Annotated in this window: 75 protein-coding genes, 1 tRNA gene and 1 pseudogene; 23 read left to right on the top strand and 54 right to left on the bottom strand. The window is 73.8% G+C overall.

The genetic code is table 11. The annotated features are described in order from the left end of the window. The first annotated feature begins 393 nt into the window (after positions 1-393). On the top strand, positions 394-936 hold the full coding sequence (locus tag QWJ41_RS16970; RefSeq protein WP_302709595.1) for a GNAT family N-acetyltransferase: 543 nt from the start codon (positions 394-396) through the stop codon (positions 934-936). On the opposite strand, the gene QWJ41_RS16965 is transcribed toward QWJ41_RS16970, so the two are convergent. From QWJ41_RS16965 to QWJ41_RS16955, 3 genes are all read right to left on the bottom strand, one after another. After that, positions 933-2,132, bottom strand: coding sequence for a lipid-transfer protein (locus QWJ41_RS16965; protein WP_302709594.1), 1,200 nt, complete (start codon positions 2,130-2,132; stop codon positions 933-935). The two genes, QWJ41_RS16970 and QWJ41_RS16965, sit on opposite strands and share 4 nt — an antisense overlap. Continuing rightward, positions 2,129-2,584, bottom strand: a complete 456-nt coding sequence (locus QWJ41_RS16960) for a Zn-ribbon domain-containing OB-fold protein (RefSeq protein ID WP_302709593.1) — start codon at positions 2,582-2,584, stop codon at positions 2,129-2,131. The genes QWJ41_RS16965 and QWJ41_RS16960 overlap by 4 nt, the downstream gene beginning before the upstream one ends. A gap of 94 nt (positions 2,585-2,678) precedes the next feature. Next, positions 2,679-4,067 carry a cystathionine beta-synthase gene (locus QWJ41_RS16955; RefSeq protein ID WP_302709592.1) on the bottom strand — a complete coding sequence of 463 codons (1,389 nt, stop codon included), beginning with the start codon at positions 4,065-4,067 and terminating at the stop codon, positions 2,679-2,681. A 114-nt stretch (positions 4,068-4,181) separates the two neighbouring features. Here QWJ41_RS16955 and QWJ41_RS16950 point away from each other — a divergent pair, with 114 nt between their 5' ends. Continuing rightward, the gene (locus QWJ41_RS16950) at positions 4,182-5,237 is read left to right on the top strand and encodes an SGNH/GDSL hydrolase family protein (protein ID WP_302709591.1); all 1,056 of its coding nucleotides are present in this window, start codon (positions 4,182-4,184) and stop codon (positions 5,235-5,237) included. Positions 5,238-5,316: 79 nt separating this feature from the next. On the opposite strand, the gene QWJ41_RS16945 is transcribed toward QWJ41_RS16950, so the two are convergent. The 8 genes from QWJ41_RS16945 to QWJ41_RS16910 all read right to left on the bottom strand — a co-directional run bounded on the left by QWJ41_RS16945 (position 5,317) and on the right by QWJ41_RS16910 (position 11,190). After that, entirely contained in the window at positions 5,317-6,180 is an 864-nt protein-coding gene (locus QWJ41_RS16945; RefSeq protein ID WP_302709590.1) for a Bax inhibitor-1/YccA family protein, read from the bottom strand. A 151-nt stretch (positions 6,181-6,331) separates the two neighbouring features. Beyond that, positions 6,332-6,961 carry a class I SAM-dependent methyltransferase gene (locus QWJ41_RS16940; RefSeq protein WP_302709589.1) on the bottom strand — a complete coding sequence of 210 codons (630 nt, stop codon included), beginning with the start codon at positions 6,959-6,961 and terminating at the stop codon, positions 6,332-6,334. A 203-nt stretch (positions 6,962-7,164) separates the two neighbouring features. Then, positions 7,165-7,238: transfer RNA gene (locus tag QWJ41_RS16935), tRNA-Leu, on the bottom strand. A 15-nt stretch (positions 7,239-7,253) separates the two neighbouring features. After that, a complete protein-coding gene (def, locus tag QWJ41_RS16930; protein WP_302709588.1) occupies positions 7,254-7,808 on the bottom strand; it encodes a peptide deformylase in 555 nt (184 codons plus the stop codon). After that, complete coding sequence (locus tag QWJ41_RS16925) at positions 7,805-8,353, bottom strand: glycine cleavage system transcriptional repressor (RefSeq protein ID WP_302709587.1); 549 nt, start codon at positions 8,351-8,353, stop codon at positions 7,805-7,807. The genes def and QWJ41_RS16925 overlap by 4 nt, the downstream gene beginning before the upstream one ends. Beyond that, positions 8,350-9,084, bottom strand: a complete 735-nt coding sequence (locus QWJ41_RS16920) for a uracil-DNA glycosylase (protein ID WP_302709586.1) — start codon at positions 9,082-9,084, stop codon at positions 8,350-8,352. Before QWJ41_RS16920 ends, QWJ41_RS16925 begins: the two co-directional genes overlap by 4 nt. A gap of 1 nt (position 9,085) precedes the next feature. Next, positions 9,086-9,706 (bottom strand): endonuclease, encoded by a 621-nt coding sequence (locus QWJ41_RS16915; RefSeq protein ID WP_302709585.1) that lies wholly within the window; start codon positions 9,704-9,706, stop codon positions 9,086-9,088. Beyond that, positions 9,703-11,190, bottom strand: coding sequence for an FAD-dependent oxidoreductase (locus QWJ41_RS16910; RefSeq protein ID WP_302709584.1), 1,488 nt, complete (start codon positions 11,188-11,190; stop codon positions 9,703-9,705). The genes QWJ41_RS16915 and QWJ41_RS16910 overlap by 4 nt, the downstream gene beginning before the upstream one ends. A 168-nt stretch (positions 11,191-11,358) precedes the next feature. On the opposite strand from QWJ41_RS16910, the gene QWJ41_RS16905 reads away from it, so the two are divergent. Beyond that, positions 11,359-12,540, top strand: a complete 1,182-nt coding sequence (locus tag QWJ41_RS16905; RefSeq protein WP_302709583.1) for a zinc-dependent alcohol dehydrogenase — start codon at positions 11,359-11,361, stop codon at positions 12,538-12,540. Positions 12,541-12,640: 100 nt separating this feature from the next. On the opposite strand, the gene QWJ41_RS16900 is transcribed toward QWJ41_RS16905, so the two are convergent. The 5 genes from QWJ41_RS16900 to eno form a co-directional block, all read right to left on the bottom strand. Continuing rightward, positions 12,641-12,862, bottom strand: a complete 222-nt coding sequence (locus QWJ41_RS16900) for a hypothetical protein (RefSeq protein ID WP_302709582.1) — start codon at positions 12,860-12,862, stop codon at positions 12,641-12,643. A 64-nt stretch (positions 12,863-12,926) separates the two neighbouring features. After that, positions 12,927-13,895: a Ppx/GppA phosphatase family protein gene (locus tag QWJ41_RS16895; RefSeq protein ID WP_302709581.1), complete on the bottom strand. Its 969-nt coding sequence runs from the start codon at positions 13,893-13,895 to the stop codon at positions 12,927-12,929. After that, positions 13,886-14,410 carry a DUF501 domain-containing protein gene (locus QWJ41_RS16890; RefSeq protein WP_439117342.1) on the bottom strand — a complete coding sequence of 175 codons (525 nt, stop codon included), beginning with the start codon at positions 14,408-14,410 and terminating at the stop codon, positions 13,886-13,888. The genes QWJ41_RS16895 and QWJ41_RS16890 overlap by 10 nt, the downstream gene beginning before the upstream one ends. After that, complete coding sequence (locus QWJ41_RS16885; RefSeq protein ID WP_302709580.1) at positions 14,407-14,985, bottom strand: FtsB family cell division protein; 579 nt, start codon at positions 14,983-14,985, stop codon at positions 14,407-14,409. Before QWJ41_RS16885 ends, QWJ41_RS16890 begins: the two co-directional genes overlap by 4 nt. Before the next feature lie 15 nt (positions 14,986-15,000). Then, a complete protein-coding gene (gene eno / locus QWJ41_RS16880) occupies positions 15,001-16,278 on the bottom strand; it encodes a phosphopyruvate hydratase (protein WP_302709579.1) in 1,278 nt (425 codons plus the stop codon). Positions 16,279-16,419: 141 nt separating this feature from the next. Between eno and QWJ41_RS16875 the strand changes: the two genes are divergently transcribed. Then, positions 16,420-17,898: an amidase gene (locus QWJ41_RS16875; RefSeq protein WP_302709578.1), complete on the top strand. Its 1,479-nt coding sequence runs from the start codon at positions 16,420-16,422 to the stop codon at positions 17,896-17,898. A 69-nt stretch (positions 17,899-17,967) separates the two neighbouring features. Here QWJ41_RS16875 and QWJ41_RS16870 read toward each other — a convergent pair whose 3' ends face one another. The 12 genes from QWJ41_RS16870 to glmS form a co-directional block, all read right to left on the bottom strand. Then, entirely contained in the window at positions 17,968-19,065 is a 1,098-nt protein-coding gene (locus QWJ41_RS16870; protein WP_302709577.1) for a carboxylate-amine ligase, read from the bottom strand. Positions 19,066-19,210: 145 nt separating this feature from the next. Next, positions 19,211-19,858 carry a nucleoside triphosphate pyrophosphohydrolase gene (locus tag QWJ41_RS16865; RefSeq protein ID WP_302709576.1) on the bottom strand — a complete coding sequence of 216 codons (648 nt, stop codon included), beginning with the start codon at positions 19,856-19,858 and terminating at the stop codon, positions 19,211-19,213. Between the two features lie 18 nt (positions 19,859-19,876). Continuing rightward, positions 19,877-20,563 carry a hypothetical protein gene (locus QWJ41_RS16860; RefSeq protein ID WP_302709574.1) on the bottom strand — a complete coding sequence of 229 codons (687 nt, stop codon included), beginning with the start codon at positions 20,561-20,563 and terminating at the stop codon, positions 19,877-19,879. A 67-nt stretch (positions 20,564-20,630) separates the two neighbouring features. Then, entirely contained in the window at positions 20,631-24,278 is a 3,648-nt protein-coding gene (mfd, locus tag QWJ41_RS16855) for a transcription-repair coupling factor (protein WP_302709572.1), read from the bottom strand. Positions 24,279-24,402: 124 nt separating this feature from the next. After that, the gene (locus tag QWJ41_RS16850; protein ID WP_302709571.1) at positions 24,403-24,948 is read right to left on the bottom strand and encodes a hypothetical protein; all 546 of its coding nucleotides are present in this window, start codon (positions 24,946-24,948) and stop codon (positions 24,403-24,405) included. An 8-nt stretch (positions 24,949-24,956) separates the two neighbouring features. Further along, positions 24,957-25,937: a tRNA (adenosine(37)-N6)-threonylcarbamoyltransferase complex ATPase subunit type 1 TsaE gene (gene tsaE, locus QWJ41_RS16845; protein WP_302709570.1), complete on the bottom strand. Its 981-nt coding sequence runs from the start codon at positions 25,935-25,937 to the stop codon at positions 24,957-24,959. Continuing rightward, complete coding sequence (locus QWJ41_RS16840) at positions 25,934-27,019, bottom strand: alpha/beta fold hydrolase (protein ID WP_302709569.1); 1,086 nt, start codon at positions 27,017-27,019, stop codon at positions 25,934-25,936. The genes tsaE and QWJ41_RS16840 overlap by 4 nt, the downstream gene beginning before the upstream one ends. A gap of 2 nt (positions 27,020-27,021) precedes the next feature. Continuing rightward, a complete protein-coding gene (gene alr / locus QWJ41_RS16835; protein WP_302709568.1) occupies positions 27,022-28,218 on the bottom strand; it encodes an alanine racemase in 1,197 nt (398 codons plus the stop codon). Positions 28,219-28,243: 25 nt separating this feature from the next. Next, positions 28,244-29,656 (bottom strand): NAD(P)H-hydrate dehydratase, encoded by a 1,413-nt coding sequence (locus tag QWJ41_RS16830; RefSeq protein WP_302709567.1) that lies wholly within the window; start codon positions 29,654-29,656, stop codon positions 28,244-28,246. A gap of 153 nt (positions 29,657-29,809) precedes the next feature. After that, positions 29,810-33,511: an amidase family protein gene (locus QWJ41_RS16825; protein ID WP_302709565.1), complete on the bottom strand. Its 3,702-nt coding sequence runs from the start codon at positions 33,509-33,511 to the stop codon at positions 29,810-29,812. Positions 33,512-33,652: 141 nt separating this feature from the next. Continuing rightward, positions 33,653-34,006, bottom strand: coding sequence for a holo-ACP synthase (locus QWJ41_RS16820; RefSeq protein ID WP_302709563.1), 354 nt, complete (start codon positions 34,004-34,006; stop codon positions 33,653-33,655). Between the two features lie 7 nt (positions 34,007-34,013). Then, on the bottom strand, positions 34,014-35,858 hold the full coding sequence (gene glmS / locus QWJ41_RS16815; protein WP_302709562.1) for a glutamine--fructose-6-phosphate transaminase (isomerizing): 1,845 nt from the start codon (positions 35,856-35,858) through the stop codon (positions 34,014-34,016). A gap of 68 nt (positions 35,859-35,926) precedes the next feature. Here glmS and coaA point away from each other — a divergent pair, with 68 nt between their 5' ends. Beyond that, positions 35,927-36,919 (top strand): type I pantothenate kinase, encoded by a 993-nt coding sequence (coaA, locus tag QWJ41_RS16810; RefSeq protein ID WP_302709561.1) that lies wholly within the window; start codon positions 35,927-35,929, stop codon positions 36,917-36,919. Positions 36,920-36,922: 3 nt separating this feature from the next. Here coaA and QWJ41_RS16805 read toward each other — a convergent pair whose 3' ends face one another. The 6 genes from QWJ41_RS16805 to rplM all read right to left on the bottom strand — a co-directional run bounded on the left by QWJ41_RS16805 (position 36,923) and on the right by rplM (position 41,971). After that, positions 36,923-37,636, bottom strand: a complete 714-nt coding sequence (locus QWJ41_RS16805; protein ID WP_302709559.1) for a DUF8017 domain-containing protein — start codon at positions 37,634-37,636, stop codon at positions 36,923-36,925. Between the two features lie 71 nt (positions 37,637-37,707). Beyond that, positions 37,708-38,508, bottom strand: a complete 801-nt coding sequence (locus QWJ41_RS16800; protein WP_302709558.1) for an ABC transporter permease — start codon at positions 38,506-38,508, stop codon at positions 37,708-37,710. Then, positions 38,505-39,449, bottom strand: a complete 945-nt coding sequence (locus tag QWJ41_RS16795) for an ATP-binding cassette domain-containing protein (RefSeq protein ID WP_302709557.1) — start codon at positions 39,447-39,449, stop codon at positions 38,505-38,507. Before QWJ41_RS16795 ends, QWJ41_RS16800 begins: the two co-directional genes overlap by 4 nt. Positions 39,450-39,586: 137 nt before the next feature. Continuing rightward, positions 39,587-40,954, bottom strand: a complete 1,368-nt coding sequence (gene glmM / locus QWJ41_RS16790; RefSeq protein WP_302709596.1) for a phosphoglucosamine mutase — start codon at positions 40,952-40,954, stop codon at positions 39,587-39,589. 25 nt (positions 40,955-40,979) lie between these two features. After that, complete coding sequence (gene rpsI / locus QWJ41_RS16785; RefSeq protein ID WP_372440096.1) at positions 40,980-41,495, bottom strand: 30S ribosomal protein S9; 516 nt, start codon at positions 41,493-41,495, stop codon at positions 40,980-40,982. A gap of 32 nt (positions 41,496-41,527) precedes the next feature. Then, positions 41,528-41,971, bottom strand: coding sequence for a 50S ribosomal protein L13 (rplM, locus tag QWJ41_RS16780; RefSeq protein WP_302709556.1), 444 nt, complete (start codon positions 41,969-41,971; stop codon positions 41,528-41,530). Positions 41,972-42,262: 291 nt separating this feature from the next. On the opposite strand from rplM, the gene QWJ41_RS16775 reads away from it, so the two are divergent. Continuing rightward, complete coding sequence (locus tag QWJ41_RS16775) at positions 42,263-43,552, top strand: citrate synthase (protein WP_302709555.1); 1,290 nt, start codon at positions 42,263-42,265, stop codon at positions 43,550-43,552. Next, complete coding sequence (locus tag QWJ41_RS16770; RefSeq protein WP_302709554.1) at positions 43,543-44,199, top strand: HAD family hydrolase; 657 nt, start codon at positions 43,543-43,545, stop codon at positions 44,197-44,199. The genes QWJ41_RS16775 and QWJ41_RS16770 overlap by 10 nt, the downstream gene beginning before the upstream one ends. 124 nt (positions 44,200-44,323) lie before the next feature. Here QWJ41_RS16770 and QWJ41_RS16765 read toward each other — a convergent pair whose 3' ends face one another. Further along, the gene (locus QWJ41_RS16765; RefSeq protein ID WP_302709553.1) at positions 44,324-45,967 is read right to left on the bottom strand and encodes a long-chain-fatty-acid--CoA ligase; all 1,644 of its coding nucleotides are present in this window, start codon (positions 45,965-45,967) and stop codon (positions 44,324-44,326) included. 142 nt (positions 45,968-46,109) lie between these two features. On the opposite strand from QWJ41_RS16765, the gene QWJ41_RS16760 reads away from it, so the two are divergent. Next, positions 46,110-47,405 (top strand): S1C family serine protease, encoded by a 1,296-nt coding sequence (locus tag QWJ41_RS16760; protein WP_302709552.1) that lies wholly within the window; start codon positions 46,110-46,112, stop codon positions 47,403-47,405. A gap of 121 nt (positions 47,406-47,526) precedes the next feature. Here the strand turns inward: QWJ41_RS16760 and QWJ41_RS16755 are convergent, their stop codons facing one another. From QWJ41_RS16755 to rlmC, 4 genes are all read right to left on the bottom strand, one after another. Further along, positions 47,527-48,555 carry a GNAT family N-acetyltransferase gene (locus QWJ41_RS16755; protein WP_302709551.1) on the bottom strand — a complete coding sequence of 343 codons (1,029 nt, stop codon included), beginning with the start codon at positions 48,553-48,555 and terminating at the stop codon, positions 47,527-47,529. Further along, positions 48,552-50,255 carry an ABC-F family ATP-binding cassette domain-containing protein gene (locus tag QWJ41_RS16750; RefSeq protein ID WP_302709550.1) on the bottom strand — a complete coding sequence of 568 codons (1,704 nt, stop codon included), beginning with the start codon at positions 50,253-50,255 and terminating at the stop codon, positions 48,552-48,554. The genes QWJ41_RS16755 and QWJ41_RS16750 overlap by 4 nt, the downstream gene beginning before the upstream one ends. A 100-nt stretch (positions 50,256-50,355) precedes the next feature. Next, on the bottom strand, positions 50,356-50,850 hold the full coding sequence (locus QWJ41_RS16745) for a hypothetical protein (protein WP_302709549.1): 495 nt from the start codon (positions 50,848-50,850) through the stop codon (positions 50,356-50,358). Between the two features lie 190 nt (positions 50,851-51,040). Beyond that, entirely contained in the window at positions 51,041-52,189 is a 1,149-nt protein-coding gene (gene rlmC, locus QWJ41_RS16740) for a 23S rRNA (uracil(747)-C(5))-methyltransferase RlmC (RefSeq protein ID WP_302709548.1), read from the bottom strand. Between the two features lie 156 nt (positions 52,190-52,345). Here rlmC and QWJ41_RS16735 point away from each other — a divergent pair, with 156 nt between their 5' ends. Further along, positions 52,346-52,618 (top strand): GlsB/YeaQ/YmgE family stress response membrane protein, encoded by a 273-nt coding sequence (locus QWJ41_RS16735; protein WP_302709547.1) that lies wholly within the window; start codon positions 52,346-52,348, stop codon positions 52,616-52,618. 102 nt (positions 52,619-52,720) lie between these two features. On the opposite strand, the gene QWJ41_RS16730 is transcribed toward QWJ41_RS16735, so the two are convergent. Continuing rightward, entirely contained in the window at positions 52,721-54,133 is a 1,413-nt protein-coding gene (locus QWJ41_RS16730) for a hypothetical protein (RefSeq protein ID WP_302709546.1), read from the bottom strand. 163 nt (positions 54,134-54,296) lie between these two features. On the opposite strand from QWJ41_RS16730, the gene QWJ41_RS16725 reads away from it, so the two are divergent. Beyond that, complete coding sequence (locus tag QWJ41_RS16725; protein WP_336623296.1) at positions 54,297-54,710, top strand: VOC family protein; 414 nt, start codon at positions 54,297-54,299, stop codon at positions 54,708-54,710. A gap of 24 nt (positions 54,711-54,734) precedes the next feature. Here QWJ41_RS16725 and QWJ41_RS16720 read toward each other — a convergent pair whose 3' ends face one another. Continuing rightward, positions 54,735-55,829 (bottom strand): NAD(P)/FAD-dependent oxidoreductase, encoded by a 1,095-nt coding sequence (locus QWJ41_RS16720; RefSeq protein ID WP_302709544.1) that lies wholly within the window; start codon positions 55,827-55,829, stop codon positions 54,735-54,737. Between the two features lie 67 nt (positions 55,830-55,896). Between QWJ41_RS16720 and QWJ41_RS16715 the strand changes: the two genes are divergently transcribed. From QWJ41_RS16715 to QWJ41_RS16705, 3 genes are all read left to right on the top strand, one after another. Then, entirely contained in the window at positions 55,897-56,946 is a 1,050-nt protein-coding gene (locus QWJ41_RS16715) for an App1 family protein phosphatidate phosphatase (RefSeq protein WP_302709543.1), read from the top strand. Positions 56,947-57,139: 193 nt separating this feature from the next. Beyond that, positions 57,140-57,484: an STAS domain-containing protein gene (locus QWJ41_RS16710; protein WP_302709542.1), complete on the top strand. Its 345-nt coding sequence runs from the start codon at positions 57,140-57,142 to the stop codon at positions 57,482-57,484. 183 nt (positions 57,485-57,667) lie between these two features. After that, entirely contained in the window at positions 57,668-58,036 is a 369-nt protein-coding gene (locus QWJ41_RS16705) for an STAS domain-containing protein (protein ID WP_302709541.1), read from the top strand. Between the two features lie 28 nt (positions 58,037-58,064). Here the strand turns inward: QWJ41_RS16705 and QWJ41_RS16700 are convergent, their stop codons facing one another. Both QWJ41_RS16700 and QWJ41_RS16695 read right to left on the bottom strand, forming a co-directional pair. Then, on the bottom strand, positions 58,065-58,952 hold the full coding sequence (locus QWJ41_RS16700; protein ID WP_302709540.1) for a bile acid:sodium symporter family protein: 888 nt from the start codon (positions 58,950-58,952) through the stop codon (positions 58,065-58,067). Between the two features lie 123 nt (positions 58,953-59,075). Next, a complete protein-coding gene (locus QWJ41_RS16695; RefSeq protein WP_302709539.1) occupies positions 59,076-60,551 on the bottom strand; it encodes a hypothetical protein in 1,476 nt (491 codons plus the stop codon). Positions 60,552-60,636: 85 nt separating this feature from the next. Between QWJ41_RS16695 and QWJ41_RS16690 the strand changes: the two genes are divergently transcribed. Continuing rightward, positions 60,637-61,239 carry a cysteine hydrolase family protein gene (locus QWJ41_RS16690; RefSeq protein WP_302709538.1) on the top strand — a complete coding sequence of 201 codons (603 nt, stop codon included), beginning with the start codon at positions 60,637-60,639 and terminating at the stop codon, positions 61,237-61,239. 55 nt (positions 61,240-61,294) lie between these two features. Here QWJ41_RS16690 and QWJ41_RS16685 read toward each other — a convergent pair whose 3' ends face one another. Further along, positions 61,295-61,795 (bottom strand): mismatch-specific DNA-glycosylase, encoded by a 501-nt coding sequence (locus tag QWJ41_RS16685; protein WP_302709537.1) that lies wholly within the window; start codon positions 61,793-61,795, stop codon positions 61,295-61,297. 9 nt (positions 61,796-61,804) lie between these two features. Next, on the bottom strand, positions 61,805-62,368 hold the full coding sequence (locus QWJ41_RS16680; protein WP_302709536.1) for a hypothetical protein: 564 nt from the start codon (positions 62,366-62,368) through the stop codon (positions 61,805-61,807). Positions 62,369-62,689: 321 nt separating this feature from the next. Between QWJ41_RS16680 and QWJ41_RS16675 the strand changes: the two genes are divergently transcribed. Next, a complete protein-coding gene (locus QWJ41_RS16675; RefSeq protein ID WP_302709535.1) occupies positions 62,690-63,049 on the top strand; it encodes an STAS domain-containing protein in 360 nt (119 codons plus the stop codon). Positions 63,050-63,055: 6 nt separating this feature from the next. Here the strand turns inward: QWJ41_RS16675 and QWJ41_RS16670 are convergent, their stop codons facing one another. Further along, positions 63,056-63,835, bottom strand: coding sequence for a class I SAM-dependent methyltransferase (locus tag QWJ41_RS16670; protein ID WP_302709534.1), 780 nt, complete (start codon positions 63,833-63,835; stop codon positions 63,056-63,058). Positions 63,836-63,921: 86 nt separating this feature from the next. Between QWJ41_RS16670 and QWJ41_RS16665 the strand changes: the two genes are divergently transcribed. Together QWJ41_RS16665 and QWJ41_RS16660 are read left to right on the top strand one after the other, a co-directional pair. Beyond that, positions 63,922-64,473 carry a DUF488 domain-containing protein gene (locus tag QWJ41_RS16665; protein ID WP_302709533.1) on the top strand — a complete coding sequence of 184 codons (552 nt, stop codon included), beginning with the start codon at positions 63,922-63,924 and terminating at the stop codon, positions 64,471-64,473. 232 nt (positions 64,474-64,705) lie between these two features. Further along, positions 64,706-65,272: a hypothetical protein gene (locus tag QWJ41_RS16660; RefSeq protein ID WP_302709532.1), complete on the top strand. Its 567-nt coding sequence runs from the start codon at positions 64,706-64,708 to the stop codon at positions 65,270-65,272. A gap of 78 nt (positions 65,273-65,350) precedes the next feature. Here the strand turns inward: QWJ41_RS16660 and QWJ41_RS16655 are convergent, their stop codons facing one another. The 6 genes from QWJ41_RS16655 to QWJ41_RS16630 form a co-directional block, all read right to left on the bottom strand. After that, positions 65,351-66,586: a T3SS (YopN, CesT) and YbjN peptide-binding chaperone 1 gene (locus tag QWJ41_RS16655; RefSeq protein WP_302709531.1), complete on the bottom strand. Its 1,236-nt coding sequence runs from the start codon at positions 66,584-66,586 to the stop codon at positions 65,351-65,353. A gap of 108 nt (positions 66,587-66,694) precedes the next feature. Next, on the bottom strand, positions 66,695-67,483 hold the full coding sequence (locus QWJ41_RS16650; RefSeq protein ID WP_302709530.1) for a hypothetical protein: 789 nt from the start codon (positions 67,481-67,483) through the stop codon (positions 66,695-66,697). A 9-nt stretch (positions 67,484-67,492) separates the two neighbouring features. Further along, positions 67,493-68,647: a hypothetical protein gene (locus QWJ41_RS16645; RefSeq protein WP_302709529.1), complete on the bottom strand. Its 1,155-nt coding sequence runs from the start codon at positions 68,645-68,647 to the stop codon at positions 67,493-67,495. 1 nt (position 68,648) lies between these two features. Beyond that, positions 68,649-68,930 carry a hypothetical protein gene (locus tag QWJ41_RS16640; protein WP_302709528.1) on the bottom strand — a complete coding sequence of 94 codons (282 nt, stop codon included), beginning with the start codon at positions 68,928-68,930 and terminating at the stop codon, positions 68,649-68,651. Beyond that, on the bottom strand, positions 68,927-69,208 hold the full coding sequence (locus QWJ41_RS16635; protein WP_302709527.1) for an SAV_915 family protein: 282 nt from the start codon (positions 69,206-69,208) through the stop codon (positions 68,927-68,929). The genes QWJ41_RS16640 and QWJ41_RS16635 overlap by 4 nt, the downstream gene beginning before the upstream one ends. 71 nt (positions 69,209-69,279) lie before the next feature. Beyond that, on the bottom strand, positions 69,280-72,609 hold the full coding sequence (locus QWJ41_RS16630; protein ID WP_302709526.1) for a DEAD/DEAH box helicase: 3,330 nt from the start codon (positions 72,607-72,609) through the stop codon (positions 69,280-69,282). A gap of 213 nt (positions 72,610-72,822) precedes the next feature. On the opposite strand from QWJ41_RS16630, the gene QWJ41_RS16625 reads away from it, so the two are divergent. The 5 genes from QWJ41_RS16625 to QWJ41_RS16605 are packed head-to-tail and all read left to right on the top strand — an operon-like array spanning position 72,823 to position 76,629. Then, positions 72,823-73,410 (top strand): RNA polymerase sigma factor, encoded by a 588-nt coding sequence (locus tag QWJ41_RS16625; RefSeq protein WP_302709525.1) that lies wholly within the window; start codon positions 72,823-72,825, stop codon positions 73,408-73,410. After that, a complete protein-coding gene (locus tag QWJ41_RS16620; RefSeq protein ID WP_302709524.1) occupies positions 73,407-74,234 on the top strand; it encodes a zf-HC2 domain-containing protein in 828 nt (275 codons plus the stop codon). The genes QWJ41_RS16625 and QWJ41_RS16620 overlap by 4 nt, the downstream gene beginning before the upstream one ends. After that, positions 74,231-75,100 carry an ATP-binding cassette domain-containing protein gene (locus QWJ41_RS16615; protein ID WP_302709523.1) on the top strand — a complete coding sequence of 290 codons (870 nt, stop codon included), beginning with the start codon at positions 74,231-74,233 and terminating at the stop codon, positions 75,098-75,100. Before QWJ41_RS16620 ends, QWJ41_RS16615 begins: the two co-directional genes overlap by 4 nt. 39 nt (positions 75,101-75,139) lie before the next feature. Beyond that, positions 75,140-76,036: a hypothetical protein gene (locus QWJ41_RS16610; protein ID WP_302709522.1), complete on the top strand. Its 897-nt coding sequence runs from the start codon at positions 75,140-75,142 to the stop codon at positions 76,034-76,036. Then, the gene (locus QWJ41_RS16605) at positions 76,033-76,629 is read left to right on the top strand and encodes a hypothetical protein (RefSeq protein ID WP_302709521.1); all 597 of its coding nucleotides are present in this window, start codon (positions 76,033-76,035) and stop codon (positions 76,627-76,629) included. The genes QWJ41_RS16610 and QWJ41_RS16605 overlap by 4 nt, the downstream gene beginning before the upstream one ends. A gap of 27 nt (positions 76,630-76,656) precedes the next feature. Here the strand turns inward: QWJ41_RS16605 and QWJ41_RS16600 are convergent, their stop codons facing one another. Further along, positions 76,657-78,999 (bottom strand): alpha/beta hydrolase, encoded by a 2,343-nt coding sequence (locus QWJ41_RS16600; RefSeq protein ID WP_302709520.1) that lies wholly within the window; start codon positions 78,997-78,999, stop codon positions 76,657-76,659. 49 nt (positions 79,000-79,048) lie between these two features. Continuing rightward, complete coding sequence (locus QWJ41_RS16595; RefSeq protein ID WP_302709519.1) at positions 79,049-79,951, bottom strand: sulfite exporter TauE/SafE family protein; 903 nt, start codon at positions 79,949-79,951, stop codon at positions 79,049-79,051. Between the two features lie 366 nt (positions 79,952-80,317). Between QWJ41_RS16595 and QWJ41_RS16590 the strand changes: the two are divergent. Then, positions 80,318-82,261, top strand: a pseudogene (locus QWJ41_RS16590) (DEAD/DEAH box helicase); the annotation flags it as partial. Between the last annotated feature and the right edge of the window lie 118 nt (positions 82,262-82,379).

The following is an 82,379-nucleotide window of genomic DNA, read 5'->3' as shown; positions in this document are numbered from 1 at the left end:
TCGACGGGGCATAACAAACTAATTCGTCGACTATGACACACTGTTGAGTTCTCAAGAATCAGACGCACACCGTCCCAGCACCTCTCGGCACCAGCGGCGGGGCAACCTGCAGAAACTTACCCGTCCGGGTGTACCGCGTCAACTCGAGGAGCTGCGCGATACTCGGCTGGCGAGCATCCGCCCCCAGGCACACCGACAGACCTGCCAGCGAGTCCTGCTGCTGGAAGTCTGAGGCGGTTGCCTCGGGTCCTGCTGCTGCTCCGGCCGGGCCTCTCGGCCGGCTGCCGGGGCAACGAGAAGAACATTAGGTCGGCTGTCCCGGAAGCGTCAATTCGAGGCGTTCCCACCCCCGGGGAGGCCGCCCGGCGGGGCTCGCGAGGGCAGGATGGCGCGGTGCTCCCCTCCCCCGTCGTGCGTCCCCGCGAGCGCTGCGACCTGCCCACGCTGGTGCGCTCGCTCGGCGAGCAGCAGCCCACGTCGTCGTACCCGATGCGCTGGCCGCTGCCCTTCCCGGTCGAGCAGTTCATCGAGCGCGACGGGCAGGAGCGCGCCTGGGTGGCGGTCCTCGACGGACGCGTCGTCGGGCACGTGGGCGTGGGCCGCCCGCGCGGCGACGTCGAGCGGGCCTTCCTCGACGCGCTCACCGTCGACGACACCGCCGGCCTCGGCATCGTCGAGGTGCTCTTCACCGACCTGTCCGTGCGGGGCACCGGGATCGGCGGCCTGCTGCTCGACACCGCGGTGGCCTGGCTGCACGAGCAGGGGCGCACCCCCGTGCTCGACGTGGTCACCGACCACGGCACCGCCATCGACGTCTACCGGCACCGCGGCTGGCGCCAGGTCGGCAGCATCCGGCCGCCGTGGCTGCCCGAGAGCGAGGCCGACCTGCTGCTGATGGTGCTGCCCTCCCCCACCGGGCTCGCCGGGCTCCTCTAACGGACCAGGACCACCGCGGAGCCGTGGCCGAAGAGGCCCTGGTTGGCGGTGATGCCGACCCGTGCCCCCTCGACCTGACGACCCTCGGCCTGCCCACGCAGCTGCCAGGTCAGCTCGCAGACCTGGGCGAGGGCCTGGGCGGGCACGGCCTCGCCGAAGCAGGCCAGGCCTCCCGACGGGTTGACGGGCATCCGCCCACCGATCGTGGTCTCCCCCGCCCTGAGCAGGGACTCGGCCTCGCCGCGCTTGCACAGGCCGAGGTCCTCGATCCAGTCGAGCTCGAGGGCAGTCGAGAGGTCGTAGACCTCGGCGACGTCGACGTCCTCGGGACCGATGCCGGCCTCCTCGTAGGCCGCGACGGCCAACGACTCCTTGAAGGTGTGCGCGGGCTCGTGCCCGCCGCTGGCGTCGGTGGAGAGCAGCGGCATGTCGAGGACGGTGTTCGGGAAGGTCGGCGTGACCGTGGAGACGGCGCTCATCCGCACCGCCTCGTCGAGGCCGTGCCGGCGGGCGTAGTCGTCGGAGACGAGCACCACGGCGGCGGCACCGTCGGAGGTCGCGCAGATGTCGAGCAGGTGCAGCGGGTCGCTGACCACCGCGCTGGCCAGCACGTCGGCGACGCTGACCTGCTTGCGGTAGCGGGCGTTCGGGTTGGCCAGTCCGTGCCGCGAGTTCTTCACCTTCACCTGCGCGAAGTCCTCGGGCGTCGCGCCGTAGAGGTCCATCCGCCGGCGCGCGTACATCGCGAAGTAGGCCGGGTTGGTCATGCCCACCAGCCGGAAGCGCAGCCAGTCGGGGTCGTCCCAGCGCTCACCGGCGTTAGGGGCCAGGAAGCCCTTGGGCGTGGTGTCGGCGCCGACCACCAGCGCCACCTCGCACAGCCCGGCGAGGATCCGGGCCCGCGCGGTGTCGAGGGCCTGGGCACCGGTGGCGCAGGCGGCGTACGACGTCGCGATCCGCGCACCGTTCCAGCCCAGCGCCTGGGCGAACGTGGAGCCGGCGACGTAGCCGGCGTAGCCGTTGCGCACGGTCTCGCCGCCGACCACCAGGTCGACGTCGGTCCACGGGACGCCCGCGTCGCCGAGCGCCTGGCGGGCGGCGTGCACGCCGTACTGCACGAAGCTGCGGCCCCACTTGCCCCACGGGTGCATGCCCACCCCGGCGACGGCGACGCCGCGCGGGTGCGCGGTGCTCACTGGTCGGCCTCCTCGCCCAGCTCGGTGACGTGGCCCGACCCCAGGGGCAGCCACTTCCACATCAGGGCGCCGCCCACGGCCTCGGGCTCGACGACCAGCTCGGCCTCGGCGCCCACGCGCAGGTCGGCGACGCCGAAGCCCCGGGCGACCTGGCCCAGCACGACGATGCCCTCGGGCAGCTCGACAGCGGCGAGCGCGAACGGCTCGAAGGGCTCGGGCGCGGGGTAGGGCGGCGGCGGCTGGTACTGCGCGTCGGTGTAGGACCACACCCGGCCGCGGCGCGAGAGCGGCACCCGCTCGAACTCCTCGCCCCCGCACGCGGGGTTGCGGCAGAACCCGGCCGCGGCGATCGTCGGCGGGAAGTAGACCGTGGTGCAGGTGGTGCACCGCTCGCCGGTGAGCGTGGGGTCGGGGCCGGTGGTGAACCACCCCTCGATGGCAGGTGCGGACATGCGCCCTCCAGAACTAGAACGTGTTCTCACACTAGCCTGGACGGCGGCTCCGCGGCCACCTCGGTCCCACCCAGCGGTCGGAGGGCGAGCGGCCTCAGGCGCGGGCCAGGAACGCCAGCAAGTCCTGGCGGGTCAGCACGCCCACGGGCTTGCCGTCCTCGTGCACCAGCACCGCGTCGGCGCTCTCCATCAGGCGCACCGCGTCGGTGGCCTCCTCGGCGGCGCCGATGGTCGGCAGCGGCGCCGACATGTGGTCCTCGACGCGGTCGGTCAGGTGGGCGTGGCCGGCGTACAGCGCGTCGAGCAGGGCCCGGTCGGAGACGGAGCCCGCGACCTCGGCGGCCACGATCGGTGGCTCGGCGCGCACGACCGGCATCTGCGAGACGCCGTACTCCTGCAGGATCGCAACGGCCTCGGCGATGGTCTCGTTGGGGTGGGTGTGCACCAGGTCGGGCAGCCGCCCGGACTTGCCGCGCAGCACCTCGCCGACGGTGCGCGAGACGTCGCCGCCGTCGGAGGTGGCGAAGCCGTACTGCGCCAGCCACTCGTCGTTGAAGATCTTGGTCAGGTAGCCGCGCCCGGAGTCGGGCAGCAGCACGACGACCACGGCGTCGGTGCGGCCCTGCTCGGCCAGCTCGTGGGCCAGCTGGCGAGCAGCCACCACGGCCATGCCGCAGGAGCCGCCGACCAGCAGCGCCTCCTCGCGGGCCAGGCGGCGCGTCATCGCGAAGGAGTCGGCGTCGGAGACCTCGATGACCCGGTCGGCCACTGAGCGGTCGTAGGTCTCGGGCCAGAAGTCCTCGCCCACGCCCTCGACGAGGTAGGGCCGCCCGTCGCCGCCGGAGTAGACCGACCCCGCCGGGTCGGCGCCGACGACCTGGATCTCCGGGTTCTGCTCCTTCAGGTAGCGCCCGACGCCCGAGATCGTGCCGCCGGTGCCCATCCCGGTCACGAAGTGGGTGATCCGGCCCTCGGTCTGCTCCCAGACCTCGGGGCCGGTGGTCTCGTAGTGGCTGCGCGGGTTGTGCTCGTTGGCGTACTGGTTGGGCTTCCAGGCGCCGGGCTGCGAGGCGAGCCGGTCGGAGACGTTGTAGTAGGAGTCGGGGTGCTCGGGGGCGACCGCGGTGGGGCAGACCACGACCTCGGCGCCGTAGGCCCGCAGCACGTTGCGCTTGTCCTCGCTGACCTTGTCGGGGCACACGAAGACGCACTTGTAGCCCTTCTGCTGGGCCACCATCGCCAGCCCGACGCCGGTGTTGCCGGAGGTCGGCTCGACGATCGTGCCGCCCGGCTGCAGCTCGCCGGAGGCCTCGGCGGCCTCGATCATCCGGGTCGCGATGCGGTCCTTCACCGACCCGCCGGGGTTGAGGTACTCCACCTTCGCCAGCACGACGGGGCCGTCGGCCAGCCCGTCGAGGGTGCGGCTCAGGCGCACCAGCGGGGTGTTGCCGATCAGGTCCAGGACGGAGTCGACGTACTGCATGTCCACAATCTAGGACGGCCGGGGGCGCCGCGACCAAACGTGACGACCCCCACGCGGCGGCCGGCGTCTCCGGGGTGGTCCGGACGGAGCCCCCGCGGTCACTACACTCGCCGTGTGGGGAAGGCAGCAGCAGCACGCAAGCTCGCGTCCGCCGCGGCCTACGGCGGCGGCGGGCTCTCCGTGCTGGGCGCAGGTCTCTACGGCGTCCTGACGGCCGAGGCCAAGCTGGCCCGCAAGACCATCGGGCCGATCCTCGAGGAGCCGCCGCCCGACCCGACCGGCTGGTACGGCCGCGGCCGGCCCGGCCCCGCGATCAAGGTGGCCCTGCTCGGCGACTCCAGTGCGGCCGGCTACGGCGTCGAGCGCGTCGAGCAGACCCCCGGGGCGCTGCTGGCCAGCGGCGTGGCCGAGCACGCCGACCGCCGCGTCTACCTGCGCGACTTCGCCGTGGTCGGCGCCAAGACCTCCGACCTCGACGAGCAGATCGACCGGGCCCTGCCGATCGAGCCCGACGTCGCGCTGATCCTGGTCGGCGCCAACGACGTCACCCACATCGTCCCGCCCGCCACCTCGATCCGGCACCTGCAGGAGGGCGTGCGCCGCCTGCACGAGGCCGGCGTCGCCGTGGTGGTCGGCACCTGCCCCGACCTGGGCACCCTCAAGCCGATCGCGCCGCCGCTGAAGCAGGTGGCCCGCTCGTGGTCGCGCCGCCTGGCCGCGGGCCAGACCATCGCGGTCATCGAGGAGGGCGGGCGCACCGTCTCGCTCGGCTCGGTGCTCGGCCCGGAGTTCGCCGCCGCGCCCGCACTGCTCTTCGGCCCCGACCAGTTCCACCCCTCCGCCACCGGCTACCGCTCGCTGGTCACCGTGCTGCTGCCCAGCGTGCTGGCCGCGCTCGGCGTGATCGAGGCCGACGAGGAGTCGCTGCAGTCCCTGCGCGGCGAGGGCGTCCTGCCGATCACCGACGCGGCCATCCAGGCCGTCAAGACCCCCGGCACCGAGCTCGACGGCACCCAGGTCGGCGGCGACCGCCGCGGGGTCCGCGGGCTGTGGGTCGAGCTGCGGCACCGCCGGCGCCGCCCCGCGACCGCCGGCGAGACCCCCGACGAGAACGACGACACCGCCGGCGGCGACGCGACCAGCGACCTGGCCGCGCAGGCCGACGCCTGACACGTCACCCGGCCGCACCGACGTACGACGAAGGCCCCCGGAGCAGTGCTCCGGGGGCCTTCGTGTGCTGCGGTGTGGATCAGTCGTTCTGCAGGATCGCGAGGATGCGCAGCAAGTTGGTGTAGATCCAGACCAGGCTGACGGTCAGCGCGAACGCCGCGCGCCAGGACTCCTGCTCGGGGATCCGGTTGGCCACGCCCTGCTCGACGAAGTCGAAGTCGAGGATGAGCATGAAGATGCCGAGCACCAGGCCGCCGACCGCGAAGACCAGGCCCAGGGGGCCGAAGCCCAGGAAGCCCATCGCGCTGCCGAACATGCCGAGGACGACCTCGAGCAGGCCCAGGGCCACCATGCCGAACATGGCCGCGACCACGAAGGTGCGGAACTTGTTGCCGACCTGGATGTTGAAGAACTTGTAGGCGGCCAGGGTGCCGGCGAAGGCGGCGAAGGTGCCGATGACCGCCTGCATCACGATCGAGCCGGAGCCCTGGGGCACGAAGGTCTGCTCGATGAACTTCGAGAACGCACCCATCGCCACGCCCTCGAGGGCCGCGAACGCCAGCACTAGGCCGGGGCTGACGACCTTCTTGAAGGAGTTGACCATCGACAGGGCGAAGGCGCCGAAGCTGCCGATCATCAGGGCCAGGTACAGCCCGCCGGCGGCCTCGGTGTTGTCGCGCAGGTCAGGGGTGAGGACCCAGGTCGCGAAAGCGGTGACGAGGACGATGCCCAGCGTGATCGAGGTCTTCTGGACCACCGAGTCGATGGTCATGGGGGCCGCGGGCGCCTGCGGGCCGGCGTGGCCGGTGTCACCGGGGGTGCCGGTGCCCCACGTCGAGGGGTCGGAGCCGTAGCCCCCGGCGTACGTCTGGTTGCCGTAGGCGTTCGCGCCGGAGCGGTTGAACTCCTCCGAGCGCGAGAACACCGGGTTGTTGCTCTTCATTGGTCTCTCCTTGGAGGCCGAGTGGTGGCCGCGTCGACGGCCGCTGTGGTGGATCCACTGTAGTGGTTCCACCAGTCCAACGCCGGGGTGGGCGCGGACGTTCCCGGATCGTGACGAGGTGGCTGTGAAGTCGCTGAGAAACCGGGTCGGGTCAGCGGCGTACGGCGTGCACGACGGTGTCGGTGACGGTGACCGGCTGACCGTCGAGGTCCTGGGTGCGGGTGGGGGTGTCGACGACCCGCAGCTCCCACGCGGCCTCGTCGAGCAGGTCGGTGACCCGGCCGGGCCCGAAGAGCAGGTCCTCGCCCTGCGGGCGGCGTACGCCGGTGTGCTGGTCGTCGGGGTGGTGCGCGACCACCAGCAGCGACCCACCGGGCGCGACGGCCGCGGCCAGGGCGGCGTACAGGTCGTCGAAGACCGGGCGCGGCACGTGCAGGAAGAAGACCGAGACCAGGTCGTAGGGCCCACCCGGGACCGGCTCCTCGACGAGGTCGGCGCGGCGCCAGTCGACGTCGAGGCCCTCCTCGGCGGCCCGGGCCGCCGCGCGGTCGAGCGCCACCTGCGACAGGTCGACCCCGGTGACCTTCCAGCCGCGCGCGGCCAGCCACAGCGCGTCGCCGCCCTCGCCGCAGCCCACGTCGAGGGCCGTGCCGGGCCGCAGGTCACCGGCCTGCTCGACCAGGCGGGGGTTGACCCGCCCGCTCCAGATCGCGCCCTTCTCGGCGTACCGCTCGTCCCAGGCGCGGGCGCTCCACGGGCTCTGCTCGTCGTGCTCGCTCATCCGCCCATCATGGCGTCCCGTCCAAGCCCTGCGGGTGGTGAGGGCGCCGAGGGAGGTGACGGCAGGGCCGGGGACATTTCTCGCGGTCGCAGCGGCACCGCGGTCGGCCCTGCCGGGGGCTGGAGCTCCCGACCACAGATGGGGGGCATGAGTGGCCGGTGCTCGGTTCCCTCCCCACCTAGAAGAGTACTCCCGTTTCGCGGTGCCCCCACTGGGACTCGAACCCAGACTGAGCCGCTTTTAAGGCGGTTTCCTCTGCCGATTGGGATACAGGGGCCACGAGCCTCGCGGCTCAGAGGTAAGTCTTGCGCGCGTAGATCGCGTGCGCACCGGCGGCCCGGTCGACGAAGAGCAGCCCCTGGCAGTGGTCGATCTCGTGCTGCAGGGCACGGGCCTCGAAGGCGCTGGTCTCGACCTCGACCTCCAGGCCGCTGCCGGGCAGCTGCCCGCGCACGGTCAACCGGGAGGCCCGCTTCACGTCACCGGTGAGGTCGGGGACGCTCATGCACCCCTCGCGCGCCTTCTCGTTGCGGCTCGAGGCGACGACCTCGGCGTTGCACAGCACGAACGTGCCGTGGTGGCCGCGGGTCTTGGGGTGCTCGGAGACGTCGACGCAGAACATCTGGGCGCTGACCCCGACCTGCGGGGCGGCCAGGCCCACGCAACCGGGGCTGACCCGCATCGTGGCGACGAGGTCGGCGGCCAGCTGCACGCTCTCGGTGCTGCACGGGTCGACCCGCTCCCCCACCGTCGAGAGCACCTGCGCCGGGGCGCGTACGACGTCGAGCACGCGCCCCTCGACGCCCAGGTCGTCCTCGCTCCAGGCCGCGACCGGGTGCTCGCTCACAGCTCGTCGGCCTCGGCCGCGCGCAGCGTGGCCCGCACCCCGAGCCCGGCGGCGGCCTCGTCGATGGCCTGCTCGAGGCCCTCGGCGTCGGCGTCGGCGGGCAGGTCGATCTCGGCGACCAGGAGGTAGAGGTCGCCGGACAGCCGGGTGGTCAGGTCGGTGATGTTGCCGCCCACCATGGCGACCCGTCCGACGATCGCCGAGACGATCCCGGCGCGGTCGCCGCCGTGCACGGTCAGCAGCCAGCTGGTGCCCCGACCCGCGGGGGCCGGCTCGGCGTGCGCGTCGTCGACGTCGCGCACGGTGACGGTCAGGGCGCCGTCGGCGGCCAGCGGGGCCAGCGCCTGCTCGACCTCCGCGCCGCCCACCGGGCCGGAGCACACGAGCGTCATCGCGAAGTGCCCTCTCAGCAGCGTCATCGTGGAGTCCTCGATGTTGAGGCCCAGCTCGGCGAGACGACCGGTGGTCTCGGCGATGATGCCGGGCCGGTCGTGGCCCAGGACGGTGACGGCGTGCAGGCTGGTGGGTGCGGGGTCGGTGCTCACCCGGTCATTCTCGCAAGAGCCGCGGCGCGACCGAGCACCTCGTCCGTCATCTGCTCGGTCAGGCGTCCCGTGACGGTGTTGTGGGGGCTGGGGTGGTAGCAGCCCAGCAGCGGCAGCGCACGCCCGTCGACGGGCAGGCGGACCTCGGCGCCGTGCCCGAAGCGCGGGCGCGGGCGAGGCACCTCGGCGCCCACCCGGGCCAGGGCCGTCAGGGCCGCGGCCCAGCCGAAGGCGCCCAGCGCCACCACCACCTCGACGCCGGGCAGCAGCAGCGCCAGCTCCTCGTCGAGCCACGGCGCGCAGGTGTCGCGCTCGAGGGGCGTGGGCTTGTTGTCGGGAGGCGCGCAGCGCACCGCGGAGACCAGCCGGGTGCCGCGCAGCGCCTGCCCGTCGCCGGCATGGGTGCTGGTCGGGATCGCGGCCAGCCCCACCCGGTGCAGGGCGGCGAAGAGCCAGTCGCCGGAGCGGTCACCGGTGAAGATCCGCCCCGTGCGGTTGGCGCCGTGCGCGGCGGGGGCCAGCCCGACGACGAGGATGCGCGGGTCGCTCGCGCCCCAGCCCGGCACCGGGCGACCCCAGTAGTCCTGGTCGGCGTACGCCGCCCGCTTCTCGCGCGCGACCTGCTCGCGCCACGCGACCAGGCGCGGGCAGGCCCGGCAGTCGACCAGCCGTTCCTCGAGCCGCCGCAGCGGCCCGGACGGCCCGGGCGGCCCAGGCAGGTCGGAGGTCACCTCAGCCGTCGGCGAGCGCCGAGCGCACCAGCGCCGCCGAGAGCCGCGCCACCTCGCCCGGGTCGCCGCCGACGGTGTCGGCCAGGGCGCCGGGGTCGGTGGGCAGGCCCAGCTCGCCGGCCCGCTCCAGGCCGCGGTCGTCGAAGAACGGCACCAGCTCGGGCCACACGGCCTGGGCCTCGCGGCAGAAGATCCGGGCACCGGTGGGGCCCAGCCGCGGGAACTCCTGCAGCGCCTCGACCAGCGCGTCGCGGTCGCCGTCGGCCTCGCGGCGCAGCCGGCGCAGGTCGCCGCCGTGGTGCTCCATCAGCAGGGCGGCCGCCTCCTCGAGCACCGTGGCGGTGCGCTCGTCGTAGCGGCGGTAGCCGCCGCGGCCCAGGGCGTCGACGCGCTGCTGCCAGGTGGCCGACCGCATCTTCTCGGGCGTGCGCCACCCGGCCCGGAACAGCTCGTGGGCGGTCTCGGCCGCCACGTCGGCCGAGATCGGCGCCGAGGACAGAGTGGCCAGCACCAAGAGGCAGTAGAGCGGCGAGGGCTTGTCGCGCAGCGTGATGCCGGCCTGGTCGGCGTAGGTGCGCCCGTGCTCGGCCAGCAGCTCCTCGAGCACCTGGTCGCGGCTCACGACGTCTCCCCCGCGTGCCGACCTCCCCGGCGCGGCAGCCGGGCCAGCGACCGGGTCGCGGGCCCCTCGAGCACCTCGCCGTCGGCGGAGAAGCGCGAGCCGTGCAGCGGGCAGTCGTAGGTCTGCTCGTGGTCATTCCAGCGCAGGGTCCCGCCGAAGTGGGTGCACACCGGCAGCGCCGCGCAGCCGCCCGCCTCGGTGGCCGCCTTCGACGGCGGGCGGCGTACGCCGCGTGCCAGCGAGCCGACCTCACCGGCGGCGACCCCGGCCTGCACGCCGAGGAAGGCCGGCAGGTCACGCAGCCGCGGCGCGCGGGTGTAGAGGTCGTCCGCCCACGGCACCGGGGCGCCGGTCTGCTCCCCCGCCAGCGCGAGGCCGGCGGCGACCCCGCTGGTCAGGCCCCACTTGCGGTAGCCCGTGGCGACGCTGACCCGCGAGGTCGGCGAGCCCAGGCCGCCGACCAGCGGCAGCCCGTCGAGGGAGACGTAGTCCTGGGCCGACCAGGCGGCCAGCTCGACCGCGTCGGGGAAGTGCTCGGCCGTCCAGGACCGCAGCCGGTCGACGCGGCTGGACTCGGTGGGGCCGCGGCCGGTCTCGTGGCCCTCGCCGCCGACGAGCAGCAGCCCGCTCCCGTCGACCTCGCCGCCGCGCCACGACCGACCCGGCGAACCGGCCGACAGCGCCATCACCTCGGGCGGGCTGGGGTGGCGGTAGGCCACCAGGTAGCTGCGCTCGGGCGTGAGCCGGGCGAAGTGCAGACGCCGGTCGACCACGGGCGTGCCGGTCGCCAGCACCACGTGCCGACCCCGCACGCCGAGGCCGTCCTCGCCCAGCACGTGCACCACGTCGCCGCGCTGGCGCAGCCGCTGGACCCGGCGCCCGGTCAGCAGCCGGCCACCGCCGGCGCGCACCTGGTCGAGCAGCGCGAGCACCAGCGCGACGGGGTCGATCTGCAGCTGGTCGGGCAGCACGGTGGCCGCGTGGGCCGGCACCGGCAGGTCGGGCGTGCCGCGCCAGCGCACGTCGAGGCCCAGGGAGGCGGCCGCCTCGTGCTCGTCGCGCACGGTCGGCACCTCGTCGGGTGCGGCGGCGTACGTCACGGCGTCGCGGCGCTGCACCGGCACCCCGTGCTCCTCGCAGAAGCCGGCCACCCAGTCGCGCGCGGCCACGCTGCTCTCGACGTAGGCCTCCAGCCGCCGACGCCCGCCGGAGCCGTGCTTGCTCGTGAGCGAGGACAGGGTCGTGCCCTGCAGCGCCGAGACCTTGCCGGTGGTGCGGCCGGTGGTGACCGCGCCGGGGTGGCGCGCCTCGACGACCAGCACCGAGCGGCCGGCCCGCACCAGCGCCAGGGCCGTGGTCAGGCCGGTGACGCCAGCGCCGACCACGACGGTGTCGAAGGTCTCGTCGGGCCCGGGCTGCCCCGGGTCGACCGGCTGGGCCGGGGGCCGGCCCCGGTGCTGCCACCACACGCTCTCGGCGCTCATCCGTGCTCCTCGTCCTGGTCGGGTGCGGACAGACCCAGCCTGCGGCTGCCTGCCCGGAGCGGGATCACCCGCAGGGATGTCGTGTCCGGCCGCCGCGACCACGCACGGTGGAGGGACGCCCCTCGAGGGACCCCCGACGATGCAGACACCACGCGAGAAGGAGAGCCGATGAAGGCAGTCACCTGGCAGGGACCGCGCAAGATGAGCGTCGAGGACGTGCCGGACCCGACCATCCAGGATCCGACCGACGCGGTCATCGAGGTCACCAGCACCGGCCTGTGCGGCTCCGACCTGCACCTCTACGAGCCGCTCGCGCCGTTCATGACGCCCGGCGACGTGGTGGGCCACGAGCCGATGGGCATCGTGCGCGAGGTCGGCCCCGGGGTCAGCCAGCTCAAGGTCGGCGACCGGGTCGTGGTGCCCTTCAACATCAGCTGCGGCAGCTGCTGGACCTGCGAGCGCGGCCTGCACTCGCAGTGCGAGACCACCCAGAACCGCGAGTCCGGCACCGGCGCGAGCCTCTTCGGCTACAGCAGCCTCTACGGCGCGGTCCCCGGCGGCCAGGCCGAGCTGCTGCGCGTGCCCTTCGCCGACTTCCTGCCGGTCAAGGTGCCCGAGGGCCCCTCCGACGACCGGTTCCTCTTCCTGTCCGACGTGCTGCCCACGGCCTGGCAGGGCGTCGACTACGCCGACTGCCCCGCCGACGGCACCCTGCTGATCATGGGCGCCGGACCGATCGGCGACATGGCCGCGCGGATCGCCATGCACCGCGGCATCCGCACCATCGTCGTCGACCGCGTGCCCGAGCGGCTGGCCCGGGTGCGCGAGCGCGGCGCGGAGACGATCGACCTCGACGCCGTCGACGACGTCGCCGAGGAGGTCCGCAGCCGCACCGGTGGGCGCGGCGCCGACGCGGTCATCGACGCGGTGGGCATGGAGGCGCACGGCAACCCGGTGGCCGAGAAGGCCATCAAGGCCGTCGGGCTGCTGCCCGACGCCGTGGCCAAGCCGCTGATGATGTCGGCCGGCTTCGACCGGCTCGCGGCGCTGCACGCCTCGCTCGACGCCGTGCGCCGCGGCGGCACCGTGTCGCTGCTCGGCGTGTACGGCGGCGCCGCCGACCCGATGCCGCTGATGCAGATGTTCGACAAGCAGCTGCAGCTGCGGATGGGCCAGGCCAACGTGCGCCGCTGGACCGACGACATCATGCCGCTGCTGGTCGACGACGCCGACCCGCTGGGCACCGAGCAGTTCGTCACGCACCGGCTGCCGCTGGCCGAGGCGCCCGAGGCCTACGCGAAGTTCCGCGACAAGCAGGACGAGATGATCAAGGTCGTCTTCACGCCCTGAGCGGCCTGCCCGGCCCTGTGCCGCCACACGACGAGAGCCGCCCGCCCCGGGACGTCCCGGGACGGGCGGCTCTCGTCGTGCTCGGTGCTCCTGGGTGACCTCAGGGGGTCGGCGGCATCGAGTTCTGCTGCTTCGCGGCCTCGGTGGCCTCGGCGGCCTTCTCCTTGACCGTGTCGGTCGCGCGCTGGGTGGCGTCCTGGACCCGCGGGTCGCGGCGCACGCGCGCAGCGCCCGCCTTGATCTGCTCGTAGCGCTCCTGCCCGGCCCGGGCGCCCAGCACGTAGCCGGCGCCGGCGGCGATCAGCATCGAGATCTTGCTCATGGGTCTGGTCCTCTCGTCGGTGACCCGGTTCCCCTACCCCGGGGTGCGACGCCTCAATCCACCCTCAGGCAGGTGGCCGGGCCAGCCGCTGGGCCCGACGTCGAGCCAGGTCCCACGCGATCCCGTCGAGGATGTCGCTCTCGCTGACCACCAGCTCGGTGGCCCTCGTGCGGGCCAGCACCCTCGACACGATCAGCGCCCCGGCGGCGATCACGTCGGCGCGGCCCGGGTGCATCCAGGGCAGCTCGAGACGCTGCTCGACGCTGAGCCCGACCAGCCGGTCGCACTCGCGGTGCACCTCGGCGACGTCGAGCACCTGCTGGTCGATCAGCTCGCGGTCGTAGACGGCCAGGCCGAGCACGCCGGCGGCCAGGGTGGTGATCGTCCCGGCCACCCCGACCACGCTCAGGGCGTCGCCGACGGCCACGGGGCACTGGTCGAGGACGGCGTCGACGTCGGCCACGCAGGCCGCGACCTCCGCGGCGCCCGGCGGGTCGGAGTGCAGGTGCCGCTCGGTGAGCCGCACCGAGCCGATGTCCATCGAGTGCGCCTGGTCGGGCCGGTCCTGCTCGGCGCCCGTGTGGCCGAGCACCAGCTCGGTCGAACCGCCGCCGACGTCGACGACCAGCACCGGGGCGCTCGGGGTCTCGCGCAGCACCCGCACCGAGCCGGCCCAGGCCAGCCGGGCCTCCTCGCCGCCGCTGAGCACCTCGGGGCGCACGCCCATGCGCTGCTCGACGCCGTCACCGAACTCCTCGGCGTTGGCGGCGTCGCGGGTCGCGGAGGTGGCGCAGAACCGGGTGTGCGCCGGGTCCACCCGGTGCTCGCGCACCAGGGCGGCGTACTCCTCGACGGCCGCGAACGTGCGCTCCAGGGCCGCCTCGGCCAGGCGACCGGTGCGGTCGACGCCCTCGCCGAGGCGCACCATCCGCGACTCGCGCACCACGTCGGTGGTGGTGCCGGCCTCGACGTCGACGTCGGCGACGAGCAGCTTGATCGTGTTGGTGCCGCAGTCGACCGCGGCTACACGCACGGGCCCGGCTCCCACCAGGCGCCCAGCGCGTCGAGGACCTCGTCGCCCAGCGGGTTCACGCCGCGGCCCTGGGCCAGCGCCTGGCCGGCCAGCACGTGCAGGCACTTCACGCGGTCGGGCATCCCGCCCGCGGAGATGCCCTCGATCTCGGGCACGTCGAGACCGGCCGCCCGGCCGATCTCGGTGCGCGCGGCGAGGTAGCGCTCGTGGGCGGCGGCGTACGCCGCGGCCAGCTCCTCGTCGTCGGCGAGGCGCGCCTCCATCTCCTTCATCAGCCCCGACCCCTCGAGGGTGCCGATGCGCGAGGCCGCGCGCGGGCAGGTGAGGTAGAAGGTCGTCGGGAACGGCGTGCCGCTGGGCAGCCGGGGCACCGTGGTCACCACGTCGGGGTTGCCGCAGGGGCAGCGGTGCCCGACCTCGGCGATGCCGCTGGCCGAGCGGCCGAGCTGCTCGTCGACGACCGCCTGGTCGGCCGGGTCGATGCCCGGCAGCCGGTCGGCCGGCTGGTCGCTCACTGCTGCTCCTCGGAGCCGTCGATCTCGGTCAGGGGCGGGGTGCCGGGGTTGCGCGGCGGGTTGCCGGCCAGCAGCACCGAGGCCCAGGCGTCCTCCCAGAAGGCCGGCTCGACCTCGGGGCCGACCTGGTCGGGGTCGGCGAGCTCGGCGGCGGGCTCGAGCGGCTCACCGTCCTCGTCGAGCACGACGTACGACGTCTCGCCGGGCATCACGTAGCCGAGCTCGCGCGCCTCCTGGGTGACGTAGGCGGGGTCCTCCCAGCGGCGCATCTCGCGCTCGAGGTCGGAGATGCTGGCCTCGGTCTCGGCGATCTCGGCGCGCAGCGCGTCGAGCTCGCTGCGCTGCTGCAGGTAGGCCCGCGCCGAGCTGGCGTAGGAGACGGCGAGCACCGCGACCACGAGCACCAGCACCGCGGCACGACCGGTCGGGCGGGGGCGGCGACGGCGCGGGGCGCCGGCACGGGTGGTCGACCCGGCCGCGGGGCGCGCGGCCGGACGCGGGGCGCCGCCCCGGCCCGGGCCGGTGCGCCCGCGCGGGCCGCTGCCCCGCGACGAGGTGCGTCGGTTCTCGGGCATGTGTCCCAGGGTCGCTCAGGAGGAGTAGCGCGGGAACGCCGACACACCGGCGTAGCGCGCCGCATCTGCGAGCTCGTCCTCGATGCGCAGCAGCTGGTTGTACTTCGCCACCCGCTCCGAGCGCGCCGGGGCACCGGTCTTGATCTGGCCGCAGTTGGTGGCCACGGCCAGGTCGGCGATGGTGACGTCCTCGGTCTCGCCCGAGCGGTGGCTCATCATGCAGCGGTAGCCGTTGCGGTGGGCCAGGTCGACGGAGTCGAGGGTCTCGGTGAGCGAACCGATCTGGTTGACCTTGACCAGCAGGGCGTTGGCCTGGCCGCCGTCGATGCCGCGCTGCAGGCGCTCGACGTTGGTGACGAAGAGGTCGTCGCCGACGATCTGCACCTTGTCGCCGAGCTGGTCGGTCAGGATCTTCCAGCCCTCCCAGTCGTCCTCGTCGAGCGGGTCCTCGATGGAGACGATCGGGTAGGCCTCGCAGAGCTCGGCGTAGTAGGCGGTCATCTCGGCGGCGCTCTTCGACTGGCCCTCGAAGGAGTAGACCCCGTCGGTGCAGAACTCGGTGGCGGCCACGTCGAGGGCCAGCACGATGTCGGTGCCCAGGCGCTGGCCCGAGCGCTCGACGGCCTCGGCGATCAGGTCGAGGGCGGCGCGGTTGGAGTCGAGGTCGGGCGCGAAGCCGCCCTCGTCGCCCAGGCCGGTGGCCAGCCCGCGCTCCTTCAGCACGGCCTTGAGCGCGTGGTAGACCTCCGCGCCCGAGCGCAGCGCCTCGCGGAACGAGGGCGCGCCGACCGGCGCGATCATGAACTCCTGGATGTCGACGTTGGAGTCGGCGTGCGAGCCGCCGTTGAGGATGTTCATCATCGGCACCGGCAGCACGTGGGCGTTGGGCCCGCCCACGTAGCGGTAGAGCGGCAGGCCGGCGGAGTCGGCGGCCGCGCGGGCCACCGCCAGCGAGACGCCCAGGATCGCGTTGGCGCCCACCTCGGCCTTGTTGGGGGTGCCGTCGGCGGCCAGCATCGCCTGGTCGACCAGGCGCTGGTCGTCGGCGTCGAGGCCCTCCACGGCCGGACCCAGCACGCGGATCACGCCGTCGACGGCCTGCTGGACACCCTTGCCGGCGTACCGGTCGCCGCCGTCGCGCAGCTCCACGGCCTCGAAGGCGCCGGTGGAGGCGCCGCTGGGCACGGCCGCGCGGGCGAAGGTGCCGTCGTCGAGGACGACCTCGACCTCGACGGTGGGGTTGCCCCGGGAGTCGAGGATCTCGCGGGCGCCGACTGCTTCGATGGATGCCACGGTGGGTGCTCCTGAGTGGTTCGGGGGTGCTGCGTCATGAACGGGGGACGGTCTCGTCGGCGCCGAGCCTAGTGCGTCGGACGGTCCGCGACTCGCGCGGTCCGCCCACGGGGCCGCGGCCGGGTCACTACGGTGTGCCCCATGCACGACTACGCCGACCACGACGCCACCGCCCTCGCCGCCCTGGTGCGCGAGGGCACCACCACCGCCGAGGAGCTGCTCGCCGCGGCCCGGGCCCGCGCGGCGGAGGTGAACCCGCGCCTCAACGCCATCGTCCACGACGTGGAGCCGCCCAACCCGACCGGTCCCGAGCCCGACGGCGGGCGCCCGTTCGAGGGCGTGCCGTTCCTGCTCAAGGACCTCAACCAGCGCCTCGCGGGCGTGCCGACCAGCGGTGGCAGCAAGGCGCTCGCCGGGCACCCGGCCGCCGAGACCGCCGCCGTGGTCGAGCGCTGGATCGAGGCCGGGCTGGTGATCTTCGGCAAGACCAACAGCCCCGAGTTCGGCGCCAAGGGCGTCACCGAGCCGCACGTCTTCGGCCCGACCCGCAACCCCTGGGACCTCGGGCACACCCCGGGCGGCTCCTCGGGCGGCTCCGCGGCCGCCGTGGCCGCGGGCATCGTGCCCTGCGCCGCGGCCAGCGACGGCGGCGGCTCGATCCGGATCCCGGCCTCGGCCTGCGGTCTCTTCGGCCTCAAGACCAGCCGCGGCCTGCTGCCGCACGGCCCCGAGTTCGGCGAGTCCATCGGCGGCACCAGCACCGACGGCGTCGTCTCGCGCAGCGTGCGCGACAGCGCCGCGATGCTCGACGTGCTCGTCGGCCCGACCCCCGAGTCGCCGTACCTGACCGCGTCCGGGCCGGCCGAGGGGTACGCCGCCGAGGTCGGGCGCGACCCGGGACGCCTGCGGGTCGCGGTGAGCTGGCACAGCGGCGTCAACCCCGACCCGCACCCGGAGGCCAAGGCCGCGGTGCACCACGCCGCCGACCTGCTCGCCGCCGCCGGGCACGACGTCGTCGAGCTCGACGCGGCCCCGGTCGACGACGCGCAGCTGGCCGAGGACTTCCTGACCACCTGGTTCGTGCACTGCGCGATCTCCGTCGACCAGGCCCGCGAGCTGACCGGGGCCGGGGAGGACGCCTTCGAGCCCGACACCCGGGTGATGGCCGCCCTGGGGCGCGCGACCCGCGCCACCGACTACGTGCGCGCCACCGAGAACCGGCACGGCCACGTGCGCCGGCTCGCCGCGCTGCACGCCGAGCACGACCTGCTGCTCACCCCCACCACCGCGACCCCGCCGCCGCGCATCGGCGCCTTCGACCAGCCCGCCCTGGTCCAGCTGGCCCAGAAGGCCCTGCTGACCGCCCGGGCCGGCGGCCTGCTGCGGCACACGCCCCTGGTCGACCAGATGATCAGCGAGAACCTCGGCTGGGTGCCCTACACCCAGCTGGCCAACCTCACCGGCCGCCCGGCGATGAGCGTGCCGCTGCACTGGACCTCCGACAGCCTGCCGATGGGCGTGCAGCTCGTGGGTCGTCTGGGCAGCGAGGCGCTGCTGCTGCGGCTCGCCGGCCAGCTCGAGGACGCCGCCCCCTGGTTCGACCGCCGCCCGCCCCTCTGACCCGGCCCGAACTTCCCGCTGACCCGGCCTGAACTTCGCGCTGACCCGGCCCGAACCTCCGGCCGGGTGTCAGGAGGTGGTGGTCGCGCGGGCCAGGTCGGCGACCACGTCGACGTACGAGCCGGTGCGGGCGAGCACCCGGCGCTGCCGGTCGGCGCCGGTGCCCCGCTCCAGCACGGCGGCGACCTGCTCCTCGACGAGGTCGCGGTCGCCGTTGCGCTCCAGCGCCGGCCGGACGTGGTCGAGCAACGACCGCACGACCTCGGCCGCCGGGCGGGGCCGGAAGGTGTCGGGGTCGAGCAGCCGACCGCCGATCCCCTCGCGAGATGCCTGCCAGGTCGCCATCCGCACCATGGCCGTCGCGGCGGGCGACGGCGCGACCTCGGCCCGCCACTCCTCAGCGGCGGTGTCGACGAGCGCCCGGCACAGCGCGGCGACCATGACCGCGTCGCCCACGTCCCAGCAGACGTCGGCCACCCGGATCTCCAGCGTCGGGTAGGTGTGCGACGGCCGGGCGTCGGCATAGACCATGCCCTCGTCGATCAGCACCTCGGTGGCCAGCAGCGCCTCGACGTGGCGACGGTACGCCGCAGCCGTGCCGTGCAGGTCGGTCGGCCCCGATGTCGGCCAGCGCGACAGCGCCTGCCAGCGGAAGCTGGCGTACCTGGTGTCCTCCCCCTGCCAGAACGGCGAGTTGGAGCTCAGGGCGAGCAGCACGGGCAGCCAGACGCGGATCCGGTCCATCGCACCGACGGCCTCGTCGTCGGAGTCCACCGCGACGTGCACGTGGCAGGCGCACGTCAGCTGCTCGTGAACGGTCAGGCCGTAGCGTTCTTCGATCTCCACGAAGCGCTCGTCGCGCACCAGGTGCGGGTCGACGTGCACCGGTGAGGTGCCCGAGGCGAGCGCTCGGGCCCCGCCCGCGCGGGCCGCCCGGTCCACTCGGGCGCGCCACCCGCACAGCTCCTTGCGCAGGTCGTCCATCGAGGTGTGCGGCGCCGTGTCGGTCTCCAGCTGCTCCTGCTGCAGCTCGTGGCCGAGCGAGCCACCACCGGCCTCGCCGACGTCCTGCCCGCTGTGCCGCAGCACCTGGCCCGCCACCGCCCGAGGCCGACCCGACTGCGGGTCGACGAGCAGCAGCTCCTCCTCCACTCCGACTGTTCGCATGGGCGCCCCGTACCCATCTCATCGCGCGGGCCTCTCACCCGGCCGGGCATGTCTGTCGGGGTTGCCGGTCCGGGCCGGCTCGACGCGAAGTTCGGGCCGGGTCGGCGGGAAGTTGGGGCCGGGTCGGCGGGACGTTGGGGCCGGGTCAGGTGCGGCGGCGTACGGCGTCGCGCAGGGCCTGCTCGGGGTCGAGGCCGTCGACACGGGCCTCCTCGACGAGGGCGAGGAGGCGCTCACCGAGGTCGGTGGAGGCCGGGTCGAGGCCGACGTCGCGGCCGGCGCGGTGCAACCGGTCGAGCACCTTGTCGGCGTACAGCAGCGCGGGCAGGCCGGCGGGGACGCCCTCGTCGACGGTGGTGCGGTGGGACTTCTCGGCGGCCTTGATCTGCTGCCAGCGCTCGTTGACCGCCGCGGCATCGGGCACCTGACCGGCCCCACCGCCCTGGTCGGCCTCGTCGCCGAAGACGTGCGGGTTGCGGCGCACCATCTTGTCGGTGATGCCGCGGGCCACGTCGTCGATGTCGAAGCCGCCGGCCTCGGCGGCGACCGCGGCGTGGAAGTAGACCTGCAGCAGCAGATCGCCGAGCTCCTCGCGCAGGTGCTCGACCGCGCCGGGCTCCCCCGCCGCGAGCCGGTCGACGGCCTCGACCGTCTCGTGGGTCTCCTCGAGCAGGTAGCGCACCAACGAGCGGTGCGTCTGCTCGGCCTTCCACGGGCACTCGGCCCGCAGCCGGGCCATCACCGCGCGCAGCTCGAGGAGCGGTTCGACCGACTCGTCGCCCTGTCCGCTCACCGACCGCTCACCGCCGGCTCAGGTGCAGCGCTGGGAGGCCGGCAGCCGCTCCTCGAGCCGCACCGCCGCCGGGTCCAGCGTCAGCAGCTCGACGGCCTCGTCGCTGACCGCGACCGACAGCTCGTTGCGCCGCTGCTGGGGCGCGGAGAAGTCGACCTCGGTGAAGAGCGGGTTGGTGGTGACGGGGTTGGCCGCCTCCCACGCCGAGAGGTAGGTCTGGTACGCCGCCATGGCGGTGGCCTCGTCGGCATCGGCCGGCAGCGAGGGATCGACGACCTGGGCGACGACGGCGCGCAGGTAGCTGCTGGAGGCGAAGACCGGGAGCACCTCCTCGAGCTGCTCGGAGTCGGCCTGGGCCAGGCCCAGGCGGGCCTGCTGGGCGGCCCGGGCGTAGACCGGGTCGCCGTCGATGTCGTTCTCGGCGGCGATCGCGTCGGCGATCTCGCGCTGGGCCAGCTGGGCCAGCACGGTGTCGCGCACCGTCGAGCCGGTGTAGCCCTGACCCAGCAGCTCGGGGTTGCTGCGCAGCACCTCGCAGGTGGTCGCCGAGAGCTGGTCGACCTCCTCGACGCTGATCTCGGTCCCGCGCACCTCGGCGGCCACGCCGGGCGCCGCCTGGATGTCGGAGAGGCCGCACCCGGAGAGCGCACCGGTGCCCAGCAGGGCCGCGGCGGCGAGACCGGCGAGGGGACGGGACAGACGCACGGGAGCTCCTTGGGATGACGGCGGTGAGGGCCGGGTCACATTCGACTGGTCACATTGAACCAGCCGCTCACACCGGGTCGATCACCTGGTCGATCACGCCGCGGGCCCACTCGAGCAGCGCGATGCCGTCGAGGGGGCGCCCGCCGATGACCGCGGTCTGCGGCCGCGGCACCAGGATCGTGTCGAGCTGCGGCTTGACCAGCGACTTCGGGTACATCCGCTGCAGCCGCACCACCCGCGACTCCGGCAGGCTGACCGGCGCGAACCGGACGTTCTTGCCGGCGATGGTGACCTCGCCGATGCCGGCCTGGCGGGCACGGGCCCGGAACCGGGCGACCAGGAGCAGCGAGACCACCTCGACCGGCGGCTCGCCGTACCGGTCGAGCAGCTCCTCGTTGATGGCGTCGACGTCGTCGTCGGCGCGCACCTCGGCCAGGCGCTTGTACATCTCCAGGCGCAGGCGCTCGGTGGGGATGTAGTCGTGGGGCAGGTGCGCGTCGACGGGCAGCTCGATGCGGACCTCGTTGAGCTCGGGCTCGGAGCCGTCGCCCTTGAACTCCGCGACCGCCTCGCCGACCAGGCGCACGTAGAGGTCGAAGCCGACGTCGGCGATGTGGCCCGACTGCTCGCCGCCCAGCAGGTTGCCGGCGCCGCGGATCTCGAGGTCCTTCATCGCGATCGCCATGCCGCCGCCCAGGTCGGAGTGCTGGGCCAGCGTGGCCAGCCGCTCGTGGGCGGTCTCGGTGAGCGGCTTCTCGGCCGGGTAGAGGAAGTAGGCGTAGGCCCGCTCGCGCGAGCGGCCGACGCGTCCGCGCAGCTGGTGCAGCTGGGAGAGGCCGAGGGTGTCGGAGCGCTCGATGATCATCGTGTTGGCGTTGGAGACGTCGAGGCCGGACTCCACGATGGTGGTGCACACCAGCACGTCGAAGCGCTTCTCCCAGAAGTCGAGCATCACCTGCTCGAGCTGGTGCTCGCCCATCTGGCCGTGGGCGGTCGCGACCCGCGCCTCGGGCACCAGCTCCTTGATGCGGGCGGCGGCCTTCTCGATCGACTGCACCCGGTTGTGGATGTAGAAGACCTGGCCCTCGCGCAGCAGCTCGCGGCGTACGGCGGCCACCACCTGGCGGTCCTCGTAGGCGCCGACGTAGGTCAGCACCGGGTGCCGCTCCTCGGGCGGGGTGGTGATCGTGGACATCTCGCGGATGCCGGTGATCGCCATCTCCAGCGTGCGCGGGATCGGCGTCGCGCTCATCGAGAGCACGTCGACCGAGGTGCGCAGCCGCTTCATCTGCTCCTTGTGCTCGACACCGAAGCGCTGCTCCTCGTCGACGATGATCAGCCCGAGGTCCTTCATCCGGGTGTCGGGGTTGAGCAGCCGGTGGGTGCCCACCACGATGTCGACGGTGCCGTCGGCCAGCCCAGCGAGGACCTCCTTGGCCTCCTTGTCGGTCTGGAAGCGCGAGAGGCCCTTGAGCACCACCGGGAACCCGGCCATCCGCTCGCTGAAGGTCGAGAGGTGCTGGGTGACCAGCAGCGTGGTCGGCACCAGCACCGCCACCTGCTTGCCGTCCTGGACGGCCTTGAACGCCGCGCGCACCGCGATCTCGGTCTTGCCGTAGCCGACGTCGCCGCAGACCAGGCGGTCCATCGGGACCACCTGGCGCATGTCCTGCTTGACCTCGTCGACCGTGGTCAGCTGGTCCTGGGTCTCCTGGAACGGGAACGCGTCCTCGAGCTCGCGCTGCCAGGGCGTGTCGGGGCCGAAGGCGTGGCCCTGGGTGGCCTGCCGGGCGGCGTACAACTTGATCAGCTCGGCGGCGATCTCGCGTACCGCCTTGCGGGCCCGGCCCTTGCGCTTGGCCCAGTCGCCGCCGCCGAGCCGGTCGAGGCTGGGCTGCTCGCCGCCGACGTAGCGGGTGACCTGGTCGAGGGCGTCGGCCGGCACGTAGAGCCGGTCGGCGGGGCCGCCGCGCTTGGAGGCGCCGTACTCGAGGACGAGGTACTCACGGGTCGCGCCGCCCACCTGGCGCTGCTTCATCTCCACGAACCGGCCCACGCCGTGCTGCTCGTGCACCACGAAGTCGCCGGCCTTGAGCTCGAGCGGGTCGATCTGCTTCTTGCGGCGGGTGGGCATCTTGCGCATGTCGCGCGTGGAGGACTTCTGCCCCGAGAGGTCCTCGCCGGTCAGCAGCACCAACCGGTTGGTCTCGTCGACGAAGCCGTGCGCCAGCGCGCCGCAGCTGACGGTGACCACGTCGGTCACCAGCCGCGCCTGCTCGGCCGGTGCGCCCTCGCCCGCGTGCGGCTCGACCAGGCGGGCCGGCACGTCGTGCTCGGAGAGCACCTCGACCATGCGCTGGGCGGGGCCGTGGCCCTCGTGCAGCACCAGCACCCGGTAGCCCTCGGAGCGCCAGGTCTCGATGTCCTTGATCGCCCGCTCGACGTCGCCGCGGTAGGCGTCGACCGGCTTGGCGGGCAGCGCACGGCTGGGCACCGCACCGACGGTCACGTCGACGTCGATGCCGGTGACCGCGCCGGTCTCGTCGCGCAGCACCGGGCCGGCGGCGCCCGCCTCGGCGTCGTCGATGCCGAAGGGACTCACGGTCCACCACGGCTTGTGCTGGGCCAGGGCGTGCTCGCGCACGTCGGAGAGGGTGCGGTACGACGCCGCCCCGAGGTCGATCGGGGCGCTGCCGCCGCTGGCGGCCGCGGCCCAGCTGGCGCCGAGGAACTCCTCGCTGGTGGCGACCAGGTCGTGGGCGCGCCGGCGGGCCCGCTCGGGGTCGAGCACCAGCACGTGGGTGTCGGAGGGCATCAGGTCGACGAGCAGCTCCATGTCGTCGACGAGCACGGGGGCCAGGGACTCCATGCCCTCGACCGCGATGCCCTCGCTGATCTTGTCGGTCAGCTCGAGCAGCTGGGGGTGCGCCTGGCCGAGCTCGGCGGCGCGGCGGCGTACCTCGTCGGTGAGCAGCAGCTCACGGCACGGCGGCGCCCACAGCCGCTCGACGGGCTCGAGGGTGCGCTGGTCGGCCACGGAGAAGGAGCGGATCTCCTCGACCTCGTCGCCCCACAGCTCCACGCGCAGCGGGTGCTCCTCGGTGGGCGGGAAGACGTCGATGATGCCGCCGCGCACCGCGAACTCGCCGCGACGCTCGACCAGGTCGACGCGCGAGTACGCCGCGTCGGAGAGGCGGCGTACCAGGTCGTCGAGCGGCGCGGTGCCGCCGGGCACCAGCTCGACGGGCTCGAGGTCGGCCAGCCCCTTGACCTGCGGCTGCAGCACCGAGCGCACCGGCGCCACGACCACCTGCAGGGGCCCGTTGCTGGCGTCGGTGCCAGGGTGCTGGAGCCGGCGCAGCACCGCCAGGCGCCGCCCGACGGTGTCGGAGCGCGGGCTGAGCCGCTCGTGGGGCAGCGTCTCCCACGACGGGTAGTAGGCAACGGCCGACGGGTCGAGCAGGTCGCCGAGGGCGTTGACCAGGTCCTCGGCCTCGCGGGAGGTCGCGGTCACCGCGAGCACGCTGCGACCCGCGCGCACCAGCCCGGCCACCACGAAGGGGCGCAGGGCCTCGGGGCCGGTCAGGTCGAGCGCACGGACCCGTCCCTCCCCCGCGTCGGCGAGCACCTCGGTGAGGACCGGGTCGGCCAGCACGGCGTCGGCGATCCCGGCCGGGCCGGGGGCGAGGGGGGTCTCGAGGGTCGTGGTCGACACGTGCGCAGGCTCCTGGTGGTCGCTGGTGCGTCAAGCACAGGGAACGCCCCCGCTCGGGCTCGAGGCGGGGGTGCGGTGCAGCGCCCTCGAGTCTACGGCCGGGCACCGACGGTCGCCGAGTCCGTCACTCGCGGGACCCGAAGGCACGCTCCCGGAGCTCGGCGAGCCGCTCGGCGCGCTCGGGGTCGTCGGCGTAGAGGACGCGCCCGTCGGCTGCCACGTCGCCGGTGAACCCGAGCTGGGCGGCGAGGTGGGCGACGTACGCCGCCCGCTGCTCGCGCAGGTCGTCGTGCCACGACCACACCTCGACGGCGCGGCACTCCTCCAGTGCGCGCTGCAGGCCCGGGCGCACCCGGGCCGCCTCGCCCGCCACCAGGGCGTAGAAGCTGTCGCGCCCGCTGCTCTCGGGGATCGCCGCCAGCGCCGGACGCAGGTAGTCGACCATCGCCGAGAGCACCGTGTCGGAGCGCTGCGTGGCCGCCCGGGCCTCCTCGCCGCACGCCGCGACCCGTGCGGTCTCGCTGTCGCGGCGCCGGGCGTCGACGGCGGCCACCGCCAGGCCGACGAGGAGCAGCAGCGCGAGCGCGCCCACCAGCAGCCGCCGGCGGCGTACGCCGCGCGGGTCGCGGGGCTCGTCGCCGGGGCCCTCGAGCACCTCGACGCCGGACACGGCGCGTCTCAGCCCAGTGCGCGGAAGGACAGCGCGTGCCAGCGGGGCCCGACGGGGGTGACCTCGACCCGCCGCGGGTCGAACGGCGAGGCCGGGTCGGGCGGCTCGGCCGGGTCGCCGATCGCCCGCACGATGCGGATCTCGAGGCGCGACTCGGAGAGGCCCTCGGCGAGGTCCTCACCCCACTCGACGACGGTCACGGCCTCCTCGAGGGAGGTGTCGAGGTCGAGGTCGTCGAGCTCCTCGAGGCCGTCGAGCCGGTAGGCGTCGACGTGCACGAGCTCGGGCCCGCCGACCGTGGAGGGGTGCACCCGGGCGATGACGAAGGTGGGCGAGGTGACGTTGCCGCGCACGCCGAGCCCGGCCCCGAGGCCCTGGGTGAAGGTGGTCTTGCCGGCGCCGAGGTCGCCGGTGAGCACCACCAGGTCGCCGTGGGTGAGCTGGCCGGCCAGGGAGCGGCCGATGCCGCGCATCGCGTCGGCGGTGGGCGCCTGGAAGACGGCGGTGCGCAGCGGGCGACGCATCTCGACCAACGGCGAGTAGCGCCGGATCTCGCGGAAGCCCTGGCGGTCCCAGAAGCGCACCGTCTGGGGCAGCTCCTCGCGGGCCTGCACGATCAGGTCGTCGGTGCCGCGGCCCGAGTCGGCCACCGCGTCGACGGCGGCGTCGATCAGCCGGCCGGCGATGCCGAGGCCCTGCTGGCCCGGCACCACGCCGAAGCGGCGGATGTAGGTGGACGACCCGATCGGGTCGAGGATCAGGGTGCCGACCGGCTCGTCGTCGATGCAGGCCAGCAGCCCGCCGCCGTCGGCGAGCTTGCCGCGGATCGTGTGCACCGTCTCCTTCAGCGCCCCCGGCGGCGGGTCGAGCGGCGGTCGCGCCGAGAACGCCTCGTGCACCACGTGCATCACCTGCTCGGCCGCCTCCGGCCCCACGCGTCGTACGACGACCGCGGGACGCGCCCGGGTCTCCTCGCGCGCCGCGCTCACCGCTGCTCCGCCCGCTCGGTCGCGGCCGCGATGAGCTGGTCGAGCTCGGCGTTGACCTGGTCGTGGCTCTCCATGACCACCATGTGCCCGGCGCCCTCGACCTCGACCAGGCGCGAGCCCTCGATGTGGGCGTGCAGCTTGCGGCTGTGCCCGATCGAGGTGACCCGGTCGGCGGTGCCGCAGATGATCGAGACCGGCACCCGGCTCAGCCCCTCGACGACGTGGAACTTGTCGAGCGACTCGAAGCTGGGGAAGAACTCGGCCACGACCTCGAAGGGGGTGCGGGCCAGCATCTGGTCGACGTGGCGCACGTAGGACTCGGGCACCTCGCCGCCGAAGGCGAACAGGTCGGTGGCCACCAGCGCCACCGAGCCGCCCAGGCGCCGGGCCAGGTCGATGAGCCGGTGGCCGCGCGCCAGCGGGACCATGGCCCGGCCCACGGCACGACCCAGGAAGGGTCCGGCCAGCTTGGCCGGGACCACCGGCAGCAGCAGCCGCCCCACGTCGAGGCCGCCGGCGGTCGTGGAGACCAGGCCGACGCCGACCACGCGGTCGCCGAAGAGCTCGGGGTGCTGCTCGGCGAGCGCGATGATGGTCATCCCGCCCATCGAGTGGCCCACCAGCACGACCGGGCCGTCGGGGACCTCGGCCTCCAGCACCCTGGCCAGGTCGCGGCCGAGCTGGTCGATGGTGGCGTGCTCGAGGGAGGAGCGTCCCGACCGCCCGTGGGAGCGCTGGTCGTAGAAGACGGTGCGCACCAGCCCGCGGTAGCCCGCGCGCTGGAAGTGCCAGGTGTCGAGGTTGAGGGCGTAGCCGTGCACGAACAGGACCGTCAGCGGCTGGTGGGCCGGGCCGGTGGGGTCGGCCGGGTCATGCGCGTCGGCTTCGTCGACCTCGACGTGCAGCGGCAGGCCGTCGTCGGCGACGACGGTGCGCGCGACCGCGCGCAGCGAGCCCAGCGGGGCGCGGTCGCCGGCGCCGCGGCGGGCGATGACCCGGCGACGGCGCGCGACCTCGGCGGCGGTGCCGGCCACCGCGACGCCCGCCAGGGCGCCGGCCAGGCCGGCCACGCGACGACGCATGTTCACGGCTGCTCCTCGGTGTGGGTGTCGGTGTCGGTGTGGGTGTGCTCTGTGTCCGTGTCGGTCCAGCGGCGGGTGAATCGCCCACCGATCCTGCTGACGATCTCGTAGGAGATGGTGCCGCACGCCTCGGCCCAGTCCTGCGCGGTCGGGTCGGGGGCGCGTCCGAAGAGCACCACCCGCTCGCCCGCGGCGACGGCCGGCTCCTCGCCGGGGCCGGCCAGCTCGACGACCAGCTGGTCCATGCACACCCGCCCCCGCACCGGGCGGCGTGTGCCGGCGACGCCGACGTGGGCGGTGTTGCCGGCGTGGCGCGGCACGCCGTCGGCGTACCCCACCGGCAGCAGGCCGACGGTGACCGGCTCGTCGGCGACCCAGGTGTGGCCGTAGGAGACCCCGTCGCCGGGCGCCAGCCGCTTGGTCATCGCCACGGTCGCGCTCGCGGTCATCGCGGGGCGCAGGCCGATGTCGGGGGTGCGGCCGGGCGCGGGGTCGAGGCCGTAGGAGGCGATCCCGGCGCGCACCAGGTCGAAGCGCGCCGAGGGCCGCAGCAGCGCGCCGGCGGAGTTGGCCAGGTGGCGGACCTCGGGGTCGAGCCCGGCGGCCTCGGCGGTCTCGACGGCCTCGCGGAAGACCTTCTCCTGGGCGTCGTTGGCGGGGTGCTCGGGCTCGTCGGCGACGGCGAGGTGCGACCAGATCCCGGTGACGCGCCAGTGCCCGGCGCGCTCGCCCTCGCGGGCGGCGGCGACCAGGGCCGGCCAGTCGGCGGGGGTGCAGCCGCCGCGGTTGAGCCCGGTGTCGATCTTGAGCTGCAGGCGCGCGGGGCGCCCGGCGCGGGCCACGGCGTCGACGAGGTCGTCGAGCTCGCCGGTGGTGTACGCCGTCACGTCGACGTCGGCGGCGACCGCCGGCGCCCAGTCCTCGCCGGGCACGGTCAGCCAGGCCAGCAGGCGGCCGGTGTCGCCGCCCGCACGCAGCGCCAGCGCCTCGTCGAGGGTGGCCACCCCGAGCCAGGGCGCCCCCGCCTCGCGGGCGGCGCGGGCGACCGGCAGCAGGCCGTGGCCGTAGGCGTCGGCCTTGACGACCACCATCAGGGCCACGTCGGGCCCGACCTCGGCGGCGAGCCGGCGCACGTTGTGGCGGACCGCCGCCAGGTCGACGACGATCTCGGCGCGCCGTGCGTCGTGCTGGAGGCTCATCGCCACCATTCTCCCACCCGGGGGCTCACGGCGCGGGCAGGGTCCGCACGACGTCGGCGACGGCGCCGGCGACCTGCCCCGCCACGATGGGGGCCCCGCGCGAGACCGTGGTCGCGGCGGCCCCGTGCAGCCACGACCCGACGCTGGCGGCGTCGAAGGGGCTCAGCCCCGCCGCCAGCAGCGCCCCGACCATCCCGCCGAGCACGTCGCCGGCGCCCGCGGTGGCCAGCCAGGGCGTGCCGGTGGTGGTGGCCCGCACCCGTCCCTCGGGGGCGCTGACGAGGGTGTGGTGGCCCTTGAGCAGCACCACGCAGCCGTAGCGGCGCGCGGCCTCGCGGGCGAAGTGCAGCGGTCGGGCCTCGATGTCGGCGCGCTCCTCCCCCAGCATCCGAGCCAGCTCGCCGGCGTGCGGGGTGAGCACCGCCGCCACGTCGAGCGGGGCCTCGAGGTGCTGCAACGCGTCGGCGTCGACGACCAGCGGCAGGTCGTGCTCGCGGGCGTCGGCGAGCGCCTCGGCGAGGGTGGCGGCCGCCCCGTCGCCGGCCCCCGAGCCGACGACCCAGGCCTGGACCCGGCCGGCGCCGACCACCTCCGGGTGCGCGGCCCGCACCCGGTCGCCGACGGCGACGTCGCCGACGTACCGGACCATGCCGGCGAAGCCGGTCGCGGCACCGGCGACGCTGAGCAGCCCGGCGCCCGGGTAGGTCTCGGAGCCGGCGCGCACCCCGACGACGCCGCGGGTGTACTTCTGGGCCTCGTCGGCCGGGCGGGGCAGCAGCCGCGCGACGTCGGCGGCCTGCAGGCTCTCCAGACCGGGCTCGGGCAGGTCGAGCCCGATGTCAACGAGGTGCACCACCCCGCAGGCACCGGCCGCGGGGTCGACGAGGTGGGCGGGCTTGTGGGTGCCGAAGGTGACGGTGAGGTCGGCGTGCACGTGGGGCTCGGGGGTCTGGCCGGTGTCGACGTCGACGCCGCTCGGCACGTCGACCGCGACCACCGGCACCCCCTCGAGCCGGGCCAGCGCGTGCTGGGCCCCCGGTCGCAGGCCCGGCTTTCCACCGATGCCGACGATGCCGTCGACCACGACGTCGGGTCGGGCACCGGGGCGCGGCTCCTGCGCCCCGTCGGCGGGCACGACCCGCCCGCCCGCCGCTCGCAGCGCGGCCAGCCCGCCGGCGTGCACGGTCTCGGAGAGCAGCCACGCCTCCACCCCGGCCCCGCGCCGGGCCAGCAGCGCGCCGGCGTGCAGGGCGTCACCGCCGTTGTCGCCGGAGCCGACCAGCAGCAGCACCCGCCGGCCGTACGTCGAGCCCAGCCAGTCGGCGACCGCGTGCGCCAGCCCGTGCGCGGCGCGCATCATCAGCGCCCCCTCCGGCAGCTGCGCCATCAGCGCCGCCTCCGCCGTCCGGACCTGCTCCACCGTGTGCGCCTGCCTCATGCCTTCGCAGGCTAGTGCGCCGGTCTGCGCCCCGGCTCGCCCCCGTGGGTCGTGGTCCGGGTCGCGGGTCGGGTCGTGGTCCGGGTTGTGGGTCGGGTCGTGGGCCGTGGACGCGTCCTGGCGCGTCCCGAGGCACACGACTCGAGCCACGACTCAGACCGCGACCCAGGCCACGACCCAGGCCACGACCCATCTGGACGACCGGCCTCGAGCGCCAGTGGATGACGAGCACGCCGACCGCCCGAGCCGGGCAACCTGCTGGCCATGACCGACACCGAGGACTCGCTCGACGCCCTGCTCGCCCGCCAGACGGGGATGGTGGCGCGGCGCCAGCTGGGCGCGCTGGGCATCGACGCCGACACCGTGCGCAACAACATCTCGGCCCGGCGGTGGGTGGCCCGCACCCCGCGCGTCGTCAGCACCGTCACCGGCACGCTGGACGACGAGCAGCGCCGCTGGCTCGCCGTGCTCCACGCGGGCCCGCGCAGCATGATCGGCGGGCTCAGCGCCGCCGCCCTCCACGGGCTGTCCGGGTGGGACCGCGACCGGGTCACGGTGTGGGTCGACGCGCCGCTGGCCTTCGAGCCGGTCGACGGGGTCGACTTCTTCCGCACCCGGCGTCCCTTCGACCTGCTGCGCCACCCGAGGAAGGGCCTTCCCGTGGCCCGGCTGGAGCCCGCAGTGCTGCTCCACTCGGCGTACGACGCCCCGATGCGGCCGGCGTGCGCGCTGCTCGCCGCGACGGTCCAGCAGCGCCTGACCACGCCGGAGCGGCTGGTGGAGTGGATCGACCAGCTGCGGCCGCTGCGCCGGGCGAAGCCGTTCAAGCGGCTGCTCAGCGAGGTCGCGGGCGGGGCGCACTCGGGCGCCGAGCTCGACGTCGCCGTCATGTGCCGGCGTGCCGGGCTCGTCCCACCGGCCCGGCAACGCTCCCGCACCGACTCCAGGGGCCGGCGGCGCTGGACCGACTGCGAGTGGGACCTGCCCGGCGGGGGCGTGCTGGTGCTGGAGATCGACGGGTCGTTCCACATGGAGGTGCGCCAGTGGGCCGAGGACAAGAAGCGCGGTCGGCGCCTGGCCTCGCCCGAGCGGACCGTGGTCGGCTGCACGGCGTACGAGGTGCGCCACGAGGACGCCGAGCTGGCCGCGGACCTCCGCGCTCGGCGTCCCCACCCTCCCTGCCCGGGCCCAGCCGGGTCGTGGGTCGGGTCGTGGTCCAGGTCGTGCACCCGAGGACGCGGCATAGCGCGTCCCCGGACCACGACCCAGACCACGACCCAGGCCACGACCCAGGCCACGACCCAGGTCAGCGGACGGCGCGGAAGACCGCCTTGCCCTTGCTCTTCTTGAACGGGTCGTCGGAGAGGTAGCGCACCAGGACCTTGGTGCGTCCCAGCGACCGGGCCTTGAAACGGGTCCGGGCGACCCCGTCGACGACCTCGGCGCGGCGTACGACGTCGCCGTCGACGAGCACCTTACCTTGCCGCTCGGGGCGAGCTCGCCGTCGGAGTCGACGGTGGCGACCAGGGAGACCATGCGACCCTTCTCCACCTTGGCGGCCGACAGGTCGACCTCGGTGGTGGTGCGGGCCTTGCGCACCCCGACCTCGGTGGCGGCCACGTCGCTGACGGTGCTGGTGGCGCCGTCGGAGGCGACGGTCTCCAGCTCGTCGACCGAGATGCCGGTGGACCCGCTCGCGGTGGCGACGAAGGTCAGCGTGGCCAGCGTGGTCGCGCCCGACGTGGCCGGCGAGGTGCCGAGCTTGGTGTGCGTGACACCCACCTCGCCCGCGCCGGTCGACTCGTAGGTGCTGCCGGTGTCGTCGGTCGCGGCGCTGTCGACGACGTAGGTCACCGTGCTCGGGTCGAACCCGACGCTGAGGTCGTAGGCGTAGAGGTCGGCGGCCGACTGCTCGACGGTGACGGTGAACTCCTGGCCGGCGGTGACCTTCGCCGGCGCCGAGACCGTGACCCTGCCGTCGCCGGGCTCCGCAGCCTCGTCGCTGCCGGTGCCCTCGACCACGTCGCCGGCCAGCGGCCCGTAGAGCTCGGGGCTGGTGCGGTGCGCGGTGGCCTGCTCGTAGGCGTAGGTCAGGCCGAGCAGGTCACCCTCGGCGAACTCGCGGCCCAGGAACTCCAGGTTCACGCCCGCCCCGGTGACGGACAGGTCGGTCACGACGGCCTGGCCCATCGGCACGGTCACCGCCGGCAGCCCGGTGTTGGGGCTGAGCCGCATGTTGGTGCTGTGCGTGCCGTAGGGACGGCCCGAGGGGTAGACGAGCGCGTCGAGGTCGTGGTCGTCGAGCGCGCCGGTGACCAGCTCGCGTCCGCCGGCCAGCACCGCGGTGTGCGACTCCATCCAGGCGTCGTACTCCTCCTCGGTGACCTGCTCGCGCCGGTCGTACGTCGAGGCGCGCGAGGGCACGATGTGCCCGGTGTCGATGATCGCGCGCAGCGAGCGCGCGCCCACGCTGTCGCCGAGGTGCGCGGCGATGTACTCGTCGAGGTCGTGCTTGAACTCGTTGGTCGAGCCGCTGCCCTCGCCGAGCACCGGGTCGATGCCGTCGATGGTGATCTCCTCGACCGTGGCGCCCTGCGCCTCCAGGTCGGCCACCGCCTGTGCCCAGAGCCGCTGCACGGTCACGTCGGCAGGCAGCATCGAGGCGAGGTAGCCGATCCGGGTGCCGGCGAGCGCCTCGGGGTCGAGGTAGGAGGTGTAGGACTCCGGCGCACGGTCGTCGGCCTCGGCGGTGACCGGGTCGGCCGGGTCGCTGCCCACCACGGCGTCGAGCGCGATGGCGGCGTCGGAGACCGAGCGGGTCATGGGGCCGCCGGTGTCCTGGCTCAGCGCCAGCGGCACGATGCCGTCGCGGCTGGCCAGCCCGACCGTGGGGCGCACGCCCACGAGCTGGTTGTAGCTCGAGGGCACCCGGATCGAGCCGCCGGTGTCGGTGCCGAAGCCGATCGCTCCGAGGTTGGCCGCGATCGCGGCACCGGTGCCACCGCTGGAGCCGCCCGCGGTCTTGTCGGTGGCGTAGGGGCTGGCGACGTACACCGTGTCGCCGGGCTCGGAGCCGGCGCTGAACTGCGAGGTGAAGCCGAAGGCGAACTCGTCGAGGCTGGCCTTGCCGAGGATGATCGCGCCGTCGGCGCGCAGCCCCTCGACCATGGCCGCGTCGTCGTCGGTCTGGTTGCCCTCCCAGCAGCCGCAGCCCGCGGTGGTCGGCATGTCGACGGTGTCGTAGTTGTCCTTGAGCAGCACGGGGATGCCGTCGAGCATGCTCGAGGGCCCGCCGTTGGCGGCGCGGGCGGCGTCGCTGGCGGCCGCGGCCTCGAGCGCCACGTCGCTGGTGGCGATGATCGAGGCCAGCGCCCGGCCGGTCGGCGAGGTGTCGACCACGGTGCGGTCGTAGGCCGCGATCCGGTCGAGGTAGGCCTGGGTGAGCTGCACCGAGGTGACGACGCCGGCGTTCATCGCCTTCTGCATCTCCACGGCACTGGCCTCGACGAGCGCGAAGTCGCCGTCGTCGTGCAGCACCCGCTGCGACAGCGCCGCCAGGTCGGAGACGGTGATCACCAGGTCGCCGTCGTGATCGGCGGCGGCGACGTCGCCCCAGCCGGTGTCGGTGCTGGTGGCGCCCATCGCGTCGACGAGCAGGTCGAGGTCGGCGACGGTGACCTGGCGGTCGCCGGTCAGGTCGGCGGCGGTGAAGTACGGGGCGAGGTAGGGGGCGCCACCGTCGGGGGCGGGAGCCGCCGACGAGGTGAGGGTGGCGGTGGGACCGACCGCGAGTGCGGCGATCCCCATCGAGCCTGCGGCGAGCATCGACGCACGGCGGGTCTTGGGCTTGTTCACGCTGGTCCTCTCGAACGGGCCGGTTGGCAGGTGAACCTTCGCGCCCTCGTGTTACGCGATGAGACAGTTCTTCACCGCCCCGGTGTCCGCCGTGTTAAACCCTGCGGGGCCCGGCGAGACCTGGCTCACACCAGGCGCCGATCAGCTCTCGAGCACCACCACGGCCGAGGCGATCCCGGCGTCGTGGGAGAGGGAGAGGTGCAGGTGCGCGACCCCCAGCTCGTCGGCCCGGGCGCGCACGCTGCCGCGGATCTCCAGCAGCGGGCGGCCCGACGACTCGTTGACGACCTCGCAGTCGTGCCAGGCCATCCCCACGGGCGCGCCGAGTGCCTTGGCCAGGGCCTCCTTGGCGGCGAACCGCGCGGCCAGCGAGGCCAGCGGACGCGAGGCCTCGGCGGGGGTGAAGAGCCGCTCGCGCAGCGCGGGCGTGCGCTCCAGCGACTCGGCGAACCGCTCGATGTCGCAGACGTCGATGCCGACGCCGATCACGGGCACGGCGCGCTCACTCCACCGTCACGGACTTGGCGAGGTTGCGCGGCTGGTCGACGTCGTGGCCCATCAGGGTGGCCAGCTCGCAGGCGAAGAGCTGCAGCGGCACGACCGCCACCAGCGGCTGCAGCAGCACCGGCACCCGCGGCAGGCTGATCAGCACGTCGGCGTACGACGCGATCGAGGGGTCGCCCTCCTCGGCCAGGCAGATCGTGCGGGCGCCCCGGGCGCGGACCTCCTGGATGCCGCTGAGCATCTTGCCGTGCAGCTGGTCGCGGCCGCGGGGAGGCACCACGCACAGCACCGGCAGGTCCTGCTCGATGAGCGCGATCGGGCCGTGCTTGAGCTCGCCGGCGGCGAACCCCTCGGCGTGGATGTAGGCCAGCTCCTTCAGCTTCAGCGCCCCCTCGAGCGCGACCGGGAAGCCGGCGTGGCGGCCGAGGAAGAGAACCGAGCGGGTGCCGACGTGCTCGGCGGCCAGCGCGTAGACGTCGTCGGCGCGCGAGAGTACGGTCTCGATGTGGCCGGGCATCTCCTCGAGCTGGCTCATCACCTCGGCGATCTCGTCGCCGTAGCGGGTGCCCTTGACCTGCGCGAGGTAGAGCGCGAGCAGGTAGCAGGCCACCAGCTGGGTCAGGAAGCCCTTGGTGGAGGCGACCCCGATCTCGGGGCCCGCGTGGGTGTAGATGACGGCGTCGGACTCGCGCGGGATCGTCGAGCCGTTGGTGTTGCAGATCGCCAGCACCTTCGAGCGCTGGGTGCGCGCGTGCCGGATCGCCTGCAGGGTGTCGGCGGTCTCGCCCGACTGGCTGATCGCGACCACCAGCGTGGAGTAGTCGAGGATCGGGTCGCGGTAGCGGAACTCGCTGGAGAGCTCGACCTCGACGGGGATCCGGCACCAGTGCTCGATGGCGTACTTGGCGACCATGCCGGCGTAGAAGGAGGTGCCGGCCGCGATGATGATGATCTTGTCGACGTCGCGCAGCTCCTGGTCGGACAGGCGCATCTCGTCGAGGTGCAGCGCGCCGGAGCGCGTACGCCGCCCCAGCAGAGAGTCGGCGACGGCGCGCGGCTGCTCGTGGATCTCCTTGCGCATGAACCAGTCGTGGCCGTCCTTCTCGGCGGCGGAGAGGTCCCAGTCGACGTGGTAGGGCCGGCCCTCGGCGGGGGTGCCGTCGAAGCCGGCGACGCTGACGCCCTCGGGGGTCAGCGTGACGACCTGGTCCTGGTCGAGTTCGAGCGCCTCGCGGGTGTGCTCGATGAAGGCGGCCACGTCGGAGCCGAGGAAGTTCTCGCCCTCGCCGAGGCCGACGACCAGCGGGCTGTTGCGGCGCGCGGCCACCACCAGGCCGGGCGTCTCCCCGTCGACGGCCACCAGCGTGAAGGCGCCCTCGAGCCGGCTGCACACGCGCTGCATCGCGGTGGTCAGGTCGACCCCCGAGACCACCTGCAGCTCCAGCAGGTGCGCGACGACCTCGGTGTCGGTCTCGGAGACCAGCTGGTGGCCGTCGTCCTCGAGGCGGGCGCGCAGGTCGTCGAAGTTCTCGATGATGCCGTTGTGCACGATCGCCACCCGCCCGGTCGCGCCGGGGTGCGGGTGCGCGTTGACGTCGTTGGGGGCGCCGTGGGTGGCCCAGCGGGTGTGCCCGATGCCGGTCGTCGAGGGCGGCAGCGGGTCGGCGTCGACGACCTTCTCGAGGTTGGCCAGCTTGCCCGCCTTCTTGCGGGTCACCAGGGCGCCGCCGTCGACCAGCGCGATGCCGGCCGAGTCGTAGCCGCGGTACTCCAGGCGCCGCAGCCCCTCGATGACGACCAGCTCGGCGGGGCGCTGCCCGACGTACCCAACGATCCCGCACATGGGGCCGGAGTCTATCGAGGCGCGGACCGACCGACGTGCGCGGCGCGGCGGCTGCAACAATCGCCGTCATGTCCTCGCCTGGCCGGGGCCACCTCAACGGCGGCCACGACGACAACGGCCGCGAGACCTCCCCCTACATCGAGCTCGACCGCTCGGCCTGGGCGGCGCTGGCCGACACCGCGGCCGCCGACCCCCTCTCCGAGGAGGAGGTCCACGAGCTCAGCGGGCTGGGCGACGAGCTCGACCTCGACGAGGTGCGCGAGGTCTACCTGCCGCTCTCGCGCCTGCTGAGCCTGTACGTCGAGTCGGCCGGCCAGCTGCACCGCAGCCAGGAGGACTTCCTGCACCGCCGCACCCCGCCGCGCACCCCGTTCGTGATCGGGCTGGCGGGCTCGGTGGCGGTCGGCAAGTCGACCACGGCGCGTGTGCTGCAGCAGATGCTGGCGCACTGGCCCGAGCACCCCAACGTCGCGCTGGTGACCACCGACGGCTTCCTCTACCCCAACGCCGAGCTCGAGCGTCGCGGCATCCTGCAGCGCAAGGGCTTCCCCGAGTCCTACGACCGGCGCGCGCTGCTGCGCTTCGTGGTCGACATCAAGTCGGGCAAGGACGAGGTCGAGGCGCCGACGTACTCGCACCTGGTCTACGACGTGGTGCCCGACGAGAAGGTCGTCATCAAGCGCCCCGACATCGTGATCATCGAGGGCCTCAACGTGCTGCAACCGCCGCGCATCCGCGAGGACGGCACCGCCGGGCTGGTGCTCAGCGACTTCTTCGACTTCAGCGTCTACGTCGACGCCGGGCGCGACAAGATCCGCCAGTGGTACGTCGACCGGTTCCTGCGGCTGCGCGAGACGGCCTTCCGCGACCCGGGCTCCTACTTCGCCAAGTACGGCGCGCTGAGCCACGACGAGGCGGTCGCGGAGGCGGAGCGGATCTGGGACACCATCAACGGACCCAACCTGGTGCAGAACGTGCTGCCGACCCGCTCGCGCGCCACCCTGGTGCTGCGCAAGGACATCGACCACTCGGTGCGCTACGTGCGGCTGCGCAAGCTCTGAGCCTCATCGGGCGGTCGGTCGCAGGCTGGCCAGCAGCCGCTCGGCGGCCGCCCCGTCGAGCGCGTCGGGCACCCCGAGGTCGCGCACCAGCACCACGCTCGAGGTCCAGCGGCCGGTGTCGAGGCTGACCACGCTGGCCCGCACCCGGGCCGCCTCGCAGGCGCTGGGCTCGACGATCCCCAGGCCGACGTCGGTGCGCACGGCGGTCGACCCGTCGTCGAGCTCGACCTCGCGGGTGCGCAGCGCGCCGGCCTCGTGGGTGGTGCCGGTGCGGGCGTCGTGGGCCAGCGCGTCGCGCCACTGCTGGGCGAGCAGCCGGCTGGTGCGTCGCGCCGGCAGCCGCGAGGGGCGCCCGAAACCGGCGAACGCCCGGTTCGAGGCACCCTCCCCCGCCGTGCAGGCGCCGTCGCGGAAGACCGCCGCGCCGTCGAGGCCAGCGCTGATCCGCCCCTCCGCGTCGGTGTAGAAGAGCGAGGTGCCGCGCGGGCGCAGCACCCAGCCGTCGCCGACCTCGAAGACGGCGGCGTCGTGCTCACCACCGCTCACCACCTGCACGTCTCCCGGAACCCCGTCCGCCGGGCTCTCCTGCGCGGCGGGCCCGCCGAGACGGCTCGCCCAGCCGGCGACCACCAGGCCGCTGGTCACCAGCACCAGCGCCAGCGTCACCGCCGCGAGCGCCAGCAGCGGCGCCGGCGGCCGGTCGGTGCGGGTGGGCATGGTGGCTGACTACCCGGGGCGGCCGGGCCGCACACCCGGCTGTCCGGCCCTCTGTGGAGAGGCGCTCGCGCTCAGACGTCGTTGGAGCGAGCCCGCCACCAGCCCACGAGCGCCAGCGCGGCGACGTACGCCAGGAGCACCAGGGCGCCGCCCCAGCGCGGCAGCAGGTCACCGCCGCCGAAGCCACTGAAGAGGCTGGCCCCGACCAGGGCGTCGGCCGCGGCGCCCGGCAGGTACGCCGCCACCCCCGCGACCGGCTCGAAGGCGCCCAGCGCGACCCGGGCGACCGGCTCGACGAACTGGGTGAAGGCCAGCACCACGACGATTGCCGCGACCTGGTTGGTCAGCACCGCCCCGAACGCGGCACCGAGCACGGCCCACAGCGCGGTGACCACGACCCCGAGCAGCAGGGTCTGCCAGACCCGGCCGCTGTCGAGGTAGGCGCCGTCGCCCTGCCAGGCCAGGACCGGCGCGGCGGTGGCGACGAGGCCGAGGGTGCCGACCACGCCGAGAAGCAGCCCGACGGGCACGGTGCCGAGCAGCTTGGCCACCAGCACCACCCCGCGGCGCGGCTCGGCGAGGTAGGTCTGCTCGATGGTGCGGTGCCGGTGCTCGGTGGTCACCGCCAGGGTGCCCACCACGAGCGGGAAGACGTAGCCGATCGCGTTGATGACGCCGTACGTCGACAGTGCGGCGTCGATGCCGCCGAGCTGTGGCGCCCCCTCCCCGGGCGGGGTGACGGTGGCGCTGAGGGCCAGCACCCCGCCGATGAACGCGAGGTAGCCGGCCATCGCGAGCGCGAGGATCCACCAGATCCGGGTGCTGACGAGCTTGCGGTGCTCGGCGAGCAGGGCGGCACGCATCCGGCTCATGCCACGACCTCCTGCTGCTGGTCCTGCTGCTGTTCCTGCTGCTGGGCGGTCTCGACCAGGTGGAAGAAGACGTCCTCGAGGTCGGTGCCCTGCGAGGCGAGCTGGTGCAGCTCGAGGCCCGCGGCGTGCGCGGCGGCGCCGACCCGGGCGGCGTCGACGCCCTCCACCAGCACGCCCGTGGCGCCGCGCGGGGCGGGCGAGGTGGCCCAGCCCTGCTCGGCGACCAGGGCGGTGAGCCGCTCGGGCGCGGGCGACTCGACGTAGGTGCGGGGCTCGGCCAGCGCGGCGAGGCCCTCCAGCGAGGAGGCGTGCACCAGACGACCCTGGGCGATGACCACGACGTCGTCGACGGTGTGCTGCACCTCGCCGAGCACGTGACTGGAGACCAGGACGGTGCGCCCCTCGCCGGCCAGGTGGCGCAGCATCCCGCGCAGCCACTTGATGCCCTCGGGGTCCAGCCCGTTGGCGGGCTCGTCGAGCACCAGCACGGGCGGGTCGGCCAGCAGGGCGGTGGCCAGGCCGAGACGCTGACGCATGCCGAGCGAGAAGCCGCCGACGCGCCGTTCGGCGCTCTGGTCGACCCCGACCATCGCCAGCACCTCGCGGCAGCGGGCCCGGCTGGCGCCGACCTGCGGGGCCCACGCCTCGAGGTGCCCGCGCGCGGTGCGGCCGGGGTGGAAGCCCGGCTCGAGCGCGGCGCCCACCACCGCGCCCGGCACCGGCAGCTCGGCGTAGGGCCGGTCCCCCACCAGAGCGCGGCCGGTGGTGGGCCGGGTCAGGCCCAGCAGCATCCGCAGCGTGGTGGTCTTGCCCGAGCCGTTGGGGCCCAGGAACCCGGTCACCCGGCCCGGCGCGACGGTGAAGGAGAGGTCCTGCACCGCCTGCACCGCACCGAACCTCTTGCCCAGTCCCTGCAGGACCAGCGGTGGCGCGTCGATCATGTCGCCCACCTTTTCAGACGGGGTCCCTAGATGCCCGCGGGGGTGTCGGCGTCACGTCGAGTGACCCGGCAGGCACGCCGAAGGCCCCTCCGGGGGCGCCTGGAGGGTCACTCGACCCGACGGTCCTGGGGGCGCCCTCAGGCCAGGGCGAGACGGTCGCGCACCACGGCGGCGAGCCGGTCGGCGGCGTCCTGCGCGAGCTCGAGCGACGGCGCCTCGACCATCACCCGCACCAGCGACTCGGTGCCCGAGGCGCGCAGCAGCACCCGCCCGGAGCCGGCCATCGCGGCCTCCTCCTCGGCGACGGCGGCGGCCAGCACCTCGTCGTCGGTGCGGTGCTTGTCGACGTCGGGCACGTTGACCAGCACCTGCGGCAGGCGGGTCATCACGCCGGCCAGGTCGGCCAGCGAGCGGCCGGTGGCGGCCATCCGGGCCGCGACGTGCAGCGCCGAGAGCAGCCCGTCGCCGGTGGTGGCGTGCCGGCTCATGATCACGTGGCCCGACTGCTCGCCGCCGAGCACGAAGCCCGAGGCACGCATCTGCTCGAGCACGTAGCGGTCGCCGACCTTGGTGGTGGCCACGGTGATGCCGGCGGCCTCCATGGCCTGCACGAACCCGAGGTTGCTCATCACGGTCGCCACGACGGTGTCGTCGACCAGCGACCCGGCCTCGCGCCCGGCCAGCGCCAGGATCGCCAGCACCTGGTCGCCGTCGACCACGTCACCGCCGGCGTCGACGGCCAGCATCCGGTCGGCGTCGCCGTCGAGGGCGAAGCCGGCGTCGGCGCCGTGCTCGAGCACCGCCTTGCGCAGCGGCTCGAGGTGCGTGGAGCCGCAGCCGTCGTTGATGTTGAGCCCGTCGGGGCTGGCGTGGATCGCGACCACGGTGGCGCCGGCGGCCTCGAGCGCACGCGGCCCGGCGTCGTACGCCGCACCCTCGGCGCAGTCGAGCACCAGGCGCAGCCCGGCCAGCGGGCGGGCGCCGTCGCTGCCGTCGATCTGCAACGTGGAGACCAGGTGGTCGGCGTAGCGCTGCGCGGCCTCGGGGTGCTGGCGCACCCGTCCGACCGCGGCGCCGGTGGGCAGCGGCTCGTCGGCGTGCAGGCGCGCCTCGATCTGCTCCTCGAGAGCGTCGTCGAGTTTGTGCCCGCCGCGGGCGAAGAACTTGATGCCGTTGTCAGGCATCGGGTTGTGCGAGGCGGAGATCATCACGCCCAGGTCGGCACCCAGCGCATCGGTCAGGTGCGCGACCCCGGGGGTCGGCAGCACGCCGACGAGCTCGACGTCGACACCGGCGGAGGCCAGACCGGCCACGACCGCGGCCTCGAGGAACTCCCCGGAGATGCGGGTGTCGCGACCCACGACGGCCCGGGGCCGGTGGCCCTCGAACTCGCCGGCGTCGCCCAGCACGCGCGCCGCGGCAACGGAAAGGTCCAGGGCCAGGCCAGCGGTGAGGACACCGTTGGCCCGACCCCGGACCCCGTCCGTGCCGAAGAGGCGTGTCACAGAAGTGCTCACGCGACCTCGTTGATCAGCGCTTGCTGAACTGCGGCGCCTTGCGCGCCTTCTTCAGACCGGCCTTCTTGCGCTCGATGACGCGGGCGTCACGAGTCAGCAGACCGTCCTTCTTCAGCGTCGCGCGGTTGGCGTCGACGTCGATGGCGTTCAGCGCACGGGCCACGCCCAGGCGCAGCGCGCCGGCCTGGCCGGTGATGCCGCCGCCGTGGATGCGGGCGATGACGTCGAAGCGGCCCTCGAGCTGCAGCGCAGCGAAGGGCTCGTTGACGACCTGCTGGTGCAGCTTGTTGGGGAAGTAGGAGTCCAGGGTGCGACCGTTGACGGTCCACACGCCGGTGCCCGGGACGATGCGCACGCGGGCCACGGCCTCCTTGCGACGGCCGGTGGCCGCGCCGGGGGCGATGGTCGCGGGACGCTCGGCGACAGCCTCGGCGCTCGGGGCGCTCTCGGAGCTGTAGGCGACGCCCTGCTCGTCGGGGGTGAAGGTCTCCTCGACCTCGGTCACGTTCTCGGTGGTCTCAGCCACGATGTTCCTCACTCAGTCTTTCTCGACGACGACGATTACTGGGAGATCTGGCTGATCTCGAACGGAGCGGCCTGCTGGGCCTGGTGCGGGTGCGTGGGACCCGAGTACACCTTGAGCTTCTTCAGGATCTGGCGGCCCAGCTTGTTCTTGGGGAGCATGCCCCACACGGCCATCTCGATCGCACGACGAGCGTCCTTCTCGAGGACCTCACCGATCGGCGTCGCGGACAGACCACCGGGGAAGCCGGAGTGGCGGTAGGCCATCTTCTTGGTCGCCTTGTCGCCCGAGAGCGACACCTTCTCGGCGTTGATGATGATGACGAAGTCACCACCGTCGACGTGGGGGGCGAAGGTCGGCTTGTGCTTGCCACGGATGAGCGTGGCGGCCTGGACGGCCAGGCGGCCCAGGCGGATGTCGGTGGCGTCGATGACGTGCCACTCGCGCTGGATGTCCCCAGGCTTCGGGCTGTAGGTACGCACGGCTGATCTACTCTCTTCGTTCGTTGGTCCCCGGTCGAGCGTCTCGACGGGGTGGTGGAGCACGGCCTCTGACGAACACGGCCCGGTTCGCACCGACCAGCCCCGGACCACGGTGGGTCTGGATGGGGCTCGGCTCACGTCCGGATCAGCACCTCGACGAGGAGTCGGGGCGCGGCAGGGGTCGCGACCGGCAAGACTACGGCTGCGCGCGGCGTACGACCAAATGCGGGCCGGCCGGACCTCGGACGCCGGGTTAACGTTCACCGCAGTCGCGGGCTAGAGTCGCGAACCGTGACCGAATCTCTGACAGTCCGTGACAACCGCACCGGACAGGAGTACGACGTCCCGATCACCGACGGCTCCATCAAGGCCGCCGACATCGGGAAGATCAAGGCCGACGAGGAGACTCCCGGCCTGGCCGTGTACGACCCCGGCTTCGTCAACACCGCCTCCTGCCGCAGCGCCGTGACCTACATCGATGGTGAGAAGGGCATCCTCGAGTACCGCGGGTACCCCATCGAGCAGCTCGCCGAGAAGTCGAACTTCCTGGAGGTCTCCTACCTCCTGATCCACGGCGAGCTGCCGACCAAGGCCGAGTACGAGGCGTGGGTGCACGAGATCACCTACCACACGTTCGTGCACGAGAACGTCAAGACGTTCATGCAGGGCTTCCGCTACGACGCGCACCCGATGGGGATGCTGATGGCGTCCACGGGGGCCCTGTCGACGTTCTACCCCGATGCGCGCAACATCTCCGACCCCGAGAACCGGCACATGCAGATCGTGCGGATGATCGCGAAGATGCCGACGCTGGGCGCCTGGTCGTTCCGCCACGCCCAGGGCAAGCCCTACATCTACCCCGACAACGACCTCTCCTACACCGCGAACTTCCTCTCGATGCTCTTCAAGATGAGCGAGTCGAAGTACGAGGCCGACGAGCGCCTGGTCAAGGCCCTCGACGTGCTGTTCATCCTGCACGCCGACCACGAGCAGAACTGCTCGACCAACGCGGTGCGCTCGGTGGGCTCCTCGCAGGTCGACCCGTACTCCGCGGTCTCGGCCGGCATCGGTGCGCTCTACGGCCCGCTGCACGGCGGCGCCAACGAGGCGGTGCTGCGGATGCTGCGGCGCATCGGCTCGAAGGAGAACATCCCCGCCTTCATCGAGGGCGTCAAGAACGGCAACGAGAAGCTGATGGGCTTCGGGCACCGGGTCTACAAGAACCACGACCCGCGCGCCACGATCATCAAGAAGGCCTGCGACGACGTCTTCGAGGTCACCGGGGTCAACCCGCTGCTCGAGATCGCCAAGGAGCTGGAGAAGATCGCCCTCGAGGACGAGTACTTCATCTCCCGCAAGCTCTACCCCAACGTCGACTTCTACTCCGGCCTGATCTACGAGGCCTTCCAGTTCCCGCCCGAGATGTTCACGGTGCTCTTCGCCATCGGGCGCACCCCGGGCTGGCTCGCGCAGTGGCTCGAGCTGACCCAGGACAAGGAGCAGAAGATCGCCCGCCCGAAGCAGATCTACACCGGCGAGCGTCGCCTCGACTTCACCCCGGCCTCGGAGCGGTGGGCCTGAGCCCCATCCACGGTCCTGACCCGACCCCGGTCCCCCGCGTGGGGGCCGGGGTCGTGTGGGACCTGGGCAACGTCCTGGTCGACTGGGACGCCTCCCGCGCGATCGCGGCGGGGGTCGGCGAGGCGGAGGCCGCGCGCTTCCTGGCCGCCGACGACTTCGACTTCCGCGCCTACAACCACGGCCCCGACTCCGGTCTGGCCTGGGACACCGCCGAGGCCGAGGTGGCGCGCAGCCACCCGCACTGGCTCGAGCACTGCCGGGCCTACCGGGCCCACTTCCCCGCCTCGCTGGTCGGCGAGGTGCCCGGCACCGCCGACCTGGTGCGCACCCTGCACGCCGCTGGCGTGCCCCAGTGGGGCCTGACCAACTGGTCGCACGAGCTCTACCCGCACGCCCCGCGGATGTTCGAGGTGCTCGCGCTCCTCGACGACGTCGTGGTCTCCGGCACCGAGGGCCTGGCCAAGCCCGACCCGCGCGTCTACGAGCTGCTCGTCGCGCGCACCGGCCGCCCCCTGGCCGACCTGGTCTTCGTCGACGACCGCCCCGAGAACGTCGAGGCCGCCTCCGCGCTCGGGATGGCCGGGCTGGTCTTCACCGGCGCCGACGCCCTGCGCGCCGACCTGCGGGGGCTGGGCCTGCCGGCCTGAGGTCGGGCTGCGGTTTCCCCGGGTACCCGGGGAACCCGTAGGCGTTGGGGTGTTGCAACACCCCAACGCCTACGGGATCACCCCAACGCCTCGCCCCCTGCGGGCCGTCGGGTCCCCGGGAGGCTCAGACCCCGCGGTCGCGGTCGGCCCAGTACGGCGCCCGCAGCTCGCGCTTGAGGATCTTGCCGGTGGGGTTGCGCGGCAGCATCTCGAGCACGTCGACGCTCTTGGGGCACTTGAAGTGCGCCAGGTGCTCGCGGCAGTGGTCGATGATCTCCTGCTCGGTGGCCGAGGCGCCCTCCTTGAGCGCGACGACGGCCTTGACCGACTCGCCCCAGGTGTCGTCGGGGATGCCGATCACCGCGACCTCCATCACCGCCGGGTGCTCGGCCAGGACCCGCTCGACCTCGGGGCTGTAGATGTTCTCGCCGCCGCTGATGATCATGTCCTTGAGCCGGTCCTCGACGAAGACGTAGCCCTCGGCGTCGACCTTGCCCATGTCGCCGGTGCGGAACCAGCCGTCCTCGGTGATCACCTCGGCGGTGGCCTCGGGCCGGTTGAGGTAGCCCTTGAACAGCTGCGGGGTGCGCAGCCAGATCTCGCCGTGCTCGCCCGTGGGCAGGTCCTCGAGGGTGGCCGGGTCGACGATGCGCACCTCGACCTCGGGCACCGCGCGCCCCGCGGAGACCAGCCGCTCGGGGTGGCCGTCGGCGACCGCGGTGCGGTGCTCCTCGGGCATCAGGTGGGTGGCCACGCCCGAGACCTCGGTCAGACCGTAGACCTGCATGAAGTCGGTGTCGGGCCAGGCCTCCATCGCCGCGCGCAGCAGCGGCGGCGGCATCGGCGCCGCGCCGTAGGTGTAGGTCTTCAGCGCCCCGAAGAGCTTGATCGCGTCGGGGCCCGACTGCAGCACCTGCGCCAGCACCGCCGGCACAAGGAACGTGCGGTTGGCGCCCGCCATGATCGCCCCGGCTAGCGACGCGCCGTCGGGGTCGCGCGTCATGATGCTGGGGATGCCGTCGTGCAGACCGAAGAGCACGTACGACGAGCCGCCGACGTGGAAGAGCGGCATCGCGACCATCGACTTGTCGCCGGGCTCGAAGCCCCAGCCGTCGTGGGAGTTGATGGTGTGGGCGACCATGTTGGCGTGGGTCAGCATCACGCCCTTGGGGTGCCCGGTGGTGCCCGAGGAGTACATGACCAGGCAGGTGTCGTCGGGCTCGACGTCGCTGGAGCGACCGGTCGGGGTGGCCGCGGCCAGCCGGGTCTCGTAGTCGTCGGGGCCGCTCTCGCCGCCCCCGTCGGGGGTGACCTCGATGACGTGCTTGACGTGGGTGAGCCGGTCGCGGATCTGCTCGACCTGGCCCTTGAGCTCGGAGCCGACCAGCAGCACCTTGGCCCCCGAGTCGTTGAGGGCGTAGTCGATCTCCTCGCCCGCCAGGCGGAAGTTGATGATCGCGTTGGCGGCTCCCAGCGCCCCCGCGGCCAGGCTCAGCTCGACGCAGGCCGGGTGGTTCTTGTCGAGGAAGGCCACCACGTCGCCCCGGCCGATCCCGAGGTCGGCCAGCATGCCGGTGCAGCGGCGTACCCGCTCGTCCCACTGGGCCCAGGTCCACGACCGGCCCAGGTAGGTCATCGCCTCCTCGTCGGGCTTGGTGGCCGCCCAGTGGGCCAGGCGGTCGTCGACGAAGCGTGGGGTCGGGCCGGGTGCGGGGCCGGTCGAGGAGCCGGTGGTCGCGGTGGTGGTGTCGGTCGGGGTGGCAGTCATAGGCCGAGTGTGACCGAGGGCACAGCCACTCTCAACAGGTCGTTTCAAGAGATGTGCTCATCACGCCCGCCCGCCCGAGTTCTTGCCCGGCGTCCAGCGGGGTCTCAGGTGGCTCACAGTGTCGGTGGGCACGATAGGTGTCATGACGCAGACGCCCCGTGACCCCCGCGACCAGCAGCCGGGCCCCGAGACGAGCCCCTACGACGAGACCCGCTCCTACGACCTGGGCCCGCAGCCGGCCTGGACTCCTGGTGACGAGACCGCCGCCCAGGCGCCGGTGCCGCCCGCCCCGGCGGCGGCACCGACCGCGCCCCCGGCGCGCGGTCGCAAGGGGTTCGCTGCCGCGGTGGTGGCGGCCTCGCTGGTGGTCGGTGGGGCGGCCGGGTTCGGCGGCGCGGCCGCCTGGAGCGCCCTCGACGACGACCCCGCCTCGTCGGGCAACGACCCCGCGGTGACCACGTCGCAGGTCGTCGACACCCCCGAGGGCGAGCTCGAGCCCGGCTCGGTGCAGGACGTCGCCGAGACGGTGCTGCCCTCGGTGGTGCGCATCGACGTGCGCAGCGGCCAGGGCGGCGGCTCGGGCTCGGGCATCGTGCTGTCCTCCGACGGCCAGATCCTCACCAACGAGCACGTGATCGCGGCGGCCGGCGAGGGCGCCGACATCACCGTCTCCTTCGACGACGGCTCCCGGGCCAGCGCCACGGTGCTGGGCTCCGACCCGCTCACCGACACCGCGGTCATCCAGGCCGAGGGCGTCGAGGGCCTCACCCCGGCGACCATCGGCAAGTCCGAGGACCTGCGGGTGGGCCAGGCCGTGGTGGCCATCGGCTCGCCCTTCGGCCTCGACGCCACCGTCACCAGCGGCATCGTCAGCGCGCTCGACCGCCCGGTGGGCGTGGCCAGCGACGCCTCGGGGGACGCCACCATCTACCCGGCGATCCAGACCGACGCGGCCATCAACCCCGGCAACAGCGGCGGGCCGCTGGTCGACACCTTCGGCAACGTGGTGGGCATCAACTCCTCGATCCGCACCTCGGGCTCCACCTCGGGGGCCGGTGGCTCGATCGGCCTGGGCTTCTCCATCCCGATCGACGAGGTGCTGCCGATCGTCGAGCAGATGGCTGCCGGCGAGGAGCCGACCCACGCCCGGCTCGGGATCTCGGTCAGCGACGCGGGCATCACCGAGGGACAGAGCGGCGCCGACGCCGTCATCGGCGCGCTGGTCCGCGAGGTGGGCGAGGACTCGACCGCCGGGGCCGCCGGCCTCGAGACCGGCGACGTCGTGGTCCGCGTCGACGACACGATGATCACCGGCTCCGACTCCCTGGTCGCCACCATCCGCTCCTACCGCCCGGGCGACACGGTCACGCTGACCTTCGTGCGCGACGGCGAGGAGCGCAGCGTCGAGCTCGAGCTGGACACCGACGCGACGTCCTGACCCCGCCCGGATCCTGCGTCGACCCGGCCCGGACTTCCCGCACGGGAGGTACGGGCCGGGTCAGCGCGATTTTCGGGCCGGGTCAGCGCGATGTTCGGGCTGGGTCACGGTACGGCGGGGGTCACGCCCGCCGTTCGAAACCGCCGTACCGCTCGAGGGGCCGGTAGCCCAGCGCGTCGTTGACCGCGACCATGTGGGCGTTGGTCTCGGCGTTCCAGGTGCGCACCATCCGCAGGTCGTCCACGTGCTCGTGCAGCAGCAGGTGGGCGGCGGCCTTGAGGCCCAGCCCGAGCCGGTGCCCGCGGTGCGCGGGGTCGACCACGGTGCCCCACTGGTAGGCACGGCCCGGCTCGTGGCCCGTGGTGACGATCTCGGTGTAGCCCACGACCCGGCTGCCCGGGCCGAGCGCGACCGCGGCGTGGCGGGTGCGGTCCTGGCGGGCCAGCAGCTCCTCCTCCTCGCGCACCAGCGCCGGGTCGGCGACCTCGGCCTCGAGGCTCAGCGCACCCATCGGCGCCTCGGTGCTCAGGCTCGCGGTGATCGTGGCCCAGCCCGCGAGCAGCTCGTCGGGCACCCGGCCCACGAAGCACCGCAGCTCGTACGCCGCGTGGTGCGGCGCCGCGCGCGCCGCCAGGGCCCGCAGGTGCTCGGGGTCGGGCGGCGGCTGGAGCACCCGCAGCACCTCGACGAGGCCCAGGGTGAAGCCGTGGCGGCGCAGCAGCTCGGGTCCGGCCTCCCCCGCGCCGTCGAGCGGCGCCGTCATCGGCCAGCTGGCCTCGGCGATCCACAGCCGGCGGCCCCGCTCGGTGGCGAGGTCGGTCAGGTGGGCGAGCATCCGGGAACCGTGGCCGCGCCGCCGGTGGGCCGGCAGCACGTCGACCGAGACCTGGGCCTGGTCGAGGTTGTCGAGCAGCGGGGTGAGCAGGTGGCCGGTGGCGACCGGCTCGCCGTCGAGGCGGCCCAGGAAGACCCCGGCCCACGAGCGGCGCCCGGGTCGCTGCAGCTGGGCGCGCATCTCCTCGCGGGTCCAGGCGGTGACCGCGGCCTCGTCGCGCCCGTGGCGCTGGGAGGCCAGGTAGACCTCGTGCCAGGTGTCGAACGCCGCGTCGTCGAACGGGTCGACGGCCTCGATCACCAGTGCGGGGCTCATCGGGCCCGCACCACCCGGCCCTCGTCCCACACCGGGCCGGGCGACTCGTAGACCTCGCCGTCGGCGCCGTACACGAGGAACCGGTCGAAGCCGCGGGCGAACCAGCGGTCGTGGGTGACCGCCAGGACGGTGCCCTCGAAGGCCTCCAGCCCCTCCTCGAGCGCCTCGGCCGACTGCACGTCGAGGTTGTCGGTCGGCTCGTCGAGCAGCAGCAGGGTGGCCCCCGACAGCTCGAGCAGCAGGATCTGGAAGCGCGCCTGCTGCCCGCCGGAGAGCGAGTCGAAGGTCTGCTCGCCGGCGTGGGCGAGCTCGTAGCGGTCGAGCACCCGCGCGGCCTGCTCGCGCCCCAGCCCGCCGCGACCGCCGGGATGGCCGTCGCCGCGGTGCAGGATGTCGAGCAGGGTGCGGCCCACCAGCTCGGGGTGCTCGTGGGTCTGCACGAACCAGCCCGGGCGCACCCGGGCCCCGAGCTTGGCCTTGCCGGTGTGCGGCACGGGCTTGACCGGCACCTCCGAGACCGGGCGGTGCTCCACGTCGGGGTCGGTGCCGCCGGCGGCCAGCAGGCGCAGGAAGTGCGACTTGCCGGAGCCGTTCGAGCCGAGCACGGCCACGCGCTCGCCGTACCAGACCTCGAGGTCGAAGGGCTTCATCAGCCCGGTCATCTCCAGCTGCTCGCAGACGACGGCGCGCTTGCCGGTGCGTCCGCCCTTGAGGCGCATCGCGACCTGCTGCTCGCGGGGCTGCTCGGTGGGCGGGCCGACCTCCTCGAACTTGCGCAGCCGGGTCTGGGCGGCGCGGTACTGGCTGGACATGCCGTCGTTGTACTCGGCCTTGATCTTCAGCCGCAGCACCAGCGCCTTGAGCTTGGCGTGCTCCTCGTCCCAGCGCTTGCGCAGCTCCTCGAAGCGGGCGAACCGGTCGGTGCGCGCCTGGTGGTAGGAGGAGAACCCGCCGGGGTGGGTCCACACGCTGTTGCCGACGCCGTGGCCGCTGCCCAGCTCGACGGTGACCACGCGGGTGGCGGTGTTGTCGAGCAGCTCGCGGTCGTGGCTGATCATCAGCACCGTCTTGTCGGACTCGCGGATGCGGCCCTCGAGCCAGATCTTGCCGGGCACGTCGAGGTAGTTGTCGGGCTCGTCGAGCAGCAGCACCTGGTCGGGGCCGCGCAGCAGGAACTCCAGCACCAGCCGCTTCTGCTCGCCGCCGCTGAGGGTGGTGAGCTCGCGGTACTTGGCGCGGTCGAAGGAGAGCCCGAGCGCGGCGGTGGCGCACACGTCCCAGGTGACCTCGACGTCGTAGCCGCCGGCGTCGGCGTACTCGGCCAGCGCCTCGGCGTAGCGCATCTGGGTGGCCTCGTCGTCGGTCTCCATCAGCGCCAGCTCGAGCCGCTCGACCTGCGCGGCGGCCTCGCGGACCCGCGGCGGGGCGACGCTGAGCAGCAGGTCGGCGACGGTGGCGCCCTCGCGCAGCCCGGCCTTGACGTCCTGGCGCATCACGCCCAGCCCGCCGGAGCGGGTCACCACCCCGGCGTGCGGGACCAGCTCGCCGGTGACGATGCGCAGCAGCGTCGTCTTGCCCGCACCGTTGGCGCCGACCAGCGCGACCTTGGCGCCCTCGCCGACCCGGAACGACACGTCGTCGAGCAGCACCCGCCCATCGGGGAGCTCGTACCTGACACCGGCGACATCCACATGACCCACGAGCGACGATTGTCCGTGATCGGGGTGCTCAGGTCACGTCGTTAACCGTCGGGCCCGGTCGGGGCCGCTGTCCGGCCGGGCCGGGCGTGGCTCGGGCGGGTCAGGCGGAGGGCAGGTCGGGCACCCACTCGACGCGACCGCGGTCGGTCAGCGCCCAGGTGCCGGGGCGGGGCGCGAGCAGCAGGCCGTCGTCGGCGAGCTCCTTGCGGGCGGTGCGGGCCGCGGTGCGCCAGCGCAGCTCGCCGGTCGGGCCGCTCTCGCGGTCGCCGGGGCGCAGCACCTCACCCAGGCGCGCTTCGAGGTCGGTGAGCAGGTCGTCCGACTCCGCCTGCCCGCCGGCCTCCTGCAGCAGCTTGACGATCCAGGGCTTGAAGTCGACCGCGGGGGTACGCCGCCGCGGTCGCGCCGGGGCCGCGGGCGCGCTGGAGCCGGAGGCCGCGCCCGAGCTCGCGGTCGTCGTACGCCGCCGGGTGACGGGCGAGGCCTTCGGCGGCGCCTTCTTGGCCGGCGGGGGCGGCTCCACGGGCGTGGGCATCCCGTGCACGCAGGTCGAGAGCGGGAGGTCGCACAGGTCGCAGTAGTCGGTGGCGCTCACCCTCCGACCGTACCCACGCACCCCTCCCCCTGTGCAGCCCCCCGCCCCGGCCTCCCCTGTGGACGAGACGTGGCGCACGGCGGCCGCGGGAGTTTCATCGGCCGGCCGACAAAGCTCCTGGGTGGCCGATGAAGTTTCGTCGTCCACCCGCCAGGTTCATCGGCCGGCCGATAAAACTCCCGCAGGAGGCTCAGCGCCGGCGCAGCCGTACCAGCACCTCGTGGTGGGTGGTCTGGGGGAACATGTCGAGCAGGCGGGCGGCCTCGACGTCGTACGACGGCAGCGCGGCCAGGTCGCGGGCCAGGCTGGTGGCGTTGCAGCTGGAGTAGAGGACGTCGCGCACCCCCGACGACTCGAGCCAGCCGGTGAGGGCGGGGCCGATGCCGCGCCGGGGCGGGTTGACCACGACCAGGTCGGGGTGGGTCGCCGGGGGCTGCTCGAGCGCCCAGGCGGTGGCGTCGGCGGCCACGAAGCGCGCCCGGTCGAGCCCTGCCTCCGCCGCCGACAGCTGCGCCGAGGCGACCGCCTCGGGCGCGATCTCGACGCCGGTAACCGACCGATGGGGGCCGGCGAGCGCCAGGGCGAAGCCGCCGACGCCGGAGTAGAGGTCCCACACCGAGGCGGGCTCGGTCTCGGAGACCCAGGCCCGGGCCTGCTCGTAGAGCGCGGTCGCGACCGTGGTGTTCGTCTGGAAGAACGACTGCGGGCGCAGGTGCAGCCGCAGCCCTTCCCCCACGTCGAGCCGCATCGTCAGCGTCGACTGCTCGGTGAGCACGATCTCGCGCTCCCCCTCGAGCACCGCCTTGTGCTCGGGCTGCACGTTGATCGAGGCCACCGCCACCGGCAGCCGCTCGAGCAGCCAGCCGAGGTGCTTGCGCAGCCGCGCCTCGGGCTCGGTGGAGCGCAGCACCCAGCGCACCATCAGCTCGCCGTCGGGCGAGCGGGTGACCAGCAGGTGCTTGAGCTCGCCGCGACGGCTGCCGACGTCGTACGGCGCCAGGCGCGCGCGCACCACGTGCTCGGCGAGCACCGGCAGGGCGTCGTGCAGCCCCGGCTCGTGCAGCCCGCAGTGGCGCAGGTCGACGCCGCGCCCGTCGGCGCCGAGGATACCCAGGGTCGGGGCGTCGACGGTGCCGGCGACGACCATCTTGGCCTTGTTGCGGAAGCCCTCCTCGGGCCCGGTCGCCGGGGGCAGCCAGGCCACGGGCGCTCGCCCCTCCAGAGCGGGCGCGAGCACCTGCTCCACGTGCCGCTGCTTGTCGGCGACCTGGTCGGCGTAGGCGCGGCCCATCCACGTGCACGAGGCGCACGCGCCGGCGTCGAAGTAGTCGCACTGCACGGGGTGCGAGCCTACGCGGCCGAGCACGTCGGCCGGGATGCCTCGTCGTACACCGCCCGCAGCAGGTGGCAGCCCTAACGGGTGAACCTGCGGCTGCGCGCGATCACGTAACGTCGGTATGCCGTCCGAACAACGGACGACTAGGAGGGACACATCATGTTCAACATCATCGGACTGCTCGTCGTGGGCCTGATCATCGGCGCGCTCGCCCGGCTCATCAAGCCCGGCAAGCAGGCGCTCGGCCTGCTCGGCACGCTCGCCCTGGGTGTGGTGGGTGCCCTCATCGGAGGCATCGCGGCCAGCGCCCTGGGCACCGGCGACATCTTCGAGCTCAACGTGCTCGGCTTCGTCATCGCCGTGGTCGCCGCCGTGCTGCTGATCGGCGTCGCCGAGGGCATGTCGTCGAAGGGAAAGAAGACCCGCGTCTGACCACACCCGGTCAGCACGTGGCACGAGCGTCGGCGAGGAGGCACCCCTCGCCGGCGCTCGTTCTCGTTGTACGCCGCTCGCGCGGCCCCCGACGCGCGCGGGTCAGGTCGGGTCGACCGGCGGGGTGGCCGAGGCGCCCGGAGACGCCGTGGTGCTGGGATCGGCGCTGGCGCTCGGGCTCCCGCTGGGAGCGGCGCTCTTCGTCGGCTCGGGCGTCTTCGTCGGCTCGGCGGTCGTGCTGGGCGCCGCGGACGTCGGGCTCTTCGTGGGACCGGCGCTCTTCGTCGGTCCAGCGCTCTTCGTCGGCTGCGGGCCGGTGCTCGGCGCGGCGCCCTGGCCGGGGCTCGGCGAGGGTGACTGCGAGGCGCTGCCGGTCGGGTCGGGGCTCGGCGTGCCCGACGCCCCCGGCTCGCCCGCCTCGATGGTGACGGCCGCCGAGACGCTGCCCTCGGCCATCGGCCGGTCGACGAAGCGCCAGCGGTAGCTTGTGGCCCGCTCGGGCTGCACCTGCGCCACGGCTGCGCCGTTGACGACGTCGACCACCTGGTCGAGCTTCCAACCGGTGGCACCGACCGCGCGCGACTCCAGGCGCATGCTCACCCCGCTCAGTGGGGTGCCGGTGCTGTCCACGAGCGTGCCGCGCAGCTCGACGGGCTGCCCGGCCTCGGCGCGGCGCGCGGGCGGGGGCGGCATCGTCACGCTGGTTGCCAGGCCCTCGATGTCGTACGTCGTCGCGGTGCCGGCGGTGTGCAGCCGCAGCGCGTCGATCGCGAACTCGTTGCCGTCGCAGCCCAGGCCGGTCATCACGAAGCCGGCGCCGTCGCCGCGGTGGCGCAGCACCATGTCGGCCAGGGTGCCGTCGGGCACGGGCTCCTCAGCAGCACCCTCGTCCACGGAGTCAGCGACCGGGGCCTGGGCGTACATGTCCCACTTGCTCCAGCTGTAGGTCAGGTCGGTGGCCTCGATGCGGGTCCACTGGCCCGGCGGCACCACCACCTCGGCTCGCCCGAACCAGACCCGGCCGGTGCGCCGGTCGGCGGGCTCCTGGTAGCCGGCCCACACCACGCCCGTGGTGCCCTGCTCGGCGTACGCCGTCAGCCCGGCGCTCTGGGTCTGCGCCACCGACGAGACGTAGCTCAGCGGACCCAGGGCGTTGCCGCCGACGAGGTCGTAGCCCAGCACCCGCTCGCCGGCCGGGGCGCTGCCGGGGCCGGCGCCGATCATCGCCTGGGGCGACTCGGCGACCCGCTCGTAGACGTTGTCGCAGCCGACCAGTCCCAGGCGCATGGCGCGCCCCTCGGGGAAGGCCAGCCCGCGCACCACGACGGTGCTGTGCTGGGTGGGGGCGGTGCGGGTGGTGGGCACGGCCGCGACGGCCGCTCCCCCGGTCACTGCGGCGGTCAGGCCGCCCGCGAGCGCGACGCAGGCAGCGGCGCTGATCGCCGTGATGCTCTGGTGGATGCCGGCCCGCACGTGCTCGTCTCCGCTCGTCCTGGCGGGCCCCGGTGCCCGCACCAAGCACTGTAGGCGGCGTCGGCTCACCCCACCACGGGGTCGGCGAACTTCACCCGAACGAGGGACGGCCGATGACCCCCGATACCCCCGATGACTCTGCTGCTCGAGGCCGGTCGTAGCAGGCACACCCGTGATCGAACGACTCCCTGGAGGACCCGTGCCCGTGCTGCTGAACCCCTACCTGACCCTCGACGGCACCGCCCGGGAGGCGATGACGCTCTACCAGTCCGTCTTCGGCGGCGAGCTGAGCGTGATGACCTTCGGCGACATGGGCGCCGAGGGCGACCTGGCCGCGAAGGTCATGCACGCCCATCTCGCGACACCCGACGGGCTGACCCTGATGGCATCCGACATCCCGCCCGGCGAGGTGGTCGAGCCCGGCAGCACGGTGCGCGTGAGCCTCTCCGGCGACGACGAGGACCGGTTGCGCGGCTGGTTCGACGGGCTCTCGCAGGGCGGCGAGGTGCACGTGCCGCTGGCACTGCAGGCCTGGGGCGACGTCTTCGGGCAGTGCGCCGACCGGTTCGGCATCATCTGGCTGGTCAACATCGCCGTCGAGGGCGGGCAACCCGGCTGAGCGGGCCTGAGGCCGGGCTGCCCCTCAGCCCCCGGCGGCGCGGTAGGACTCGATCCAGCGGCGGTCGATGCGGCGCTTGAGCATCAGTGCCCCGCGCCCGCCCCACCACCAGCGCCCGCGGGCGGCCAGCGCGTGCCCGGCGCCGAGGTCGAGCACCGAGAGGAAGTGCTCCCGCGGGCGGTAGACGTGCTGGCCGGCGTCCTCGCCACGGCCGCGGGCCTCCAGGGCGGCGAGCAGCACCGGCGCCTGCCGCACCCCGTGCACGCCGATGCGCGGCAGCGGCCGGGGCGTGAAGCGGGCGCAGTCGCCGACGGCGTACACGTCGTCGTGCTCGACGTGCTGCAGGGTGGCGCGCACCGGCACGCCGCGCTCGTCGCCGAGGCCGAGGTCGGCCACCAGCGGCGGCGCCGCCAGGCCGCCGGCGAGCACGGCGAGGTCGTGCTCGAGCACCCGGCCGTCGGCGAGCGTCACGCTGGTCGGGTCGAGGCGCTCCACGCGAGCTGCCAGCAGCACCTCGACGCCGCGCCGCGCGAGCACCCGCTCGACGTGGCGCCGCGCGCCGGTGGGCAGCGACGGGCCGACCACGTCACCGCCGTCGACCAGTCGCACGCCGCGCACCCCGGCACGCGTCGAGAGCTGGGCGGCGAGCTCGAGCCCCGACGGCCCGGCGCCGACGACGGTGACGACCGCGGCCCCCTCGTCGGGCAGCCGCCCGGCGAGGGTCTGCAGGCCGGCGAGGGGCTTGACCCCGACCACGCCGGCCCCGACCGGCACCCCGAGGTCGGAGGTCACCGAGCCGATCCCGATCGAGACCACGTCGTAGCCCAGCCGCTGCCCGGTCGCGGTCGTCGCGACCCGGCCCCGCGGGTCGAGGCCGGCCAGCGTGTCGACGTGGTGGCGTACGCCGCCGCGCGCGGCCAGCCCGGCCACGTCGAGCCGGCCGGCCTCCAGGGGCAGCGCGCCGGTGGCGACCGCGGAGCCGACGCCGCTGTAGTCGAACCAGCGCGGCGCGAGCAGCTCGACCCTCCAGCCGGCGGCGCGCAGCCGGTCGGCGTGGCGCAGCAGGTGCAGGTGGGTGTGACCGGCTCCGACGAGGAGCAGCGTCTGGGGGTCCGGCACCCGCGAAGCCTAGCCAGGGCTGCCCCAGGGGTGCCCCGGGCGGCGTCCGGTGTGCTTCGCTGGGCCGATGAGCAGGCACCCCGGGCCGGTCGAGCGCGTCGACCACCTCGCGATCCGCGCCGAGGACGCGGTGCAGCGGCTGGTGGGCGGAGGCCTGCGCCGGGCCGGCTGGGTGCCGCGGGTGGTGGCCTACGTGGGCTACGGCCTCGAGGGCGAGTGGGTGCGGGTGCTGGCGCGGGTGGTGCTGGTGCCCGAGGACAGCCTGGCCGCGCGGCACCCCGAGGACGCCCGGGGCTGGCGCAGGTTCGTGGCCCAGTCGGCAGCCGACGTACCCGTCACTGTCGAGGTCGGCGGTGTCAGCACCCGGGTGGAGTCCGACCGCGAGGGCTACGTCGACGTGCGGCTGCCGGCCGACCTGGCGCCGGGCTGGGCCACCGCGCGGCTGCTGGTCGACGGGCCCGACAGCACCGACGGGGCGGGGACGACCGCGCAGCTGCGGGTCGTGGCCGCCGACACGCGGCACGGGCTGGTCAGCGACGTCGACGACACCGTGATGATCACGATGCTGCCGCGCCCGCTGGTCGCCTTCCGCAACGCCTTCGTCACCCGCGAGGTCGACCGGCTGCCGGTGCCGGGCATGGCCGGGCTCTACCGCGACCTGCTCGCCGAGCGGCCCGACACGTTCGTGGTCTACCTCTCCACCGGCGCATGGAACGTCGCGGGGGCGATCGGGCGGTTCCTGGCCCGCCACGACTACCCGTCCGGCCCGGCGCTGCTCACCGACTGGGGGCCCACGCCCCGCGGCTGGTTCCGCTCCGGCCAGCGGCACAAGGCGACCGCCCTGCGTCGGCTGATGGAGGACTTCCCGCAGCTGCGCTGGGTCCTGGTCGGCGACGACGGCCAGCACGACCCCGACATCTACGCCGAGACCGCCGCCGAGCACCCGGGCAGGGTCGAGGCCGTGCTGATCCGCCGGCTCAGCCTCGGCGAGCAGGTCGCGCGCTACGGCCACCTCGACGCCAAGGCGCAGGGGGCCGGGCCCGACACCGCGACCGGGTACGGCGACGACGGGGACGAGCTGCGCGTCGAGGCACGGCGCCTGGGACTGCTCGACTGACTGCCCGACTGACTGCCCGGCTGCCCCGGACACACACCCCCCGGGGTAGTCCGAACGGGCCATGCCGGCGCCCGGACGGGTCATCTTCGGACGGTTGTCGGCCCGGGAGCGGGACCTTCGGCCCGCACCCGCGTTGAGTGGTCGCAGCGCCGGGGCCCCGACGCTGCCCGCAGCCGTCCGGGGAGGGAACGCTGTGCCCACCGACCTCGATGTCCGGTCCACCTCGGTGGCACCCGGTCACGTCCGCCTGCTGGTGGGGGGCGAGCTCGACCTCGGCTCCGCGCCACAGCTGCACGGCGCGCTCGCGCGGGCGCTGCCGGCGGCCACCCAGCGCCTCGACCTCGACCTGGCGGAGGTCGACTTCGTCGACGCCAGCGGGCTCGGCACGCTGATGTGGTGCCGCCAGCGGGTCCTGTCGGCCGGCGCCAACTGCCAGGTGGTGGCCGCGAGCCCCGCCGTCGAGCGGCTGCTGCGCCTGACCGGCACGCACGACCTGCTCACCGGCCGGTCGCCGGCCACGGTGGGCCGACCCGCCTGATCGGTCGGGCGTCGACGGCTGCGACGTAGCCCGTCCGGCACCGGCTCCTGGCCCGGTCGTGGGTCGGTGATGGCCCGTCGGGGTGGTATTCGCCCGTGCCGGGCAAAGGATCGTCGGACGCTGCTGACCCGACGGTCCCTGCAGTCGTTGACTGGTCAACGACGCAGCACCGGGAGATGACGCATGAGCACGATGACCACGACACACACCGGCACGTTGGTGGCCCACCTGTCGACCGGGCTGTCCTGCCACGGCGAGGTCGACATCGCGGTCGCCGGCCAGCTCGTCGACGACTGCCGAGCGCAGCTCGACGACCTCGCGCTACCTGCCGGCAGCGTGTTCGTGGTGGACCTCTCGGGAGTGACGTTCATGGACAGCGCGGGGCTCGAGGCCCTGCTCGAGGTGCAGGAGCTGGTCGAGGAGTACGACCTGGTGTGCCGGGTGCGTCGCTCCAGCCCCGCGGTGCAGCGCATCGTCGAGCTGGCCGAGCGCTCCGAGCAGCTGGCCTGGCTCGACGTGCCCAGCAGGCCGGGACTGGTCTCCCCCGCCTGAGCCGGCGTACGCCGCCCGCCCGGACCGCTCAGCCCGCGTGGGCCGGCTCCCGGCCGCGGGGGCTGCGTGCGCCGCGGGTGACCAGGAAGCCGAAGCCGGTGGCGAAGACGTACATGATGATCGAGTAGACGGCGCTGGGGATCGCGACCTCGGTGCTGCCGAGCACGCTCAGCGCGATGGTCAGTGCGACGGTGGTGTTGTGGATGCCGACCTCCATCGAGCTGGCCACGGCCTGGGCCCGGTCGAGGCGCAGCAGCCGCGCGCCGGCGTAGCCGAGGGAGAGGCTGGCGGCGCAGAAGATCGCGGTGACCAGGCCGACCTGGCGCACGTAGTCGGCGAGGTTCTCGCGCTCCCCCAGCAGCGCGCCGACCGCGACCACGACCAGCACCACGATCGAGAAGACCCGCACCGGCTTGTCGGAGCGGGCCGCGAGCGCCGGGCGGCGGCTGCGCACCAGCATGCCGAGCACGACCGGCACCAGCACGATCGCGATCACCTGCAGCACCTTGCCGACCTGCAGGCCCAGCTCGCCGTCGGCGTCGAAGTAGCCGATGGCCAGGTTGGTGATCAGCGGGATGGTGAACGCGGCGAGCACCGAGTTGATGGCGGTCAGCGTCACGTTGAGCGCCACGTCGCCGTGGAAGAGGTGGCTGAAGAGGTTGGCGGTGGTGCCGCCCGGCGAGGCGGCCAGCAGCATCACCCCGACCGCCAGCAGCGGGTCGAGGCCGAAGCCGAGGACCAGCCCGAAGGCGATCACCGGCAGCACGAGCACCTGCAGCGTCAGCGCGACCACGACCGCGCGCGGGCTGCGCGCGACCCGGCGGAAGTCGTCGACCTGCAGCGACAGGCCCAGGCCGAACATGATGATGGCCAGCGCGACCGGCAGGCCGACGCTGATCAGTGCGGAGTCGCCCACGACTCTTCTCCCCTACGACGATGTGGTGGCCGCCACAGTGAAGCAGCCCGCGGCGCCGCCGTCAGCCGGACGCGCCAGGAGCCGGGCCGGCGCCGGGCCGGGCGACTCAGCTCGGGCGGCGGCTCAGCCCCGGGCGGCACCCACGCCCAAGAGGGCGGCCAGGCCCAGGGCGCTGCGCGGCGAGTACGCCGTGCGCCACAGCCCGCCGTGGGCTGCGGCGTACGCCTCGTCCTGCCAGGGGTGCTCGTGGCGCGGGCCGCCGCCGGTGTGCAGGTCGTGCACGAGCATGGCGGCCATCAGCACGTTGGAGGTGGAGGGGTCGAAGACCTCGACGCCGAAGCGGTGCGCCCCGGCGTACGCCGCGGCCAGGGCGCGGTTCTTGACCACCGAGCGGGTGCGGGTCGGGGGCGCGACGTTCATCGAGACCAGGCGGCCGTCGTAGCGCGCCGTGGTGGCGCGCCAGCGCTGCAGCCGCTTGGCCAGCGCGTAGTTGGGGCCCTGCTGGGGCACCAGCGAGTCGTTGAGGCCGGGGTGGGCGGGGCCGGCGTACGGGCGCTGCAGCAGGCGGCCCCCGGAGAGGGTGCGCAGCGGGCGGCCCAGGCCCTTGCTGACCCGGCCGCGGCCGGCGTACCCGGCCAGGGCCTGCTCGACGGCCTCGCCGGGCACCGCGAAGACGTCGGTGGGGGTGGCCAGGAACGCCAGGGCGGTGTCGTCGCGGGCCTCGAGGAGGCGGCGGCTGAGCTCGTCGACGGCGGTGGAGACCCGCACGTTGGTGGCGCCGTCGGCGTAGACGTAGTTGCCGACCACGAGGGTGCCGGGCTGAGCGGCGAGCCAGTCGGCCAGCGCCGGCACGTCGGCGAGCAGGTCGGCGCCGGGCCGGCCGTCGACGGCGGGGGCCACCACGGTGCCGGCGCCGGCGACGGCGGTGTCGCTGACCCGCTCCCACACGTCCTCGCGGGGCAGGTCGATGGCCGCGACGCGGGCGCCCCAGCGGGTCAGGGCCTGCAGGGGCCCCATCTCCGAGCCGGCGCCGACGACGGCCACGGTGTGGTCCTCCAGGCGCAGCCACTCGGGGTGGGCCACGACGGCGTCGACCGCCTCGGCGAGCGTCGGCTCGACCACCCCGGCCTCGACCCACCGCTCGACCTGGCGGCGTACGTCGTCGCCGCGCAGCCGATCGCCCCGGTAGGGCAGCACGAGCTCCTCGACCCGCTCGCCGGCGCCGTGCATCTCGACCTGGCCGAAGCCGCTGCCGGTGCTGCCCTCGCTGGTGGGGCGCGGCCACTCGGTGAGCGGCACGTCGCCCTCGTCGGTGACGACGCGCATCCGCGCGTGCAGCGAGTCGAGGCCGGCGCGGGCGACCGCGACGGCGTCGTCGGGGGTGGCCAGGCCGGCCTCGACGAGGCGGCGGAACCAGGTCAGGTACTGGGTGCGCCAGGCCGTCTCGCGCTCGACGGCCCGGGCGCCGACCTCGTCGACCGGGCGCAGGGCGTCGGCGACCACGCCGCGCCCGGTGGCGGTGGTGCTGCGCCGGGGCGTGCCGTCGGCGGCGGGGTCGGGGTCGGCGGGGAAGACGAGTCCGTGCGGAGCATCAGCCATGCCGATCACCCTGCCCGGGCTCGGTGCGGGGGTAAACACCCGGGGGTGACGCGTCCCCGGGCTCTGCGGCGCTAGCGTCCGCCTCGTGACCCGCCAGCGCACCGGCGCCCCTCTCGTGATCGGACCCGACGCCGCCCTCGTCGTCGTCGACGTGCAGGAGGGCTTCGACGAGCCGTGGTGGGGCCCGCGCGACAACCCCGCCTGCGACGACAACATCGCGGCCCTGCTCGAGGCGTTCGCGGCCACCGGGCGGCCGCTGGTCTACGTGCAGCACTCGTCGCTGAGCCTCGAGAGCCCGCTCTTCCCGGGCCAGCCCGGTCACGCGCTCAAGGAGTACCTCGAGGGCTTCGAGCCGACGCTGCTGGTCACCAAGCAGGTCAACTCCTCCTTCCACGGCTCGCCCGACCTCGACGCCTGGCTGCGCGGCGAGGGCATCGGCGAGGTCGTGGTCTGCGGGATCACCACCAACCACTGCTGCGAGACCACCGCCCGCGTCGGCGGCAACCTCGGGTACGCCGTCACCTTCGTGCTCGACGCGACCCACACCTTCGACCGCACCGGCCCCGACGGCACGACCCTGACCGCGGCCGAGCTGGCGCGCGCCACCGCCACCAACCTGCACGGCGAGTTCGCCACCGTGGTGTCGACGGCCGAGGTGCTCGAGACGCTCGACCAGCCGTCGTCCTGACGAGCCTCACGCCGTTGCGGCGTGTCGCGGTGAGGGTCGTCAGGACGGCCGTGGCTCAGGCGCCGCAGATCATCGCCAGGTCGCGCCACCAGGAGAGCCGGTTGGGGCGCCCGTCGTAGTCGTGGCGCTGGTTGGCCCCGGAGACCCCCGGCAGCACGTAGACCTGCGCCGTGCCGACGTACCAGTCCTGGACGCCGAGGCCCGGCCGCCCGCGCCGCCCCATCGCACGGGACGCCTCGTGGGCGACGGCCTTGCTGGTGAAGGCCAGCCACTCCGGCTGCCAGCGCTCGCACTTGGCGACCAGGTCGTCGATCTCGACCCAGCGCGGGTCCCAGTGACCGACCAGGTCGGTCAGGCCCAGGCCGAGGTCGGGCACGAGGTGGTCCTCGTGCGGCTGCAGCCGGCGCGGGGAGAGCCCGGAGAGGTGCAGCGACTCCCAGAAGCTGTTGCCCGGCGTCTCGTAGTAGTGGTCGCGGTGCTTGGTGCTCTCCGCTTCCGCGAGGCCGCAGAAGACCACGAGCGGCTCGTCGGGGACGAGGTCGGGGAGCACCTGCACGCGGGCACGCTACCCGCGCGGCCGCTCCTCCCGGACCGACCTCAACCGCCGCGGGGCGCGGTGCGACGTCCGGAGGTCCAGTCGGAGGTCCAGGACGTGCCTGGCCCAGTCCTCCCGCTCCGGAGTCGTCAGCAGCTCGAGCAGCTCGACGTGACCGTCGACCACGGCCGGGGTGACGACGGTCAGGACGTCACACGTGGACAGTCCCGGCCAGCTGGTGCACAAGAACGCACCTGAGCCCTCCGACCACTGCGCGCCCTGCTGTCGCCAACCGTCTGCGATGGCGCATACCCCGTCTGCCTGGGACGGGTCGAAGGCCACGAGGGTGAGGATGGAGTCGGCCGGCTCGACGACGTCCACGACCTGCAGGAAGCCGGTCACGTCGAGGTGTGCCTCCACCAGGTCGCCGACGACAAGTGGGGCGAAGAACGCGTTGTTCGCCAGGCGATAGGTGCCCCCTGTGTCCCTCGCGTCGACCGGCTCGGCCCACATCGTCTCTCCGCAGGGCCCCTGCTGCTCCTCGTCCTCCCTGTAGCGCAACCGCACCTTCACGTTGTCGTGGGCACTCGTCATGGCTGTCTCCTGGTCGTCGTCTCGTCGTGAGTCGATGCCAGCAGGCCCCACCGACACGGCGACCGCCGAGCCGCGGCTGCCTGTGGACGACCAGCGCCACGACCGGGCACGGTCCTGACGTCTCGCACGCCACCGCGGCGTGTCACGGTGAGGAACGTCAGGGCGGCGGAGGCTTTGACCATCGGGGCGGGCGCACCCCACAGACCACCCCTACGGGCGTTTGTGGAGAGCGGCCTGGCCGTGTCAGGGGTCTGCGCCTACAGTCGAAGAAGTGAACAGGCATCGAGACTCGGTGCTGCACCACCAGCTTGGGGGCCCGCCATGGGCAACGACACCGTTCTATCCACCGCCGCGCCGCGGCCGCAGCACACCCGCCACACCGTGACCGGCGACCTCGACGTCGCCGCCGTGCACCGCCTGCGCAGCGGCTTCGCGGCCACGATCGACGGCTCCGACCTGGCCCGGCCGGGCGTCCAGCTCGACCTCGGTGGCGTGACCTTCATGGACGCCGCCGGCCTCGGCGCCGTCATGTGGTGCCGCCAGCACGCACTGAGCGCAGGCTTCGCCTGCGTCGTCGACGACGCCAGCCCCGCCGCCCTGCGCCTGATGCGCCTGACCGGCACCCACGACCTGCTCCGCGGCTTCGCGGCCGCGCCGCTCGCCGGCGGCGCCCCGGTCTGAACCGGCTCAGTCCCTCGTCCCGCTGACGCACCAGGCGACTGAGTCGATCTCGAACGGACCGTCGCCCAGGTCGGCGTCCAGCCGTGAACGCAGCCGTTCGACGGTCGAGTCGTCGACGCCGTCGAGGAACGCCCGGACCGATCCCGCGGCCTCGGTGAACGGCGCCCACCAGTGGTCGAAGGAGTCGAAGCCGACCCGGACCCGGATCTCCTGCTCACGCACATCGGCGAGGCCGGCTCCCTCCCACAGCCGCTGCAGGTCACCTCGGGTCGACCCCGTCGACGGCGCCGCCGCCTGACCTGGGGCGATCGACTCGACGGCCGACCAGAACGGCGAGAGCGGTCCGCGCCCGCCGCCGTGGTCCCACACGCAGGCCGCGACCAGTCCGCCCGGGCGGGTCACCCGCACCATCTCGGCGACCCCCGCCGCCGGGTCGTCCATGAAGTGCACGACCAGCTGGGCCAGGCTCGCCTCGAAGGTCGCGTCGTCGAACGGCAGCTCCTCCGCCCCGCCCTCGCGCACATCCACGTCGGGGAAGCGAGCAGCGGCCGCGGCCACGAACGACGGGGCGGGGTCGATCGCCGCCAGGCGGCGTACGCCGTGGGGGCGCGGCGGGAGGCGCACGAGCTCGTCGAGCAGCGCCCCCGGGCCGCAGCCGACGTCGAGCACGCTGGCCGGCAGCCGGCCCTCGGGCAGCACCGCGTCGCAGAAGACGGGCGCCAGGGGTTGGGAGAAGCGCCCCATGAACCTGTCGTAGGTGTCCGCGGGCACGTCGAAGCCGGCCATGCCCTCAGGTTAGGTGCTGGGCAGGTGGCGGGTAGGGGGAGACGACAGCGCCCTGCACGACCACGCCGAGGAGGGGACCCCGCGCCATGACCACCCTGCTGACCGTGGGCCACGGCACGCTCGACGTCGACGCGCTGGTCGCCTTGCTGCGCGACGCCGGCGTGCGCCGTCTGGTCGACGTACGCCGCTTCCCCGGCAGTCGGCGTGACCCGTCGGTCGGCCGTGACTCGCTGGGTGAGCGGCTGCCCGCCGCCCGCGTCGACTACCGGTGGGAGGAGCGGCTCGGTGGGCGCAGGCGGGTCCCGAAGGACCAGCCCGAGGCCGATCGGTGGTGGCGGGTGACGGCGTTCCGCGCGTACGCCGCGCACACCCGCACCGGGGAGTTCCGGGCCGCGATGGAGCAGCTGCTCGAGGAGGCCGCGACGGTGCGCACGGCGGTGATGTGCAGCGAGACGCTGTGGTGGCGTTGCCACCGGCGCATCGTCAGCGACGCCGCCGTGCTGCTGCACGAGATCGACGTGCAGCACCTCGGCCACGACGGCCGTCTCACCCGGCACCCGCCGGCCGAGGGGGCACGAGTGGCGGGCGACGGGTTGCGCTACGACCTTGCGCCGCCAGCCCGTTCCGATAGTCCCTGATGTTCCACACGCCCCAGCGGCGTGTCGCGGTGAGGAACGTCAGGGGCTTGTAGCCACCCGTTCCGGCTTGCGATTCGACTGCGCGACCACGCGTGCTTGCTCGAGGATCAGCCAAGGGACGGCTACCGACGCCGGCCGTACGGGAGGTGCGCCCATGCGAATAGCCACCTGGAACCTGGCTGGCCGCTTCACAGGGGCTCATGCCGAACTGGTCGAGTCGATGAGAGCCGACTTGCTGCTGCTGACCGAGGTCAGCGAGCGGACAGAGCTGCCGGGGTGGCACCTGCACCTGTCCCGGGACCAGATGGCCGCGCGGCGGCGGTGGTCAGGTATCGCCACCCGAGCACCCGCCGTCCCGCTGCCTGATCCACACCCGGCGACCGCAGCAGTGCGACTGGGCAGGCTCGTGTGCTGGTCGAGCGTGTTGCCGTGGCGTTCGTCCGGGGCCATCCCCTGGGGCGCGGCGCCGCATGCGGACCGCACCCGCCGGGTCCTCGACAGCCTTCTCGCGAGCAGTCCTGCCCCGGATGTCTGGGGAGGTGACTGGAACCATGCGCTGCACGGACGAGAGTGGAGCGGGAGCAAGGTCGGGCGTGGACACCTGCTCCGCGCCATTGCGCGGTGGGAGCTGCAACCCCTGACGGGCGGACTGCCTCACCGTCTGCCGGACTTGCTGAGCATCGACCACATCGCTGTCCCGGGCGTCTGGCCGGCCCACGCCGCCGAGAGCGTCGACGCCACGGGCCTATCCGACCACGACGCGTACGTCGTCGACGTCACCCCCCACGTACGGCCCTGACGTTCCACACGCCCCATCGGCGTGTCGCGGTGAGGAACGCCAGGGACTATCCGGGGCCGGCGCGACCGAAGGGGAGGCTCAGCCGACCCAGCGCTCCGAGCCCGGCAGGTCGAGACCGGGCTCGTCCTCGGGCAGCAGCGAGAGCTGCTGGCTACGGGGGCCGCGGGGGCGGGTGGGGCCTTCGTCGCGGCGGGCGGCCTGGTCGACGATGTGGCGCAGGCCCGAGCGGACGGTGTGCAGCAGCAGGTCGATGTCGACGCCGGGCACCGTGACGGTGCCGGTGCGCAGTCCCACCAGGGAGCGCACCAGCAGCGTGCGCTGCCCGTCGTACGCCGCCGCGACCTGCGCGGGTTCGACCTGGCCGTCGAGGAGCAGCTCGACCACGGTGGCGAGGTGCTCGTCGAGGCCGCCCGGCAGCGGCTCGTCCACATCGGCGTCGTGCTCGTCGCCGTCGCCGAGCCCGGCGAGGAACCGGCGTCCGCCGACCCGCTCGGCGACCTCGCCGGCGATGTCGTCGATCTCGGAGCACAACCTGGCCAGCACCCCGGCGAGCTGGCGCGGGGCGAAGGGCACCGCGCAGATCTCGTGGCGCACCACGATGCTGTCGGCCGTGGCGCGCACCTGCAGGTAGGGCAGCCGGGCCTGCAGGCCGGAGACCTCGCGCGCGGCCGCGTCGACGTCGGTCACCTCGTCGACGAGGATCGCGAAGAGCGCCACCGAGGGCCGGTCGGGCAGCACCTGCACCCACACCACGCTCTCGCCCACCGGCACCGGCACGTCGCCGTCCTCGTCGTGGGCGATCGGCTGGTCGAGCATCTCGGCGAGGGTGGCGTCGACCATCCGCTGCAGGTGGTCGCGGTCCTCGACGAGCACGGCCAGCGGCGCGTCGTCGCCCAGCACCCTCGCGCGCGGCAGCGTCCTCGCCCGCGACTCCCAGCGCAGACCGTCGAGGTCGAGCTCGCGGCTGAGCAGGAACGCCGGGTGCAGGCAGCCGTGCTGGTCGCGCAGCGCCCCCGCCACCAGCGCCGCGGCGAGGTCGCACTCGCGCTGGGCCAGCTCGGCGTGGAAGACGGGGTCGTCGTCCTCGTACTCGTCACCGGGCACCCACGGCTCGACGAGACCGCCCACGCCGACCGCCTCGAGGAGCAGCCGGCCACCGACCTCGACGTCCACGACGACGTACGCCGGCACCTCGCCGGAACCGTCGTCGACGGCGAGCCCGAGCTCCTCGTCCGGCTCCATGGAGACCAGGTGGTCGGCCAGCCGGGACCGCAGCTCGCGCCACGCCTCGTCGTGCTCCCGCTCGATCGTCACGTCACTCCCGGTGTCTCGACCCGGTCGGCCCCCACCGACCTCGTCCACCCACCGTAGGCGCGGGCACCGACACTCGCGCCGCGACGCGACCGAGCGGCGGATGTCGGGTCACGGGACGGACGGGCGCCGGGCCCCCACGACCGTGGAGACCCGGTCGCGGAGCAGCTCGTTGAGCTCCTTGACGACGTGGGCCTGCGCCAGGGTGCCGCGCTGCTCGGGCTGCGTGACGCCACGGGCGACGACCATGGCGATGGCAGCGGGTCCGCCGGCGATGTAGCGGTCGGGCACGACCGAGAGCAGACGACCACCTCGGGGTCCGCGCCGCCACATGATGCGGGTGGCGTCGTGGCGATCGGGGTCCCTGTGCAGGCTGAGGTAGACGTGGTCACGGGGCACGACGCCCCTGATGGCGTCCCACGGGACCGACCACCCGGCCCCCTCGTGACGGAACTCGAGACCCACCGCGGTCACGTAGAGCCCACCCGCCACGATCCTGCCCCGCAGCAACGGCACGAGCGGGACGGCGAGTCCGAGGCCGACCAGGCCGAGCACCAGCGCGCCGGCACGGTGCCCCCCGATCGCCGCGAAGGCGGCGCTGACCGCGCACCACAGCGCCAGCACGGAGGTGCCGATGCCCGACTGGAGCACCGTGAACCGTGAGTAGGGGAAGACCAACGCCGCTGCCCCGGACGGCGCTGTGCCCAGCTCGAGGACGGGGCGGCGACGCGGCAGCCGCAGGTCGGCTCCCACCATGGACAGTCCAGCCAGCCCGAAGAGCGCGAAGAGCACTCCACCCAGCACCTGGCCGAGCTCTCCCAGGGCGACCAGCCCGATGCCCATCAGGACGATCACCACGTTCGCCAAGGCCAGCATCAGGTTTCCCGTCGTGCGTCGCATGGCGCCCCCTTAGTCGAACAGACCGCCGATGCCGCCGACGACGGCACCGACGCCGTCACCGATCGCGCCACCGGTGTCCTTGAGTGATTCCCAGCCCTCGTCGAGGGCATTCATGACGTCGACCCCGTCCTCGAAGAACGAGTCGATGGCACCGGAGACGACGATGCCCACCGCGGCTCCCACGACAGCACCGACGGCAGTGCCGACCACGGGGATCACGGATCCTGCTGTCGCGCCGATCGCGATTGCAGCCACCAGCCCACCGCCGTTGGAGACCACCGCCTGCGTCGGGCTCTCCCCCGCTGCGAGGTCGAGGCCGACGCCGACCACCGTGAGCGCGCCGCCGAGCTTGAGCGCCGTCCCCTTGGCCCTGGTCTCCACCTCCTTGGCCTCCGCGGCCATGTCGGCGCCCCTGAGCTTCTGGGTGTCCCAGTGGTCGAGGTCGTGGTTGCCGAACCCCCGTGGGTCGCGGGTGATCAGCTCGAGGTAGTCGTCCGCCTGCTTGCCCAGCTGCTCGCCCGCCGTCCTCAGCGCCGACGCGTTCGCCACCACCCCGGCCGTGCGGAACCCACCGGCGATGTCCATCGCGGTCAGCGCCATCCCCGGCCCGGTCAACCCGCGGTACTCGCCCTCCAGCGCCAGCACACCACCGTCCAGCTCCTCGCGCACGGTTGCCGCGGCGGCCGCCGCCCGCTGGTAGGCCTCGACCCGCGCCTGGTGGGCGGCGAAGGCGTCGAGCGCAGCGGCGTGGGCGTCGACGAGCGTGGGGCTGACCTGCCCGACGGGGCTCGGTCCGGGGTGGCTCGTTGCAACACCGGGCGGCTCGACGACGTACCCGGACACGCCCAGCCCCGCGGCGCGGGCGCTGGCCCGGATCTCGGCCATCCGCGCCTGCAGCCGCCGCAGCGTCGCGGCGTACGCCGCCAGCTCGCGCGCCGCGGACGACGCGCCGTCATGGACGAGGTCGATCTTCGCCACGGCCACGCCCATGCGCGAGACGAACCCGGTGGCGCTGGCGCCCTGCCAGTCGGCGGAGGCGGCGCGGCGCGCGGCGACCACGCGCTCCCCGCCCTCGCCGACCGCGGCAGCCAGGGAGCCCTCGAGCCAGCGGGCGGCCGCGTCGATGGAGTCGGGTGAGCCCGTGAGCTCGGTGTCGATGCTCACGTCACCACCACTGCCCGCTGATGAAGGCCTCCTGGGTGGCGCTGTCGGCCGACTCCAGCCCCCGCACCGCGGAGCGGACGTTGTCGGTGGCGCCGAGCAGGCCGGCGCTGAGCTCGGCGGCGGCCGAGGCCACCAGCGCGAGCATCTCGGCCACCAGGGGGGTCAGGTCACCGGCGTCGACGCTGCGGGGCGCGCGGCGCCCGCACCGCTCGATCGCCTCGCGCGCCTGCTCGAGGTCGGCGGTGATCGCCTCGGCGGTGGCCCACCGCAGCTCGACGCTCATCGCCGACCCGTCGGCACTGCGCCCGGGCTGGGCCGCTTGTCGAGGTAGAGCAGGTCGTAGGGCGCCAGTTCGTGGGCGGCCTGCAGGTCGGCGACCGAGAGCAGCACCCACGGCGACTCGGGGCTGTAGAAGTCGGCGAGCCGGTCGAGGGCGGAGTAGACGAACAAGGCCACCCGCTCGTCGTGGGTGCGGTGCATCGCGAGGCGCTTCGTGGCGTCGGCGTGCTCGCGCGTCGGGGCGTAGACCACGGGAGGGAGGGTGGGGCGGCTGTCGCTCATGTCCTCAGGCTGCCCGCGATCGCGCGCCGGCGACACCACCGATCCGCGACCTGTGGAGAACCTCAGGTGCCTCAGTCGAAGAGCGCGCGCACGTCGGCGGCGTCGACGACGCTGCCCAGGGCCCCGTCACCATCGACGACCTGGGAGAACAGCGCGGCCTTGCGCTCCTTCAGCGCCACCACCTTCTCCTCGATCGTGTCCCGCGAGACCAGCCGGTAGACCAGCACCGGCCGGGTCTGGCCGATCCGGTGGGCCCGGTCGACGGCCTGGGCCTCGACGGCGGGGTTCCACCACGGGTCGAGCACGAAGACGTAGTCGGCCTCGGTGAGGGTGAGCCCGACCCCGCCGGCCTTGAGACTGATCAGGAACGCCGTGCTGTCGCCGTCGCGGAACCCCTCGACCGCCTCGGCGCGCTTGCGGGTCCGCCCGTCGAGGTAGCTGTAGGTGACGCCCTCGGCGTCGAGCCGGGCGCGCACGCGCCGCAGGAAACCGGTGAACTGGCTGAAGACGAGGGCGCGGTGCCCCTCGGCGGCCAGCTCGAGGAGGTGGTCGACCAGCACGTCCACCTTCGCCGAGCCGACCGCCTCGTGCTCGGCCGCGACCAGGGCCGGGTCGAGGCTGAGCTGGCGCAGCCGGGTGAGGGCACTGAGGATCGCGACCCGGTTGCGGTCGAAGTCGTCCACGAGCCCGAGGATCTTCTGCCGCTCGCGGGCCAGGTGGGTGTCGTAGATCCTGCGGTGCCGGGCACCGAGGTCGACCTGCAGCAGCTGTTCCTGCTTGGGCGGCAGGTCGGCGGCGACCAGCTCCTTGGTGCGGCGCAGCAGGAAGGGCCGCAGCCGCTGCTGGAAGCGGGCCAGCGCGGTGCCGTCCCCCTCCTTCTCGACCGGCCGCACGACGTGGTCCACGAAGCCCTTGGCGGTCGGGTAGAGACCCGGCGCCACGAGGGCCAGCAGCGACCACAGCTCCATCAGCCGGTTCTCGAACGGCGTGCCGGTCACCGCGAGCCGGAAGGGCGCGTCGATGCGGCGAGCGGCCTGGTGGGTCTTGGCGAGGTGGTTCTTCACGTGCTGGGCCTCGTCGAGGACGAGCCCGCCCCAGGCCAGGGCGGCGTACTCCTCGATGTCGAGGCGCAGCAGCGTGTACGTCGTCACCACGACGTCGGCGCCGTCGGCGACCACGGACACCGGGGTGCCGAGCTTGCGGGCCGAGGCGGTGACGGTGCGCACCACCAGTCCCGGGGTGTGCTGCTCGGCCTCGAGAGCCCAGTTGGCCACGACGCTGGTGGGCGCCACGACCAGGAACGGTGCGGCGCCGCCGGCGCGGGCGCGGGCGACGGCCGCGAGCACCTGGAGGGTCTTGCCCAGGCCCATGTCGTCGGCCAGGATGCCGCCGAGGCCGTGGTCCTGCAGGAAGGCCAGCCATCGGAACCCGTCGTGCTGGTAGTGCCGCAGCGTGGAGACCACGCCCTCGGGCTCGGGGCTGGGCAGGTCGGTGAGGTCGCGCAACGCGTGGGCCCGGCGCACCCACTCCTGGGCGTGGGCGGGCAGCGTGTCGGTCTCGGCCAGGTCGCCGACGGCCGCCCACAGACCCAGGTCGTGACCGCCCAGGCCGATCCGGTCGTCGCGCGTGGGCTCACGCACCTCGGCGGCGGCCGCGACCAGCCCACGCAGGCCCTCGAGCTCGGGGGTGGAGGCGGCCACGTGCAGCCCGCTGGGCAGCACGATGCGCTCCTCGCCGAGGGTCAGCGCCTCCAGCACCGAGGGCAGCGGGATCTGCTCGCCGTCGACGCTGACGCTGACGCTCAGGTCGAGCCAGTCGGTGGCTCCGCCGGCGTCTGCCGCGTCGTCGGCCTCGGCCGGGGCCTCGACGGACGCGGGACCGAGCGTGATCTCGACCGGGCCGGTGGCCGCACGGAAGTCGGGACGCTCGACCTCCTCCACCTCGAGCCCGGCCGCGCGCAGGCGCGCCAGCTCGTCGTCGAGCTCGAGCACGCCGCTGGTCGGTACGTCGCGGTCGGCCGCCGGCGCGTCAGCGTCCAGCACGCCGAGGGAGGTCAGGCGGGCGAGCTCGGCCCGCTCGGCGGGGCGGTCGCGGACGCCGTCGAGGCGGTCGGCGGAGCCGGCGGCGCACACCAGGTCGTTGTCGCCGACCCGGTAGCGCCACTGCCAGCGCAGCGCGGCCGCCGGGGTGCGGTCCCACTCGACGAGGAGGACCAGGCGCGGGGCCGGTGGGGTCGGGACGGTGATCGACTCGTCGCTCGAGGTGACCGGCAGGTGCCGCGCGAGCCGGGGCAGCCGGGTGGTGACGAAGGCGTCGAGGTGCTCGGGCGGGACGGCGGTGTCGCCGCCCTTGACGAGCCTGGCCAGCGCGGGAGGGATCGGCGCCGCGAGGGGTGCCAGCAGGGCGGTGGTGTCGCGGGTGGTGGCCGTGGGCACCCGGTCGAGCAGCACCACGCCGTGGGCCTCGTCCCCGACCAGCACCAGCTGGTCGGCCGGCCACCAGCGGTCGGCGTACCGGACCCCGAAGCGGAGGCTGGCGGCGCCGGGCTCCGCCTCGTCGCGCAGCACGTCGGCGACGACCTCGACCGGCTCGTCGACCAGCTGCACGTCGGCCAGGCCCGCGCCGGGCAGCAGCGCCACGCCGGCGTCGCGTGCCTGGCGCAGGCGGTGCCACACCTGGGGGCCGAAGTCGGAGAGCGGCGGCAGGTCGGTGATGTTCCAGTACGCCGCCATCCCCATCTGGGCGCGCAGCCGGCCCACGGAGGCGACGTGGGCGGGGTCGTGACGGGTGCTTCCGAGGTGGCCGCCGTGAGGGGTGAAGTCCTTCCAGGCCGCGCCGCCGCGGACCCATCGCCCGCTCGCGCCGCGGCGTACCGGCCGCATCCGGACCACCGGCGGGGCCAGGCCGGTGAAGCCACCGTGGCGCGGCAGGTGCAGGTCGAGCAGGAGCGCGAGGGCGTCCTTCCCCGTCTCCCCGCCCCGGGATGCCTCCAGGTCGCGCAGCGCCGTGTCGAGCGCGCCGGCCCAGCTGGCGAAGTCTTCGTCGGCGGGACTGCCGGGGTCGGGGTGGTCGGTCGTCAGCGACCGGCCCAGGCAGAGCAGCAGCGCCGCGCCGTGCTTGCACTCCCAGCCGACCGGGCAGGAGCAGTCCGCGGTGACGACGGCCCGACCCCGGTCGAGCTCGATGGAGACCGACGTGCGGTAGGGCCGAGCGCCGCTTCCGGCGACCTCACCATCGACAGCGAGGAACTCGCTGTCGACCACGTCGACGTCGAGCCGGAGCACCGACCCGTCCGAGGCGTAGGCGCGCGCCCGCCCGACGGCTGCCGGGTCGTAGACGGAGGCCAGCCCGTCGGCGCTCAGCCAGGGCGCGAAGGCGGCGACCGGGTCGGGGGTGGGCACCCCGGCAGTCTGCCGAACCTGGTGGTGTCGGGGCGACCCCGGGCTGCGCTGGGGGCACCCGCCCGGCGTGCCGCGGGAGACGCGTGGCCGTGGACCTCGGCCCGGGTCGCGGTGGTGCCCGCCCGAGGACGCCGCTCCCCTCCGCCACAGGACCCAGCGACCCCGCCCGATGATCGGGACCCTTTTGGGTGCTCCGGTGCGACAGTGATCAACATGAAGGCCACGCAGTCGGGCACCGACCCGGCCCAGCAGGACCCGGGCGACGCCGCCCTGGTCCTGCTGGTCGCCGCGGACGACCTCGCCGCGCTCGAGGAGCTCTACCGCCGGCACTCGGCGTGGCTCTACGCGCGGCTGCTGCGCCGCTGCAACGACCCCGACGTCGTGGCCGACGTGCTCCAGGACACCTTCGTGACGCTGTGGAAGGACGCTCGACGCTTCCGCGGCGAGGGACAGGTCGCGGCGTGGCTGTGGGGCATCGCCTTCCGACGCATGGTCTCGCGACTGCGCTCGCGCAAGGACGTCGTGCTGCTGCCCGAGTGGGACGCCCGGCTGGCCGGCCACGTCCAGGCCGCCGAGGACGAGGTGCTGCTCGGGGTCGAGCATGGCGACCTCGCCGGCGCGCTGCGACAGCTCTCGCCCGAGTTCCGCTCGGTCGTGCAGGCGGTCGTGCTCGACGGCCTGACCACCAAGGAGGCCGGGCGGATGCTCGGTGTCCGGGAGAACACCGTCAAGAGCCGGCTGCACCGCGCGAAGGCGCAGCTGCGGGGCTCGCTGGTGCTGAGCCAGGAGGGCTGGGGATGACCACGCGGGGCTGGCACGCCGACGTGCCACTGTTGACGGCGTACCTCGCCGGTTCGCTCGATGCCGTCGGGGGCGCCTCGGTCGAGCAGCACCTCGTGCGCTGCGCCGACTGCCGCGCAGCCATCGCCGACATCGTCCGGGCACCCGTGCTGAAGCGCGCCTGGGCAGGGGTCCGCGACACCGTCGAGAGCCCCGCGCTACCGCTGGCGGTGCGCCTGGCGCGGCGGTGCGGGGTCTCCGAGCCCGTAGCGGTGCTGCTCGCGGCCACGACCTCGCTGCGGACGGCCTGGCTGGCCAGTGCGTTCGTGGCGCTCGGCTTCGCCACGGCTGCGGTCCTCCTCGGCGGCGCGGACCTGCTGGCGCCCTTCCTGCTGGTCGCACCGATGGTGCCGGTCCTGGGTGTCGCTGCGGCGTACGGACCGCACACCGATCCACTCGAGTCGCTGGTCGGCACCACGCCGTACGGCCGCTCCCGGCTGATCCTGGTGCGGACCCTGGCGGTGCTGGTCTCGGTGCTGCCGGTCACCGCGCTCCTCGGCCTGCTGCTGCCCGGGCCACTGTGGTTGACCGCCGGCTGGCTCGGACCGGCGCTCGCGCTGGTGCCGGTGCTCCTGGCGCTGTCGAGCTTCGTCGGCCCCCGGACCGGCAGCGCCGTGGTCGCCATCGCCTGGAGCGGTGTCGTCCTCCTCTCGCTGCGCGTGGTCCCGGCCACCTGGCCGGTCGAGGCCACGCAGCAGCTGGTCTACCTCGCCCTCGCCCTCGTGTCGGTCGTCGTCCTCGTCGTCCGCACCCACCGTGACCGGATGATCGGAGCCACCTTGTGAACGCCGTCCAGCTCGACGCCATCTCCAAGACGTACGGCCGCACCCGAGCCCTGGACGTGGTCGACCTCGGCTTCGACCGAGGCGTCACCGGACTGCTCGGGCCCAACGGCGCCGGCAAGACCACGCTGCTGAGGATCGTCGCCACCTCCATCGCCGCCGACGGGGGACGACTCAGCCTCCTGGGCCGCGACCCGCAGGGCTCGCACGACGAGCTGACCGCGATCCGACGCCAGCTGGGCTACCTCCCCCAAGAGCTGGGCTACCCCAGCGACATGACCGCCTTCGGCTTCGTCGAGTACGTGGCCGTGCTCAAGGAGTGGAACGACCGGGACCGCCGGCACCGGGAGGTCCGCCGGGTCCTGGACCTGGTGGGGCTGGCCGGTTCGGCCACCAAGAAGGTGCGCAGGCTCTCCGGGGGCCAGCGCCGGCGGGTCGCGCTGGCCCAGGCGCTGCTGGGCGAGCCCCGCATCCTGGTGCTCGACGAGCCCACGACCGGCCTCGACCCGACCCAGCGTGCCGACCTGCGCCGCACTCTGTCCGTCATCGCCGACCGGTGCACCGTCCTGCTCTCCACACACCAGACCGAGGACGTCGCCGCGCTGTGCGAGCGGGTCGTGGTCCTGGCTGGCGGGACGGTCCGCTTCGACGGGCCCGTCACCGAGCTCGTCGCCACCGCGGCCGGCCGCGTCTGGCTCTCGGACGAGCCCGGGAGCGACGCGCTCGTGAGCTGGCGCACCGGCACCGGTCGCCACCACGTGGTCGGTGGCACACCTCCGCCCGGAGCGGTCGAGACCGAGCCCACGCTTGAGGACGCCTACCTGCTGATGCTCGGCGCCGAGGCCCGCACCGTCCGCGCGCCCGCCTGACCCGCACCCCTTCCACCCGACCCTCGCCAGGAGCACGCCATGACCAGCACCACGATCTCGCCCGAACGCGCCTCGAGCCTCGGCCCGATGGCCGCCATCGAGGCCCGTCGCCTCGCCCGCCACCCGGTGTTCGTCGTTGGCGTGGTCCTCACCTTCACGGTCCTGGCCCTGCTGTACCTCCTCGACGACCACCCCGACTTCCGCGACATGCTCTCCACGCCGGTGGTCCCCGCGTTCTTCATCGGCCTGACCAGCCTCGTGGCGACCGCCCGCCTCACCCGCTCCACCGAGGTCGCCGTGGAAGCGGTCGCGACGGCGCCGCGCACGGAGGCGCGACGCACGACGGCGCTCGTCGTCGCCTGCCTGGTCCCGTTCGCGGCCGGCGTGGCCTGGGTGGCGACGCTGCTGGTGCTCGTGCAGGTCAAGGGGGTCTCCCCGCAGGAGTGGTGGTTCGACACCATGCCCGACTGGCAGGTGTGGAGCATCCTGGTCGCCCTCGGTCCCGTCGCCTGCCTGGGCGGTGCCCTGCTGGGCGTGCTCACCGGACGGTGGCTGAGCTTCCCCGGCGCCGCCGCCGTGGTCGTGGTCGTGCTGGTCGCCGTGACGATGGTCAGCCAGCTGCCGCTCTCCGACGGCGACTCGGTCGAGCTGCGGCTGTGGGTGCCGTGGGCGATGTTCCACTCCGGGACGATGCCGGACGGCACGGCATGGATCTACGAGGGCAACCCGCTGGCCTACCTCGGCTACGTGCTGTGCCTGTGCGCCGCTGCCGCGCTGGTCGCCGTCTGGCACGACCCGACAGCCCGCACCCCGCGGCTGCGCGGCCTCGTCGCGGGCGTCGTGGTCGTCGGCCTCGTCTGCCTGGCACTCGCGATGACCACCGGCAACGCCGAGACCCAGGTCTCCCCCGTCAACCCCCGCTCCGTCTCGGAGTGACCGTGCGCTGGTGGCACCTGCGCCGCGGCATCCCCTGGACGGCTGTGCTCGGCTGCTGCGTGGCCGCAGGACTCCTCGCCGGGTTGCTCGCCAGGTGGCCCTCCGCAGCGCTGGTCCTGCTCCCGGGGGTGCTGGCCTGCTGCGCCACCGCGACCGTCTTCCTCTACGACGAGGCGGCGCTGCCCGTCGTCGCGGTCACCCCGCGCGGCGGCGCCTGGCGGCGTACGACGCGGCTGACCGCGGCCGCTCTCCCGCTCGGGGTGTGGGGCCTGCTCGTCGTGGCCCGGCCCGGCGACCTCCCCTTGGACCGGTCGGGCTGGTGGCTCCTGGGGGGCGCCACCATCCTGCTCACCACGGGCACCGCTGCCCTGGCGTCGCGCCGAGAGGTCCCGAGCCCGGGGGCGACGCTGGCCGGCGGCGTCGTCCTGACCGTGCTCGGGCTGGTGGTGGTGACGACGCTCCTCGGGTGGTCCACGGTCTTCCCGATGACCGGGTTCGACCAGGCGGCGCTGACGTTCTGGCTCGTGGTCGGCGCGGCAGGTGCCGCGGCCTGGCTCGGAGCGTTGTGGCCGGCCCGGTGGTCGGTCGGGTGACGCCGGAGAGGGTCAGGATCGGGACCCTCAGCAGGCGCGGCGTACGACCTGCTTGCCGTCGCCGACCCGCAGCACTCGCACCACCCGGTCGCCGCGCACCAGCCGCACGACGGCGTCGCCGTCGGAGACGACGCGCAGGGGGCCGCAGCGCCAGCGCGCACGGTCGAGGTCGACGCTGACGCGCGAGACGTTGTCGAGCCGCAGCACCATCCGGTCGCGCACGGGCAGCGCCTCGCCGTCCTCCCAGGTGGTCTCCGAGAGCAGCGCCGGCAGCGGGCTGACCACCGGCACCGGGCCGGTGCTGACCGGCAGGTGCTCGCGGTCGGCGATGCGCTGCGAGGTGGCGCGCACCCGGGCGAGAGTGCCGGGCCCGGAGTCGCGGGCGGCGAGGTCGCCGGTCCAGTAGGCCGTGGTCGCGCCGATCCCGAGCCCGCGCCGGGTCAGGTGCGGACGCCAGGTGAAGTCGATGTCGCGCGGGTCGCGCTCGACGGTCGGCAGCCCGAGCCCGTCGATCACGGTCGCGAACCGGTCCTGGATCGCGAAGACCAGGTGGTCCTCGCCGGGGTAGCGCACGAACCGGTGCCGCAGCCCGGCCTCCTCGAAGCGGGCGACCTGGCGCTCGACCGAGGTGAACGGCACCAGCTGGTCGAGGTTGCCGTGCCCGATCCGGAACGGCAGCCAGGTCGCGTTGCCGACCAGGTCGTACGCCGTCCCGTCGCTCGTGCAGCGCCCGCCGAACGAGGGCGAGACGATCTGGTCGGCGTCGAGCGACACCCCGCACTGGGGCGGGCCGGCGAGCACGACGACCTCGGCGTACAGGTCGGGGTGCGCGAGGCCGAGGTGGTAGCCGGCCCAGCCGCCCATCGAGTAGCCGGTCAGCACGGTGCGCGTCGGGTCGAGGTCGAAGCCGTCGGCGAGGGCGCGCCAGACCTGCCAGTAGTCGACCTCGGCCTCGTCGAAGTACCAGCCGTCGGGGCCGCGGCCCAGCGTGCCGGCGCAGATGGAGTCGCGCTCCTCGCAGAGGCTCTCGATCAGCTGCGGGTCGTAGCCGGCGTACTGGTTGTGGTTGACGCCGAGCGAGTGCAGCGTCCAGGTCAGCGGGGCGGCGTCGCCGCGGCGGTAGGAGGTGGGCACGTAGACGGAGTAGGGCTGCACCGGGGAGAGGTAGTTGGGGGCGCCGTCGCCGCTGCCCTGGCCCTCGTCGGCCACGATGCCCTCGCCGAGGTCGAGGCGGGAGAGGTACCAGCGGTTGCTGGGGCCGTGCACCAGCGGCTCGCGGGTGCGCGTCTTGCGGCGCAGGTCGCGCCAGCGCACGACGTGGGAGAACGCGGAGGCGTCGCCGGCGGCGAGCGCGTCGGCCTGGGCGTCCTCCATCCAGAAGTTGCCGGTGACGAAGCGCGCGAGCCCGTCGGCGCCGAGCTGGTCGGTGAGCGGGTTGCCGGCAGCGACGGCCTGGAAGGCGGCGACCAGGCCAGCGGTCCGGCTGTCGGTGACGACCGGGGTCTCCTGCTCGGGGGTGCGGAAGGCGAGGTTGTAGACGTGCGTGGACCCGGGCGGCAGCGGCGCGCCGCCGGCGAGGGTCGGGGCCGCCATCGCCTCACCGGTCTCGTCGGCGAGGCCGGCGGCGAGCCGGACCCGCCAGGAGCCGCGGGCGCGCAGCAGCTGCTTCGGCACCCGCACCGTGAAGGACCGAGTGGACTCGTCGACGGTGAGCCGGCCGCCGCGGCGGGTCACGTCGGTGACGTCGCCGGTGGTGAGGTCGTGCAGCCAGGCGCCGCGGCTCGAGACGACCAGCGCCTGCTCGAGCCCCGGCGAGGTGACCCCGGCGGCACCCGGCCAGGTGTCCACGCCGGTGGTGGCGTCGCGGTCGGTGTCGAAGGCCCACACCGCGAGCGGAACGTCGGGGCTGGCCAGCGTCGTCCAGTCCACCCGCCAGTACGACGCGCGCCGGTCCTTGCCGGTGGCCGCGACGAACACGTCGGCGCCGTTGCCGGCCGCCCTGCCCGGCTGCTCGTAGACGCCCTGCTCGGGCGCCAGCGTGGCGATGTTGTCGAGGCTGAACCCGCTGGGCAGGGCCGCGCCGTACGCGTCGTAGACGAAGTCGGTCCAGTACGACGCTCCCCCGTGCAGCCGCTCGGTGCCCGAGGTGCGCGAGACCCGCTGGGCGAAGGGCCAGCCCTTCGGCTTGTCGAGCTCGGGCTCGGCCCGCGTCGCCGCCGCCGGCGCCCCCTCCGGGAGTCCCCTCTCGCTGGTCGAGCGTCCTTCGTTGGTCGAGCCTGTCGAGACCCCCTGCGCCGGGGCGACCCCCAGCCCCAGGACCAGGCCCGCCGCGACGGCAGGAGCGAGCAGGGGGCGCAGGTTCCGGAGCATGCCGGTCCAACGGCGCAGGGTGACGGTCGTTACGCGTCCCCGAGGGCGCTCAGACCAGGGCGGGCTCGGCGACCGGCGCGGAGGCAGCGAGCCGCTCGGCGCGCTCGCGGCGCCACGCGGCCCGGGCGATGCGACCGACGAGGAGCAGCCAGCCGACCATCAGGGCCAGGTCGAGGACCAACGGGAGGTCGGCGAAGGCCGCGAGGACGACGACGCTGTTGACCAGGATGATCAGTCCGCCGACCATCACGCCCATCGGGGCGTGCGGCAGCCGGCCGGCCAGGCGGGCGGCGATGGGGGCCACGATGACGCCGCCGAGGACCAGTCCGAGCACCGGCAACCACGGGATGTCCTGGTGGGCCGCGCCGGTGACGAAGCCGAGGGAGACCGAGACCGCGACGGCGAACTCGGCGGCGTTGGTGGTGCCGACGACCTTGCGGGGCTCGTGGCTGGTGACGGTCATCAGGCTGGGCGTGACGACGGGGCCCCAGCCGCCGCCGCCGGTGGCGTCGACGAAGCCGCCCAGCAGCCCGATCGGGGCGAGCCAGCGCGCGGTGTGACCCGACTTGGGGGTCGGGATGATGCGCAGGCCAAAGCCGAAGCGCATCAGGATCACCGCACCGAAGAACAGCAGCAGCGCCGCCATCCCGCTCTTGGCGGCGGCCAGGCTGATCGAGGTCAGCACCACGGCACCGAGGAAGCCGCCGATCGCACCGGGGACCGCCACCCGGATCAGGATCGCCTTGTCGATGTTGCCGACGCGCCAGTGGGAGAGCCCCGAGATCAGCGTCGTGGGCAGCTTGGCGGCGTGCGTCGCCGCGCTGGCAGTAGCGGGGGCGACGCCGAGCGCCAGGAGCACGGTGGCCGAGGTGACCCCGAAGCCCATCCCCAGCGTCCCGTCGACGAGCTGGGCCAAACCGCCGGCGAGGGCGAAGGCTGCGACCAACCACATGTGCGTGCTCCTAGGTACTTCAAGGTGAGTGAGTAGCCAAAGTAACCTAACTTTATAGAGTTTGCCGAATTGGTTATGTTTGATCGGCGCGTCGCGACCGCTCGCAGGTCACGTCGAGGCGCGTCGTGAGGACGGTCGGCGGCCTCGGGGAGGCTGCACGGATGGAGACCTGGGTGTGCGACTTCTGTGGGCAGCGAGGCCGGACCCGGCCCGGCGAGCCGGCCGAGCAGGTGCTCTGCCCGACCTGCGGGGAGCCGGTGACGCGCGGCGGTTGAGGTCAGCGCGCGGGCTGCCAGGTCGTCGAGAGGCGCGCAGAGCCCGCGGATTGCCGGACAGCAGGGCTTTACTTCAGGGAAGCTGACTCCGATGAGTAGTCACCCCCTGCCCGACGGCCTCTACGAAGCGATGCTCAGCAGCGAGCTCGAACAATCGCTGATACCCCTGGGCAATGCGGCCACCGTCGAGCCAATCGATGCCGCACATCAGCCGCACGTCCTCGCCCGGCACGTCTACGACGCAACCCGCCGTGCCCTATCGGCTACGCCGGACCCCGCTCGTCGGGTAGCGATGGTGAACGACCTGCTGACAGTGCTCCAGGCCCAAGAAGCAGAGGTATCCGCCCCGGCCCGACAGCTGAAACGCATCAGCCGCCCGGGCCTGCTGGGCTCTTCCGGCCTCTCGAACACTCGGCCCAACACACCGCTGGCCGAGCCGGCGTTGCTCACGAACACCCGAGGGGAGCCCAATCTGGGCTCCGAACTACGCGCCGAGATCGACACCAGCAACGAGGTTGATCTGCTCTGCGCGTTCGTGAAGTGGCACGGTCTCAGATTGCTCGAGACCGAGCTGTCGCGCCTGCGCGACCGCGAGGCACCGCTCCGCGTTCTGACCACGACGTACATGGGTGCGACCGAGCGGCGCGCCCTTGACCGACTGGTCAACGACTTCGGCGCAGAGGTCCGCATCCAGTACGACGCCGCTCGCACGCGACTGCACGCCAAGGCGTGGATGTTTCGCCGGTCGACCGGCTTCGACACGGCCTACGTAGGTTCCTCGAACCTGTCGCGGGCGGCACTGCTGGACGGGGTGGAGTGGAACGTGCGGCTCTCGACCACCGGGACGGGAGCACTGCTCGACAAGTTCCGAGCCACCTTCGACACCTACTGGAACGACCCCAGCTTCGAGGTCTACGACCCCGCTCGCGACGCCGACCGACTCGACGATGCACTCAGCGAGGCATCTGGCCGCACAGAGCACAGTCGCGTGACCATCAATCTGTCCGGCCTCGAGGTGCGGCCGTTCGCCTACCAGCAGCAGATGCTCGACGCGGTCCACGCCGAGCGAGAGGTGCACGATCGGCATCGCAACCTGGTGGTAGCGGCCACCGGCACGGGCAAGACCGTGATCGCCGCCCTGGACTACCGGCGGCTCTGTCGGGGCAGCGACAAGCCGTCGCTGCTCTTCGTCGCGCACCGCCGCGAGATCCTCGAACAGGCGCTGCGGACCTACCGCGAGGTGTTGACCGACGCCACGTTCGGCGAGTTGTACGTCGGCGGCATCCGGCCCGAACGCGGCCGGCATGTCTTCGCCAGCATCCAGTCGCTCTCCTCCCACGGCGTGACCACGATCCCGAGCGATTCGTTCGACATCGTGGTGATCGACGAGTTCCACCATGCCGAGGCCGCCAGCTACCGGCGTCTCATCGAACACCTCGCCCCTCGCGAGCTGCTTGGGCTCACGGCGACGCCCGAGCGAGCCGACGGGGTCGACGTACGCACCTTCTTCAACGGCCGAATCGCCGCCGAGCTGCGCCTGTGGGATGCGCTGGGCGCCGACTTGCTGTGCCCGTTCCACTACTTCGCGGTGGCTGACGGCACCGACCTGCGGCGAGTGGGTTGGAAGCACGGCCGGTACGACGATGCTGAGCTGGCGAACGTCTACACCGGCAACACGGCTCGGGCGGCGCTCGTCCTGCGGCAACTGAGAGACAAGGTCTCCAACCCGGACGCCATGCGAGCCCTCGGCTTCTGCGTCAGCGTGGCACATGCGGAGTACATGACGACGGTCTTCAACGAGGCCGGAGTTCGCTCCGCGACAGTGAGCGGCGCAACCCGCCAAGCCGACCGGGAGCGAACCCTGCTGGATCTTCGCGAGGGCCGACTCCAGGCGGTGTTTACCGTCGATGTCTTCAACGAAGGTGTCGACATCCCCGACGTCGACACCGTGCTGTTCCTCCGTCCCACCGAGAGCGCCACGATCTTCCTGCAGCAGTTGGGCCGGGGGCTGCGTCGCACGAAGGACAAGGCCGTGAAGCGCCCCAGGTTTGATGCCGCTCCTGTTTGAGTCCAGGAGGATGAGCACCATGCCGAAGAAGATCGATCAGGAGCTGAAGGCCAGGGCTGTACGTCTGGTCAACGACCACCAGGGC

This window comes from Nocardioides cremeus (assembly GCF_030518195.1).
In the GTDB taxonomy this organism is placed as follows: Bacteria; Actinomycetota; Actinomycetes; order Propionibacteriales; family Nocardioidaceae; genus Nocardioides; species Nocardioides cremeus.
The sequence above is the reverse complement of the archived record's forward strand: the minus strand, read 5'-3'. Positions and strand labels throughout refer to the sequence as shown.

What these genes read in the sequence shown, in the direction of transcription:
- QWJ41_RS16610 (WP_302709522.1), top strand. Translation starts at nt 75,140, where the DNA reads ATGACCAGCACCACGATCTCGCCCGAACGCGCCTCGAGCCTCGGCCCG.
- glmS (WP_302709562.1), bottom strand. Translation starts at nt 35,858, where the DNA reads ATGTGCGGGATCGTTGGGTACGTCGGGCAGCGCCCCGCCGAGCTGGTC.
- QWJ41_RS16665 (WP_302709533.1), top strand. Translation starts at nt 63,922, where the DNA reads ATGACCACCCTGCTGACCGTGGGCCACGGCACGCTCGACGTCGACGCG.
- QWJ41_RS16805 (WP_302709559.1), bottom strand. Translation starts at nt 37,636, where the DNA reads ATGCCCACCCGCACCGACCGGCCGCCGGCGCCGCTGCTGGCGCTCGCG.
- QWJ41_RS16910 (WP_302709584.1), bottom strand. Translation starts at nt 11,190, where the DNA reads ATGAGCGCCGAGAGCGTGTGGTGGCAGCACCGGGGCCGGCCCCCGGCC.
- QWJ41_RS16765 (WP_302709553.1), bottom strand. Translation starts at nt 45,967, where the DNA reads ATGACTGCCACCCCGACCGACACCACCACCGCGACCACCGGCTCCTCG.
- QWJ41_RS16840 (WP_302709569.1), bottom strand. Translation starts at nt 27,019, where the DNA reads ATGCGTCGTCGCGTGGCCGGCCTGGCCGGCGCCCTGGCGGGCGTCGCG.
- QWJ41_RS16735 (WP_302709547.1), top strand. Translation starts at nt 52,346, where the DNA reads ATGTTCAACATCATCGGACTGCTCGTCGTGGGCCTGATCATCGGCGCG.
- QWJ41_RS16640 (WP_302709528.1), bottom strand. Translation starts at nt 68,930, where the DNA reads ATGAGCGTCGAGCTGCGGTGGGCCACCGCCGAGGCGATCACCGCCGAC.
- QWJ41_RS16955 (WP_302709592.1), bottom strand. Translation starts at nt 4,067, where the DNA reads ATGCAGTACGTCGACTCCGTCCTGGACCTGATCGGCAACACCCCGCTG.
- QWJ41_RS16945 (WP_302709590.1), bottom strand. Translation starts at nt 6,180, where the DNA reads ATGAAGAGCAACAACCCGGTGTTCTCGCGCTCGGAGGAGTTCAACCGC.
- QWJ41_RS16875 (WP_302709578.1), top strand. Translation starts at nt 16,420, where the DNA reads ATGCACGACTACGCCGACCACGACGCCACCGCCCTCGCCGCCCTGGTG.
- QWJ41_RS16760 (WP_302709552.1), top strand. Translation starts at nt 46,110, where the DNA reads ATGACGCAGACGCCCCGTGACCCCCGCGACCAGCAGCCGGGCCCCGAG.
- QWJ41_RS16885 (WP_302709580.1), bottom strand. Translation starts at nt 14,985, where the DNA reads ATGCCCGAGAACCGACGCACCTCGTCGCGGGGCAGCGGCCCGCGCGGG.
- QWJ41_RS16795 (WP_302709557.1), bottom strand. Translation starts at nt 39,449, where the DNA reads ATGATCGACGCGCCACCGCTGGTCCTGCAGGGACTGGGCAAGAGGTTC.
- QWJ41_RS16620 (WP_302709524.1), top strand. Translation starts at nt 73,407, where the DNA reads ATGACCACGCGGGGCTGGCACGCCGACGTGCCACTGTTGACGGCGTAC.
- QWJ41_RS16650 (WP_302709530.1), bottom strand. Translation starts at nt 67,483, where the DNA reads ATGCGACGCACGACGGGAAACCTGATGCTGGCCTTGGCGAACGTGGTG.
- QWJ41_RS16600 (WP_302709520.1), bottom strand. Translation starts at nt 78,999, where the DNA reads ATGCTCCGGAACCTGCGCCCCCTGCTCGCTCCTGCCGTCGCGGCGGGC.
- QWJ41_RS16625 (WP_302709525.1), top strand. Translation starts at nt 72,823, where the DNA reads ATGAAGGCCACGCAGTCGGGCACCGACCCGGCCCAGCAGGACCCGGGC.
- QWJ41_RS16635 (WP_302709527.1), bottom strand. Translation starts at nt 69,208, where the DNA reads ATGAGCGACAGCCGCCCCACCCTCCCTCCCGTGGTCTACGCCCCGACG.
- QWJ41_RS16680 (WP_302709536.1), bottom strand. Translation starts at nt 62,368, where the DNA reads ATGACGAGTGCCCACGACAACGTGAAGGTGCGGTTGCGCTACAGGGAG.
- QWJ41_RS16830 (WP_302709567.1), bottom strand. Translation starts at nt 29,656, where the DNA reads ATGAGGCAGGCGCACACGGTGGAGCAGGTCCGGACGGCGGAGGCGGCG.
- QWJ41_RS16900 (WP_302709582.1), bottom strand. Translation starts at nt 12,862, where the DNA reads ATGAGCAAGATCTCGATGCTGATCGCCGCCGGCGCCGGCTACGTGCTG.
- QWJ41_RS16940 (WP_302709589.1), bottom strand. Translation starts at nt 6,961, where the DNA reads ATGAGCGAGCACGACGAGCAGAGCCCGTGGAGCGCCCGCGCCTGGGAC.
- QWJ41_RS16695 (WP_302709539.1), bottom strand. Translation starts at nt 60,551, where the DNA reads ATGGCTGATGCTCCGCACGGACTCGTCTTCCCCGCCGACCCCGACCCC.
- QWJ41_RS16755 (WP_302709551.1), bottom strand. Translation starts at nt 48,555, where the DNA reads ATGAGCCCCGCACTGGTGATCGAGGCCGTCGACCCGTTCGACGACGCG.
- QWJ41_RS16670 (WP_302709534.1), bottom strand. Translation starts at nt 63,835, where the DNA reads ATGGCCGGCTTCGACGTGCCCGCGGACACCTACGACAGGTTCATGGGG.
- alr (WP_302709568.1), bottom strand. Translation starts at nt 28,218, where the DNA reads ATGAGCCTCCAGCACGACGCACGGCGCGCCGAGATCGTCGTCGACCTG.
- QWJ41_RS16905 (WP_302709583.1), top strand. Translation starts at nt 11,359, where the DNA reads ATGAAGGCAGTCACCTGGCAGGGACCGCGCAAGATGAGCGTCGAGGAC.
- QWJ41_RS16705 (WP_302709541.1), top strand. Translation starts at nt 57,668, where the DNA reads ATGAGCACGATGACCACGACACACACCGGCACGTTGGTGGCCCACCTG.
- QWJ41_RS16800 (WP_302709558.1), bottom strand. Translation starts at nt 38,508, where the DNA reads ATGAGCCGGATGCGTGCCGCCCTGCTCGCCGAGCACCGCAAGCTCGTC.
- QWJ41_RS16715 (WP_302709543.1), top strand. Translation starts at nt 55,897, where the DNA reads ATGAGCAGGCACCCCGGGCCGGTCGAGCGCGTCGACCACCTCGCGATC.
- QWJ41_RS16870 (WP_302709577.1), bottom strand. Translation starts at nt 19,065, where the DNA reads ATGCGAACAGTCGGAGTGGAGGAGGAGCTGCTGCTCGTCGACCCGCAG.
- QWJ41_RS16960 (WP_302709593.1), bottom strand. Translation starts at nt 2,584, where the DNA reads ATGTCCGCACCTGCCATCGAGGGGTGGTTCACCACCGGCCCCGACCCC.
- coaA (WP_302709561.1), top strand. Translation starts at nt 35,927, where the DNA reads ATGTCCTCGCCTGGCCGGGGCCACCTCAACGGCGGCCACGACGACAAC.
- QWJ41_RS16595 (WP_302709519.1), bottom strand. Translation starts at nt 79,951, where the DNA reads ATGTGGTTGGTCGCAGCCTTCGCCCTCGCCGGCGGTTTGGCCCAGCTC.
- QWJ41_RS16675 (WP_302709535.1), top strand. Translation starts at nt 62,690, where the DNA reads ATGGGCAACGACACCGTTCTATCCACCGCCGCGCCGCGGCCGCAGCAC.